Origin of the sequence: Desulfomicrobium baculatum DSM 4028, from assembly GCF_000023225.1 — a bacterium.
Taxonomy (GTDB): Bacteria; Desulfobacterota; Desulfovibrionia; order Desulfovibrionales; family Desulfomicrobiaceae; genus Desulfomicrobium; species Desulfomicrobium baculatum.
Genome location: NC_013173.1, coordinates 2,085,126 through 2,200,468 on the forward strand (window position 1 = coordinate 2,085,126; position 115,343 = coordinate 2,200,468).

Annotated in this window: 79 protein-coding genes (1 of these 79 only partly in view); 30 read left to right on the top strand and 49 right to left on the bottom strand. The window is 60.4% G+C overall.

Going from position 1 to position 115,343, the window contains the following annotated elements; genetic code table 11:
• A protein-coding gene (locus DBAC_RS09175) for an ATP-binding protein (protein ID WP_015774013.1) crosses the window boundary here: on the top strand, positions 1 to 1,612 show its 3' portion. Its footprint begins 770 nt before the window's first position; the window shows 1,612 of its 2,382 coding nt (coding positions 771-2,382); its start codon lies beyond the left edge, outside the window; its stop codon occupies positions 1,610 to 1,612.
• Positions 1,609 to 2,970: a sigma-54-dependent transcriptional regulator gene (locus tag DBAC_RS09180; RefSeq protein ID WP_015774014.1), complete on the top strand. Its 1,362-nt coding sequence runs from the start codon at positions 1,609 to 1,611 to the stop codon at positions 2,968 to 2,970. Before DBAC_RS09175 ends, DBAC_RS09180 begins: the two co-directional genes overlap by 4 nt.
• Before the next feature lie 32 nt (positions 2,971 to 3,002).
• On the opposite strand, the gene DBAC_RS09185 is transcribed toward DBAC_RS09180, so the two are convergent.
• Genes DBAC_RS09185 through DBAC_RS17905 form a run of 3 tightly spaced genes read right to left on the bottom strand, consistent with a single transcriptional unit; the run spans position 3,003 to position 7,144 of the window.
• Positions 3,003 to 4,385, bottom strand: coding sequence for a sigma-54-dependent transcriptional regulator (locus DBAC_RS09185; RefSeq protein ID WP_015774015.1), 1,383 nt, complete (start codon positions 4,383 to 4,385; stop codon positions 3,003 to 3,005).
• On the bottom strand, positions 4,385 to 6,595 hold the full coding sequence (locus DBAC_RS09190; RefSeq protein ID WP_015774016.1) for a sensor histidine kinase: 2,211 nt from the start codon (positions 6,593 to 6,595) through the stop codon (positions 4,385 to 4,387). Before DBAC_RS09190 ends, DBAC_RS09185 begins: the two co-directional genes overlap by 1 nt.
• A gap of 21 nt (positions 6,596 to 6,616) precedes the next feature.
• Positions 6,617 to 7,144 (bottom strand): DUF4390 domain-containing protein, encoded by a 528-nt coding sequence (locus DBAC_RS17905; RefSeq protein ID WP_167320928.1) that lies wholly within the window; start codon positions 7,142 to 7,144, stop codon positions 6,617 to 6,619.
• 232 nt (positions 7,145 to 7,376) lie between these two features.
• Between DBAC_RS17905 and sucD the strand changes: the two genes are divergently transcribed.
• On the top strand, positions 7,377 to 9,446 hold the full coding sequence (gene sucD, locus DBAC_RS09200; protein WP_015774018.1) for a succinate--CoA ligase subunit alpha: 2,070 nt from the start codon (positions 7,377 to 7,379) through the stop codon (positions 9,444 to 9,446).
• Positions 9,447 to 9,674: 228 nt separating this feature from the next.
• Positions 9,675 to 10,334 carry a lactate utilization protein gene (locus tag DBAC_RS09205; RefSeq protein WP_015774019.1) on the top strand — a complete coding sequence of 220 codons (660 nt, stop codon included), beginning with the start codon at positions 9,675 to 9,677 and terminating at the stop codon, positions 10,332 to 10,334.
• A gap of 40 nt (positions 10,335 to 10,374) precedes the next feature.
• Here DBAC_RS09205 and DBAC_RS09210 read toward each other — a convergent pair whose 3' ends face one another.
• From DBAC_RS09210 to potA, 12 genes are all read right to left on the bottom strand, one after another.
• The gene (locus DBAC_RS09210) at positions 10,375 to 10,809 is read right to left on the bottom strand and encodes a cytidine deaminase (protein ID WP_015774020.1); all 435 of its coding nucleotides are present in this window, start codon (positions 10,807 to 10,809) and stop codon (positions 10,375 to 10,377) included.
• Complete coding sequence (locus tag DBAC_RS09215) at positions 10,806 to 12,116, bottom strand: amidase (protein ID WP_015774021.1); 1,311 nt, start codon at positions 12,114 to 12,116, stop codon at positions 10,806 to 10,808. Before DBAC_RS09215 ends, DBAC_RS09210 begins: the two co-directional genes overlap by 4 nt.
• A gap of 58 nt (positions 12,117 to 12,174) precedes the next feature.
• Positions 12,175 to 13,860 (bottom strand): ABC transporter permease, encoded by a 1,686-nt coding sequence (locus DBAC_RS09220; protein ID WP_015774022.1) that lies wholly within the window; start codon positions 13,858 to 13,860, stop codon positions 12,175 to 12,177.
• A gap of 9 nt (positions 13,861 to 13,869) precedes the next feature.
• Positions 13,870 to 14,955, bottom strand: coding sequence for an ABC transporter ATP-binding protein (locus tag DBAC_RS09225; RefSeq protein ID WP_015774023.1), 1,086 nt, complete (start codon positions 14,953 to 14,955; stop codon positions 13,870 to 13,872).
• Positions 14,956 to 15,085: 130 nt separating this feature from the next.
• The gene (locus tag DBAC_RS09230) at positions 15,086 to 16,084 is read right to left on the bottom strand and encodes an ABC transporter substrate-binding protein (protein WP_015774024.1); all 999 of its coding nucleotides are present in this window, start codon (positions 16,082 to 16,084) and stop codon (positions 15,086 to 15,088) included.
• A gap of 256 nt (positions 16,085 to 16,340) precedes the next feature.
• Positions 16,341 to 17,666 (bottom strand): UDP-glucose dehydrogenase family protein, encoded by a 1,326-nt coding sequence (locus DBAC_RS09235; protein WP_015774025.1) that lies wholly within the window; start codon positions 17,664 to 17,666, stop codon positions 16,341 to 16,343.
• A 33-nt stretch (positions 17,667 to 17,699) separates the two neighbouring features.
• Positions 17,700 to 19,007: an L-cysteine desulfidase family protein gene (locus DBAC_RS09240; RefSeq protein WP_015774026.1), complete on the bottom strand. Its 1,308-nt coding sequence runs from the start codon at positions 19,005 to 19,007 to the stop codon at positions 17,700 to 17,702.
• 69 nt (positions 19,008 to 19,076) lie between these two features.
• Positions 19,077 to 19,268, bottom strand: a complete 192-nt coding sequence (locus DBAC_RS09245) for a hypothetical protein (protein WP_015774027.1) — start codon at positions 19,266 to 19,268, stop codon at positions 19,077 to 19,079.
• 170 nt (positions 19,269 to 19,438) lie between these two features.
• Positions 19,439 to 20,467, bottom strand: coding sequence for an extracellular solute-binding protein (locus DBAC_RS09250; protein WP_015774028.1), 1,029 nt, complete (start codon positions 20,465 to 20,467; stop codon positions 19,439 to 19,441).
• On the bottom strand, positions 20,464 to 21,228 hold the full coding sequence (potC, locus tag DBAC_RS09255; protein ID WP_015774029.1) for a spermidine/putrescine ABC transporter permease PotC: 765 nt from the start codon (positions 21,226 to 21,228) through the stop codon (positions 20,464 to 20,466). Before potC ends, DBAC_RS09250 begins: the two co-directional genes overlap by 4 nt.
• The gene (potB, locus tag DBAC_RS09260) at positions 21,228 to 22,079 is read right to left on the bottom strand and encodes a spermidine/putrescine ABC transporter permease PotB (RefSeq protein ID WP_015774030.1); all 852 of its coding nucleotides are present in this window, start codon (positions 22,077 to 22,079) and stop codon (positions 21,228 to 21,230) included. The genes potC and potB overlap by 1 nt, the downstream gene beginning before the upstream one ends.
• Positions 22,069 to 23,214: a spermidine/putrescine ABC transporter ATP-binding protein PotA gene (gene potA / locus DBAC_RS09265; RefSeq protein ID WP_015774031.1), complete on the bottom strand. Its 1,146-nt coding sequence runs from the start codon at positions 23,212 to 23,214 to the stop codon at positions 22,069 to 22,071. The genes potB and potA overlap by 11 nt, the downstream gene beginning before the upstream one ends.
• A gap of 267 nt (positions 23,215 to 23,481) precedes the next feature.
• Between potA and DBAC_RS09270 the strand changes: the two genes are divergently transcribed.
• Genes DBAC_RS09270 through DBAC_RS09285 form a run of 4 tightly spaced genes read left to right on the top strand, consistent with a single transcriptional unit; the run spans position 23,482 to position 27,207 of the window.
• Positions 23,482 to 25,038, top strand: coding sequence for a bifunctional ADP-dependent NAD(P)H-hydrate dehydratase/NAD(P)H-hydrate epimerase (locus DBAC_RS09270; RefSeq protein ID WP_015774032.1), 1,557 nt, complete (start codon positions 23,482 to 23,484; stop codon positions 25,036 to 25,038).
• Entirely contained in the window at positions 25,014 to 25,469 is a 456-nt protein-coding gene (locus tag DBAC_RS09275) for a CBS domain-containing protein (protein ID WP_015774033.1), read from the top strand. Before DBAC_RS09270 ends, DBAC_RS09275 begins: the two co-directional genes overlap by 25 nt.
• Positions 25,466 to 25,942, top strand: coding sequence for a tRNA (adenosine(37)-N6)-threonylcarbamoyltransferase complex ATPase subunit type 1 TsaE (gene tsaE, locus DBAC_RS09280; protein ID WP_015774034.1), 477 nt, complete (start codon positions 25,466 to 25,468; stop codon positions 25,940 to 25,942). Before DBAC_RS09275 ends, tsaE begins: the two co-directional genes overlap by 4 nt.
• 14 nt (positions 25,943 to 25,956) lie before the next feature.
• Positions 25,957 to 27,207: a replication-associated recombination protein A gene (locus DBAC_RS09285; RefSeq protein ID WP_435050779.1), complete on the top strand. Its 1,251-nt coding sequence runs from the start codon at positions 25,957 to 25,959 to the stop codon at positions 27,205 to 27,207.
• Positions 27,208 to 27,627: 420 nt separating this feature from the next.
• Here the strand turns inward: DBAC_RS09285 and radA are convergent, their stop codons facing one another.
• The 5 genes from radA to DBAC_RS09310 are packed head-to-tail and all read right to left on the bottom strand — an operon-like array spanning position 27,628 to position 33,666.
• On the bottom strand, positions 27,628 to 28,959 hold the full coding sequence (gene radA, locus DBAC_RS09290) for a DNA repair protein RadA (RefSeq protein WP_015774036.1): 1,332 nt from the start codon (positions 28,957 to 28,959) through the stop codon (positions 27,628 to 27,630).
• Between the two features lie 53 nt (positions 28,960 to 29,012).
• Positions 29,013 to 30,164 (bottom strand): DUF3426 domain-containing protein, encoded by a 1,152-nt coding sequence (locus DBAC_RS09295; RefSeq protein ID WP_015774037.1) that lies wholly within the window; start codon positions 30,162 to 30,164, stop codon positions 29,013 to 29,015.
• Positions 30,165 to 30,202: 38 nt separating this feature from the next.
• On the bottom strand, positions 30,203 to 30,727 hold the full coding sequence (gene hpt / locus DBAC_RS09300; RefSeq protein WP_015774038.1) for a hypoxanthine phosphoribosyltransferase: 525 nt from the start codon (positions 30,725 to 30,727) through the stop codon (positions 30,203 to 30,205).
• 31 nt (positions 30,728 to 30,758) lie between these two features.
• A complete protein-coding gene (locus tag DBAC_RS09305; protein WP_015774039.1) occupies positions 30,759 to 31,226 on the bottom strand; it encodes an N-acetyltransferase in 468 nt (155 codons plus the stop codon).
• Between the two features lie 28 nt (positions 31,227 to 31,254).
• Positions 31,255 to 33,666, bottom strand: a complete 2,412-nt coding sequence (locus DBAC_RS09310) for a homocysteine S-methyltransferase family protein (RefSeq protein WP_015774040.1) — start codon at positions 33,664 to 33,666, stop codon at positions 31,255 to 31,257.
• Between the two features lie 178 nt (positions 33,667 to 33,844).
• On the opposite strand from DBAC_RS09310, the gene DBAC_RS09315 reads away from it, so the two are divergent.
• From DBAC_RS09315 to glpX, 8 genes are all read left to right on the top strand, one after another.
• Positions 33,845 to 34,915, top strand: a complete 1,071-nt coding sequence (locus DBAC_RS09315; protein WP_015774041.1) for a sigma-70 family RNA polymerase sigma factor — start codon at positions 33,845 to 33,847, stop codon at positions 34,913 to 34,915.
• Entirely contained in the window at positions 34,905 to 35,678 is a 774-nt protein-coding gene (locus DBAC_RS09320) for an HD domain-containing protein (RefSeq protein ID WP_015774042.1), read from the top strand. The genes DBAC_RS09315 and DBAC_RS09320 overlap by 11 nt, the downstream gene beginning before the upstream one ends.
• Positions 35,679 to 35,764: 86 nt before the next feature.
• On the top strand, positions 35,765 to 37,372 hold the full coding sequence (locus tag DBAC_RS09325) for a tetratricopeptide repeat protein (protein ID WP_167320929.1): 1,608 nt from the start codon (positions 35,765 to 35,767) through the stop codon (positions 37,370 to 37,372).
• On the top strand, positions 37,369 to 38,139 hold the full coding sequence (locus DBAC_RS17910) for a hypothetical protein (RefSeq protein ID WP_015774044.1): 771 nt from the start codon (positions 37,369 to 37,371) through the stop codon (positions 38,137 to 38,139). The genes DBAC_RS09325 and DBAC_RS17910 overlap by 4 nt, the downstream gene beginning before the upstream one ends.
• Positions 38,140 to 38,159: 20 nt before the next feature.
• Positions 38,160 to 38,486, top strand: coding sequence for a hypothetical protein (locus DBAC_RS09335; protein ID WP_015774045.1), 327 nt, complete (start codon positions 38,160 to 38,162; stop codon positions 38,484 to 38,486).
• A complete protein-coding gene (gene rpiB / locus DBAC_RS09340) occupies positions 38,487 to 38,936 on the top strand; it encodes a ribose 5-phosphate isomerase B (RefSeq protein WP_015774046.1) in 450 nt (149 codons plus the stop codon).
• A gap of 29 nt (positions 38,937 to 38,965) precedes the next feature.
• Positions 38,966 to 40,939 carry a transketolase gene (gene tkt, locus DBAC_RS09345; protein WP_015774047.1) on the top strand — a complete coding sequence of 658 codons (1,974 nt, stop codon included), beginning with the start codon at positions 38,966 to 38,968 and terminating at the stop codon, positions 40,937 to 40,939.
• A 1-nt stretch (position 40,940) separates the two neighbouring features.
• Positions 40,941 to 41,921, top strand: coding sequence for a class II fructose-bisphosphatase (gene glpX, locus DBAC_RS09350; RefSeq protein WP_015774048.1), 981 nt, complete (start codon positions 40,941 to 40,943; stop codon positions 41,919 to 41,921).
• An 828-nt stretch (positions 41,922 to 42,749) separates the two neighbouring features.
• Here glpX and DBAC_RS09355 read toward each other — a convergent pair.
• The 13 genes from DBAC_RS09355 to DBAC_RS09415 all read right to left on the bottom strand — a co-directional run bounded on the left by DBAC_RS09355 (position 42,750) and on the right by DBAC_RS09415 (position 81,039).
• Complete coding sequence (locus DBAC_RS09355) at positions 42,750 to 43,280, bottom strand: YeeE/YedE thiosulfate transporter family protein (RefSeq protein ID WP_015774049.1); 531 nt, start codon at positions 43,278 to 43,280, stop codon at positions 42,750 to 42,752.
• Positions 43,280 to 43,816 (bottom strand): YeeE/YedE thiosulfate transporter family protein, encoded by a 537-nt coding sequence (locus tag DBAC_RS09360; protein ID WP_218915611.1) that lies wholly within the window; start codon positions 43,814 to 43,816, stop codon positions 43,280 to 43,282. Before DBAC_RS09360 ends, DBAC_RS09355 begins: the two co-directional genes overlap by 1 nt.
• A gap of 316 nt (positions 43,817 to 44,132) precedes the next feature.
• Complete coding sequence (locus DBAC_RS09365) at positions 44,133 to 45,053, bottom strand: NAD-dependent epimerase/dehydratase family protein (protein WP_015774051.1); 921 nt, start codon at positions 45,051 to 45,053, stop codon at positions 44,133 to 44,135.
• Entirely contained in the window at positions 45,046 to 45,573 is a 528-nt protein-coding gene (locus DBAC_RS09370) for a dTDP-4-dehydrorhamnose 3,5-epimerase family protein (protein ID WP_015774052.1), read from the bottom strand. Before DBAC_RS09370 ends, DBAC_RS09365 begins: the two co-directional genes overlap by 8 nt.
• Positions 45,573 to 46,814, bottom strand: coding sequence for a class I SAM-dependent methyltransferase (locus DBAC_RS09375; protein ID WP_015774053.1), 1,242 nt, complete (start codon positions 46,812 to 46,814; stop codon positions 45,573 to 45,575). The genes DBAC_RS09370 and DBAC_RS09375 overlap by 1 nt, the downstream gene beginning before the upstream one ends.
• Positions 46,811 to 47,884: a CDP-glucose 4,6-dehydratase gene (gene rfbG / locus DBAC_RS09380; RefSeq protein ID WP_015774054.1), complete on the bottom strand. Its 1,074-nt coding sequence runs from the start codon at positions 47,882 to 47,884 to the stop codon at positions 46,811 to 46,813. Before rfbG ends, DBAC_RS09375 begins: the two co-directional genes overlap by 4 nt.
• Positions 47,881 to 48,651: a glucose-1-phosphate cytidylyltransferase gene (gene rfbF / locus DBAC_RS09385; RefSeq protein WP_015774055.1), complete on the bottom strand. Its 771-nt coding sequence runs from the start codon at positions 48,649 to 48,651 to the stop codon at positions 47,881 to 47,883. The genes rfbG and rfbF overlap by 4 nt, the downstream gene beginning before the upstream one ends.
• Positions 48,648 to 51,029, bottom strand: a complete 2,382-nt coding sequence (locus DBAC_RS09390) for a tetratricopeptide repeat protein (RefSeq protein WP_015774056.1) — start codon at positions 51,027 to 51,029, stop codon at positions 48,648 to 48,650. The genes rfbF and DBAC_RS09390 overlap by 4 nt, the downstream gene beginning before the upstream one ends.
• A gap of 132 nt (positions 51,030 to 51,161) precedes the next feature.
• A complete protein-coding gene (locus tag DBAC_RS09395; protein WP_323740351.1) occupies positions 51,162 to 52,601 on the bottom strand; it encodes a TolC family outer membrane protein in 1,440 nt (479 codons plus the stop codon).
• A gap of 462 nt (positions 52,602 to 53,063) precedes the next feature.
• Entirely contained in the window at positions 53,064 to 55,901 is a 2,838-nt protein-coding gene (locus tag DBAC_RS17915) for a hybrid sensor histidine kinase/response regulator (RefSeq protein ID WP_167320930.1), read from the bottom strand.
• Positions 55,902 to 56,157: 256 nt separating this feature from the next.
• Positions 56,158 to 70,560, bottom strand: coding sequence for a cadherin-like domain-containing protein (locus DBAC_RS19950; RefSeq protein ID WP_015774059.1), 14,403 nt, complete (start codon positions 70,558 to 70,560; stop codon positions 56,158 to 56,160).
• A 408-nt stretch (positions 70,561 to 70,968) separates the two neighbouring features.
• On the bottom strand, positions 70,969 to 72,396 hold the full coding sequence (locus DBAC_RS09410; RefSeq protein WP_015774060.1) for a TolC family outer membrane protein: 1,428 nt from the start codon (positions 72,394 to 72,396) through the stop codon (positions 70,969 to 70,971).
• A 132-nt stretch (positions 72,397 to 72,528) separates the two neighbouring features.
• Positions 72,529 to 81,039 (bottom strand): tandem-95 repeat protein, encoded by an 8,511-nt coding sequence (locus tag DBAC_RS09415; protein ID WP_015774061.1) that lies wholly within the window; start codon positions 81,037 to 81,039, stop codon positions 72,529 to 72,531.
• 1,148 nt (positions 81,040 to 82,187) lie between these two features.
• Between DBAC_RS09415 and DBAC_RS09425 the strand changes: the two genes are divergently transcribed.
• The 5 genes from DBAC_RS09425 (at position 82,188) to DBAC_RS09445 (ending at position 89,379) form a co-directional block, all read left to right on the top strand.
• Entirely contained in the window at positions 82,188 to 84,401 is a 2,214-nt protein-coding gene (locus DBAC_RS09425) for a type I secretion system permease/ATPase (RefSeq protein WP_015774063.1), read from the top strand.
• Positions 84,398 to 85,840 (top strand): HlyD family type I secretion periplasmic adaptor subunit, encoded by a 1,443-nt coding sequence (locus DBAC_RS09430; protein ID WP_143890875.1) that lies wholly within the window; start codon positions 84,398 to 84,400, stop codon positions 85,838 to 85,840. The genes DBAC_RS09425 and DBAC_RS09430 overlap by 4 nt, the downstream gene beginning before the upstream one ends.
• Positions 85,841 to 85,894: 54 nt before the next feature.
• Positions 85,895 to 86,563, top strand: a complete 669-nt coding sequence (locus tag DBAC_RS09435; RefSeq protein WP_015774065.1) for a response regulator — start codon at positions 85,895 to 85,897, stop codon at positions 86,561 to 86,563.
• Positions 86,564 to 86,792: 229 nt separating this feature from the next.
• Entirely contained in the window at positions 86,793 to 87,452 is a 660-nt protein-coding gene (locus DBAC_RS09440; protein WP_015774066.1) for a response regulator transcription factor, read from the top strand.
• A gap of 577 nt (positions 87,453 to 88,029) precedes the next feature.
• Complete coding sequence (locus tag DBAC_RS09445; RefSeq protein WP_015774067.1) at positions 88,030 to 89,379, top strand: dihydrolipoyl dehydrogenase family protein; 1,350 nt, start codon at positions 88,030 to 88,032, stop codon at positions 89,377 to 89,379.
• A gap of 83 nt (positions 89,380 to 89,462) precedes the next feature.
• Here the strand turns inward: DBAC_RS09445 and DBAC_RS09450 are convergent, their stop codons facing one another.
• Both DBAC_RS09450 and DBAC_RS09455 read right to left on the bottom strand, forming a co-directional pair.
• Positions 89,463 to 92,576 (bottom strand): PEP/pyruvate-binding domain-containing protein, encoded by a 3,114-nt coding sequence (locus DBAC_RS09450; RefSeq protein WP_015774068.1) that lies wholly within the window; start codon positions 92,574 to 92,576, stop codon positions 89,463 to 89,465.
• 120 nt (positions 92,577 to 92,696) lie between these two features.
• Positions 92,697 to 94,622 (bottom strand): SLC13 family permease, encoded by a 1,926-nt coding sequence (locus tag DBAC_RS09455; protein ID WP_015774069.1) that lies wholly within the window; start codon positions 94,620 to 94,622, stop codon positions 92,697 to 92,699.
• A 332-nt stretch (positions 94,623 to 94,954) separates the two neighbouring features.
• Here DBAC_RS09455 and DBAC_RS09460 point away from each other — a divergent pair, with 332 nt between their 5' ends.
• Positions 94,955 to 96,775: a BCCT family transporter gene (locus DBAC_RS09460; protein WP_015774070.1), complete on the top strand. Its 1,821-nt coding sequence runs from the start codon at positions 94,955 to 94,957 to the stop codon at positions 96,773 to 96,775.
• Between the two features lie 549 nt (positions 96,776 to 97,324).
• On the top strand, positions 97,325 to 97,819 hold the full coding sequence (gene tsaA / locus DBAC_RS09465) for a tRNA (N6-threonylcarbamoyladenosine(37)-N6)-methyltransferase TrmO (protein WP_015774071.1): 495 nt from the start codon (positions 97,325 to 97,327) through the stop codon (positions 97,817 to 97,819).
• A 102-nt stretch (positions 97,820 to 97,921) separates the two neighbouring features.
• Here the strand turns inward: tsaA and DBAC_RS09470 are convergent, their stop codons facing one another.
• Positions 97,922 to 98,245: a sll1863 family stress response protein gene (locus DBAC_RS09470; protein WP_015774072.1), complete on the bottom strand. Its 324-nt coding sequence runs from the start codon at positions 98,243 to 98,245 to the stop codon at positions 97,922 to 97,924.
• A gap of 147 nt (positions 98,246 to 98,392) precedes the next feature.
• Here DBAC_RS09470 and DBAC_RS09475 point away from each other — a divergent pair, with 147 nt between their 5' ends.
• A complete protein-coding gene (locus DBAC_RS09475) occupies positions 98,393 to 99,334 on the top strand; it encodes a ketopantoate reductase family protein (protein WP_015774073.1) in 942 nt (313 codons plus the stop codon).
• A 64-nt stretch (positions 99,335 to 99,398) separates the two neighbouring features.
• On the opposite strand, the gene DBAC_RS09480 is transcribed toward DBAC_RS09475, so the two are convergent.
• The 6 genes from DBAC_RS09480 to DBAC_RS09505 all read right to left on the bottom strand — a co-directional run bounded on the left by DBAC_RS09480 (position 99,399) and on the right by DBAC_RS09505 (position 104,807).
• The gene (locus DBAC_RS09480) at positions 99,399 to 101,330 is read right to left on the bottom strand and encodes a transglycosylase SLT domain-containing protein (RefSeq protein ID WP_015774074.1); all 1,932 of its coding nucleotides are present in this window, start codon (positions 101,328 to 101,330) and stop codon (positions 99,399 to 99,401) included.
• A gap of 169 nt (positions 101,331 to 101,499) precedes the next feature.
• On the bottom strand, positions 101,500 to 102,177 hold the full coding sequence (locus DBAC_RS09485) for an ABC transporter ATP-binding protein (protein ID WP_015774075.1): 678 nt from the start codon (positions 102,175 to 102,177) through the stop codon (positions 101,500 to 101,502).
• The gene (locus DBAC_RS09490) at positions 102,170 to 103,327 is read right to left on the bottom strand and encodes an ABC transporter permease (RefSeq protein WP_015774076.1); all 1,158 of its coding nucleotides are present in this window, start codon (positions 103,325 to 103,327) and stop codon (positions 102,170 to 102,172) included. Before DBAC_RS09490 ends, DBAC_RS09485 begins: the two co-directional genes overlap by 8 nt.
• The gene (locus DBAC_RS09495) at positions 103,324 to 103,710 is read right to left on the bottom strand and encodes a hypothetical protein (protein ID WP_015774077.1); all 387 of its coding nucleotides are present in this window, start codon (positions 103,708 to 103,710) and stop codon (positions 103,324 to 103,326) included. The genes DBAC_RS09490 and DBAC_RS09495 overlap by 4 nt, the downstream gene beginning before the upstream one ends.
• Positions 103,711 to 103,798: 88 nt before the next feature.
• Positions 103,799 to 104,122, bottom strand: coding sequence for a hypothetical protein (locus tag DBAC_RS09500; RefSeq protein WP_015774078.1), 324 nt, complete (start codon positions 104,120 to 104,122; stop codon positions 103,799 to 103,801).
• Between the two features lie 40 nt (positions 104,123 to 104,162).
• Positions 104,163 to 104,807 carry a tetratricopeptide repeat protein gene (locus DBAC_RS09505; protein WP_015774079.1) on the bottom strand — a complete coding sequence of 215 codons (645 nt, stop codon included), beginning with the start codon at positions 104,805 to 104,807 and terminating at the stop codon, positions 104,163 to 104,165.
• A gap of 356 nt (positions 104,808 to 105,163) precedes the next feature.
• On the opposite strand from DBAC_RS09505, the gene DBAC_RS09510 reads away from it, so the two are divergent.
• Positions 105,164 to 106,396, top strand: coding sequence for a hypothetical protein (locus DBAC_RS09510; protein WP_015774080.1), 1,233 nt, complete (start codon positions 105,164 to 105,166; stop codon positions 106,394 to 106,396).
• Positions 106,397 to 106,454: 58 nt separating this feature from the next.
• On the opposite strand, the gene lgt is transcribed toward DBAC_RS09510, so the two are convergent.
• The 7 genes from lgt to DBAC_RS09545 all read right to left on the bottom strand — a co-directional run bounded on the left by lgt (position 106,455) and on the right by DBAC_RS09545 (position 112,005).
• The gene (gene lgt / locus DBAC_RS09515; RefSeq protein ID WP_015774081.1) at positions 106,455 to 107,252 is read right to left on the bottom strand and encodes a prolipoprotein diacylglyceryl transferase; all 798 of its coding nucleotides are present in this window, start codon (positions 107,250 to 107,252) and stop codon (positions 106,455 to 106,457) included.
• Between the two features lie 203 nt (positions 107,253 to 107,455).
• Positions 107,456 to 108,634, bottom strand: a complete 1,179-nt coding sequence (locus tag DBAC_RS09520) for a sensor domain-containing diguanylate cyclase (RefSeq protein WP_167320931.1) — start codon at positions 108,632 to 108,634, stop codon at positions 107,456 to 107,458.
• Between the two features lie 40 nt (positions 108,635 to 108,674).
• Positions 108,675 to 109,418 (bottom strand): sulfite exporter TauE/SafE family protein, encoded by a 744-nt coding sequence (locus tag DBAC_RS09525; protein ID WP_015774083.1) that lies wholly within the window; start codon positions 109,416 to 109,418, stop codon positions 108,675 to 108,677.
• Entirely contained in the window at positions 109,415 to 109,786 is a 372-nt protein-coding gene (locus tag DBAC_RS09530; protein ID WP_015774084.1) for a rhodanese-like domain-containing protein, read from the bottom strand. Before DBAC_RS09530 ends, DBAC_RS09525 begins: the two co-directional genes overlap by 4 nt.
• A gap of 299 nt (positions 109,787 to 110,085) precedes the next feature.
• Positions 110,086 to 110,319, bottom strand: a complete 234-nt coding sequence (locus tag DBAC_RS09535; protein WP_015774085.1) for a thioredoxin family protein — start codon at positions 110,317 to 110,319, stop codon at positions 110,086 to 110,088.
• A gap of 30 nt (positions 110,320 to 110,349) precedes the next feature.
• Positions 110,350 to 111,651, bottom strand: a complete 1,302-nt coding sequence (locus DBAC_RS09540; protein ID WP_015774086.1) for a permease — start codon at positions 111,649 to 111,651, stop codon at positions 110,350 to 110,352.
• 9 nt (positions 111,652 to 111,660) lie between these two features.
• The gene (locus tag DBAC_RS09545) at positions 111,661 to 112,005 is read right to left on the bottom strand and encodes an ArsR/SmtB family transcription factor (RefSeq protein WP_015774087.1); all 345 of its coding nucleotides are present in this window, start codon (positions 112,003 to 112,005) and stop codon (positions 111,661 to 111,663) included.
• 172 nt (positions 112,006 to 112,177) lie between these two features.
• Between DBAC_RS09545 and DBAC_RS09550 the strand changes: the two genes are divergently transcribed.
• The 5 genes from DBAC_RS09550 (at position 112,178) to arsB (ending at position 115,293) form a co-directional block, all read left to right on the top strand.
• Positions 112,178 to 112,498, top strand: coding sequence for an ArsR/SmtB family transcription factor (locus DBAC_RS09550; RefSeq protein WP_015774088.1), 321 nt, complete (start codon positions 112,178 to 112,180; stop codon positions 112,496 to 112,498).
• A gap of 199 nt (positions 112,499 to 112,697) precedes the next feature.
• Entirely contained in the window at positions 112,698 to 112,934 is a 237-nt protein-coding gene (locus DBAC_RS09555) for a thioredoxin family protein (protein ID WP_015774089.1), read from the top strand.
• Positions 112,935 to 113,033: 99 nt separating this feature from the next.
• The gene (locus DBAC_RS09560) at positions 113,034 to 113,420 is read left to right on the top strand and encodes a thioredoxin family protein (protein ID WP_015774090.1); all 387 of its coding nucleotides are present in this window, start codon (positions 113,034 to 113,036) and stop codon (positions 113,418 to 113,420) included.
• Positions 113,420 to 114,124 (top strand): cytochrome c biogenesis CcdA family protein, encoded by a 705-nt coding sequence (locus DBAC_RS09565; protein ID WP_015774091.1) that lies wholly within the window; start codon positions 113,420 to 113,422, stop codon positions 114,122 to 114,124. Before DBAC_RS09560 ends, DBAC_RS09565 begins: the two co-directional genes overlap by 1 nt.
• Before the next feature lie 113 nt (positions 114,125 to 114,237).
• Positions 114,238 to 115,293, top strand: a complete 1,056-nt coding sequence (gene arsB, locus DBAC_RS09570) for an ACR3 family arsenite efflux transporter (RefSeq protein WP_015774092.1) — start codon at positions 114,238 to 114,240, stop codon at positions 115,291 to 115,293.
• Positions 115,294 to 115,343 lie beyond the last annotated feature (50 nt).

The following is a 115,343-nucleotide window of genomic DNA, read 5'->3' on the forward strand; positions in this document are numbered from 1 at the left end:
CTGCGTCGGCGGCAAGATGGTGCAGGGGCAGACCGAAGGCGAGCGCGTGGCCAGGTTGGCCATGAAAGTCCTCGGCGGAGCCGACCCGGGCGCCATCCCCGTGAACACGCAGACCCCGTCGCGCTACATTTTCGACTACATCCAGCTGCAGCGCTTCGGCATCAGCGAAAAGGCCCTGCCAAAGGACAGCCTGGTTCTCAACCAGCCCGCGCGTTTCTATCAGATCGACAAGCGTTACATCTGGACCGCCACGGCGGGCGTGGCCGTGCTGCTGGCCGCCCTGGCCATGCTGGTCAGCGCCATCCGTCGCCGCCAGGAGGCGCAAGCCGTGCTGCGCCGTCACAAGGAGCAGCTCGAAGAGGCGGTCCGCGCCCGCACCGAGCATCTGCGAACAGCCAACGACGAACTCGAACGCGAGGTCCACGAACGCATCCGGGCCGAGGGAGACCTGCGCAAGGCGCGGGCCAGCCTGGAAATCGAGGTCGACCGGCGCACCCGCGACCTGCGATTCGAGATTGAGCAGCGCCGTCTGGCCGAGGCCCATATCCGCGACCGCGAAGCCAAGGCCAGGGCCCTCATCAACGCCCCCACCGAGACCCTGCTGCTCATGGATCAGGCCGGGATCATCCTCGACATCAACGAAACCGGAGCCTCGCGCCTGGGCAGAAACCGCGAGTCGCTCTACGGACTGTCCCTCTACGCCCTGCTGCCTGAAACGCGCGCCGAGCGCTTCCGCCAGGCAGTGGACAACGTATTCTCCACCGGCGAAGTCCGGTCCATCAACGAATACGGTGAGGAGCGCGATCTGGACCTGCGCTTCTATCCCGTTTTCGACGACGGAGGCCAGGTCACGCGCGTGGCCGTGTTCATGGCCGACGTCACGGGAGCCAGGCGCATGGCCCGGCAGATCATGCTCCTCGACAAGATCAATTCACTGGGCCGCATGGCTGCCGGCATCGCCCACGAGATCCGCAACCCGCTGACGGGCATCCACGGCTATCTCTACGCCATGGACGAGATCTGCGACGAACTGCCCGCCGAACCGGCCTCCGTGCTGCGCACAACCATCGCCAAGATCCGCAAGGCTGCGGGCAAGATGGAGTCCGTCATCCGCAGGGTGCTCGATTTTTCCAAGCCCGGCACGCCGCAGCTCGAACTCCTCGATCTGGCCGTCCCCGTGCAAGAGGGCCTCAGCCTCATGCTTCCGACCCTGCGCAAGGCCGGAATCACCGTGGACACGGAGTTCTCCCCTGTTCCGGCCATCCTCGGAGACCGCATGCAGCTTGAGCAGGCCGTCATCAATATCGTGGACAACGCGGCCCGGGCGGTGCGCAACAATGCCGGGGCAAAAAACATCGCCCTGCGCATCGTCTGCGAAGAAGACCGGCTGAGCCTGCGCATCGCGGACAACGGGCCAGGCATCACCCCGGCCGACCGGGAACGCATTTTCGACCCCTTCTACACCACCGCAAGCGACGGCACGGGCATCGGCCTGTCCATCGTGCAGCGCATCGTCGCCGACCACAGCGGCACCATCCATGTGGGCGAAAGCCCTGCGGGCGGCGCGGAGTTCAGGCTCGAATTCCCCCGGCCCGCCACGGAGCACAAATGAATTATTCCCTGCTCATCATCGATGACGAAGAATCCATCCGCGACAGCCTGACCATGGCCCTGGGCCGCCACTACACGGTCAACTCCTGCGCCAGCGGCAAGGAAGCCCTGGAGGAACTGCCCCTGCTGGCCCCGGATCTGGTGCTGCTGGACATCGGACTGCCCGACATCAGCGGTCTTGAAGTGCTGGACCACATCCGCAGGCAGTCGCCTCATGCCGCCGTGATCATGATCACGGCCTTCGAGGACCTGGACACGGTCATCTCGGCCATGAAGCGCGGCGCCTTCGATTATCTTTTAAAACCCCTGCGCATGGACACCCTCAAGCTCTGCCTGGAACGGGCGGGAAGTTCCATTCGTCTGGGCAAGGAGATCCGCCTCCTGCAGGACAAGGCCCTGCGCGAACAGATTCCCTTCTTCATTGCCGAGAGCGAAGCTCTGACCGACGTGGTGCAGACCGTGGCCAAGGTCGCGGTCAGTCCGGACACGCCGGTGCTGGTGGAAGGCGACACGGGCACGGGCAAGGAACTCATCGCCAGCGCCATCCATTATCGCAGCCCCAATTTTCGCGGCCCGCTGGTCACGGTCAACTGCGCGGCCATCCCGGCCGAGCTGATCGAGAGCGAACTTTTCGGCTATGCGCCGGGGGCTTTCAGCGGAGCGGGAAAAAAAGGCAAGACCGGGCTGGTGGAAGAAGCGGCGGGAGGCACGCTCTTTCTGGACGAGATCGGGGAACTGCCGGGCAGCGCCCAGGCCAAGCTGCTGCGCTTCCTGCAGGAGGGTGAATTCTACGCCCTGGGCTCCACCGCCAAACGCACGGTGCGCACCCGGATCGTGGCCGCGACCAACCGCGACCTCGAAGAGATGATCCGCAGCGGCGGCTTCCGGCAGGACCTCTTCTACCGCCTGGCCGTGGTCCGTATCCGCGTGCCGTCGCTGGCCCGCCGCAAGGAGGATATCCTGCCGCTGGCGCGACTCTTCCTGCATCAATACGGAGAAAAATTCGGCAAGAAATTCAATGACCTCACCCAAACGGCCCGCGCCGCCCTGCTCGGCCATCCGTGGACGGGCAACGTGCGCGAGCTGCGCAACATCATGGAGCGGGCCACGCTCATGGCCTGCGGACCGGATCTGGACGCCGCGGATCTGGGGCTTGCGACGGAATGCGCGCCGGAGGCTGAAAGCAGGATTACGCTCACGCCTGGCGGGGTGGACCTGCCGACCCTGCTGCAGGATTTCGAACACATGTATTACACGCAGGCGCTGGCCCTGGCTGACGGTAACGAATCCCAGGCAGCAAGGCTGCTGGGCGTCTCACGGGACACCTTCAGATACAGACGCGGCAAGCTGGGTCTCTAGAGCCTTGGCCGCACGTACCGCGCAACCTTGTGCTAGCGGCCTTCTTCCGAGCCGATGCCGTAGGTCCTCAGCTTGCGGTACAGATACGTCCGCTCAAGCCCGATGGTCTCCGACAGTCGCGCCACATTGCCGTCCGCACGGGCAAGCTCCCGGCGCAAAAAAGCCTCCTCGAACCGCGCCCGGGCCTCCTTGAAATCCGTGATCCCGTCAGGGACCACGGCCAGGGCGTCAAGAGCCGCGCCTGTCCTGTATTCCGGCGGAAGCATGGATACATTCACTTCCTGGCCCTGATACAGGATGAAGAGCCGCTCCACGAAATTCTTGAGCTCCCGCACATTGCCGGGCCAGGCGTAACGCTTGAGCAGATCCAGGGATTCCCGGTCGAAGCGCACGGGCCGCAAGCTTTGTTCCTCGATCATGCGCCGCGAAAAAAACTCGATCATCTCCGGGATGTCCTCGGCCCGCTCACGCAAGGGAGGAACGCACAAGGGAAAAACATTGAGCCGATAATACAGATCCTGCCGGAAACGCCCTTCAACCATCTCCTGCACCAGGTCCTTGTTGGTGGCCGCGATGACGCGCACGTCCACCTTGAAGGTCTTGACGCCGCCGACCCGCTCGAATTTCTGCTCCTGCAGGATGCGCAGAATCTTGGCCTGGGTCTTGAGGCTCATGTCGGCTATTTCATCCAGAAACAGGGTGCTCTTGTCGGCCAGCTCGAACTTGCCCTTCTTGGCCTTGTCCGCACCGGTGAAAGCGCCCTTTTCGTGGCCGAACAGCTCCGCTTCGATGAGCTCCTCCGGAATGGCGGCGCAATTGACGCAGACCATCTCCCTGTCGGCACGCTTGCTCGCGCGGTGGATGGCCCGTGCCGCGATCTCCTTGCCGGTCCCGTTTTCACCGGTGATAAGCACCCAGGCCTCGGTGGGCCCGACCTGGGCAACGAGCTCGCGCAAGCGGACGATTCCCAGCGATGAGCCGGTGATGGTGGGAGTCTCTTCAGGCTGAATGCGGGAACGCAGCTCCCTGTTTTCGCGTTTGAGCCGGGACAGCTCCAGGGCCTTGCCCGCCGTGACCAGGATATTGTCCAGGGACAGGGGCTTCTCGATGAAGTCAAAGGCGCCGTTCTTGAGGGCCGTGACCGCCGTCTCGATATTTCCATGACCGGAGATCATGATTACCGGCGTATCCACGCCCTTTTCCCTGAGCGAGCACAAAACCGCCATGCCGTCCATGCCGGGCATCCAGATGTCGAGAAAGATGAGGTCGAAATCTCCGTCCAGCGCCAGGCCAAGCCCCTCGGTTCCGGTTCCGGCCTCGGTCACCTGCCAGTTTTCGTCCTCGAAAATTCCGCGCAGGGACAGGCGGATATCCTTTTCGTCGTCGATGATGAGAATGGACGCGTTGTCGTGCATCATGCCTCGCTGCGGGCGGCTGGAAGTTCTATGACAAAAGTGGTCCCGGCCGGTTCGTTGGGTTTGACCCGGATATGCCCGTGATGGTCGCTGACGATGGATTTGACGATGGCCAGGCCAAGGCCGGTGCCGCTGCGCTTGGTCGAATAGTAGGGCTCGAACATGCGCGACTGCTCCTCGGGCTTGATACCGGGGCCGTTGTCGCTGATTTCAATATAGATCCGGCCCTTGCGCTTGCGCGCATAGAGGACGGTTTCGACCCGGCCGTCCTCCTGGTCCGCCAATACCTCGGCCGCGTTGAGCAGGATGTTGTAGATGGCGCGGCCCATGGCTTCACGGTCAAGCATGACCAGAGGCACCTCCTCGGTCCGCAGCACCCAGCGGATGGAGGCATGGCTGCTTGAAAAAACGGAGATGGACTCCTGCAGCAGGGGCTCGATGCGGCCAGCCGTCAGCATCACCTCGGGCAATTTGGCAAAGCTTGAGAACTCCCGCACCATCTCCTGCAAGTGTTCGACCTGCTTGACGATGAGCCCCGTGCACTGGGTAAAGACGGGGTCCGCCACCACGGGCCCGAACTTGCGTTCCAGGCGCTCGGCCGAAAGCTTTATGGGCGTGAGCGGATTCTTGATCTCGTGAGCGATGCGCCGGGCCACTTCCTTCCAGGCGTCAAGGCGCTGCATCTTTTCAAGTTCTGAAATATTTTCGAACACCGCGACAATACCGCTGTCGCCGCCCTCGCTGTCCATCAGCGCCACCGCGTTGACCAGCAGCTTGATCGTCTCGCCGCGGGCCTCCAGATCAAGCCTGCGCTGCCACTGGGAGCCGGGACTGCTACGCAGCAGCTGGCTGACCTCCTGCACCAGACCGCGATGGGCGGGGCCCATCAGGTCAAGAGCGGATTCACCGATAAGCGCTCCGGCTTCCAGGCCGAGAATGGCCTCGGCCGCGCGGTTCATGGTCGTGATCCGCCCGCTTCGGTCAAGGGAGACCACGCCCGCGGTGATATTCTCCAAAATGGCCTGCACGTAATGATTCTTGGCGATAAGGGTCTGATACTGCTCTTCGAGTTGCAGGTTGGCGCGGGTCAGATGCGCGCGGCTCTGCTCCAGATCCTCGGCCATGCTGTTGAAGGACTGGACCAGAAGACCAAGCTCGTCGCGGGATTCGTCCACGAGCCGCACCGAAAGGTCACCCTGGGCGATGCGCTGGGTCCCCGCCGCCAACGCCTGGATCGGAGCACTGAGTTCCCTGGCCAGGCGAAAGCCAAACCAGGTCGCGCCGAGAAAGATGAGCATGGTCATGAGCCCAAGAACCATGTAAAGTGTCATTTTCAGAGGATATTTGAGGCTTCGGAGCTGCTTGTACTCACCCACGCCCTGGGCGATCTGCTCCAGGCGGTCCAGAAAGCCGGGTCCCACTTCCGCGCCCACGACAAGAAAGGCCGACCCGGCCTCGTCCACGGACATTACGCCGACCACCAGATCCGAATCCGGATGCGGCCAAAGGGTGGCCCAATACTTAAAATCCTTGCCAAGCTCCGCAAAAGGGACCTCGTCCCTGATCCGGGGCCAGACATCGTTCCAGACCGGATCGGCGTCCCAGTTTTTTTGCTGCATGGCCCTGGTGATCACGCCGCTCAGGTTCAGCCTGTATTCCCGGCTTTTTTGCCGCAGGGCCGCGTCCGCCCCCTTGGCGTTGAAATCCAGCTTGCGTTCCCGCAAATGTGCCAGAATGCCCAGCGCCTTGATCTCAAGTCCGGATTCGGCGGCCGCATAAAAATCCTGTCCCACGCTTAAAGCCTGGTCCATGGACGTCTCGACCTGGGCCTGGAACCAGTAATCGACGGATGTCTGCACAAACCAGGTCGAGAGGACGAACATGATAAAGGTCGGGACCATGGACAGCGTGACGAAAATGAGGACCAGCTTGGATCTCAGGCCCGACCCCAGGACCCGCCTTCGCCGGTCCAGAATAAGCTTGATGACATTGCGCAGGACCAGAAAAAGGACCAGAATGAGGAGAATCAGGTTGACGTTGAAGAGTGCGAAGAAAAGATAGGAATTGAGCCCCAGCAGGCGCAGCTCGATCCAGGTCAGGATGACGATGAGGAAGATGCCCACAAAGGCCAGGGTGATTTCCCGTTGCCGCTTGCGTCGTTCATGGGCGGTGCGTTCCTGCACAGGAATGTGACGGGATGACTTGTCCATGCTCCTCGCGCTTGGTTGAAATCAGAAATCAAAATCCAGAACGTACACCACTTCGGGGACCAGGTCCCAGCTAACAAAAAAGAGAGGCTTGCTGACCCACCCCGGCACATTGGTGCGCGTGACACTGAAGGTGAGCACGACGCGATACGCCTGGCCGCGCTCAATGACATCCCAGCTGCCCATGGGCAGGGTCAGGCGCGACCAGAAGCGGTTCAATTCGTCCTGCAACCCCGCAAAATCAAAAGTATGGCTGCCCCTCTGATCCGTGACCACGCATTCTCGCGCAATGGGCTTGCTCGAAATCTGGCAGGAGTAGGCGGCCTCGCTCAAAAACGCGTCCCAGAAACCCAGACGGCGTTTATAAAGCTTGCCGGAACATCGCACCTCGTACTGCCCGCCGTTCTGCAAGGCCTCCATCAGGGGGGCCATCTCATTGATCACAACGCTGAAACCCACGGAGACAGAGCCCTGGGCATTGTCCACCCCAAGATCCGTAAGCGAAATGGAGTCTGCCCGCAGCAATGACGCCGAAAAAAGATTCAACGTCAAAGCCAGTCCGAGAGTGATTAAAATTCTGTATTTTTGCATTTTTGACGGATTACATGAATAAAAAAAGAGTGTTGTCGTAATTTTTCTTGATTTTCATCCCAAGGCAGGTATGCAACAGACAAAATCGCGCAGCCCGGGCCTACCCCTCCCGGGAGCCCTCCCCCCCGAATATCATTTCGCGGTGATAGTCCAAGGCATGGTGTTTGACAACAGTTGAAGCGAGGAGAGAGTCATGAAGCTCAATGAACACAACAGCAAGCAGCTTTTCCATGAAGCCGGCATCCCCGTGCCCCTGGGCGCGCTTCTCGGCCCGGGAGACGAACCCGCTCCCTCTTTCGCGCTGCCCTGGGTGCTCAAGTCACAGGTTTTGAGCGGCGGCCGAGGCAAGGCTGGCGGCATCCGCATGGCGGACACCCTGGAACAGGTCCGCACCGAACTGGCCCAAATCTTTTCCCTGACCATCAAGGGAGAAAAGGTCAGGCTGGTGCGCATCGAGCCCAAAGCCGCCTACACCCGCGAAATCTATCTCTCCATCACCCTGGACCGTCAAAGCCGCTCGTTCTGCATCACCGCTGGCCGTTTCGGCGGGATGGACATCGAGTCCTGCGACCCGCAAACCCTGCTGATCGAACACGCCGCGCCCGACACCGGGCTGGCCCCTTTTCAGATCCGCAATATTTTCTTCCATCTGCGGCTGCCCAAAGAGCTGATGAAAGCCTTCTCCTCCCTGCTCTCGAACCTCTTCGACTGCTGCCTGCGCCATCGCCTGCTCCTGGCTGAAATCAACCCCCTGGTGCTGACCGAGGACGGCCAGCTTCTGGCGCTGGACGGTAAGGTCGAGATCGACGGGCACCGGGTCGGCATCGATCCGTCCCTGAACCGCTTCTTCGAGGCCGCGCACCTGAGCGACGAGGAAAACAGGTCCCGCGAGGCGGCCTTAAGCTACCACAGGCTCGACGGGTATGTCGGGCTCATGGTCAACGGCGCGGGCCTGGCCATGGCCAGCATGGACATCCTCAACTATTCGGGCCTGGAGGCCGCTAATTTCCTGGACCTTGGCGGCGGCGCGGACAGCACGGCCATGCGCACGGCCCTGGACATCCTCTTCGACGACTCCCGCGTGGAAATGGTTTTCATCAATATTTTCGGCGGTATCTTGTCCTGCCACAAGGTGGCCGAGTCCATGCTCGAAGCCTTGGACGGGCAGGAGCCGCGCAAGCCCATCGTGGTCCGCTTCGCGGGCAACGGCTCGGCCGACGGGCTTTCCCTGCTGCGCAAGGCCGCCCTGAACGGGCTGCATCTCTGCCCTGACCTGACCACGGCCCGCGCCGCCCTGGAAAAACTCAAAGGCTACCGCCCGCAGGCCACGCACAAACCCCTAATTGCCCACTCCACGGCTCCCCTGCTCCCGGCCCGGCCACGAGAGACCAGCACTGCCTTCCCCCTGCCCGAGAACTGCCGCATCCTGGTCCAGGGTTTGACCGGCAAGCAGGGACAGCTGCACTGCCGCCTGATGCAGGAGTACGGCGCGAATGTCGTGGCCGGGGTCACGCCCGGCAAGGGCGGAAGCGAGGTTCTGGGGGTACCGGTCTTTGACACCGTGCGCGAGGCCGCAAAAGCCATGCCCATTGATGCGTCCATCATCTTCGTGCCCGGAGCCATGGCCCCGGACGCCGTGCTGGAGGCGGCGGCGGCCGGAATCGGCTGGGTGGTGTGCATCACCGACGGCATCCCCCAGCTGGACATGTTGCGCGCCCTGGAGCGTCTGAAAGACAGTCCCACCCGGGTCATCGGCCCCAACTGCCCGGGCCTGGTCATGCCCGGCAAGACCAAGATCGGAATCATGCCCGGCGACATCTTCACGCCCGGCCCCGTGGCCGTGTTCTCGCGCAGCGGCACCCTGACCTACGAATGCGTGGACCGCCTGACCAAGGCCGGCATAGGGCAGTCCGTCTGCGTAGGCATCGGCGGCGATCCCTTTGTCGGCACGTCCTTCACGGACCTGTGCAAGCTGGTGCGCCACGACCCGGACACCAAAGCCGTGGTCATCCTGGGCGAGATCGGCGGTAAAGCCGAAGAGGAGCTGGGGCAGTACATGCAGGAAAGCGGGTTCGAACTGCCGGTCTTCGGCTTCATCGCCGGCCGCACGGCCCCTCCCGGCAAACGCCTTGGACACGCGGGCGCGATCCTGGAGAAAGGCGCGGGCGGCATCGAGGTCAAGCTCCAGGCCATGGCCGACTCCGGCTTCCACCTCATCGACGACCTGGACCAGATCGCGGGAGCGGTGGCGCAGGTACTTTAGCAGGATATTGAAAACGACGATCTGCTTCGTCGCTGCGGCATATCCAAACCCTCACGCATGTCGTGATACGTTTCTGGCCTGGATTTACTTTGTTCCTCGCAGCTCACCTCTTTTTACGCAGCCAGGATAGTGGTAATTTTCTAGAATCAGTCAGATTTTTTTCGCCGGGGCAAGCCCGGCGGCATCGACGCCATCCGCTGCCGGGCAGCGACGAATACGGAGGAAAAAATGGACGAACCGACACGAAAATTCCGGCAAATGACCGCCGAACGACTCATCGCGCACTTCAAGAAACGCCGCATGCACGGCAGCTACGTCGAAACAGCCGGACAGGCCCGCGAACTCGTACTGTCCATGATAAAGGGGCCGTGTTCCGTCATCCGCTGCGGCTCCGAATCCGTAGGTTCCCTCGGGCTCTGGCCGAAGATCGCCGCCCTGCCCGAAGTCGACCTGATCGACCCGTACGTAGCGGGACTGACGCCCCAGGAAGGGGACGAACGCCGCCGCCGGGGCCTGACCGCCGACATCATGGTCACCAGCTGCAACGCCGTGACCCTGGACGGCCGACTGATCAACCTGGACGGCACGGGCAACCGCGTCGCGGCCATGATCTTCGGACCCCGGAAGGTCATCCTGGTGGTGGGCATGAACAAGATCGTCAGCGACCTGGACTCGGCCATGGACCGGGTGCGCGATTTCGCCGCGCCCATGAACAACCTGCGCCTGAGCGCCCTGAACCCGGCCCACGAGCCCCCCTGCACCAAGGACGGACGCTGCCACCGCTGCGCGAGCCCACAGAAAATCTGCAACGCCTGGAGCATCATCGAAGGCCAGCGCGACGAAGGCCGAATCCATGTGGTGCTGGTCGGGGAAGATTTGGGGTATTGAGCGCCCCGAATTCTCTTCAGAGCAAAGACGCGCCCGCCTCTCACTCACCCCGCAACGAAAACGCCACCGGCAGCAGGTCATGTATCTGAAATGACTGGTTTTCGCCCAGGATGAATATTTCGGCCTGGGGCGCAAGTTCTTGAATCCATTGCAGGCACGCGCCGCAGGGCATCCGTTGCGCCGGAGGTGAATCGGCCGGGGCATCCACGCAGGACACGGCCAGGGCGACGATTGTTCTTTCGCCGTCGGCAATGGCCGAGGCCAGGGCCACGCGTTCGGCGCAGGTGCCAAGGCCGAGGCTTGCGTTCTCGACGTTCACGCCTGTGTATATCGTCCCATTGCCCCCCAGCACGGCCGCCCCGACCCGGAAATTCGAATACGGCGCGTAGGCGTACCCAGCCGCCAACCGCGCCTCTTCGAGCAACCGTTGGGCAATGGCCGCGCCCAGGCCTTGCCCGGAATCATGTACGCTCATTCAAGCCCCCTTGCCCGCAGCCGTGTCTCAAGGTTCAAAACCGCGCCGGCCAGACGGGCGTCCTCGCCAAACCGCCCGATGCATTGCAGGCCCAGCGGCAAGCCCCTTCCTCCCCGCCCGCAAGGCAGGGAAATCACGGGCAGGCCCGCGTGGGTCCAGGGCAGGTTCATGGCCGGACTGCCGGTGCCGCCCAGGCCCGCCGGAGCCTCGCCCAAGGTGGACGGACAAATCCACAAATCAAGGCCGTGCCCGTCCATGACCGCGCAAAGCTCCCGGCGCAGCGCCGCGCAGGACTCGCGGATTTCGGCAAGGCGCGCTTCAGGAATGGTCCGCCCTTTCTGGATGATGTCCCGGGTCGCAGGACGGTAGAGATGGGCATAGTCCGTGAACCAGGCCTCCTGTTCCAACGCGAATTCAGCCGCGATCAGATCCCGGTGCCGGGCCGCGATCTCCTCGATATCGTCCAGGCACGGCACCCGCAACACTTCGAACCCTTCGGCTTCAAGGGTTGCGACAACCCCCTCGAACCACGCCATGGTCTCTGCCGGCAGCTGATTGAGATACTTCCCTACCGGCAGACCGAGGCGAACCTGTCCAAGACTCCCGCCCGTGGTCCAATGCGGGTCGAACGCCGCCATGACTGGGGGGATGTCCGCGACCTGCCGGCAGAAAAAGCCGACATGGTCGACGGTGGGTGAAAAATGGACCACTCCTGCCGTGGGAATCTTTCCGAGCGAAGGCTTCATGCCCACCACCCCGCAAAAAGCGGCCGGGCGCACGATGGACCCGACGGTCTGGGTGCCCAGGGCCAAGGGGAAAAATCCCGCCGCCACCCCGGCGGCGGAGCCGCTGCTCGACCCGCCGGGGGTGTGGGCCGGATTATGCGGATTCCTGGTCGCGGCGGGCTCGAAATAGGCGAACTCCGTGGTGGCGGTCTGGGCGAAAATGATCGCCCCGGCGTCGCGCAACATCCGAACGCAGCGGGCCTCCTCTCCTGCAAAAAAAACGGGCGGCAGCAGCGATCCGCAGCGGATGGACGCCCCGTCGATCCTGAAGATGTCCTTGACCCCGACCGGCACGCCGAAGAGCGGCGGCCTGCGCGCCGGATCGGGATATTGCGTGAAAAGGTCCTCGATCCGGCGCTGCGCGGCCTGCTCGTCGATACGCGCGGCAAGAATATGGAGCGTTGGATCCACGGAGCGCGCCAGGCGCATATGCTCGTGAACAAGGCTTTGCAGCGCGTCCGGCGAGGCCGTGCTGTATTCGGAAATGCGGTGAACCGCATTGATGTGTGTCGTCTGGGCCATAATTCTCGGTTCCGTCCTCTTGTGGTCTTTGTATTTTTAAACGTGCCCGCCCCAGAACCTATCCCCCGCCCTCCATTGGCTTGAATCTGGCCCCGACCAGATTGGCCAGGATCACCAGGATCGTGGAGATGAATATCATCATGATCCCCAGGGCCGAAAGCCTGCCCCACAGGCCGTCCTCGGCGAACCGCAGGATCTGCACGGCCAGCACCTCCGTGCCGGGGCGGGACAGCACCACCGAGAGGGTCAGTTCGCGCACAAACATCGTAGCCATGAGAATCCACCCCGAAACCATGCCCGGCACCAGCAACGGAATGATGATGCGGCGCATGGTCGTCATGCGGCTGGCACCGCAGACCAGGGACGATTCCTCCAGATGGCTGTGCACCTGGACGAAGGCGCTGGCCAGGGGCCGGATGCCGTAAGGCAGATAGGTGGCGATGTAGCCGATGAGCAGCGCCCAGATGGTGGCATAGAGCGGAGTGCGCACGAAAAACCACATGAACCCCATGCCGATGACGATGCCGGGAAAGGAAAAGGACAGAAAACTGAGCGATTCAAGGATGCCGGCGGCCCGGGTCCGGACCTTGACGATGGTGTAGGCCACGAAGACCGAAAGGATCACTCCCAGCGTGGCTCCTCCAAGCCCGAGCATCAGGCTGTTCTTGAGCGACAGCAGGGAGATGGGATCTTTGAGGACCTCGATCCAATGCTTCCAGCTCATAAGCGAAAAGGCGCGGGCGCTGGGAACCATGGAGTACGGGACCAGGGACGTATAGAAGAGCACCACCACCGGCAGGACGATGAGCACGAACGAAAGCAGGGCCACCACGGCGAAGAGGGGAATCCGCGCTCCCTTGAGGGGAATGACCGTGGGCCGGTAGCCCCGGCTGGAAATGGTCACATATTTTTCACTCTCGCTCGTCAATGCCCGATAAACCAGGATGAGCGTGACGGACGCGGCCAGAACGCTCATGCCGATGGCCGCCGCCTTGCCGTAGTCCACGGAAAACCCCGTGGCGATCATCTGGTACAGATGGGTGGCCAGGACGTAGACCCGGCCGGGCATGCCGATGACCGACGGCACGGCGAAGGAAGCCAGGCTGCGCACCACGCCCAGGATGAACGCGGCCAGGATGGCCGGACGAAGCACCGGCAGGGTGACGCGAAAAAGGGTTCTCAAGGGGCTGGCCCCGCAAACCTTGGATGACTCTTCCAGGGCCACGTCGAAGGAAGCCATGGCCGGGGCGATGATGAGATAGGCGATGGGCAGGTCGAGCAGGCCCTCGACCAGAATCATGCCCCACAGGGAATAGATGTTGAGCGGCGCATGATCGAGAAAAAAGACCTGCTTGAGCACCAGGTTGATGAGCCCGTTGGAAGGGTTCAAGAGCAGCGCCCAGCTCACGGAAAAGAGAATGTGCGGAATCATCATGGGAATGATGGAGATGATCCGGAACATGAACTTGCAGGGAATGTCCGTGCGGTTGTTCAGATACGACAGAAACAGGGCCAAGACCGTGGCCAGGGTCGACGAGCCCAGAACGAAAATCACGGTGTTGAGGATGATTTCTGCCAGAGCCGGATCGGTGTAGGCCTCGACATATTTCTGCAGGGTGAAGCTTCCGAAAGCGGTCAGGCCTTCGGAAAAACTGCCGATGACGAGCATGACCACGGGACAGACGGTCAATACTCCCACAATGAGAATCAGGGAAAACGTCAGTTTCGATCGATTGGCGTCCATGGCCACCCCCTAGACCGCGACCAGCAGGCAATGGGCGGGATCAAGGGTGAAGTGCAGCGTGTCCCCGACCTGGGTGCGGGTGTCGGCATCGACCTTGGCCAGCAGCAGTTCGCCACCGGCCCGTATCTCCATCTCAAAGGCTTCGCCGATAAAGACCAGGGTCTCGACCTTGCCCTGGACCACATTCGCTCCCTCCTCGCCGCTGCCCGGAGCCACGCGGATGAATTCCGGACGCAGGCACAGGGTCACCGTCGCGCCCACGGCCAAATCGCGCTTCTGGCAAGTGATGACCCCAAGGGGACTCTCGACCACGGTGGCGTTTTCGGTCTGCTGCACGACCTTGGCCGGGATCAGGTTCGCCCGACCGATGAAGTCGGCCACGAAGCGGTGGTCCGCGTCGAAGTAGATTTTCTGCGGCGAACCGATCTCGATGATCCGCCCCGCGCGCATGACCGCGATGGAGTCGGACAGAGCCAGGGCCTCGATGCGGTCATGGGTCACGTACACCGCCGTGATGGACAGCTCGGTCAGAAAGGTCCGCAGCTCCTTGCGCGTCTCCTCGCGCAGCTTGGCATCCAGGTTGCTGAGCGGCTCGTCGAAAAGGATGACCTTGGGCTCCGCCACCAAGGCCCGGGCCAGGGCCACGCGCTGCTGCTGGCCGCCGGAAAGTTTGGTGGCCGGGCGCTTCTCGAAGCCTTCCAATTGCACGAAGTGCAGGGTCTTCTCGACTTTGCGGCGGATGACATCCCGAGGCACGTTCCGGGTTTGCAGCGGATAAGCCACGTTGTCGAAAACATTCATGTGCGGCCAGATGGCGTAGGTCTGAAAAACCATGCCCAGGCCCCGCTCTTCCGTGGGCACGTAGATGCCCTTGTCCTTGGACCAGACCACCTCGTCGCCAATGCTGATCTCTCCACTATCGGGCGATTCAAGGCCCACGATGCACCGGAGCAGCGTGGTCTTGCCGCACCCGCTCGGACCGAGCAGCGTGAAGATCTGGTTGGCCGGGATGGTCAGGGTGACGTCATCCAGGGCCTTTATGGTCTTGCCTTCGGAAAAATAATGCTTGCTGACGCCTTGGATTCGGATCTCCATGGTGAGTTTCCATAAGCGCCTTCGCACCGGACTTGGCCGGGTACGAAAGGCGGTGAGGTTTGAGCTGATGGAGTCTGTGCTCCGGAAGAGGAGGCCGTCCGAACCATTGGTCCGGACGGCCTGCCGCTGATCACTGCACGTCGAAGATGGTCTTGAACTGGTCGCCCCACTTCTGGATCTCCTCGTCGGAGAGATCGCGGATGGGCATGACCTCGGCCTTGTCCATGCCATCGATGGGCGGATAGACGCCGGGCGCAAGGACGTATTCACCCACGTCCTTGGCCAGGATGCCCATGGCCTTTTCGGACAGCCAGTAGTCCACGAAAAGACGGGCGGCATTGGGGTGCGGGGCCTTGGAGGTCACGGCGATGGCGCGCGGCGTGCCCAGCAACGGCTGCTCCACCCGGGCCCAGTCCAGGGGAGCCGGAGCCTTGGTGATGATGTATTTGGGCATGGAGATGGCGATGAGCTTCTCGCCGCTCTCCACCGGAGCAGGCGTGGGGCCGAAGGAGGCCACGAACATGGGTTTGTTGGCGGCCAGCCCTTTGAGGAAGCTCATCCATTCCTCTTCGGACGTGAACACGGTTTCCTTGAGGCCGACCAGCCAGGAGATGGTGGTGGCGTGATTGGCGGGGTTGGCCATCACGATCTTGTCCTTCCACTTCGGATCGGCCAGATCCTCGTAACGCTTGGGAACGTCGGCCGCCTTGACCAGCTCCTTGTTGTAGATGAGCCCTACGTACTCGATGCCGAAAAGCTGGATGGCGTCGTCCTTTCTGGTCCAGTCCGCATAGCCGGCGGCGGCCGGTGAACTGTAGGAGGCGAGGACGCCCTTGGATTTAAGAATCTCCAGGACCGGAAGCGGCGCCTGCACCACGTCGGCCATGAGTTTACCCGCCTCGAATTCCGTCAGGACAGTGGCGAGGAATTTCGAAGTGGAAATTCTGGTGTACGCGCCCTTGACCCCGGTGTCGGCCTCGAAAGCCTCCATGATCGGTTCCACCGCGGTGATGTTGGCATAGAAGGTCGCCGTGCCCTCGGCCTTGGCCTTGGCCGGATCCAGTTCCGCCGCCTGGGCGGACAGAGCCGAGCACAACAGAATCGCGATCACAACCACCAATCTTTTCATCGACACAACCTCCTTCGGACCCGACGGGCCCTGATGTTTCGAAACTGTGACATAAGAATGACAATTATGCGCAAAAACGTAGTCCTGTGACAGGATGATGTCAACGCGACAAAATCAACTAGAATACTTAGATAACAGCTTGTTGCGCAAAGTCGCAAAGATATGGAAAAAGGATGCGCTTCCGCTGTGCATAAAACTGCGAAGGCCCCGCCCGGATTTCTCCGAACGGGGCCTTGATTTGTGGTTACGACCAGGTCTAGCGACCCACGCAGAAATAGGCGAACCCCTCCGCCGCCATGAGGGCCGGGGAATAGAGGTTGCGGCCGTCAAAGAGGATGGGCGCGGTCAGCGCCTTCTTGATCTTGGCGAATTCCGGATTGCGGAACTGGTTCCATTCCGTGACCACGGCCAGGGCCGAGGCGCCTTTCAAGGCCGCGTACTGGTCCTCGCAAATCGTGACTAGGGGGTTATCGGCCAGAATGCGGCGCGCATTGGGACCGGCCACCGGATCGAAAGCCTGCACGCGCATGCCAAGACCCGTCAGATGCCGGATCAGTTCCAGGGACGGGGCTTCGCGCATGTCGTCGGTGTTGGCTTTAAAGGCCAGTCCCCATAGAGCCAGGGTCTTGCCTTTTACCCCGCCCTGCTCGGCGAAATACGACTCGATCTTGCGCGCGATGACGGTCTTCTGGCGGTCGTTGACCTCGTCCACGGCGCACAGGAGCTGCGGTTCATAACCCACGCCCTGGGCCGTGCCGATGAGCGCTTTCACGTCCTTGGGGAAACAGGACCCGCCGTAGCCCACGCCCGGATAGATGAACTGGTAGCCGATGCGGTGATCGGCCCCGATGCCGTGCCGCACGTCGCGCACGTCGGCCCCGACCTTTTCGCAGATGTTGGCGATCTCGTTGATGAAGGAGATCTTGGTGGCAAGCATGCAGTTGGCTGCGTATTTGGTCATCTCCGCGCTTCGCACGCCCATGACGATCATCTTCTCGCGGCTGCGTGCGTAGGGGGCGTAGAGGCTTTTCAAGAGTTCGGCAGTGCGCACGTTGTCCGTGCCCACGACCACGCGGTCGGGCTTCATGAAGTCGTTGACCGCGTCGCCTTCCTTGAGAAACTCGGGGTTGGAGACCACGTCGAACTCAACCTTGAGACCGCGCTTGTCCAGCTCCTCCTGCACGGTGGCGCGCACGCTGTCGGCGGTGCCCACGGGTACGGTGGATTTGTCCACGATGATCTTGTAGTCATGCATGTGGCGACCCACGTCGCGGGCCACCTGATGCACGTAGCGCAGGTCGGCGGTGCCGTCCTCGCCCTCGGGCGTGCCCACGCAGCAAAAGACGAAGAGGCTGTCTTTGAGGCCCTCGGAGAGGTCGGTGGTGAAGGTCAGGCGGCCTTCCTGGAAATTGCGGCGGACCATGGCCTCAAGGCCGGGCTCGTAGATGTGCACCTCGCCCTTCTTGAGCCCCTCGATCACTTTGGGGTTGATGTCGACGCAGGTCACCGCGTTGCCCATCTCGGCGAAACAGGCTGCGGACACCAGGCCCACGTAACCCGTTCCAACTATGCATATATTCATGGTTTATACTCCTTTTGGCTGGCTTTTTGGAAATCAGAATCCGGAGAAACGCTTGGCCAGCATTATTTTCAGAATGGTCCGGTCGGTTTCGATCATGCCTTCGGTGCTCAGCATGCCGATGTTCTGCATGGTCTCTTCGGGCGAAGCGCCGATGATTCCATCGGTGTCCATCACATTGACGCCTTGCAGCGAAAAAAGAGCAGCCTGCACGGCCGTTCCCGCGGCCGTGGCCAGCTTGAGCGAACATCCGGCCTTGGCGCCGTCGCAGATGACCCCGGCCAGATCCTCGATGATGTTCTTGATGGCCCCGGCAACGTGGGCCAGATTGCCGCCCAGCAGATAGGCGATGCCCGCGCTGGCCCCGGCTCCGGCGGCCACGGAGCAGCCGCAGATGGCGGAAAGCCGCCCGGTGTGGGCCTTGACGTAGGCCGTGACCAGATGGCTCAGCGCCATGGCTTCAAGCACGTCTTTTTCTTCGCAGGTGATGAATTCGCGGATGGCCCAGATGGGCAGAATGGCGGTCAGGCCGTGGTTGCCGCTCCCGGCGGAGCTCATGGCCGGCAGCTTGACCCCGCCCATGCGCGCGTCCGAAGCGGCCGATGTGAGGATGCGCGCGGCCAGGATCATGTCCCGGCAGACAAGCTTCTGACGCACCAGGCGGTCCAGAGCCTTGCCGATGCCAAGACCGGGACCGAACTTGAGGCCATGCTCGGCCAGGCGCATGTTGGTGCGCACCCCTTCCATCAGAAATTCGCGGTCCTCGTCGTCCAGATCATCGAGCAGTCGGACCAGATCCGCCAGGGACAAGGCCTTGATCCAGGCTTCCAGGCGGGGCATTTCGCTGGAGGCGGCAATCGTGCTCGACGTCTGGGCGCGGGGCAAAACGGTTCCGTCCAGGCTCACGCTGACCACGTTGTCGTGCATGTCGCGGACCACGGCCTCGGCCACGTGCGAGCCGTCGAAAACCTCGGCGCGGATAAAGAGGCCTCGCTGGTCCTGGAGCAGGTTCAGGCTCACGCCGCCGTCACGGACAAGGGCGCGCGCCGCCTGCACGGATTCTTCATCCAGCGGTTCAAGGACTTCCAGGCCCAGGGACGCATCGCCGCCAAAAACCCCCAGGGCTCCGGCCAGATCCAGGCCGCTCAGCCCCCCGGTGCCGGGGATGATGACCGCCAGACCGTTCTTGTAAATGTTGGGGTCGACCCACAAATCCACCCGCTCGGGCCTGCCCGGCAAAACAGCCCTGGCAGCGGCGGCGGCCAGGGCCACGGCCACCGGCTCGGTGCAGCCCAGAGCCGGCGCGACCTGCATGCGCAAAATATCCTTGACGCAAAAGCTCATTGCAGCCTCACGAAAATGTTCGCAAAAGTCGAACCCATGGCCGAGTTGTGACAGGCTGTCAATTACGCCCTAGTCGCGCACATCCAGATTCGGTTCGAAAAGCTGCACCAGCCGCACGAAAAGGTCCGGAATCTTGTCCGGGTCGGCGGCGGCCGATCCGGCATAAATCTTGGTGATTTGCAGAGCGGTGTCGATGCCGGTGGTCTTACCGAAACCCACATCGAAAAAATCATCCAGGCGCTTGCGCAATTCGGAATCCATGTCCACCTCCGGGAAGAACGTTTCCGTTCGAGAAGCTTTCGCCGCATTCATCATATATGATACCATGCCCTGCCAAGAATTCCAACGCCAAACGCACACGCTATTTCCCGCGAACAAAAAAAGGCGCGTCCCTTGCGAAACGCGCCACAGCTCGTGCACACCTCTTTACGCTACTGCGTTTTGAGCCGCATCCAGCATTCTTCGTAGGCTTTCACGGCCGGTCCCAGGTCGGTCTCGAATTCGCCCCGGGCCATGTCTTCAGGCGCGGGATAGACAATGGCGTTGCCGCGCACGTCTTCGGGAAGAATTGCCTGGGCCGCCAGGTTCGGAGAGGAATAGCCCATCTCCTGACAGATGAAAGCCGCCACTTCGGGACGCAGGAGGTAGTCGATGAAAAGGTGGGCGTTGTCCGTGTTGGCCGCATTTTTGGGGATGCAGAGATTGTCGACCCAGAGACTGAAACCTTCGGTGGGGTATACGTAGCGGATGTCCGGATTTTCGTCCGAAGCGATGTAGGCCTCGCCGTTCCACAGCACCGCCGCCTGCACCTCGTTGTTCAAGATGGCCTGCTTGGGGGAGTCGGAATCAAAGACGCGCACGCTCGCCATGAGCGGCATCAGAAGCTCGCAGGCTTCGGCCACTTTGGCCGGGTCGGTCTCGTTGAGCGAATAGCCCAGTCGCTTCAGGCCCATGCCGAGCACTCCGCGCATGTCGTTGGGCAGCAGGATTTTGCCTTTAAGTTCCGGCTTCCACAGATCGGCGTAGGAAGTGACTGCAGCCGCGACCGGGTTCGTGGTATTCACGGCGATGGCCGTGGAGCCCCACATGTAGGGCACGCTGTAGGTGTTGTCCGGATCAAAGGACTGGTTCATGAGCTTGGGATCAAGATTGCCCAGATTGGTCAGTTTGGATTTGTCCAGGGGCATGAGCAGCCCCTCCTTGTGCATGCGAGCCACGAAATCCGTGGACGGCACGATGAGGTCGTACCCCTTGGCATCGACCATCCTGATCTTGGCGTAGAGAGCCTCGTTGCTGTCGTAGGTGGACATGATGACCTTGATTCCGGTCTCTTTGGTGAAATCCTCAAGCACGCTGTCCGGCATGTATTCGGACCAATTGTAGACGTAGAGTTCCTTGGATGCCGCCAGGGCCTGGGTGGCCAGCATGAGGCACAGGACCGTGAATACCAATCGTTTCATGATTTCTCCTTCAGGAAGCGCTGCGACACGAAGACAGCCACAACGGTTATAAGGATCATGATCGCGCACAGGGCATTGACCTCGGGCTTGAGTCCCAGGCGGACCATGGAATAGATGCGCAAAGGCAGGACCTCGAACGTGGGTCCGGTGGTGAAGAAGCTGATGATCACGTCGTCGATTGACAGGGTGAAACTGAGAAACCACCCGGCCAGGACAGCGGGAAAGACCATGGGCAGGACCACATGCCTGAAAACCTCGTACTCGCCCGCCCCGAGGTCCCGGGCGGCTTCCACCACGTGCGGGTCGAACCCCTGCAGACGGCCGTAGACGGTGATGCTGACAAAGGGCACGCACAGGGTGATGTGGGCCATGAGCAGGGTCCAGAACCCCAGCGGCAGGGACAGGGCCATGAAGAGCACCAACAGCGAAATGCCGATGACGATGTCCGGAGACATCATCATGACGAAAAGCGAGGTGTGGATGACCTTGCGCGACGGAAAGCGCCAGCGCTGCAGGGCCATGGCGATGAGCGTGCCCAGGATGCTTGAGCAGGTTGCCGCCAGCGCCGCGATAAGCAGCGAGTGCAGGGCCGCCTGCATAAGCGCGGTGTTGCCGAAGAGCTTTACATACCAGTCAAGGGTCAGGCCCTTCCATGCCATGGAAAAACGGGACGAGTTGAACGAATAGGCGACCATGACGCCCAGCGGCAAATACAGGAAGACAAAAACCAGCGTGACGTAAAGAATGCGCAGCTTTCGCATCAGGCCTCCTTCCTGCCCAGCCGGGCAGCGCTCTTCCAATAGAGAAGGAGCATCACGCCCATGAGCACGGTCAGGGTCACGCTGGCCGCCGCGCCCAGCGGCCAGTCACGGGTGGTCAGGAACTGGTCGCGAATGAAGTTGCCAAGCAGCATGGCCTTGGCCCCGCCGAGCACGTCGGACACGTAGAACATGCCGATGCCCGGCAGAAAGACCAGCATGCAGCCGGAGACGATGCCGGGCATGGTCAAAGGCACGACCACCTTCCAGAACGCCCGCCAGGGGCTCGCGCCCAGATCCCGGGCAGCTTCAAGATAGCGGCGGTCGAGGCGCTCCAGGGCCGCGTAAAGGGGCAGGATCATGAACGGCAGCAACGTGTACACAAGGCCCAGAACCACGGCGCCGGGGGTGTACATCATGGCCAGGGGCGAATCGATGATGCCCAGGGTCAGGAGCACATTGTTCACGATGCCGCTGGAGTTGAGCATAGCGGTCATGGCGTACGTACGCACCAGAGAATTTGTCCAGAAGGGGATGACCACCAGCAGGAGCAGTGTGTTGCGCAGCGGCTTGGGGGTCCGGGCCAGAACGGCGGCAAAAGGATAGGCCGTGACGAGGCAGATGACCGTGACCAGTCCGGAGAGACGCAGGGAAGACAGCAGAATGTCCAGATGGGTCGCATCCATCAGCCGGGCGTAATTGCCGAAGGAAAAACCGGGTTCGATGAAGTTCGCGGAGGACGTGGAGCTGAAACTGGCCAAAAAGACCAGGACATTGGGTACAAAAGCAAAAATCGCCATCCAGGAGATGGCGCCGACAATGACGGCGAGCTTGAAGAAGCCGTCATTTTTCATGCGGCAGCACCACTTCCCATCCCTCGACCCAGCTCACGGCCACCCGGTCGGCGGCCCGAAAATACACGGTCTCGTCGTCCTCGTTGAAAAATTCCGTGGCCGTGACCGTGCCGCCGGCATCGAGCCGGACCACGACGTCATAGGTCGCGCCCTTGTAGATGGTCTCCTCCACCGTGCCGACCAGAGAGCGGTCACGGGCAAAGACGTCTTCCAGCTCCGGGTCCTCGGCCAAGTCCTTCAGGGTCTCGACCCGCAGGTCCTCGGGGCGCAGCAGGATGTGCACCTTCTCGCCGGGCCGGAAGGCATGACTGGTGCGCATGAACACGTCGAGCCCCTGGGCCCGCACCCTGGCGCGACCCTCGCCAAGCTCCACCACCTCGGCGTCGATGATGTTGATCTCACCCACGAAGCGGGCCACGTAGAGGTTGCGGGGCTCCTCGTACACGCTGACCGGGGTGCCGATCTGCTCGATGTGGCCGTTGTTCATGACCACGACGCGGTCGGACATGGAAAAGGCCTCTTCCTGATCGTGGGTGACCAGGACGAAGGTGATGCCGAGCTTGCGCTGCAGGTGTTTCAGATCAAGCTGCATCTGCTTGCGCAGCCGGTAATCGAGAGCGGAGAGAGGTTCATCGAGGAGCAGGACGAGGGGCCGGTTGATGATGGCCCTGGCAATGGCGACGCGCTGTTGCTGCCCGCCGGAGAGTTTGCCGACCATGCGCGTATCGAAACCTTCGAGCTGGACCAGCCGCAAGGTCTCGCGGACTTCGGCGGAGACTTCGGCAGCCGGGCGCTTCTTCATGCGCAGCCCAAAGGCGACGTTGTCGAACACGTTCATGTGCGGAAAAAGGGCGTAGCTCTGAAAGACCGTATTGACATTGCGGCGCTCCGGAGGGAGATCGGTCACGATCTTGCCGTCAATGGATATGGATCCGGCAGTGGCGCTTTCAAAGCCGGCCACGAGGCGCAGGATGGTTGTCTTGCCGCAACCCGAGGGTCCAAGGATGGTCAGAAACTCGCCGCGCTGCACGTCGAGGGACACGTCCGTCAAGGCATGCTGACCATCATAACTCTTTGCCACGTTCCGCAATTGAACGATCGGCAATGCCTGGCTCTGCGCCGCAGAATCCGTCATGATCCCTCCGGACAAATAATTCAGCCGGGGCGCAGACTTGGCGACACTTCCCAGCAAGCCCTTTTTTCTGGAGAAGATAGAGTGCCGAGTCAAGGACAATTTTCCCGCATGCGTCATACCCCCTGTGCAAGATCGTGAGGAAAAGGACATGGCTGGCGCATGGCGAAAAATAATGGCACAGACCCTTCGCATACCATAGCGGCTGCCACCCGGCCGTGACTTCCACTTTGGAAGGCGCAGATAAAGAGCTCACATGAAGGAGATCAAATGGTTACCCTTTTGCCCACTCCCGAGGAAATGTCCCGCTGGGACAGACTGACCATCGATGAGTTCGGGCTGTCCGGACAAATCCTGATGGAAAACGCCAGCAGGGCCGCTCTCTATGCCCTTAAAAAAGAATTCGGCCCCTTGCGAGCCGCGTCGGTCATGGTTTTTGCCGGTCCCGGCAACAACGGCGGCGATGCCTTCGCCCTGGCCAGACATCTGGTCAATCTGGGAGCGACGGTCCTCATCCTGCACGCCAAGCACCTCGCGCAATATACCCAGGATTCCGCCTACCATCTGAAGCTGGCCATGGACATGGGCATCCCCTGCTCCTACCTGCCCGAATACGAGATGGATCTGGTGCCAAGGATCGACATTATCGTGGACGGCCTGCTCGGAACCGGCTTCGAGGGACCGCTGCGACCCAATGTGCAGGCATGGATCAAGTCCATCAACAAATTGGGCGTCCATTCCTATGTCCTGTCGCTGGACATCCCTTCGGGGCTCAGCGGCACCACGGGCCAGCCCATGCCTCAAGCGGTCGAAGCCGACCTGACCGTGACCTTCGAGGAGGCCAAGCTCGGACTCTTCCTGCCCCCGGCCAAAAAACATGTGGGCAAGCTGGTCACGTCCAAGATCGGCATTCCACGCCACATCAAGGACCAGCACCCCACCGCCCACGTTGCCCTGGGGCCGGACCTTGCGGATCTGCTGCCTGAACCGGGCGCGACCATGCACAAGGGAGACGCAGGACATATTCTGATCCTGGGCGGCTCCCCCGGCCTGACCGGCGCGCCCATGCTTGCGGCCCGGGCGGCCTTTCGCTCCGGCGCCGGACTGGTCAGCATCGCGTGTCCCAAGGCCCTGACTTCGGCCTACGGAAACTTCCCCGAAATCATGACTCTGGGACTCGGCAATTCGGACCAATGGTGCTCAGGTTGCTTCGATTCCCTGCTGCCGAGTCTTTCGCGCTACTCGGCCGTGGTCTTCGGCCCCGGCCTTGGCCGCACCGACGGAGCCATGGCCTTTCTGGAACGCTATCTGGCCCAGCCTCACGCCAGAACCCTCTACGATGCCGACGCCCTCTTCCTCCTGGCCCAGCGCCCCGACCTCCTGGCCCTCATCGGCCCGGACGCGGTGCTGACCCCGCATCCCGGCGAGATGGCCAATTTCTTCGGCGTCACGGCCGGAGCCATCAATCTCGCCAGGGCCAGCTATGCAAGGGAATTTTCATTCGGACGCTGCGTCAATCTGGTCTTGAAAGGTGCGGCGACCATCGTCGCCGGACACGAAGACCCCATTTCCATCTCACCCTTCTGCGCCCCGAACCTGGCCATTGGAGGATCGGGCGACGTGCTCGCCGGAATCATCGGCAGCCTGATGGCCCAGGGGCACCCGCCATTGACCGCCGCCCGGATCGGCGTGTATTGGCACGGATATGCGGGCACCCAGCTCGCCAATGATTTCCCGTACCGGGGCAACACCCCCATGGAAATCGCCGATTACCTGCCAACCGCCTTGAAGGAGTGGAAAAAATGCGTACAGCTCAAGATATCATGACCACCGAGGTCATCACCATCAGCCCCGAAGCAGACATCACCGAAGCCGTGAAAATCCTGCTCGACAAGGGTGTCAACGGACTTCCAGTGGTCGACAGCACCGGCCAGCTGGTCGGCATCCTGTGCCAGAGCGATCTGGTCCGCATGCAGAAAAGCCTGCCCATCCCCTCTCTTTTCACCCTGCTGGACGGCTTCGTGCCCATGTCCTCCTCGGCGCTGCTTGAAGCCGAGGTCAGGCGCATCGCCGCTTCCAAGGTTTCCGACGCCATGAGCGCGAAAGTGGTCACCATCGGCCCGGACATGACCATCGACGAAATCGCGGCTCTCATGGTCGACAAAAAATTCCACACCCTGCCCGTCACGAGCAAGGGCCAGCTGCTGGGTGTTGTCGGCAAGAAAGACGTCATCAAAACCCTGATCCCTCATTCATGATCATTGTCCTGACCTCTCTTGAGGCCACCGCCGCCCTGGCCCGCGCCTTTGCGGCCTGCATCGCCGCCAGTCCGGCCCTGCCTCCCGTGCTTCTGCACGGGCAGCTCGGGGCCGGAAAGACGACCTTCATCCGCGAACTGGTCCAGTCTCTGCCGGGAAGCGAAAACGCCGAGGTCAGCAGCCCCAGCTTCAATATCCTGAACCTTTACCCCACGACGCCACCCGTGGGGCATTTCGACCTTTACCGCACCGAAGGACGGAACTTCGATCCCGATCTGGAAGAGACACTCTTCGCCCCGGATCATTTCTGCTTGCTTGAATGGGCCGAGTACCTCCCCAGGGAGTATATGCCCGACTCCCATCTCGACATGGTCTGGACGGCCGAAGCAGAGACCAGAACCGTTACAATCGCCGCCCACGGACCCGAAGCCCAGGCCCTTCTGGAGTGTCTGGAAAAGGCCACAAGCATTTAGCCGGAATCATCATCGTGGCCCAAAAACGCCCTCTCGCCGAATCCCTGCGCCCGGAGTCCCTCGACGACTTTATCGGCCAAAGCCATTTTCGCCAGCGCCTGCGCACCCTGATGCAGTCCAAGGACCTGCCGAGCCTTCTGCTCTTCGGACCTCCCGGTTGCGGCAAATCCACCGTGGCCCTGCTCCTGGCCAAACACGCGGACAAGCCCTTTGTGCGGGTCAGCGCGCCCGAGGTGGGAATCACCGCCCTGCGCAAACAGATCCAGGACAAGGAAATCCTTATCCTGGACGAACTGCACCGCTATTCCAAGGCCCAGCAGGATTTTTTCCTGCCGCTGCTGGAGACGGGCGAACTGACGCTTATCGCCACGACCACGGAAAACCCGTCCTTCAGCGTCACGCGCCAGCTTCTCTCCCGGCTGCATGTATTGCGCCTGCGCTCGCTGGGCATGGCCGAACTGGTGGACGTAGGCAAGCGGGGCATGGAAAAGCTGGATTCGCTCATTCCGGAAAAAAGCCTGGAACTTTTAGCCACCCTCTCGGGCGGGGACGCGCGAACCATGCTCAATCTCGTGGAATTCGCAGCAGGACTTGAAGAAAAGGACCTGGAACCCGATCAGCTCAAGACCCGCTTGCCGGAAATCGTGCTGCGGGGGGACAGGGAGGGCGACTCCCATTATGAACTGGCTTCGGCGCTGATCAAGTCCATCCGGGGCTCGGACCCGGACGCGGCCCTGTATTACCTGGCCAGCCTGGTGGAAACGGGCGAGGATCCGCGCTTCATCTGCCGCAGGCTGATCCTTTCGGCTGCCGAGGATGTGGGCCTGGGCGACCCCATGGCCCTGCCCCTGGCCGTGTCCTGCGAGCAGGCGGTGGAACGCATAGGCATGCCCGAGGGCTGGATTCCCATGGCCGAAACCACCGTGTATCTGGCCCTGGCGCCCAAAAGCAACTCGGCCTACGCCGGCTACCTCTCGGCCATCAAAGAGATCCGCACCAACGGGCCCAAGCCCGTGCCCCTGCACCTGCGCAACGCCTCCACCAGCCTGCAAAAGGAATGGGGCTATGGCCAGGGCTACAAATACCCCCACGCCTACCCCGAAGCCTGGGTCGAGCAGGATTATCTGCCCCCGGAACTCAAGGGACGCGTCTTCTACCAGGCCAAGACCCAGGGCCACGAGGAACGCCTGGCCCTATGGACCCGCAAGCTCAAGGCTTCGCGCCAAAGACCCAAAGGAAAGGAAACCAAGGATTGGACGGGTTGAGAGAAATTCAAGGCCTGGACGTACCTTGGCGGACTCGCATGCGGGAATGACATCCTGGCAGGACGGTCGGACGATCACAATAAACTGCGCCATACCCTCTTCCCAGCCCAAGACTCGACCCGAGCGGGGTGGGCTGATGCGGACGAGGGTCGCCGACTGTCTGACCGAGCCAGGCATCGTTTGCCCAATCGTTGCCGGGCGTCTTGCCCCGGCTTGACGCATCGGCACGCAACGATTCGGCATTACGAGGCCCGCGAGGGAGTTTCGGCGGCACTCGTCCGCATCAGTCCACTCCGCGACCGCACACCTCTTTCGTCAAACCGAGTAAAAGACAACCACCCCGCCCTTCGGCCCCCCCCCTTGGCAGGAGGGGAATTCTTGTATCCGCAAAAGTAAAGAAAGCTCAACCCGTCTACACAATCATCCCTGCCCCGCCTGCCCGAACAGCATCTTCTGCACATCCGAGATCCTCGTCCATCCCTTGCCCTTGGCCCCGGTCTTGGGATGGACCATGGGCGCGTAGCCCAGATTCGCGGCCTGGCGCAGCCGCACATCGTGGCCCGTGACCGGCCGGATCTGGCCGTTCAGGTCCACCTCGCCCCAGAACACCGCGCCCTCGGGCAATGGGCGGTCATAAAAAGATGATAATATGGCCGCGACAATCCCCAGGTCCAGGCCGGGGTCTTTCATACGCAAGCCTCCGCCGACTTTGGCATAGACATCGACCTGGCCCAGGCTGATCTGCAGGCGCTTCTCCATGACCGCGATGAGAAGGTGCAAACGGTTGGCGTCAAAGCCCAGGGCAGTGCGCCGGGGAAAAGCCAGGAACGTTTTGGTGACCAGGGCCTGCACCTCGACCACAAAGGGCCGCTGGGACTCCATGGACATTACCAGGGCCGTGCCCGAGAGGGCCGTGTCGCGGGCCTGCAGGAAAAAGGTCGAGGGGTCCTCGATGACGCTCATGCCCTTTTCGCGCATCTCGAACAGCAGGATCTCGTTGGACGGGCCGAAGCGATTCTTGACCACTCGCAGAATGCGGAAAAGGTGCTCCTTGTCCCCTTCTAGGTACAGGACCGTGTCGACCATGTGCTCCAGCAATTTGGGGCCGGCGATCTGTCCGTCCTTGGTCACATGCCCGACCAGGATGACCGTGACTCCGAGCTGCTTGGCCCGCTCGGTCAGGGCCGTGGCCACGGCGCGGACCTGACTGACGGAACCGGGCAGACCCTCGACGCTGGATGAAATCATGGTCTGCACCGAGTCCACGACAATAAGCGCGGGCCCGTCCTCCATGCAGACCAGGATGTCATCCGCCTGGTTGGTGGCAAGAACGGTCAGCCTGCCACCAAGCATGCCCAGACGCTCGGCCCGGCTGCGAATCTGGGACAGGGACTCCTCGCCGGAAACATAGACGACGCCCTTGCCGGAATTTTCCATGGACGCGGTCACCTGCAAGAGCAGCGTGGACTTGCCGATGCCCGGCTCCCCGCCGAGCAGGATGACTCCTCCGGGCACGAACCCGCTGCCCAGAATTCCGTCCAGCCCGGAGAGCTGCGAGCTGACCCGGTCCTCCAGGAGCGTCGGCAGTTCGCGCAGGTCAACGGGACGGTTCAGGGGAAAATCCCTGACCGGACCGGACTTTTGCAGTGCCGGCTCCAGGGTGTTCCAGGCCAGGCATTTGGGACACTGCCCCTGCCAGCGGGGGCTGACAGCCTTGCAGGCAGTACACACGTAAGCGCTCTTTGTTTTCATGAGGGAATAAAAAAGGCAGACTTGCGCCTGCCTTTCGTGGGTCAAAAGTTTTGCTATTGTTGCGGGACGCTGGACTGGATCACTTCCAGCCCGAACTCTTCCACGGAGTCCGGAGTCTTGAAGAACACCGCCATGAACGGCACGGAAGCTCCGGGCTGGATATTGGTATTGTTGGTCAGAATGCCGACCTTGGCGGTCAGGGCCGTCTCGATGTCCGCCCGGGCGGAAACCTGAAGCTGGTACAGGGAGACGACATTGCCGCACATGAATTCCTGCGTCGCGACTTCCGCTCCCTGTCTGTCGAAGAGGGAGGCCTTGATGCGGATCAGTTCACGCGCCTCGGGAAAGCGATTCACGGCTTTGCCTTCGATAATGAAGAGCTGGCCTTCCTTTTCGTTGGGGACAAAGTACTGGCGTACATTTTCCAGAGCGATCTGGGCCGCGCCTTCCCTGACGACCGCATCCGGCGCTGTCGCAGGCGCGCCGGGTACTGTGGGTCCGAGCCCGAGCAAGCCCGGCTTCAAAAAATAAACCCCTGCGACGGCAGAGGCCAGCAGCAGGACAACAAGGCCGATGATAAGCCCCATGCTCCCGGTCTTCTTGGACGTGGGCGGGGTTCTCCTGCCGGGTGCCGGATCGTGATCCAGCTGATCGGTCAGCGGCTGCTGAAACGCGCCCTGAAGATCGGCAATCATTTCCTCATCCACAGAGGCTTTTGATGAAGTCCTGGACTGTTTCTCTTCTATGAGCGCCGTCAGGTCATCCTCAAAGGAGGCACTCGCGGAGGAAATCGATGACGCCGTGGGCTTTTTCTCGTCAAGCATGGCCGCGAGATCGTCTTCAAAGGAATCGGCTTCGGCCGAATTCCTGGAAGCCGAAGACTTTGCGGATGCGGGAACAACCTCGTTGTCCCTGAACAGAGCCTCCAGATCGTCCTCGAAAGAATCGACCGGCTGCCTTGGAGCCGAATCATTTTTTTGGCCTTCCCTGAAGGAAGGCGCAAAATCATCACTGGATGGCTCTTCCCCGGCCCCTCTGGCCTCCGGAACCGCCTGGGGCGCCGCTTCGGGCTCGTCGTTGTCGATGGGGCGGAACACGGTGAACACGTTCTTGCAACGCGTACAACGGACCTTGCTGCCGTCGTGTCCGATCTTGCTTTCATCCAGATTGTATTTGGTGGTACACTCAGGGCATTGAACGAGCATGGCCTTTCCTTGAAAAAGTTCAGTCTGGAGGCAGGGGTCTATGCTTCCGAGAATTTAAGATCGTAAATGCCGTCAAGTTCTCTGTATTGTTCGGCGTAGTCAAGTCCATAGCCGACGATATATCCTTTATCCAGTGGGAAGCCCACAAAATCTACATTCACATCCACCTCGCGACGCTCTCTCTTGTCGATCATGGCCGCGATCTTGATGGATTTTGGGCTACGCGCCTCAAGAACCTTGATCAAAAAACCCATGGAATGGCCCGTATCGACGATATCTTCGACGACAAGCACATGCTTGTCCCTGATATCGATTTCCATATCCTTGGAGAAAACCATCTTTGATTTGCGGGAAGTCTGATCCGCATAACTGGAAAGACGGACAAAATCCATGGTTGGATGGATGGTCAAATTACGCATCAGATCAGTAAAAAATGCGTAGGCGCCCTTGAGCACGCATACGCAAACCAACGGTTCATCACCGTAATGGCTGGATATTTCCCGACCCAGTTCCTGGGCTCTTGCTTCAATTTGCGGACGGTCAAAAAGCTGTACAAATTTCATGAACTCTCCCGGAGAACCAACATGTCATAACTTACAATTCAATCATCATGGCCACTTCGTCGCATTCAGGAAACTGGGGGCATTTGAGACAGTCGGCCCACACCTTCTGCGGCAGGATATCCTTACTCACTTCCGAAAATCCCAGCTTCTGAAAAAAGGGAACCTGATAGGTCAAGGCGAATACCTTGTAAACACCAAAGGTCACGGCGTCGCTGACGCAAAATTCCACCAGCCTGCGCCCCAGGCCCTGGCCTTGAGCGCTCTCGGCAACCACCAGCGAACGGACTTCGGCCAAGGCTTCCCACGTAATGGTCAGAGCGCAGCAACCAGCCATCGTTCCGGTTTCCACATCCTCGGCCACAATGAAATCGCGCAGATGGGAATAGAGCTCGCCGAAAGACCGGGGCAGAAGGAGCCGCTTGGTGGCGCAATCCATAAGCAGCCGGTGAATGGCTTTGACATCGGCGATGGTCGCCTTTCTGAGAATATATTTTTCCATGCGTGCTCCCGCTTGAATCTTTGAAAACTCAGGCCGAGCGGACCTCGGCGCACAACCGGGTGGCCACCCGAACCGCCGCCACCGCGTCGTCGGCATAGCCGTCGGCGCCGATCAGGTCCGCATAGGACTGGCTGACCACCGCGCCACCGATCATGACCCGGCAGGCAAGGCCCTGCTCGCGGACCAGACGCACGGTATCCTCCATGCGGACCATGGTCGTGGTCATGAGCGCGGACAGGCCGATGACCGAGGCCTTGTGGGCCATGGCCGCCGCGACAATGTCCGCGGCCGCCACATCCTTGCCCAGATCGACGACATCATAGCCGAAATTTTTAAGCATCAGACAGACGATATTCTTGCCGATGTCATGAATGTCACCCTCTACCGTGGCCATGACAATGGTGGCCTTGGCCTCTTGACCTTCACGCACGAGCAGGTGTTTGATGGACTCGAAGCCGATCTGCATGGTTTCGGCGCATAAGAGGAGCTGCGGCAAAAAATACTCTTTCTTCTCGTACTTTTCCCCAACCTTGGCAATGGCGGGGATCATCTCTCCGTCGACAAGGACAAAAGGGTCCTCACCAGCCGCGATGCGCTCGCGCAAAAGATCGACGATGCGATCCTTCTGCCCCTTGATCACCGCCACGGCGACAGGGCTGCCGTCCTCATCGACCGCAGTGGAAGCGACCGCGGCCACGGGATTTCCCGGGTTCCATCCGGCATAGGAGGCGATGAAGCCTGCGGCCTGGCTGTCCCGGCCAAGAAGCACCTCCGCCGCCGCCAGATTCTCGCGGATGCGCGCGGCGTTGGGGTTGGCGATGAAAGAGGTCATGCCGACGCCCATGGCCATGGCCAGAAAGGTCGAATTGATCAGGTCCCGGGCAGGCAGGCCAAAAGAGATGTTGGACAGGCCCATGGTCGAGCCCAGCCCCCAGCGCTCCCGGCAGTGCCGGATGACTTCGAGGCAGGCCTTGGCCGCCTCGGGCTTGGAAGACACGGTCAGGGCCAGAGCATCGACCAGGATGAGCCGCCTCGGAATGCGCAGGCTCTCGGCCTTGATCAGAAGTTCTTCGATGATGGCCAGGCGCTCGGCCGCCGTAACGGGCAGCTTGCGTCCCTTAAGCGGCAGCAGGATGAACGGCGCGCCGTAATCCCGGCACAGCGGCCCCAGAGTCTCCATCCGCTCTTCCTCGCCGCTGATGGAATTGACCAGAGCCGAGCCCGGATAGGCCTCAAGGCCTGCCCTGATGGCCGAGATGTCGCTTGAATCCAGGCACAGAGGAATGGCATGGGCGCTGGTCAGGGCCTGCACGGCCAAAGGCAGCATGCGCGCCTCCTCGACCATGGGCGCGCCCACGTTGACGTCCAGAAGATCGGCTCCGCGCGCGACCTGCTCCTCGGCGTAGGTCATCAGGCGACGGGTCTCAAGGCGCTGCAGTTCGGCCGTGAGTTCAGCCTTGCCCGTGGGATTGATCCGTTCTCCGATGATCCGGCAGGGGCGATCAAAGCCGAACTCGACCGCCTGGGAACGGGACGTGACAATCAGGCAGGGAGGAGCGGAAATTTCCTGACGCCGTACGGTCTTGCCTGCGCAAAGCGCGGTGAGGGCCTTGATGTGCTCCGGCGTGGTGCCGCAGCATCCGCCAAGACAGGAGACGCCCACGTCCACGAGGGTCGAAACCGTGGCCGCGAAAGGATCCGGGGGCAGGCGAAACACCGTGGCCCCGTCCACCAGTTCGGGCAGGCCCGCGTTGGGCTCGATGAGCACCGGGGTCCGGCTGACGCGGAGCATGGCTTTGGCGACCTCTATCAGCTGCTCGGGGCCCGCGCTGCAATTGGAGGCGATGAGATCCACACCCATGTTTTCCATGGTCTGGGCAAAGACTTCCGGGGTGGTCCCGGTCAGGCTGACTCCACCCTCGAAGGTCATGCTGATGCCAACGGGCAGATCGCAGACCTCGCGCGCGGCCACGACCACGGCCCTGGCCTCGGCCAGATCGAAGTGGGTCTCGCCCAGGATCAGGTCGGCTCCGCCTGCCGCCAGGCCGCGAATCTGCTCCTTGAAAACATCCACCAACCCGCGAAAGGAGATGTCGCCCAGAGGCTTTATCATCTTGCCTGTGGGTCCGACGCTGCCTGCCACGAAGACCGCATCACCCACGGCTTGACGCGCGGCGCGGGTCATGGTTTCATTGACCTCGAACACGTCAAAACCCTGCGGGAGCTTGTACCGGGTCGCGCCAAACGTGTTGGTGGTGACCACATTCGCCCCGGACCGGGCGTATTCTGCATGGATCGACGCGACAACATCCGGCCGCCCCATGCCGAATTCCTCGGGGGACTGACCGGCCTGAAGGCCACGACGCTGGAGCAGGCTTCCCATGCCCCCGTCAAAAATAAGAACGTTTCCGCCCTTGAGTGTCTGGCGAAAATCGCGCATTTCAACACCTCACGTAGTTCAAAAATTCACACTCCGGTGAACGAAGTGCCCTACTGAAAATCATTGAAAAGGACAAACAAAAACTCTATGATGGAAAACTCTGAAAAATCGGATTGATTCTTCAAAACAATTCTCGCGGAACAGCCCTGGGCACCTTCTTCCACTTTTACAGCACGTGATGCCCAAGAACCACCTCCAGTCACGCACCATCATGAATCCCAATCAACGACCCGAAGACAATGCTCTGGATGAAGAGCTCGAAACACCCTTATCAGAGGACACCGAAGAATTCGATGACGATGTCGTCGACGATTCCGACACGATCGACACTGTCGATATCGATGAAATCGCCCCGCTGGTCCTGGCCACAGTCCCCCGACGCGAAGTCGCGACCCTGGACCCGCTGCATATCTATCTTCAGGAAATCAAAAAATTCAAACCCCTGGAACAGGACGAAGAATTCGATCTGGCCAGGCGCTACCGGGACGAAAAGGAAGAGCAGGCGGCCTTTATCCTCATCACCTCCAATCTGCGGCTGGTGGTCAAGATCGCCATGGATTTCCAGCGGCGCTGGATGAAGAACGTGCTCGACCTGATTCAGGAAGGCAACGTGGGCCTCATGAAGGCGGTCCAGAAGTTCGACCCGGACAAGGGCATCAAGTTTTCCTATTATGCCTCGTTCTGGATCAAAGCCTATATCCTGAAATTCATCATGGACAACTGGCGCATGGTCAAGATCGGAACCACCCAGGCCCAGCGCAAGCTGTTCTACAACCTGGGCAAGGAGCGCCAGCGCCTGCAGGCGCAAGGATTTGACCCGACGACATCCACCCTTTCCAAGAATCTGCAGGTCTCCGAAGCCGACATCGTGGAAATGGGTCAGCGCCTGGGACAACACGATGTGTCCCTGGACATGAAGATCGGGGACGACTCCAGCTTCACGCCCATGGATTTCATTCCGGCTCTTGAGGCCGGGATCGAGGAACAGATGGCCGCCGACGAGATCAGCGTGCTCATCCACGACAATATTGACGCCATACGGGACGGCCTGAACGAAAAGGAACTCGACATCCTGGAGCAGCGTCTTCTGGCCGACTCGCCTATCACCCTGCGCGAAATCGGTGACAAGTACGGGATCACCCGGGAACGGGTACGCCAGATCGAAGCCCGTCTGCTGCAAAAGATCAAGGCCCAGATGTCGAGCACCATCCAAGATTTCTCCTCAGAATGGATTGAACATGAAGAATGAAACATTACTTCGCATCAAACAGGAAAGCGCCGCTGTCACCCCCGACGCCCTGCCCAGCTTTTATACGGCCATGAGCGCGGAGCTTGCCTCCGCCCGGGACACGTTCTTTTCGCACCCCATGGTCCTGCGTTGCCGGGAGGATGTGCTGCCCTTCCTGAACGACGAGTTCGGCCATGGCATCGACCACTCGAAAAAAGTCGCCATCGAGTGCAGCGCGCTGATCCTGGGCGAAGCCGATGCGCTGGGGCTGGAGCAGGCCCGGCGGCTGAGCCTTTTGGCCATGCTTGCCGGCCTGCTGCATGACACCTGCCGACTTGAAGGCGATCATGCCACGCGCGGGGCCGACCTTGCCCTGCTGATCCTCCGTGACTATCCGCTCACGGACGAGGAAAAACAGATGATCGCTGACGCGGTGCGCTGCCATGAAGCCTTTTCCGCGCCGGCCGAGTTCGACCATCACGGCACGCAACTCCTGGCCGACGCGCTGTACGACGCGGACAAATTCCGCTGGGGGCCTGACAATTTCATCACCACCTTATGGGAAATATGTAATTATCAGGAGTGGACCCTGCAGCAGATTCTGGATAAATTTCCCGCCGGGCTGGAGGTGGTTGCGTCTATCCAGAACACGTTCCGCACTCCTGCCGGAAAAATTTACGGGCCGGAATTCATTGAACTGGGGCTCGACATGGGCAAAAAAATTTACCAAATAATCCAGGCATTTTGTAGAAAAAATGACTGCTCCGGACACATCACTGCATGATCAGAACGCTTGTCCATCGGCTCCTTCTTTCCGCCGCCTTAGCGGCTTCCCTGGGGTGCGCCCACCGAACCGAGCCGCTGCCCCCAATGACACCGCCCGCTCCTGTACCGGCTTCATCCGAAGCCGAGGCCATCTATTCCTATCTGGCCTATCGCGAACTGCTGCAAGAAGACAAAAATGACCAGGCGGCCCAGGCGCTTGAGCAGGCCATCGCGCTCAAGCCCACGCCCGAACTCTATCTTGAACTGGGCAACCTGCACTGGCGCGCCTCCAGATTTTCCGATGCCCTGCTGGTCTTGAACCAGGGCCTGACCAGCTACCCGGACTCGGAAGCCCTGCTCAGCACCCTGGCCAAAACCTATGCGGCCCAGGGTCGTTTCGACGACGCCGTGCTCGTCCTGGACGACTACCGCAAAAAGCACCCCGAACAGATCGAACTGGCCCACGAAGCGGCGCTTTATCGTCTGGAGCAGGGAGAGTTCGGCGAAGCTGTGGACAGGCTGAACGCCATTCCGGAAAAAGACGTCAACCAGACTACGAAATTTCTCCTCGGCAAGGGCTTTTTCGGTCTTGAGCTCTATGACAAGGCGATCACCGCCTACCAGCAGGCCGTGGCCATCGACCCCGAATATTACAACGCGTGGATAGAGCTTGGACTGACATACGAGGTACAGAAAAATTATATCGACGCGGAACGCGTTTTTGCCAAACTCGTCGATTTGGGGATCGGGAACCAGCAGATTCTCTTTCGCCTGATCGAACTCAACTTGAAGCTCAACAATCCCGACCAGGCCCTGTCCTATGTGGAGCAGGGCTCGGATGATCAGGCGCTGGTTCTGGAAGCGGTCAATCTGCTGCTCAACCAGGACTTCTATGACCACGCGGCGGAACTTCTGGACCCCATGGCCCTGGAAAATCCGATCCCCAGCGATGCGCTTTTTTTCCTGGCCGTGCTGGAATACGAAGGCCGCGATAATCCGGACAAGGCCATGACCTATCTGGAAGCCATACCTGCGGGGCATCAGCATTATGAGCGCAGCCTGATATTCCGCATCCACCTTCTCTACCAGAAAAACGACAGGGCTACGGCCAAAGAGCTCTGTCTGTCGGCCATGACGCTTTTTCCCAAGCAACCTGAATTCCGCATCATCATGGCGGAGATCCACGAATTTGAAAAAGAGTACCAGCAGGCGCTGGACGTGCTGCTCAAGGCCACGGGAGTCTGGCCGGACAACACGACCATCCTTTACCGGCTGGGCCTGATCTACGATCGCATGGATCACCGGGACCAGGCCATGATCATGATGGAAAAGGTCATCTCCAAAGATCCCGAATACGCCGATGCGCTCAATTATCTGGGCTACACCCTGGTGGAACTGGGTCGCAACCTGGAACGGGCGGAGGTGCTGATCGAAAGCGCCCTCAAGGTCAAGCCCGACAACGGTTACTTCGTCGACTCTCTGGCCTGGGTCTACTTCAAACAGGGCAAAAACAAGCGCGCCTGGCAGGAGATCAAGCGTGCCGTTCAGCTTGTGGACTCGGACCCGGTCATCTGGGAGCATTACGGGGACATCGCCCGCGCCATGGGATTTATCACCGAGGCTCGCCGAGGTTATGCAAAGGCCCTGGATCTTGAAGGCGAAAACGCCGAAGAAGTGCGGGCCAAAATGAATGCTCTGGGCCGCACACGATGAAGAGCCTGACTCTGCTCATCCTGCTCGCCCTCCTCGGAGGATGCGCGCCGCAGATACCGATTCAGGACCCGGCCGCCGTGTCACGCATCTGGTCCACCCTGCATCCGCGGTCCTCGTCCGGGGACCGCGTCACGGCCCGGTTTTCCATGCACGTGGCCAGCAGTGAACGCACCGGCCGTCTGGTCGGGCAACTTTGGGGCTACCCCGCGTCCATCATCCGCATGGACCTGTCCTCGGGCGCTGGAGCCTCGGTGGCCATGATCCGCGAAACTCCGGACCTCTGGACCGCCTACATCCCCTCGGAAAACAAGGCCTATCACCATGCCCAGGCCCAGGCAGGGCTGGCCCTTTTTCAGATCCCCGTGCCGTTCAACGCCAAGCAGATCAGCAGTCTGCTCAGCGGCGATCTCGGACCAATCCTGCCGCCGGAATACGCGTCTGCCCATGGCACCAGGGAAGGCCGCATCCGTTTCAATTTTTCCACAGGCAGCGTGGCCTATGTGGAAGCCCCGGAAAACATGGAAATGCTGACCCTTGGCGGCAGGCAGGGCTGGACGCTTACCTGCGAAGGGCCCTACACCGCAGCGGCATTTCCAGACCATGTGCTCTACGACAAATACACTTTTTCATCCCCCCGGGATGGCAAGGCCGTGCTCCGGATCAAATCCCTGGAAGCCGGCGGAGAATGGCAGAACCGCGACCTGGACCTGAACCTGCCCCAGGACGTGCAATGGATGCGCATCACATCCACGCCTCAGTACAACTAAAACTTCATTGGAGGGAGTGAATGCTCAAAGACACGTTAAAACCCGTCACCAACGGTTTCAAGCTCCTTGCCAGCGAGGGCAAGTGGGTATTCATCAAAGGCTTTCGGCGCTGGGAAATCCGGCAGATGGAGAAACGTCTGGCCGAGGAATATCAGAACCTGGGCAAAAGCTATGCCGCAAGTCAGACCAAGGGCGAAACCTTCGACCCCAAGGCAAGCGACAATGACCTGACCCTGAAGCAGATCAGCTTCCTGCAGGAAGAAATCGCTCATCTGGAACAGGAACTTGCCTCTACCCGGTCCGAATATGTCAAGAATCGCGCTGAAAAACCCGGCACCGAGGTCTAGATGCGCACCATCATCTTCGGCTCCGACCACGCAGGCTTCGGCCTCAAGAACATTCTGATGGAGCACCTCGCAGGGCGCTTTGACACCGTCGATGTCGGCACCCACTCTCTGGAGAGCTGCGACTACCCGAACATCGCGGGAAAATTGGCCACGGAAGTGATCGCGCTTAAAGCCACCGGCATCCTTATCTGCGGCTCCGGCATCGGCGTATCCATCACCGCCAACCGCTTCGAGGGCATCCGCGCCGCCCTGTGCGCCAACGAGTACATGGCCCGCATGAGCCGCATGCACAACGACGCCAATGTGCTGTGCATGGGCGAACGCATCATCGGCGTGGACCTGGCCAAGGCCATCGCCGACGCGTTCCTCGGCACCGAGTTCGAGGGCGGACGCCACCAGCGCCGCGTGGACCTGATCGACCGGCAGACCCCTTCACATCAACCATCATAACGCCTTTATCGCACATCACGAGAACCATCATGACCACCAACGCTTCCCCAATAGATACCAAGGCCGTCAACGTCATCAAGGGCCTGATCATGGACACGGTCCGCGCCTCCAACTCCGGCCATCCCGGCGGGGCCATGTCTTCGGCCGACTATGCCTATGTCCTGTTCAAGGAGTTCCTGAGCTTCGACCCCAAGGACGCCAAATGGTTCAACCGCGACCGCTTTGTGCTGTCCGCGGGTCATGAATCCGCCCTGCTTTACGCCCTGCTGACCTTGCAGGGCAACCTTGGCGTCGAGGATCTCAAGGCGTTCCGCCAGTTTGGCAGCAAGACCCCGGGACACCCCGAGCACGACATGACCGACGGAGTCGAAGCCACCACAGGGCCACTCGGCCAGGGATTCGCCATGGCCGGCGGCATGGCCGTGGCCGAAGCCTTTCTGCGCGAATATCTGGACGCCGAGAGCGCCGGACACTTCACCTACGTGCTGGTTTCCGACGGCGACGTGCAGGAGCCCATTTGTCTTGGCAGCGCGGCCCTTTTCGGCCAGTGGGGACTGGGCAGGCTCATCGCCTACTATGACAGCAACAAGATTCAGCTGGCCGGTCCGACCTGCCGGGTTGACAACATCGACCACAAGGCTCTCTTCGAGAGCATGCGCTGGCAGGTCATCGAGATCGACGGCCATGATCACGAACAGATCCGCAAGGCCATCCTGGCCGGTCAGGCCGAAACCTCCAAGCCGACCCTGATCATCGGCCATACGACCATGGCCAAGGGCTGCGCCACCCTGGAAGGAAGCGAATCCACTCACGGATCCCCCCTGCCGGAAGCGGAAATCAAGGCCACCAAGATCAAGCTCGGCCTGCCCGACGAGGAATTCCACCTGCCCGATGATGTGCTCGATACCTTCCGCTCCCGCTTCGCGGCCCTGCGCAACGGCCGCCAGGCCTGGGACAAGGCCCTGGCAGCAAAACTCGCCGATTCGGCCTTCGCGGCCAAATGGGAAAACGCGACCACCCCGGCCTGCCAGCGCAGCCTGAACTGGCCCGAATTTGAATCCGGTGCCGGCGTGGCCACGCGCAAGGCTTTCGGGGCGTGCCTCGGAGCCATGATGGAGCAGCTGCCCACGCTCATGGGCGGCTCGGCGGACCTCGACCCGTCCAACCAGACCGTCAAGTTCCGTGAAACCGTGGGCATTTTCAACGCCACGACCAATGCCCTGGGCCGCAACCTCTGCTTCGGCGTGCGCGAGTTCCCCATGGGCGCTATCCTGAACGGTCTGGCCCTGCACGGCGGCATCGTTCCCTTCGGCGCGACCTTCCTGGTCTTCTCCGACTACGAGCGCAACGCCATCCGCATGTCCGCCCTGCAGCACCTGCCGGTGTTGCACGTCTTTACCCACGATTCCTTTTTCGTCGGCGAAGACGGACCGACCCACCAGCCCATCGAGCATGTCAGCTCCCTGCGGCTGATCCCGAACCTGCTGGTGCTGCGCCCCGCCGACGCACGCGAAAGCGCGGCATGCATGGCCGTGGCCCTGAAGCAGAAGTCCCGCCCCTCGGTGCTCATCTTCACCCGCCAGGGCCTGCCCGTGCTGGAGCTGCCCCAGCCTTTGGAAGAGCATGTGGGCAAGGGCGCCTACGTGGTCCGCGACCCCGAAGGCGCGGCCCCGGAAATGCTGCTGCTGGCTTCCGGCTCGGAAGTGCATCTGGCCGTGGAAGCGGCCGAGGCGTGTTCGGAGCTGAAAATCCGCGTCGTGTCTGTGCCCAGCATGGAACTTTTCGACGAGCAGAGCGCCGAGTACCGCGAAGCCGTCATGCCCCGCTCCATCACCCGCCGCGTGGCCATCGAAGCCGGACGCACGGACCTGTGGTACAAATACGTTGGGCTGGATGGAAAGGTATGGGGCATCAACCACTTCGGAGCCTCGGCTCCGGCCGGGGTGCTGAAGGAAAAATACGGATTCACCACCGCCAACCTGATCAAATTCATAAGGGAATAGCATGGAAGCCCCGCAACGAAATCTGGCCATGGACCTGGTCCGGGTCACGGAAGCCGCGGCCCTGGCCTCGGCCCGCTGGTTGGGCAAGGGCGCCAAGAATGAGGGCGACGGAGCGGCCGTGGACGCCATGCGCCTGTCCTTCAACACCCTTGATATCGACGGTCGCATCGTCATCGGCGAAGGCGAGAAGGACGAAGCCCCCATGCTCTACAACGGCGAGCGCATCGGCACGGGCCGGGGCGCGGCCGTGGACGTGGCTGTGGACCCGGTGGAGGGCACCAACCTCTTGGCCTATGGACGCCCCAACGCCATCGCCGTGGTCGGCCTGGCTCCGGCCGGGACCATGTTCAATCCGGGCCCGAGCTATTACATGAAGAAACTCGTGGTCCCGGCAGCGGCCAAGGGCATGGTGGACATGAACGCGCCCGTGGCCCACAACCTTGAGGTCACGGCCAAGGCCCTGGGCAAGAAGGTCGAGGATCTGGTGGTTTTTGTTCTCGACAAGCCCCGCCACAAGGACCTCATCACCCAGATCCGCGCCGCAGGGGCACGCATCCAGTTGCACACCGACGGCGACGTGGCCGGGGCGCTCATGGCCGTGGACCCGTCATCCAATGTGGACATGATGTTCGGCACCGGCGGCACTCCCGAAGGGGTACTGGCGGCCTGCGCCATCAAAGCCCTGGGCGGGGAGATCCTGGCCCAGTTCGACCCCCAGTCCGAGGACGAACGCAAGAACGTGCTCGACTTCGGCCTGGACCTGACGCAGATCCTGACCACGGACACCCTTGTTTGCGACGACAACGTCTTCTTCGCGGCCACGGGCATCTCCGGCGGAACGTTCCTGGGCGGCGTGTCGTACAGCGGCACCGGCGCGACCACCCACTCCCTGGTCCTGCGCGGCAAGACCGGCACCATCCGCCGCATCACCTCCACCCACCAGTGGGACAAGCTGATGCGCTTTTCTTCAATCAAGTACTAGACGCGCACACCCACAAAACATCAAGCGCCTCCAGCCGAATCTCGGCCGGAGGCGCTTTTTCATTTCACAAGAGTCAGAATGCTCCTTCTTCCCTAAACCTGCTGCATACGACACAAAGTCGTAACGAAGCTCAAGGCCCGATGCCGTCATGGTCTTGGGGCGCGTCGGCTGTCTGACTGAGCCAGGCATCGTTTGTTGAATCGTTGCCTGATGCTTGGCCTCGCTTTCCCGTCCTGCACGCAACGATTCAACTCTACGAGGCCGGAGAAGGAGTTCCGGCGGGCTCCAAGGCCATGACGGCATCTGGCCGACCGCCGAACAACTTGAAGTCAACCACCCCGCCCTTCGGGCACCCCTCCTTGGCAGGAGGGGAGTTGGAGAGGCTACTGGCGGACCTTTAAGCTTTGTGCGTTCGCGATCTCAGATGATACATCACAAAACCGGAACGAAGTTCAAGGCCCGGTGCCGTCATGGTCTTGGGGGGCGCCTGCTGTCTGACTGAGCCAAGCATCGTTTGTTGAATCGTTGCCTGATGCTTGGCCTCGCTTTCCCGTCCTGCACGCAACGATTCAACTCTACGAGGCCGGAGAAGGAGTTCCGGGGACGCCAAGGCCATGACGGCATCGGGCCGACTGCCGCACAATTTGAAGTCAACCACTCCGCCCTTCGGGCACCCCTCCTTGGCAGGAGGGGAGTTGGAGCGGCTACTGGTGGACCTTTGTTTTGTGCGTTCACAACCTGCGATGATACATCACAAAGCCGGAACGAAGTTCAAGGCCATGACGGAACCGGGCCGACCGCCGCAACGCAACTTCCGATCAAAACCGCCTACAACCCCTTGCTTTCAAACCAGCGGAAAAGCCCCAGCACGACGCAGATGAACACGATGATCACGACCCAGGGCGAGACGCCAAGGGCTTCCGGCAGTCCGATCTTGCCGAAGTCCGCCCAGGCCAGCACCGTAGTCTTGAAAAAAGGATATAGCTCCGCGTAAATGGCCGCACCCGTAACCATCCCTGCGATGGCGAAAATGGCGTGCCAGCGCCCTTCGCCCAGGGCTCCCACGGAGGTTCCCGGGCAGTAGCCCATGACCGCCCAGCCCGCGCCGAACAGGGCCCCGCCGACAAGGATCGCGCCCACGTTCATAGGCTTGTGACTCATGGTGATGACGCCCGCGCTGGACAATACCTCTATCCCGACCATGCCCACGATGATGGCCGAGAGCATGAACTTGAGGATGGTCATATCTTTGAGGAGCATGGCTCCGATCTGCTTCTCGAAGCGCAATACCCGCCCCTTTTGCAACAGAAAGCCGAAGAGGATACCGGTGACCAGTCCCAAAATCTGATCGTTGCCCATCATGACCTCCTTCCGTAAATGAAAGCCGCCACGATTATGCCGACGACAAAGAACATGGTCAGGGCCACCATACCGCTGACGGAAAGCTGCATCATGCCGCTCAGGCCATGTCCGCTGGGGCAGCCGTCGGCCATGCGCGCCCCTATCATGGCCACGATGCCGCCCAGAAATGCACCGATGGCACGTTTTCCGACGGATGGACCGAAGCGCTTCTCCCAGATCGGGGGCACGCTTTCGAGTTTGAAGCTCTTATCAGTGCCTGAAGCTATGAGCGACCCCACAAATATGCCCAGAACCAGCATGAACTGCCAGTCGATCTTGATTTTCTGCTGGGTGAAATATTCATTGGCCTGCACCCGTTCGGGCACGATCTGCTGCTCGATGACGCCCGCGCCGCGCACGAAGGTGGTCGAGGCCCCCAGGTAGCTGGTTTTTCCGAGCCACGCTGTGGTGGCATACGCCGAAAGGATGGCCAGCACGCCCACCAGGGCTCCGGCAAGGTAAGGATTCCAACCGCCGGAATCCTGTTTTTTCATTCGCATACGACAAACCTCCTGTTTGATATCCGAGAAGATAACGCAACAGAACAGGCAAACGCAAGCGCGTGCTGCAATCAGCCTATACCTGTCTCGAAAACATCTCATATACCAACAAGAGAAAATTGTGGATGCAAATTATGGGCATGGATTGCAGTATGTACGTTTTCACGCACCAGGCGCACATCAGATTGATAGCTAAATGCGGACTATAATACTCCGAAATACACATCACGTTTGAACTGTACGAGCCATTGAACCCAAATTTTTTATTCATTTGAAAAAAATTGGAGCCCCACCGCGTTCCGGCAGAAAACTAGGAATTTTGCAATCGATACAGAGAGATCAGGCGTCGCAGATCGTCTTCTATGACTGGCCGCTGACTATGACCGACTTCAAGCCGCAGGCGCTTGGTGTCGGCCACCATGACCGGGACATCGTTCGGCCTGTCCGGCAAGGCTCCAAGGCGCAATAGGTCGGGTCGTCCGGCGAACCGGGCGACCTGCCTGGACAGGGCGGCAATGGAGCGGGGCTGTCCGCAGCCGACATTGACGGGGCCTGTCACTCGGGAGCGGGCCAGTGCGGCCAGCGCCCCGGCGACAAACCAGACGCTTGAAAAATCGCGGACCAGGCGCCCGGACCCGCAACACGCCTCTCGACCGGCGAGCACGGAACGAATGATTGAGGACACAAGCCGCTCCGGGTGTTCGCCCGCTCCGAAGAGATGAAAGAGGCGCGCCCAGGACGCCTGAGCGCCAGGACGCCTTTCGGCCAGGGCAAGGAGTCTGCGCCACAGTTCGGCCTTGGACTGGCCATAGAGGGTGCAGGGATCAATTTTGCGGCTCTCGGACCAGGGCATGTTGTCGTTCAGATCCTGACTCGCGTATTCGGCGCAAGTGCCGATGCCGACGAAGCGCCGTCCGCCCGTCTCGAAGAACCGCATCGCCAGTTCGAAGGAGACGTCCAGCCAAACCCGGTTATCCGGCGCGGACCAGAACCGGCCATGCTCCACATTCCAGGCGCAGTGCACCAGCACAGCGGGCCTCAGCTCGCGCAGCAGGAGACGAACATCCCCGGAGTGATGCAGATCCACCCGGTGCCAGCGCACGCCGGGCAATTCGGGCCCGACATTCCGGCATCCCAGAGCCTCTACCCACGCCCCTTCGGCCGCCAACGCGGCCACGAGAGGCAGCCCCACGAAGCCGCTTCCTCCGGTCACCAGCACCCGTTCAGACATGGCCGGGCCAGCTGCGGTCACGCAGGGAAATCACCACGGGTCTGGCCGGCCACGACAACCCCAGGGCCGGGTCGTCCCAGCGCAGCCCACGTGCGTGCTCCGGGGCGTGAGGCGCGTCCATCATGTATTCGACCAGCGCCCCGTCGGTCAGGGTCATGAAACCGTGGGCGCATCCTTCGGGGATAAAAAGGGCGTTGCCCGCATCGGAACACAGGTTGACCGCCCAATGCCGCAAACGCGTGGGCGAGCCGTCCCGCAGATCGACCACCACATCAAGGATGCGGCCGTGCAGGCAGCGGACCAGCTTGCGTTCGCGGGCGGGTGAAACCTGGTAATGCATGCCGCGCAAAGTATGGCGACGGATATTCGCCGAGAGGCTCGTCTGCACGGGAAAAAAATCGATGCCAGCGGCCAGAAACGCCTCCCGGCACCAGGTACGCAGAAAAAAGCCCCTTGCATCACGATGCGCCTCCCCTTCAATCTGATGGAGTCCGCCAATGGGTGTCGGCAGGATGCGCATCAGCGCACCTCCATTCGTGGCACGGCGGTCAGCAAACGGCCACGGAATCCCGCGCCGCGCAGACTCTTCACGATTTCACGGGCGATGTTCCAGGGCAGGATCAGGATGTCGTCCGGAGCCAGGGCCATTAGCTCCTCGGGAGAAACGACCGGAATATGGCTGCCGGGCAAAAGCCGCCCTTGTTTGACGGGATTGCGATCGGCCACAGCCAAGATGCCGTCCGCCTTCACTCCAGCCGCGTTCAGGAATGTGTTGCCCTTGGCCGCCGCGCCATACGCCGCGACCCGGAGTCCCTGCTCCCGGCTCTGGGACATCCAGCTTTGAAAATCATCCAGCGCGAGCCGGACGCGTTGGTCAAAGCCCCTGTAGAAGGCGTCGCCGCCAAGCCCCCGACGCAGTTCCAACTCACGCATCGCCAGCGCCGATCCGGGCGAGGAGGACGCGGCCCGGGCACAGGCCAACACCCGCAGCGATCCTCCGTGAGTGGGCAGTTCCTCGACCCGGGCGACGTGGAGACCGTGCCTCGCGAGCAGTCGCTCCATGGCCAGAAAAGACCAATAGGCGTAATGCTCGTGATAGATGGTGTCGAATTGCACGCCTTCGACCATGCGCAGCAGATGCGGGGCCTCAATGGAGACCATCCCTTGCGGTCCGGCCAATCGCGCCAGACCGGCGACGAAATCGTTCACATCGGGCACATGCGCGAGCACGTTGTTGGCAATGACCAGATCGGCATGCCGACCCAGCCGCGCCAGCAGGTCATCCGCGCTGTCCGCGCCAAGAAAGGCCGTTTCCGTCGGCACCCCGCTCTCTCGCGCTACCCAGGCGATGTTGGCGGCCGGTTCCACGCCCAGACAGGGCACCCCCGCAGCCACGAAATTGCGGAGCAGGTAGCCGTCGTTGCTGGCCGCCTCGATCACCAGACTCCGGCTGTTCAGTCCGAGCCGCCGCATCATTTCCGCAGAGTAGCGACGGGCGTGCTCCAGCCATGACTCGGACGTCGAGGAAAAATAGGCGTAGTCCGAAAAGATGCCCTGGGCATCGACAACGGCGTCAAGCTGCACCATGCGACATTCGTCGCAAACCACGGCCCGCAGTGGAAAGCTCGGCTCGGCCTCAAGGTCAGCGCCGGGGGGCAGATAGGAATTGGCCAGGGGCATCCGGCCCAGATCGCAGAATGTGGCACCGAGGGAACCTCCGCAGGAGCGGCAGGCTGTCACGGGTCGTGCCTCGCCTCTCATGCCTGCTCCTGCGCTGCCGAGGGGGACAACGCTTTGCCGACTTCGTCTTCCGAGTAGACGCCCATGTCCACGCCTCTGGCCCAGGCGGCATACCACTGCGCGGTCCTGGCGATGGCGCCTGACGTGTCGTGAAAGGGAGTCCATCCCAGAACGCGCCGCGCGAGGCTGCTGTCCAAGGCCAGCCGCCGCTGTTCGGCGATGACGGAAGCGCCTGTGGTTTCCCAGCGCACCGATCGGCCCGTCGCGGCCTCCCAGTGATGAATCAGATCCCGCACCCGCAACTCGGCGTCCCGCGGGCCGAAGTTGAGGGCCGCCGGCACAAGGGAACCTGCGGCCAGGGCCTGGGCCAGCAACAGATAGCCGCGCAGCACATCCAGCACATGCTGGAATGGGCGCGTGGCGTCTGGACTCCGCAACACAAGAGGGCTACCCCTTCTCTGGGCTCGCACCAGATCCGGCACCAGACGCTCACGGGCGAAATCCCCGCCGCCGATGACGTTACCGGCGCGGGCCGTGGCCATGGGCGGCATCTCGTCCATGTAGGAATGTCGCCAGACTGTCACGGCCGATTCGGCCGCGGCCTTGGAAGCGCTGTAGGGATCAACGCCGCCCAGTGGATCGTCCTCCCGGAAGGGCCGCCCCGTGTTGTCGTTGCGATACACCTTGTCCGAGGTGACGATCACCGCCGCCGCGACGTCGCGCTGACCGCGCAGCGCCTGCAGCAGATGCGCCGTGCCCGTCACGTTGGTGGCGAAGGTGCCGCCTGGGTCGCGATACCCCTCCCCCACCAGGGCTTGCGCGGCCAGATGGAAAACGATCTCGGGACGCGCCTTTTGCGTGATCTTCTCCACCAGCGCCGGCACGCGGATGTCGGCCGCATAGGAACGTCGCATCCGGGTGGACACGCCCAGCAGATCATAGGTTCGGTGGCGGACCGGCGGCAGGGAGATCCCCGACACTTTCGCGCCGAGGGCATGCAGCATGAGGCAAAGCCAGGCGCCCTTGAATCCGGTGTGGCCCGTGACCAGCACGCGACGTCCGCTCCAGAACCCGGAGGAAAGCGCGTTCACCAGTTCCTCCAGGGCGCGCCGCCCTCGGCCCAGAGGCGCTCGAGCCTGTCCCGGTCCCGCAGCGTGTCCATGGGCTGCCAGAACCCATGGTGTTCGTAGGCATGCAGTTCGCCGTCGCGGGCCAGGCCGCGTAGCGGTTCCTCCTCCCATACTGTGTCGTCTGCGGCAATGCGGGCCAGCACCTGCGGCGAAAGAACAAAAAAGCCGCCATTGATGCTCCCGCCGTCGCCGTTGGGCTTTTCGACAAAGGCGCTGACCCGCGACCCGTCCCTGGCCAGGGAGCCGAATCGGCCGGGCGGGGACACGGCGGTGACTGTCGCCGCGTGACCATGGCGGTGATGGAAGTCGATGAGCTTGCGTATGTCCACATCCGCCACGCCGTCGCCGTAGGTCATGCAGAAGGCGTCCTCCCCCGCCAGCAGATGACCGACGCGCCGCATCCGTCCGCCGGTCTGGGTGTTTTCCCCCGTGTCGACGAGACTGATGCGCCAGGAGTCCTCGGCGGGGCGCAAGACCTCCACCTGACGGCTGGCGAGATCCACCACGATATCCGAGGCGTGCAGCGCGTAATTGAGGAAATACTCCTTGATCTGCCAGCCCCGGTAGCCAAGGCAGATGATGAAATCGCGCACGCCGTGCCCGGCGTAGATCTTCATGATGTGCCACAGGATGGGCCTTCCCCCGATCTCGACCATGGGCTTGGGGCGCAAGCCCGTCTCCTCGGACAGGCGCGTGCCGCGTCCACCGGCCAGGATGACTGCTTTCACGACAGGACGACCTCCTCGATTTTGCGATAAAAATTCCGGACAAAGCGGTCAGCCTGCCCCAGCGGATTGGTCGCGATCATGTCGCGCAAACCGTGGCGCAGGGCCAGTCGTCGGGTCCGGTCCTCGGCCAGCATGGCCGCCTGTTCCACGTAATTATCGGTGCTGAACACGGCCAGGTCGCCGAGTCCGGCGTTGGAAAGGTTTGAATAGGACAGGCGTTCGGCAAATCCCGGCCCGACCAGGCTGATCGTGGGCACGCCCATCCACAGGGCTTCGCAGGTCGTGGTGCCGCCGACATGGGGCAGGGTGTCCAGGGCGATGTCGATCTCGTTGTAGTGCTGCAGGTGCGTTCCTCGCACGCCGATGAAATCAAGGCGGCCCGGGTCGACGTTGCGGGCCGCGAAGGCCGCCCGCGCGTTGGCCTTGAAGCTCGGCGTCGCGGCTTCGGGCCGCAGGAAGAGGAAATGCGAGCCAGGCACGCGGCGCAGCACAGCTGCCCAGCAGTCGAGACAGGCCTCGGTAATCTTGTAGGGATTGTTGGCCGTGCCGAAGGTCAGGCGGCCGCGCCGATCCTCGGGAAGCCCGCCCGCGATGGGAACGTCGGCGAAGTTATTGCGCCCCACCACAACCCAGGTCTCGGACAGCTCGAAGGGCCGCTCGATGAGCAGACGTGGATCGGACGGGAGGATGTACGGGTCCACCACGATGTAATCGATGGTCTCCAGACCGGCGGAATGGGGGTAGCCCAGCCAGCTCGCCCCGATGCGGGCCGGACGGTAGGCCATGACGTCGAGCTTGTTCATGGCCGTGGAGCCGCCCAGCTCGAAAAGGATGTCGAGACCGTCCACGGCGATGCCCTCGGCCACCTGCTCGCTGGTGCGCCCCGGCCACCAGCGGTAGGCCGCGACCTTACTCTCGATCTGGGCTTGGGCGGGCGAGGGCGACCCCTCGTAAAAGGAGTAGCAATAGACTTCGAACCGGTCCCGGTCGTAGCGTGACAGCAACGGATAGGCGAAATAGCCGACCGGATGGTTGCGCAGGTCGCTGGACATGAAGCCGACGCGCAGCTTGCGCTTCGAAGCCATGGTGGGCATGGCCGCAGGCGTGACGGGCGTGACGCCACCGATGACCCCGCGTCCCCACTGCCGGTGCCACTCCACGAGCATAGCCCTGTCCTCCATGCTTTGGACCTGGCCCAGCTCGTAATGCACCGCCGAGATTTTGCCTTGCGACTGCCAGACCGGCAGAATCTCGCCGAGCCGGCCGGTGGCCGCCATGCGCTCCATGTCCAGCAAACGCGTAAAGACCGTGCGCAGCGTGCGTGCGGTCTCAAGCCGTCTCTCGGGGTGCCTGTCCTGCAGGTCGCAGGCTACGGCGTAGGCGGCTTCCAGATGCTCCGCCTCGCTCCCGTAGCGGCTGCGCGAAAGGCTGTCGACGAGCCTTTCGGCGGCCTGCCATGCATCGGGGTTGGCGGCCAGGGCGCGCCGCAAGGCGTCGTTGGCCATGCGACGGCTGCCTTCGGCAGTCCCGTCGCCGCAGGTCTGCGCGAGAAGCAGGTTGGCCGACAGATGGCCGGGTTCGTCAGCCAGGACTTCGGCAAGCAGCTTCCTGGCGTCGTCGATGCGACCGGCATTGTACCGAATTCGGGCGAGCATGATCGCGGGTTCCGGATCGCCCGGACGCGCGGCCCGGAAACGTTCGATGGCTGCGGCGGCTTCATCATGCCTGCCCAGCTTTGCCAGCACCTGAACATGCGTTCTGAACGAAGCGGGATCGGCCGGGGCAAGGCTCGCGGCCCTGTCCAGAGCCTGCAAGGCGGGTTCGGTCCGGCGCTGGCGGAAAAGCGAGGCCCCCTGCAAGCGCCATAATTCCGCATTGCGCGGCTCCAGGCGTGCTGCTTCCCCGAACGCCTCTGCCGCCGCCTGGAAATTGCCCATGGCTTCGTGGACATTACCCGTGTTCACCCAGGCGGAGACCAGGCGCGGGCGAAGTTTCCGCGCCAGCTCGAACATGCCGAGGGCCTGCTCGAAGCGACCGGCACGTTTGAGCATCACCCCAAGCAGGTTGATCAGGTCGAAATCCTTTGGTTTCTTGGCCTGCAGGGGCTCAAGCAGGGCAATGGCCTCGTCGTGCCGGTGCAGGGCGCTCAGGGACAAGGCGTAGGGCAAGGCCTGAACCCGCGCCGAAGCCTTGAGGAAGACGGCCTGCTCAAAGGCCCGTAAGGCTTCCTCGTACTCGCGGGATTGATGCAGGGCGAATCCGAGATGCTGCCAGGCCAAAGCATCGCCGGGCCGAACGGCTGTCCGTTCACGCAACTCCTTGATCCGGCATTGGATACCTGCTTGAACCTCTACCGTTTTCACTTCCATATCTTTCATGAGTATTGCTTGAAGAGCACGCAGCTTGAAGGCATGCTCCGCGACAAAAATGGAAAACGGTGCAGGGCATTCCGGGAAACGCACCGTTTTCCACTTGAATCAAAAACGCATTCGCCCGCGTGCGAGTTGGGGCTAGTTCAGTTCAGGAACATGCACGCTAACACCCAGAGTGTTCATAAGGGCCGCGATGGGCATGCAAATCCGGTAATACGAGAACGTATGCGCTGCCATGGCGTTCAGATATACCTGCTGGGAACTGAACAGACTCTTCTGCGCGGAAACAAGGTCAAGAAGGGATCTCTTGCCCATGCGAAACTGATCCGCGTAACTGACGACGATGTCGGCATTCTCGTCGGTCAGGTCGCGCAAAATCGGCAGCAGCTTCCAGGTCGAACGGTGGAAGCTGTATGCGGTCCGCACATCCTCCTCCACCTCGCGGCGGACTTCTTCGGCATCCTGCACGGACTTGGAGACTTCGCTTTTCGCCTCTCTGATCTCAGCCGAGAGGGACCCGCCGCTGTACAAATTGAAGGACAGTTGCAGCATGGCTGATACGTCATGATAATTCTGCTCGTACCCTCCGGTATTGTCGGAATGCCCCCCTGCAAGCTTGGCGTAGAGCTGAGGCAGGTGCAGACCCTTCGCTGATTCAGCCTCCTTTTCCTTTTGCTTTATGGCCAAGCGCGCGGCTTTCAAGGCGCGGTTGTTGTCCATGGCGAGAGCAATTCCTTCTTCAAGAGTCGGAGGAATTGCCTGCTTCGGTCTTTCTGGCATGGCCAACTGTTCCGCTTTGCTCCCGAAAACCTTCAGATATCCCGCCTCGGCGTCCTCAAGACCCTGACGTGCCTGCACCAACCGTGATTTCGCTTCTTCAAGAGAAGCTTCGGCCTGGTTTACGTCGACCTGTGTTCCGCCACCGTTGTTCAATCGAATGCGGGTAAGCTCAAGGATTTTTTCATGCTCGACGATATTGTTTTCACACAATTCGATCAGGGCCCGATTGCGAATGACTTCCATGAAATACTGTGTCGCGGTCAGTCCGACGTCCTCGGCCGTGTTGAAAAGCTCTTCCTGCTTGGACTGCGAATGGAGCTTGTCCGCTTCCACCTTGGAACTGGTCATACCGCCGTCGAAAAGCAACTGGGACATGACTACCCTCATATCATTGGTCCAGCCCTCACCCTGCTTGTCGTCATAGAGGAAGCTGGTCGTATCGTTCTGAATGACCTGATACCCACCCCTGGCAACGACATTGACCTGCGGCAGCAAGGCGCCGAACGATTTCAGATACGCTTCGTGCGAGGAAGAATACGCATGTTTGCGACTCAGAAAGGTTGGATTGGTGTCCATGGCGGACTGAAGGGCCGCCTGAAGCGAAACCCCGTTTTCCGCAGTGGCCTTGTTCAATATGGAATTTACATTCTTGGCTCCGGAAACAGCAGGAACCGCGCCAACACCGTCTCCCGCTCCATCCTTCGCCCGGACCAGGGCCGGCGAGACGCATATCACAAGCATTATCATGAACAAAAAAATCAACGTATTCCTAACTGCTCTCCATGCCATGAGACACATCCTCCGTAATATTTAAGAAAAATGGAATAAAACAATAAGTCGACTAAATTTATTCGCATTCGACATACTGTTTAAAAAAAGCACACAATCGATTTTTTTAAACGAATCAATTTGAAAAATTCAAATTTTAATAACTCTCCTTGAATTCAAGATATTGCTGACCGAGAATCAACAATTAAGCGAATGGAAATAGCTATACATTACGAAAAATAAAAATTTCTACGCACAATCTAATTTTTTATCCAAAATAATTACACGAAATTTAAACATGATGAGATGAAAAAACTTTTTATTATTAATACCGTACAATGCACACTTAATTAAATTCACACACCAATGTATATTTACATTTAAAATATAAACATCTGTATGTACTTATGACTTAAAAATCGTACGAAATAATGCAGTTTCATTTTTAAAAACAATAACATAGCAATATAAAAAGACCGCTTGCATAAAACCTTACCCTGCCCGACCGGCGTCTTCACATCGGACACAACGTCGCAAAACCGCGTAAAATTCAGTGATGTCTATGGGTTTGGCCAGATGATCGCTCATTCCCGCGGCCAGACAAGCCTCTCGATCACCCTTCATGGCGTTGGCGGTCATGGCGATGATGGGCAAATCCCTGTATTTTTCCATGCTCCGGATGCGACGGCTGGCTTCCAGCCCATCCATGACCGGCATGGCCATATCCATCAGCACAACGTCATACGGGTCCTTCGCTTCCTCCAGGCGCTGCAACGCCTCAAGTCCGTTAAAGGCCACCGCCGTAACCGCGCCGACGTCTTCGAGAATGGCGCACGCCACTTCCTGGTTGAAAAGGTTGTCGTCGACCAGAAGCACGCGAAGATCGTTGAGCTTCTGATCCAGAAGTCGGACTCGTTCATCCGAAGCCTCTTTGTCGCCGTCGCTTTGGCCTGCGTCCGTGGCCGTCATAATCGCATCGAGAAGGCCGAACGTCGTGACCGGCTTGATCAACTGACCCGCTGCCCCGATGTCTCGAATCTCCCGCCCTTGCGGGTCCTCGTGGCACGAGAGCGCCGCGAGCAAAACCGGCACGTCATCTGGCAGGCCCGTGGCCCGGAGTCTGCTCAGGGTTGTCGGCCCGTCGAGTTCGGGCATGTCCCAGTCGAGAATGACCAGGGAGAATCGGCCAGGGTCACGGAGCATGGCCGTCAAGGCTTGCTGTCCGGATCCCACGGCTTCGCAGGCGAAGCCCAAGCGGGTCACGCAAAGGACCAGACTTTGCAGAGCGGCAGGATTGTCGTCGACCACGAGAACAGCCCGCCCCATCAGATCAGGGAACACCGTGGGCCTCGGCAAATCCGGCTTGTCATCCGTGGCCAGGTCCAGTTCGACCCAAAAGGTTGAACCCTGTCCCCGCTCGCTCGACAACCCGATCACCCCACCCATCAGCTCGACCAGCCTGGAACTGATGTTCAGCCCAAGCCCGGCTCCGCCGTATCTGCTGGCAGTGTCACCGCCACCCTGTTCGAAAGCCTGAAACAAACGGGGTATGAGTTCGGCAGGGATGCCCGGGCCGGTATCGGAAATCTCGAAGCGAAACCGCTGTCTGCCTGATGAAAACGCATGCGCGTCCACTGCGTACGCAGCGCCCGGAACAGCCTTGGCAAACCCCATCGCAATGCGGACTTCACCATTCTTGGTGAATTTGACGGCATTTCCAGCAAGATTCACCAGCACCTGCCGCAGCCGCATGGGGTCTCCGAACACGTGGACGGGTAAGTCCGGATCCGCTTCGAGCAGCAGTTCGTTGCCATTTTTCTCGGCCATGGGCGCGACGATTTCGCACACTTCACGTGCCAGGCAGAGCAGATCGAAGGACTTGTGTTCCACATCCAGCTTACCCGCCTCGATCTTTGCCAAATCCAAAATCTCGTTGATTAATCCCAGCAAGTGTCCGGCCGAGACCTTCACTTTAAGAAGGTACTGCCGGACCTGATCACAGCACTGCATGCGCAGGGCGATGTCGGTGAAGCCCAGAATGGCGGCCATGGGCGTGCGTATCTCATGGCTCATGCGGGCCAGAAAAAGATTCTTGGCCCGGGCGGCCATGGCCGAGGCCTCGCGCTCCAGCTTGAGCTGCCTTATGCGGTAGGCCAACGGCAGGGACATGAGCACGGCCTCGGCGGCCAGCGCCAGATTGAAACCCATGGAATAGCCCAGGTTGGACCATCCGACGACCGTGGCGACAAAAATGAAGAAGAGCACCGAAACCAGGCTCCAGGCCATGAGCAGAATGCATCCGGGCCAGCGCCCCTTGAGACAGCTGGACAGGATGACGCCAAAACCCATCAGGAACACCGCCACGTTGAAGACGAGATTGAACATCGTGTGCATGTGCGAGGAAGGCAAAAACGGCCCCAAGACGACGAGGGCGCCCGTTGGAAAGACGCAAGCCAAGAGCAACCTGTCCCACGCGGGATGGAATCGGCCTGTCTCCAAAAAATCACGCAGAAACAGGCACATGGCGATGGCGCAAAAGTTGATGGACGTCGCGGCGACCAGGGGCTGGAGTTCGTAGCTGAAAAACGGCGTCCACATCTTGTTGGAGAAGTACCCCAGCAGCGCGACATGGAACACGACGAACCAGAGGTAGGACCTGTCCCGGATGTAGATGAAAATAACGAAGTTGTAGACGATCATGGCAGCCAGCACCGCCACGAAGGCGCCAAAGGCCAGGCTGCGCAGGTTGTTCTCGGAGAGGCAGCGGTTGCGCTCGCACAGGGAGGGCCTGACGAAGGAGACGCGCTCGCTGAACACCCTGAAATAGTACGTATGACTCAGTCCGTCGGCGATGAGCGGAATGAGCCGACCTTCAGTCGTCGAGCCGAAGCGGTGGGAGGTGAGCTGCCAGAGGTCTCCCTGTTCGTCGGACGCGGGTAGGGGAGCGTAGAAGTCCAGCGTCCGGACGTAGGCCCAATCGGGATCGAAATACCAATCCTGGCCCGGGTCGAGCCTGACGGTGAACCGGAACCACCAAACAGAATCCGCCATGCCCAGATTGACGGACGATGAGGAGACCTGACTGAATCGGCCCGTGGCGGCCACATGATCCACATCGTCGAACTCGTGGACCCGGTCTTCCAGGACCTCCAGATACGGCCCCAGAACGAGCAAGGATTGCCCCGGCGTCGTTCGAACTTCCCTCGCCTCCGGGTCGGCGTCCGGCCCAGTCGTATCTTCATGCCCGGACAACGGGATCCAGGCCAGTCTCGGACCTTCGGAGCCGGACGCCCGGGTCGGCCACGCCAGCACGGCAAATACCAGTGCCATCGCGGCCAGTACCGGCACAGCCCGGAAGAATCGAAAGAATAACGACCGGACGGGCCGCTGAACATGGTCCGACGGCCCGCTCAAGCGATAAAGAGGCATCATCCCCGCAGCGCTCCTTTCCATAGGCGCCAGATGCAAACCCTCGCCGTCGGAGGGAGGAAGCATCTCCCGGCGGCTCCATCCGCCGGGAGATGCACAGGGGTTCCCGCTCCGTGCGCGCATTCGGACATCCTGACAGAGTGCGTCAAAAGGGAGTCTATGCGTGCACGACGTTCTGCTGTGCCATGTCCGACTCGATCATCAGATTTACCAAGGTCGAGCCCGCATACCCCGAATAGTGATTATACTCCTGTCCATCGGCTCCGGTCTCGACGCCGAGCAACTGCCAGCCGGAATCCGTCGTTGTCACGCTGTCATTCGCGTCGCCCCGCACCCAGAGGGTGTCGGCGCCGCCCGTCGTGTCCAGCACGTCCGAGGCTTTGAGGGCCAGGGCATTGGCGTCGTCGGCATCGCCGGAGATGTCGATGCGCTCGATGCCTGTGATCCGGCCCGCGTCGTTCATGACGCTCAGGTCGAAGATGCTTCCGGTGCCGATGTTGTCCTCCAGGCGGAAGGTGTCGAAACCGTCCCCGCCATGAGCGGTGTCCGTCACGCCGCCGATGAGCAGGTCGTCGCCCTCGCCGCCCAAGAGCAGATCGTTGCCCAGGCCGCCGTCCAAGGTGTCGTCGCCGGCACCGCCGCTGATCAAGTTGTCCCCGCCGTCACCAATGAGCACATCACCATGCGTCGTATCGTTCGTGCCAATGATTTGCTCAATGCTGACGAGGGTGTCGCCCAGGGCGTGATTGCCGTCGCCACCGCCGGTCTGCGCCGTGGCGAGATTCATGTCTATATTCACCCAGGCGCTGCTGGCGCTGAAGTCCGCCGCGTCCACGCCCGTTCCGCCATCCAGGAGGTCCGCCCCAGCCCCTCCGGCCAAGGTGTCATTGTTACCCTGGCCGTAGAGCCTGTCGTCGCCGTCGCCGCCAAGCAGGAGGTTTTTGTCCCTAGCGCCCCGCAGGGTGTCGTTGCCCGCGCCGCCGTCCAGGGTGTCGGCGCCATAAGCGGCAGCGAGAGCGTCGTTGCCGTCCATACCGTACAGGTAGTTCGATCCGTTGCTTCCGGTAATGGTGTCGTTGAAGTTCGAGCCGATGACGTTCTCGATGCCGGTAAGGGAGTCACCCTCGGCGTCACCACCTTTGTAGGTGCCGTACCTCAGGTCCATGGTTACAGCCGCGCCGCTCGCGCTGTAGTCGGCCGTGTCGATGCCGCCGCCGCCATCAATGGAGTCCGCTCCGCCCAGGCCGCTCAGCACGTTGGCATTGCCGTCGCCGATGAGCGTGTCGTCGTAGGAGGAGCCGATGACGTTCTCGATGCCGATGAGCACGTCACCGGCGGCGTGGTTGCCCGTGTAGATAATTTTCCATTCGTCACCATTCCTGTCCAGGATGGTCTCGGTCATGACCGACCCGCCGCCGGTCTGGGCAGTGGCCTGGCTTAGGTCAACCCGCACATTGGCTTCGCTCAGGCTGTAGTCGGCGGTGTCGATGCCGTCGCCGCCGTCCAGGATGTCGGCCCCGGCCAGGCCAGCCAGGATGTCATCGCCCTCGCGACCCTCCAGCCGGTTGTGAGCACTCATGAAACCAAGTTGGTCGATGTCGCGGCCGGTCAGGGTGTCGTTGTAGGCGGAGCCGTACAGGCCGTCCATGTAATAGAACTCGTCGCCGTCCTCCTCGCCCGCGCCTTGCTGGACCCAGCCCTTCACATTCTGGATCCTCAGGTCGACCTTCACCCCCGAGGCGGCATTCGCGTAGGAGGCGATGTCGTAGTCCATGCCGCCCCAGATTAAATCCTCTCCAAGGCCGCCCTCCAGCGTGTCGTTGTTGTTCACGCCCCACAGGGAGTCGTTGCCCACGCCGCCGATCATGAGATCGTTGCCGTCCAAGCCATTCATATCGTTGCCCTGGTCGTTGCCGATGAGGGTGTCGTGACCGTACGATCCCACGGCGTTGACGATGCCGGTGAGGATGTCGCCGGTGGCGTCGGTGTCGGCGTCCTCCAGATGCTCCTTGCCGGTCTGGGCCGTGAGCCCGTCCTGGATCCTCAGGTCAAGGTAAACGCCCTGCGAGCTGATGTCGAAGTCGCCGTGCCCGGTCAGCTCGTAGGAGGCTATGGTGCTGATGCCGTTGCCGATGATGCGGTCCGCCCCCATGCCGCCGCAGAGTATGTCATCACCATCGGAATTGCTGCCGACCAGGGTGTCGTTGCCAGCGCCGCCGATCAGTTTGTTACGGTACGAGAAGTACGCCTCCTGCATGCCGCTGTTCGGCAGGTAGCATTCCAGGTAGTCGTCGCCGTCGCCGCCCAAGATGGAGTCGAAGCCCGCGCCGCCGTGGATGGTGTCGTCGCCGGCACCGCCGCTGATCAAGTTGTCCCCGCCGTCACCAATGAGCACATCACCATGCGTCGTATCGTTCGTGCCAATGATTTGCTCAATACTGACGAGGGTGTCGCCCAGGGCGTGATTGCCGTCGCCCCCGCCCGTCTGCGCAGTGGCGAGACTCATGTCTATATTCACCCAAGCGCTGTTGGCGCTGTAGTCCGCCGTGTCCACGCCCGTTCCGCCATCCAGGAGGTCCGCCCCAGCCCCTCCGGCCAAGGTGTCGTTGTTGCCCTGGCCGTAGAGCCTGTCGTCGCCGTCGCCGCCAAGCAGGAGGTTTTTGTCCTTAGCGCCCCACAGGGTGTCGTTGCCCGCGCCGCCGTCCAGGGTGTCGTCGCCATAAGCGGCAGCGAGAGAGTCGTTGCCGTCCATACCGAACAGGTAGTTCGATCCGTTGCTTCCGGTAATGGTGTCGTTGAAGTTCGAGCCGAAGACGTTCTCGATGCCGGTAAGGGAGTCACCCTCGGCGTCACCACCTTTGCAGGTGCCGTACCTCAGGTCCATGGTTACAGCCTCGTTGCTCGCGCGGTAGTCCACCGTGTCGATGCCGTCGCCGCCGATGAGGGAATCGGCCCCGGTTCCGCCGTCAAGGAGATCCGATCCGTCCTCGCCATCCAGGGTGTCGTTGTTACCCTGGCCGTAGAGGCTGTCGTTGCCGTCGCCGCCAAGCAGGAGGTTTTTGTCCCTAGCGCCCCGCAGGGTGTCGTTGCCCGCGCCGCCGTCCAGGGTGTCGTCGCCATAAGCGGCAGCGAGAGAGTCGTTGCCGTCCATACCGAACAGGTAGTTCGATCCGTTGCTTCCGGTAATGGTGTCGTTGAAGTTCGAGCCGAAGACGTTCTCGATGCCGGTAAGGGAGTCACCCTCGGCGTCACCACCTTTGCAGGTGCCGTACCTCAGGTCCATGGTTACAGCCTCGTTGCTCGCGCGGTAGTCCACCGTGTCGATGCCGTCGCCGCCGACAATGGAGTCCGCTCCGCCCAGGCCGCTCAGCACGTTGGCGTTGCCGTCGCCGATGAGCGTGTCGTTGTAGGAGGAGCCGATGACGTTCTGGATGTTCTGAAGAATGTCGCCATCAGCGTGATTGCCATCAGCCCCGCCGCTCTGGGCCGTGAGGCCATCCTGGCGGCTCAGGTCGATATGCACCCCAGCGGTGCTGGCGCTATAGTCCACCGTATTGATGGCGCCGCCGCCATTAATGGAGTCCGCTCCGCCCAGGCCGCTCAGCACGTTGTTGCCGATGTCGCCGGTGAGCGTGTCGTTGTAGGAGGAGCCGATGACGTTCTGGATGTTCCGAAGAATGTCGCCATCAGCGTGATTGCCATCAGCCCCGCCGCTCTGGGCCGTGAGGCCATCCTGGCGGCTCAGGTCGATATGCACCCCAGCGGTGCTGGCGCTATAGTCCACCGTATCGATGCCGCCGCCGCCATCAATGGAGTCCGCTCCGCCCAGGCCGCTCAGGACGTTGGCATTGCTGTCGCCGATGAGCGTGTCGTCGTAGGAGGAGCCGATGACGTTCTCGATGCCGATGAGCACGTCGCCGGCGGCGTCGCCCGTGCCGGACTGGGCCGTGACCCCGTCCTGGATGGTCAGGACGACGTGGACGCCCGAACCGCTCGTGCTGTAGTCGGCCGTGTCGTTGCCCGTGCCGCCGTCCAGGGTGTCGTTGCCGGCCAGGCCGCTCAGGATGTCGTCGCCCCCGCGGCCCTGCAGGAGGTTGTGGATGCTCATGTAGTCGGGGTCGTCGGTGTCGCGGCCGGTCAGGGTGTCGTTGAAGGCGGAGCCGTACAGGCCGTCCATGTACCAGAGCTCGTCGCCGTCCTCCTCGCCGTTGCCTTGCTGGGTCAAGCCGTTCACATTCTGGATCCTCAGGTCGACGTTCACCCCCGAGGCCGCGTTCTCGTAGGAGGCGATGTCGTCGCCCTTCCAGCCCCAGATAAGGTCGGCCCCGAGCCCGCCATCCAAGGTGTCGTCGTTGATGTCGCCCCTCAGGGAGTCGTTGCCGTCCCCGCCGATCAGCAGGTTGTTGCCGCCGTTGCCGTACATATCGTTGCCCTGGTCGTTGCCGATGAGGGTGTCGTGACCGTACGATCCCAAGGCGTTGACGATGCCGGTGAGGATGTCGCCGGTGGCGTCGGTGGCGTCGTCCTCCACACGCTCCTTGCCGGTCTGGGCCTTGATGCCGTCCTGGATGCGCAGGTCGAGGTAGACGCCATGGATGTTCTTCTCCATGCCGTCGCCGTCCCCGGTCCGCTCGTAGGAGACCATGGTATTGACGCCGTTGCCGTAGATGTGGTCCGCCCCCATGCCGCCGTTGAGAATACCCATGGAAGTGTCGCTGTTGCGGCTGCCGTCCAGGGTGTCGTCGCCGGCCCCGCCGATCAGCAGGTCCTGGTGCTCGTCCTTGTCGCTGGAGTAGTAGCCTATCAGGCGGTCGTTGCCCTCCCCGCCCAAGATGCTGTCGTAGTCTCCGCCGCCGGAAATGGTGTCGTTGCCGTCGCCGCCGTAGATCATGTCCTCGAAGGCGCTGCCGTAGATCAAGTCGTCGCCGGCCCCGCCGTAGATGGTGTCGACATGTGCGACATCATCTTTTGGTTTTGTATTGTCGGGGTCGCCGTAGATGGTGTCGTCGCCGTCAAGGCCATAGATGAGATTTATGTCCTTGTTGCCGGAGAGCACGTCATTGTAGTTCGAGCCGGTCACGCCCTCGATACCCAGCAACGTGTCGCCCAGGGCATGGTTGTCCTGGCCGGCACTGTCCGTGCCGCCGCCGCTCTGGGCGGTGGCGCCGTCCTGGATGCGCAGGTCCACGTTCACCCAGGCCGTGCTGGCGCTGTAGTCGGCCATGTCAAGAATGCCCAAGCCGCCGGCCAGGGAGTCGGCCCCGGCCCCGCCGATCAAGGTGTCGTTGCCCTTGCCGCCGATCAGGGTGTCGGCGCCGTCCAGGCCGCTGAGGATGTTGGCGCGGTCGTTGCCGGTGAGCACGTCGCCATGGGCGAGGTCGTTGGTGCCGATAAGGTTCTCGATGCCGGTGAGCACATCGCCCAGCGCGTGATTGCCCGCGCCGCCGTCGGTTTGGGCCGTGGCCAGGGTCAGGTCCACATTAACCCAGCTGGTGCTGGTGCTGGCGCTGTAGTCGGCCGTATCGTTGCCGTCGCCGCCGTCCAGGGTGTCGGCCCCGGCCAGGCCAGCCAGGATGTCGTCGCCGCCGCGGCCCTGGATGCGGTTGTGCACGCTCCCGCTGTCCGAGTATTGCGTATTGCAGCCGGTGAGGGTGTCGTTGTGGTTGGAGCCGTACAGGCCGTCCATGTGGTAGAGTTCATCCCCGTTCTCCTCGCCCGTGCCGACCTGGCGGCGACCCTGTATTTCCAGGCTAACATTCACGCCCGAGGCCGCATGCTCGTAGGAGGCGATGTCTTCGCCCAGGTCGCCCAAGAGGGCATCCGCAGCCAGGCCGCCCTCCAGCGTGTTGTTGCCACCATGGCCGTAGAGGATGTCGTCGCCGTCGCCGCCAATCATGAGGTCGTTGCCGTCGTTTCCTGCCATCGCGTTGGCCTGGTGGTTGCCGATAAGCGTGTCGCTGCCGTTCGAGCCCGCGGCGTGGACGATGCCGGTCAGGATGTCGCCGGTGGCGTCGTCGCCGCCGGACTTGCCGGTCTGGGCCGTGACGCCGTCCTGGATATTCAGGTCGAGATAAACGCCCTGGTAGCTGACATCGAAGTCGCCGTGCCCGGTCAGTTGGTAGTTGGCGAAGGTGTTTGTGCCGTTGCCGATGATGCGGTCGGCTCCGGAACCACCGACGAGCACCGTGTGCTCAAAAATAATATCGAGTTCGTGACTGCCATCCAGGGTGTCGTTGCCCCAGCCGCCGATGAGGGTGTCCTGCCTTCGGTCGCTTGTGCCGTCGGGGTTGTAGCCCACCAGAGAGTCGTCGCCGTCGCCGCCGTAGATGGTGTCCTGGGCACTGCCGCCGTAGATGGTGTCGTTGCCTGCGCCGCCATAGATGGAGTCATCGTCATAGATGGAGTCATCGTGGACGCCGCCGTCGATCCAGTCGTCGCCGTCGCCGCCGTAGATGGTGTCCCGGGCATTGCCGCCGTAGATGGTGTCGTTGCCTGCGCCGCCGTTCATGAAGTTGCTCACGCCATTGCCGGTGAGCACGTCGCCATGGGCGAGGTCGTTGGTGCCGATAAGGTTCTCGATGCCGGTGAGCACGTCGTCCTGCGCGTGATTGCCATCGCCACCGCCAGTCTGGGCCGTGGCCAGGCTCAAGTCCACATTCACCCAGGTGGTGCTGTCGTGGTAGTCGGCCATGTCTGTGCCTGCGCCGCCGTCCAGAAGGTCGGCCCCGGCCCCGCCGACCAACGTATCGTTGCCAAGTCCAGCGTTGATGGTGTCGTTACCGTCCAGGCCGGAGAGCAGGTTATTTCCGGTATTTCCCGTGAGCACATCGCCATGCAGGGTGTCATTGGTCCCGGTGAGGTTCTCAATGCCGGTGAGCACGTCGCCCAGCGCATGATTGCCATCGCCGCCGCCGACCTGGGCCGTGGCCAGGTTCAGGTCCACGTTCACCCAGGTGGCGCTGGCGTGGTAGTCCACCGTGTCGACGCCCGCTCCGCCGTCCAGGGTGTCGGCATGGACGCCGCCGCGCAGGGTGTCGTCGCCGCCCAGGCCGCGCGCATCAAATGTATACTGGGGATCGTCGAAGTTCCAACCCACGGTCAGGTCGTCGGGGCCCTCGGTTCCGGTTATCTTGACCACGCCGTCCGTGATTTCGGCCTCGCCCAGACCGGTCTGCACATAAAGCCGCACGGTCTCGCCGTCCTTGACGGCCTCGTACAGGACATAGGTGTTGCCGTCAGCGCCCAGGGCCACGTCCTGTCCCACTTTGGTCCAGGTCCAGCCGTCGCCGGAGACCCTGGTCACCGCGTCGCCCTGGTCCCCGGTCACCACCAGAGCCATCAGGCCGCTGCCGGCCGGGTCGGCCACGCCGTTGTTCAGGATGGCGTCGCCATTCACGGTCAGGCTGCTGGCGCTGCCCGTGAGGTCGAGGCGTTCAACGCCTGTAATCTGCGTGGAGTGGGCGATATCCAGGGCTGTGTCGCTGCTGTGCAGCACATCGTTGCCAGCCCCGCCGACGACAGTGTCGCCAGCGCCGGCGGTGATGATATCGTTGCCGTCCCGGCCGTCAAGCACGTTGGCCTGGCTGTCGCCGATGAGCGTGTCGGCTCCGGCCGTGCCGATGACGTTCCGGATGTTCTGGAGGATGTCGCCATCGGCGTGGTTTTCAGCCTCTCCGCCGCTCTGGGCGGCTTTTCCGTCTTGCTGGTTCAGGTCGATGCGCACGGCCTTCGTGCTGGCGCTGTAGTCCACGGTGTTGACGCCGCTGCCGCCGTCAATGAAGTCCGCCCCGGCTCCGCCGATGAGCACGTCATTTCCTGCGCCGCCGTCCAGGGAGTCTTTGCCTTCGCCGCCATCCAGGGTGTCGTTGCCCGCGCCGCCATCCAGGGTGTCGTTCCAAGCTTCATTGCCGCCGTACAGGGAGTCGTTGCCGTCGCCGCCCAGCAGGGAGTCGCGGTATTCGCCGCCATCCAGGGTGTCGTCGCCGTCGCCGCCGTCCAGGGTGTCGGCAAAGTTCATTTCGCCGCCATACAGGGAGTCGTTGCCGTCGCCGCCCAGCAGGAAGTCCTGGCCAGCGCCGCCATCCAGGGTGTCGTCGCCTGCGCCGCCGTTCATGTTATCGTAGAAAGCCCCATCGCCGCCGTACAGGGAGTCGTTGCCGTCACCGCCATCCATGGTGTCGCGTTCATAGCCGCCATCCAGGGAGTCATTGCCGCCGCCGCCCAGCAGGGAGTCGCGGTATTCGCCGCCATCCAGGGTGTCGTCGCCGTCGCCGCCGTCCAGGGTGTCGGCAAAGTTCCTTTCGCCGCCATACAGGGAGTCGTTGCCGTCGCCGCCCAGCAGGAAGTCCTCGCCAGCGCCGCCATCCAGGGTGTCGTCGCCTGCGCCGCCGTTCATGTTATCGTAGAAAGCCCCATCGCCGCCGTACAGGGAGTCGTTGCCGTCACCGCCATCCATGGTGTCGCGATCATAGCCGCCATCCAGGGAGTCATTGCCGTCGCCGCCCAGCAGGGAGTCGCGGTCTTCGCCGCCATCCAGGGTGTCGTCGCCGTCGCCGCCGTCCAGGGTGTCGGCAAAGTTCCTTTCGCCGCCATACAGGGAGTCGTTGCCGTCGCCGCCCAGCAGGAAGTCGTGGCCAGCGCCGCCATCCAGGGTGTCGTCGCCTGCGCCGCCGTTCATGTTATCGTAGAAAGCCCCATCGCCGCCGTACAGGGAGTCGTTGCCCGCGCCACCGTTCAGGGTATCGTACCCACCGCCGCCGTACAGGGTGTCAGCGCCGTCGCCTCCATCCAGAACATTGTGCCATCCGTTGCCCGTGATGCTATCGTCATACTGCGAACCGGTGACGTTCTCAATGCTCACCAGGGTGTCGCCCAGGGCGTGGTTGCCCTCGCCGCCGCCAACCTGGGCCGTGGCCAGGGTCAGGTCCACGTTCACCCAGGTGGCGCTGTCGTGGTAGTCGGCCATGTCTGTGCCGGTGCCGCCGTCCAGCAGGTCCGCCCCGGCCCCGCCATGCAGCAAGTCGTTGCCAGCAAAGCCGTACAGGCTGTCGTCGCCGAGCAGGCCATGAAGCTCGTTGTTCAGGCCGTTGCCCGAGAGCACGTCGCCATGGGTTGTGTCGTTGGTGCCGGTGAGAATCTCAATGCCGGTGAGCACATCGCCAGCGGCATGGTTGTTCGTGCCGCCGTCAATCTGGGCCGTGGCCAGGTTCAGGTCCACGTTCACCCAGGTGGCGCTGGCGTGGTAGTCCACTGCATCCGTGCCCAGGCCGCCGTCCAGGGTGTCGGCATGCACGCCGCCGCGCAGGGTGTCGTCGCCGCCCAGGCCGCGCGCATCAAATGTATACTGGGGATCGTCGAAGTTCCAACCCACGGTCAGGTCGTCGGGGCCCTCGGTTCCGGTTATCTTGACCACGCCGTCCGTAATCTCGGCCTCGCCCAGACCGGTCTGCACATAAAGCCGCACGGTCTCGCCGTCCTTGACGGCCTCGTACAGGACATAGGTGTTGCCGTCAGCGCCCAGGGCCAGATCCTGTCCCACTTTGGTCCAGGTCCAGCCGTCGCCGGAGACCCTGGTCACCGCGTCGCCCTGGTCCCCGGTCACCACCAGAGCCATCAGGCCGCTGCCAGCCGGATCGGCCACGCCGTTGTTCAGGATGGCGTCGCCATTCACGGTCAGGCTGGTGGAAGCCCCCGTGAGGTCGACCCGTTCCACGTTCTGCATGTGGATGCCGTTGACAAGATCGATGCTGGCGTCTGTGCTCTTCAGCACATCCAGGCCTGCGCCGCCGTCAACATTGTCGCCTGCGCCAGCGATGATGAGGTCGTTGCCCTCGCCGCCGATGATCGAGTCGTTGCCCACCCCGCCGTCCAGGGTGTCGTGGCCCGTGGCGCCGTCCAGGGTGTCGTTGCCGGACCGGCCGTCCAACGTGTCATTTCCAGCCAAGCCTTCAAGCTTGTTATCCTCGGCGTTGCCAACAAGACTATCTCCGTAACGGCTTCCCCGCACATTCTCAATGCTCACGAGCACGTCGTCTAAGGCATCGTTATGCCCTTCGCCGTCCCTACCTCCAAGTCCTTGGGCTCCAGTGAGGTTGAGATCAATTTTTACCCAGGTATAGGCGTCGGCGTAATCGACGGTGTCGATACCGTCGCCGCCGTTCAGGGTGTCTGCGCCAGTCCAGCCATGCAGCCAATCGTTGCCCGTACCGCCGATCAGGGAGTCACGCCCACCAGCACCGCCCAGTGTGTCGTTGCCAGCACCGCCATCCAACGTATTGCTAGCGCCAATATAATAATACGTTACGGCATTGGCGTGCAGGACATCGTCGCCATCCCCGCCCAAAAGCATTGCGGCCGGTCCACCGAAATCGAAGCCGATGAGGGTGTCGTTGCCGATACCGCCAATGAGGGTCGTTATGCCCGTGAGCGTATCTCCCCATGCGTCGCTACTCGTGCCGCCACCTGTTGTCTGAGCGCCATTTTGGTCCAGATTTACGTAAACTCCTGTCGTGCTGGAGCTATAGTCGGCCGTATTCGAGCCGGCACCGCCGTCCAGCAGGTCGGCACCGGCACCGCCCATAAGCGTGTCGTTGCCGGCACCACCACGCAGGGTGTCGTTGCCGGCCAGGCCGTGGAGTTCGTTGTTCAGGGCATTGCCCGAGAGCACGTCGCCATGGGTTGTGTCGTTGCTGCCGGTGAGATTCTCAATGCCGGTGAGCACGTCGCCCAGCGCATGATTGCCATCGCCGCCGCCGACCTGGGCCGTGGCCAGGTTCAGGTCCACTTTCACCCAGGTGGCGCTGGCGTGGTAGTCCACTGCATCCGTGCCCAGGCCGCCGTCCAGGGTGTCGGCATGCACGCCGCCGCGCAGGGTGTCGTCGCCGCCCAGGCCGCGCGCATCAAATGTATACTGGGGATCGTCGAAGTTCCAACCCACGGTCAGGTCGTCGGGGCCCTCGGTTCCGGTTATCTTGACCACGCCGTCCGTAATCTCGGCCTCGCCCAGACCGGTCTGCACATAAAGCCGCACGGTCTCGCCGTCCTTGACGGCCTCGTACAGGACATAGGTGTTGCCGTCAGCGCCCAGGGCCACGTCCTGTCCCACTTTGGTCCAGGTCCAGCCGTCGCCGGAGACCCTGGTCACCGCGTCGCCCTGGTCCCCGGTCACCACCAGAGCCATCAGGCCGCTGCCGGCCGGGTCGGCCACGCCGTTGTTCAGGATGGCGTCGCCATTCACGGTCAGGCTGCTGGCGCTGCCCGTGAGGTCGAGGCGTTCAACGCCTGTAATCTGCGTGGAGTGGGCGATATCCAGGGCTGTGTCGCTGCTGTGCAGCACATCGTTGCCAGCCCCGCCGACGACAGTGTCGCCAGCGCCGGCGGTGATGATATCGTTGCCGTCCCGGCCGTCAAGCACGTTGGCCTGGCTGTCGCCGATGAGCGTGTCGGCTCCGGCCGTGCCGATGACGTTCCGGATGTTCTGGAGGATGTCGCCATCGGCGTGGTTTTCAGCCTCTCCGCCGCTCTGGGCGGCTTTTCCGTCTTGCTGGTTCAGGTCGATGCGCACGGCCTTCGTGCTGGCGCTGTAGTCCACGGTGTTGACGTCTTCGCCGCCGTTCAGGGTGTCTTTTCCAACCCCGCCAACCAGGGTATCGTCGCCCGCGTCACCCATCAGAACATCGTTGCCGTCGCCGCCCATCATGGAGTCGTTATCCTCACCGCCCATCAGGGTGTCATTGCCGACGCCGCCGTCCAAGGTATCGTTGCCCGCACCGCCGTCCAACAAGTCGTTATCGGCGCGAAGCCAAGTTTTATAGGGCTGGTACGGGGTGGAAACACCACCGTACAGAGAGTCGTTGCCGTCGCCGCCGTACAGGGTGTCAGCACCGCGGCCGCCATCCAGGACATCATCACCGGCACCGCCGTCCAGAAGATCCCAATCGGTGTAATACCCGGGGATCCATTCTATATTTGAAGCATCGCCACCATAGAGCGTGTCGTTGCCGTCACCGCCTATTAAGTGATCGGAATTAGTCCCACCGTCCAGAAAGTCATTGCCGTCGCGACCATAGAGGGTGTCGTTGCCGCCGTCGGAGAGCAGGGTATCATTGCCTGCGCCGCCGTCCATGACTCCATTATTTCCTCCATCATATATGCCGCCGGCAATCATGGAGTCATTCCCGTCGCCACCGTATAGGGTGTCTCGGCCGAAGCCGCCTATCAACGTATCGTCGCCGTCACCGCCGTCTAAAAAGCTCCTATAATTTATATACGATAAGTTTACGGACAGAGAATCATTGCCAGCGCCGCCGTACAGGGTGTTGTTGCCCTGGCCGCCGTGCAGGGTGTCATTGCCATCGCCGCCATCCAAGGAATCGTCGCCGTCACCACCGTACAGGATGTCATGTCCAGCCTCACTTATGAGCGTGTCATTGCCGCCGTCCCCCATCATGGAGTCGTTGCCGTCGCCGCCCATCATGGAGTCGTTATCCTCACCGCCCATCAGGGTGTCCTTGCCGGCGCCACCGTCCAGTGTATCGTTGCCCGCTCCGCCGTCCAACAAGTCGTTATCGGCGCGAAGCCAAGTTTTATAGGGCTGGTACGGGGTGGAATCACCGCCGTACAGAGAGTCGTTGCCGTCGCCGCCGTACAGGGTGTCAGCACCGCGGCCGCCATCCAGGACATCATCACCGGCACCGCCGTCCAGAAGATCCCAATCGGTGTAATACCCGGGGCTGAATAGAATCCATTCTATATTTGAAGCATCGCCACCATAGAGCGTGTCGTTGCCGTCACCGCCTATTAAGTGATCGGAATTAGTCCCACCGTCCAGAAAGTCATTGCCGTCGCGACCATAGAGGGTGTCGTTGCCGCCGTCGGAGAGCAGGGTATCATTGCCTGCGCCGCCGTCCATGACTTCATGATGTCCTCCTTCATACATGCCGCCGGCAATCATGGAGTCATTCCCGTCGCCACCGTATAGGGTGTCTCGGCCGAAGCCGCCTATCAACGTATCGTCGCCGTCACCGCCGTCTAAAAAGCTCCTATAATTTATATAAGATAAGTTTACGGACAGAGAATCATTGCCAGCGCCGCCGTACAGGGTGTTGTTGCCCTGGCCGCCGTGCAGGGTGTCATTGCCATCGCCGCCATCCAAGGAATCGTCGCCGCCACCACCGTACAGGATGTCATGTCCAGCCTCACTTATGAGCGTGTCGTTGCCGCCGTCCCCCATCATGGAGTCGTTGCCGTCGCCGCCCATCATGGAGTCGTTGCCCGCGCCGCCGTACAGGGTGTCGTCGCCGACCAGACCGTTGAGGATATTGGCTTGGCCGTCGCCGATGAGCACATCGTTGAAGTTTGAACCTGTGAGGTTCTCAATGCCTTTCAGAACGTCGCCAGCAGCGTGATTGCGTTCGCCTCCACCGGACTGGGCCATGGCCCCCTTGGTCAGGTCCACTTTCACCCAGCCGTCGCTGTCGCTGTAGTCGGCACAATCCTGGCCGGCGCCGCCGTCCAGGGTGTCCGCACCCGACCCGCCGCGCAGGGTATCATTGCCCTTGAAGCCGTAGACGTGGAACTTCACCCCGTCGCGGTTGAAGTCGACATTCGCCTTCGTCAGATCGTCGCCGACGGTGCCGTCGTTGTTGTCCGTGCCCCAGACCTGGACCGTGGTGTTCTGGATGTGGAAGGTGGCCGGGCCGGTGGTGTTCACGCCGTCGGAGACCGTGAATACGAAGGTGTCATCATCAATGACCAGGACCTTGTTCTGGGCGTGGGGGTCGAAGCGGAAGGTGACGCGGCCCGAGTCGAGATCGGCCTGGGTGAAGGTCACCCTGGTAGCGTCGACCTCCTTGCCGTCGATCATCAGCACGCCGTAGGCCGGCCCCTGGCTGATCGTGTATTTCAAGTCCGCCGGGCCGCTCTCGCGGTCCGTGGCCCGCAGGTGGTCCAGCAGGTTCCCCGCCTCGTCGTCGTCCACCAGGAGGGTTGCGTTGAGGTCGATGACCGGGGGGAGGTTTAGGTGATCCTGACCAGGATCACCGGACAGACCGTCGTCGAGCGAGTCGTCCAGCATGCGATCCTCGTCCTTGTCGCCCGTCTCCTTGCGCCCGGCCAATCCTTCTCCGGCCATGCCGCTGAATTCGGCCATCTCCAGGAGCTGGCCCATGCCGAAGTCATCGCCTGTCTGGCGGTCCAGAAATGCGGTGCTGTCGACCCGCGCCTGGTGCACGCCTAGCGGCTCATGCGTGGGCGCGTCATCGGACAGGTCGGTGCGGGTCGGCTCGAAAACGATGGTCGGCAAGGGCTTGAGGCCCATTATTTCGGGAGCCAGGGCTATTTGTTCAGGAATTTCTCCGGCAGACTCCACGGTGAACTCGCCGACACCCTCCAATTTAATGATGACTTCACCCGGAGCCCCGGCCTCGACCTGCGCCTGGTCAGATGAGGCCGCGATGAGCAAGTGCTCATTCGCATTCAACAGCACCACGCCCCCGCTGGCGATTTCCACTTCACGCGCAGTGCCGTCCGCCTGCTGAACAAATATCTGGGTCTTGGACATGAGATTGCTCCTTGGTCTGAATAGTACAAATTTTTATACGGCAATCTACATAGTATTTGTTCGATAGCTAATTAGCACTGCTATTAATTTTCATAGTCAACCTATAATTATAACTTTATATTATCTTATTATTAATACCTACTTTATTCCAAGCAAACATATTCATATTTAAATAAAGATAAAAAAAATTATCATACATAAATATTTATAAAATACTGTAAAAATACTAACCACAAATCAGTATGAATTCTTCACAATCCACTCATAAAAGCCAATATTTCCTTGATTTCACAATTATATACGTACTTTTTTCCACTTCGGAGATTGCAAAAGAAACAGAAGGAGCGACGCTTTCACAAGCGTCGCTCCCTCTGTTTCTCCAGTCGATTCGCGGCGTGCCGCGACGGACTATTTCAGTTCAGGAACATCCATGCTCACGTTGAGCGTGGACATGAGCGCGGAGATGGGCATGCAGATTCTGTAGTACGAGAATGTATGCGCGGTCATGGCGTTGAGGTACACCTGCTGCGAACTGAACAGGCTTCTCTGCGCGGACACCAGATCCAGGAGAGTCCTCTTGCCCATGCGAAACTGATCAGCATAGCTGTCCACGACCCTGGCGTTCTCGTCGGTCAGGCTACTCAGAACGGGCAGCAGATCCCCGGTGGCCTTGTGAAAACTGTAAGCAGTGCGCACATCCTCTTCCACCTTGCGCCGGACCTCTTCGGTCTCCGCCAGCGCCTTCAGTCGTTCACTCTTCGCCTCCCGAATGGCGGCCGCGTCGGACCCGCCACTGTAGAGGTTGAAGGAGACCTGGAGCATGGCGGAGAGGTCATGGTAATTTTCGGAATATCCACCGGTATTGTCCGAGCGCCCCCCGGAGGCCTTGAAGTGAAGCTTGGGCATATGGCGTCCCTTGGCCGAGACAACTTCGCTTTCCTTTTGCAGGATGCCCAGATGCGCGGCTTTGAGGGCCCGATTCGCGTTCATGGCCAAGGCCACGCCGTCTTCCGGACTCTGGGGAATCGCTCCGATCGGCTTTTCGGGCATGGACAGCCTGTCCGCCGTGGCTCCGAAAACCTTCAGATATCCCGCTTCGGCGTCCTCCAGCCCCTGCCTGGCCTGCACCAGACGAGATCTGGCCTCATCCAGGGAAGCCTCGGCCTGATTCACGTCGACCTGCGTTCCGCCGCCGCTGTCAAGGCGAATGCGGGTGAGATCGAGAATGGCCGCATGTTCGGCAATGTTGCGTTCGCACAATTCGATGAGGGCGCGATTGCGGATGACTTCCATGAAGTGCTGCGTCGCGGTCAGTCCGACATCCTCGGCGGTGTTGAAAAGCTCTTCCTTTCTGGAATGCGACAGGTGCTTGTCGGCCTCGACCTTGGCGGAAGTCAGGCCGCCGTCGAAAATCAGCTGCGACATGACCACGCGCATATCGTCCGTCCACGTGTCGCCCTGCTCGCCGGACATGCTGGCGATGGTCGTATCGTTGCGCACCACCTGATACCCGCCCTTGGCCACGAAATCGACTTGCGGCAGCAGGGCGCCGAACGATTTGAGATACGCTTCGTGCGACGACGAATAGGCATGCTTGCGGCTCAGAAAAGTGGGGTTGTCGTTGATGGCCGATTGAAGGGCCGCCTGAAGCGTGAGACCGCCAGGGGCCGCCGTGTCGTCCAGAATCGACTTGACGCCGTCGGAGCCGGAAGCAGTGACGGAGGGCTCCGCATTCGGGGACGCGACTGACTGCGCACCGGAAATGGCCGGAACGGCACAGACAAGAAGAGAGATCACGAGATACATGCAAACGATTTGAATCTGTGCCAATTTCATACAGATATTCCTCCTTTGGTATTCAAAAAAGATATCTTTACGTTCATCATGATGCAGAGTCACAGAAATATCAGAACCATCAAGCGACTTCATATTACGTGGCGATTTGTAAAAATTCATGGTGCCTCCAATTTATATTTCGTTTTGATACGCGAGAGTTGTTTCAACATATAAGTTTATCGTCTGAGAATCGTACTGAGCAGTATAATGATGATACGTCTGACCTTCATGACTCACGTCCGCAGCCTCCTGGGTCCAGCCCTCGCCCATGGTCGTCACGCTGTCTCCGGTATCGCCATCGATATAGAGTGATCCGCCGGACACCTCGAACACGTCCTCGGCCCTGAGAGTCAGGGTATTCGCGTCGTCGGCGTCGCCCGTGATATCGATGCGCTCGATGCCCGTGATCCGGCCCGCATCGTTCATGGCGCCCAGGTCGAAGGCGCTTCCGGTTCCGATGTTGTCCTCCAGGCGGAAGGTGTCGAACCCGTCCCCGCCGTCCACGACGTCATCCGCGCCGCCGTGGATCAGGTCGTCGCCCGTGCCGCCCTGGATGGTGTCGATCCCGGCGCCGCCGATCAGAAGATCGTTGTCCGCGCCACCGTCCATGAAGTCGTTTCCGGCCCCGCCGTCGAGGGTGTCGTTGTCGGACCCGCCCAGCAGGGTGTCGTCGCCGCCCCGGCCCAGGATGTAGTCCCAGTACCCCCCGCCATCGATCATATTGGCTCCGCCGTCGCCCAGAAGAGAGTCGAACCACTGGGAGCCGATGATGTTCTCGATGCCGACCAGCGTGTCGCAATACGCATCGGAATAGGAGCTGTTCGGAAAGGAATACCAAGAGTCGGTCAGGTCAACCATGCACACGTCGAGGCTGTTGCTGTAGTCGACCGTGTCGATGCCGGCCCCGCCCACCAGGTAGTCGCCGGTGTAGGTGTTGTCGTAGGAGCCGACCCCATCCTGGAACCAGTCGTCACCGTCGCCGCCTTCCAGCGTGTCGTAGCCCAATCCGCCGACCAGGGTGTCGTTGCCCGCGCCGCCAACCAGGGAGTCGTCGCCGTCCAGCCCGACGAGCATGTTGGCCTGGTCGTCACCCGTGAGCACGTCGCCATGAGCGGCATCGTTGCTACCTATGACGCCTTCGAAGCCGATGAGCGTGTCGCCCGCCGCGTGGTTGGCCGCGCCGCCGCCGCTCTGTGCCGTGACGCCGTCTTGAAGGTTCAGGTCCATGTCCACCCAAGAGGCGCTGGTGCTGTAGCTAGCCATGTCGTAGCCGGCACCGCCGTCCATGAGGTCGCTGCCCGCGCCCCCGGCCAAAGTGTCGTCGCCCGGCCCGCCGAGCAGGGTGTCGTCGCCGCCGAGGCCCTGGATGTTGAATGGGTGCCGGGAGTCGGTGAAGTCCCAGACAGTGGTCAGGTCGTCATGACCCTCTGTTCCCAGGACGTGGTACACGCCGTCGGCGAGTTCGATCTCGTTCAGGCCGGTCTCCATATAGAGCCGCACGGTCTGGCCGGCCTTCGAGGCCTCGTACAGGGCATAGGTCAGCCCGTCCCCACCGACGGTCATGTCCGAGGCAACCAGGGTCCAGGACCAGCCGTCGGCCACCCTGATCACCGAATCGCCATCATCTCCGTTGACCACCAGGGCCATGAACCCGCTGCCCGCCGGGTCGGCCACGCCGTTCAACAGAATGGCGTCGCCGTTCACGGCCAGATCCTTGCCCGCGCCCGTCAGGTCGATCCGCTCGATGCCGGTGATGGTCGTGGAGGAGGTCACGTCGAGATACTCGTCTTCCGAAACCAGCACGTCGCTGCCCACGCCTCCGTCCACGACATCGCCCGCCCCGGCGCGGATCAGGTCGTCTCCGTCGCCGCCCTGGAAAGTATCGCTCCCCGCGCCGCCGATGAGGGTGTCATCTCCCCCGCCGCCGATCAGACTGTCGTCTCCGGCCAGGCCGGAGAGCACGTTGTTTCCACCGTCGCCGGTGAGCGTGTCACCATAGGCAGAGCCCGTGACGTTCTCGATGGAGATGAGCACATCGCCTGCGGCGTGGTTACCTACCTCGCCGCCGGTCTGAGCCGTGGACAGGGCGAGGTCCACGTTTACGGCGGAAGTGCTGAGACTGTAGTTGGCGGTGTCCGAGCCAGTGCCGCCATCCAGGGTGTCGTTGCCGGACAGGCCGGCCAGGATGTCGTCGCCGCCACGGCCTTCGATGAGGTTGTGCACGCTCATGTAATCCGGAATATCCGTACTGCGGCCGGTCAGCGTGTCGTTGAACTCGGAGCCCCACAGGCCATCCATGTACCAGAGACTGTCGCCATTCTCCTCGCCTGCGCCAGACTGGCGCGAGTAGTTACCATCGGCATCGTAGTTCTGGATCTCCAGGCTGACGTTCACGCCCGAGGCGGCATTCGCGTAGGAGGCGATGTCGTAGTCCATGCCGCCCCAGATTAAATCCTCTCCAAGGCCGCCCTCCAGCGTGTCGTTGTTGTTCACGCCCCACAGGGAGTCGTTGCCCACGCCGCCGATCATGAGGTCATCGGCGTCTTGCCCTAACATCTCGTTGTTCTGGTCGTTGCCGATGAGCGTATCGGCGCCGTTCGTACCCACGGCGTTGACGATGCCGGTCAGGATGTCGCCGGTGGCGTCGTCGCCCCCGGGCTTGCCGGGCTGGACCATCAGGTTGCCGTCGGCGTCCAGGCCCTGCAGGCGCAGGTCGAGGTAAACGCCCTGCCAGTTGACATCGTAGTCGCCGTGCCCGGTCAGCTCGTAGCTGGCCGAGGATCTGACCCCGTTGCCGATGATGCGGTCGGCTCCCATGCCGCCGACAAGGGTGTCCCAGAGGGTGGCGCTGCCACCTTCCAGGGTATCGTTGCCCGTGCCGCCGATAAGGAGGTCCTGGATGTTGTCAGCGCCGCCGTACAGGTAGTCGTCGCCGGCGCCGCCCCTAATGGAATCGATGCCGCCTCCGCCGTGGAGGGTGTCGTTACCCGTGCCGCCGTAGATGGCGTCTTCGTGAGTGCCGCCATCAATCGAGTCGTTGCCGTCCCCGCCATAAATCGTGTCGTAGAAGCCGCCGCCGTAGATGGTGTCGTCGCCATCCAGGCCGGAGAGCAGATTGGACAGGTTGTTGCCGGTAAGCACGTCGCCATGGGCGATGTCATTTGTTCCGGTGAGGTTCTCGATGCCCGCCAGCGTGTCGCCGAGGGCGTGATTGCCGTCGCCCCCGCCGAGTTGGGCCGTGGCCAGGTTCAGGTTCACATTCACCCAGGATGCGCTGGCGCTGTAGTCGACCATGTCCGAATGAAGCCCGCCGTCCAGGGAATCCGCGCCTACCCCGCCAATGAGGGTGTCGTTGCCGGATCCACCAATGAGGGTATCGTCACCGTCCAGACCGATGAGCAGATTGGCCAGGGTGTTGCCGGTGAGCACGTCGCCATGGGCGGTGTCTGTGGTGCCCGTCAGGTTCTCGATGCCCGCCAGGGTGTCACCCAACGCATCGTTGTCAGCCCCCCCGCCGACCTGAGCGGTGGCCAGGGTAAGGTTCACTTGAACCCACGACGCACCGCCGCTGTAGTCGCCCATGTCGGTGCCTGTGCCGCCATCCATGGAGTCGACTCCGGCTCCGCCGATCAGGGTGTCGTTGCCGGCTCCGCCGATGAGCGTGTCGATACCGGCAAGGCCGGTGAGCACATTGGCCTGGCCGTCGCCCGTGAGGCTGTCGTCCCAGCTTGAACCCGTGAGGTTCTCGATGCCAGCGAGCACGTCGCCCAGGGCATCATTGCCTGCCCCGCCGCCGATCTGGGCCGTGGCGAGGTTCAGGTCCGCCTGAACCCACGCGGCGCTGGCGCTGTAGTCCACAGTGTCGGTGCCCAGCCCGCCGTCCAGGGTGTCGGCATTGACCCCGCCGCGCAGGATGTCGTTTCCGACAAAGCCGTATACGTGGAAGGTCGAGGTGTCGTCGTCGAAGTTGGTCAAAGCGGTCAGGTCGTCGGCGTTGTCCGTGCCCCAGACCTGCACCACGCTATTGTGAATGTCGAAGGTGTGCAGAGCGGTGGTCGCAGCGCCGTCGCTCACCGTGAAGGTGAAGCTGTCGCCGGTCACCACCTGGGCCTCCGCTCCGGCCGAAGCGGTGAATTGAAAGGCCACCCTGCCGTTGTCGATGTCGTCCTGGGTGAAGACCGGCTGCGAGAAGTCGGTTATCTCCACGCCGTCCAGCAGCAGGACGCCGTGGACCGGCGCCTGGTCGATGGAATACGAGAGATCCGCCGCGTCATTGTCCACGTCCGCCGCATGGAGCGAACCGGTCAGGGAGACAGAGGCCGTGTCGTCGGCAATGAGTTGGGTGTTGAGATCGACCACCGGCGCGTCGTTGACCGGGCTCACCTGCACGGTCACAGTGGCCTCGTCGCTCCAGCGCAGACCATCGCTCACTTTGATCGTGAAGGACGTGTCGCCGAAGAAGTCGCCGCCCGGCACCATGCGCAGACCGCCCAGATCGGCGTACGTGATCGTATCGCCTTCCATCACCGCCTCCGCGCCCAGATACAGCGTGCCGTGGTCCGGCAGGCCGGTGATCTTCACCAGAGCCGGTTCGAAGCTGTGGTCGTCGGCGTAGCGGCCGTCTGCAGTGAAGTCGCCGCTCTGAAAGGCCAGAGCCGTGTCCTCGTCCGTGGTCACGGCGAAATCGGCCATGACCGGGGCCGTCTCGCCGCCACCCAGGACCATGCCGCTTTCGAGGTACAGCTTCACGGTTTCGCCGCCGCTCTCGGCCTCGTACACCGTGTAGGTCTTGCCGTCGCCCAGGGCGAACCCTTCGTCGATGGTCGCCCAGTTCCAGACGGCATAGCCGATGTGCAGCACGTCCCCAGCATCGCCGTTGACGACGAGGGCCATGTTGCCGCTGCCGGCCGGGTCGAGGGCCGCGTTGTAAAGGATGGCGTCGCCGCTCACGGTCAGGCTGCCGGCGGTGCCGGTGAGATCGATGCGTTCCACGCCTGAAATGGTGGTGGAGGCGGAGATGTCCAGGCTGGCGTCGCCGCTGTACAGCACGTCGCTGCCCGCCCCGCCGAGCACGGTGTCGCCCGCGCCGGCGATGATGACGTCGTCGCCGCCCAGGCCGTCAAGGATATTGACGCCCGCGTCGCCGACAAGCGTGTCGGCGTGGGCCGAACCCGTGACGTTCTCCATGCCGGTCAGCACGTCGCCTTCGGCGTGGTTGCCGGCCTCGCCGCCCGTCTGGGACGTGGTCAGGGTGAGGTCCACGTTTACGGCGGAAGTGCTGAGACTGTAATCCGCCGTGTCGGAGCCGTCGCCGCCAACCAGACTGTCGGCCCCGTCCAGGCCGGAGAGCACGTTGTTTCCGCCGTCGCCGATGAGCGTGTCACCATAGGCGGAACCCGTGACGTTCTCGATGCTGACGAGCATGTCGCCTTGGGCGTGGTTGCCGCCGTAGCGGGTGCCCGACGTGTAGGCGTCAAACCAATAAAGAGCGGTGGTCACGTCTCCTCCGCCGGTCTGAGCCGTGGTCAGGTTCAGGTCGACCAGCACGGAGGCTTCGCTCAGGCTGTAGTCGGCGGTGTCGATGCCGTCGCCGCCGTCCAGGGTGTCGTTGCCGCCCAGACCGGCCAGGACGTCGTCGCCAGCGCCGCCCTGCAGCAGGTTCTGCGCGCTCAGATATTCGGGTTGCTCCACGGTGCTGCCGGTGAGCGTGTCGTTGAACTCGGAGCCCCACAGGCCGTCCATGTACCAGAGCTCGTCACCGTTCTCTTCGCCTGCTCCGCTCTGCAAGCCACCCTTCTGGATTTCCAGGCTGACGTTCACGCCCGAGGCGGCATTCGCGTAGGAGGCGATGTCGTAGTCCATGCCGCCCCAGATGTAATCCGCCCCAAGGCCGCCCTCCAGCGTGTCGTTGTTGTTCACGCCCTCCAGTTTGTCGTTGCCCGCGCCGCCGATCATGAGGTCGTCGCCGTCAACGCCGAACATCTCGTTGGCCTGGTCATTGCCGATGAGCGTGTCGCTGCCGTTCGTACCCACGGCGTTGACGATGCCGGTCAGGATGTCGCCGGTGGCGTCGTCGCCCCCGGGCTTGCCGGGCTGGACCATCAGGTTGCCGTCGGCGTCCAAGCCCTGGAGGCGCAGGTCAAGGTAAACGCCCTGGTAGCTGACATCGAAGTCGCCATACCCGGTCAGCTCGTAGCTGGCCGAGGATCTGATGCCGTTGCCGATGATGCGGTCGGCTCCCATGCCGCCGATAAGGGTGTCCAAGAGGGTGGCGCTGCCGCCTTCCAGGGTATCGTTACCCGTGCCGCCGATAAGGAGGTCCTGGGTGTTGTCAGAGCCGCCGTACAGGTAGTCGTCGCCAGCGCCGCCCCAGATGGAGTCGATGCCGCCTCCGCCGTGGAGGGTGTCGTTGCCTGCGTCGCCGTAGATGAAGTCTTCGTGAGTACCGCCATCAATCGAGTCGTTGCCGTCCCCGCCATGAATCGTGTCGTAGAAGCCGCCGCCGAAGATGGTGTCGTCGCCGTCGTAAGCCCAAATGCGGTTGCTGCCGCCGTTGCCTGTAAGGGAGTCGCTGTACTGGGATCCATTGACGTCCTCGATGCCCGTCAGGATGTCGCCCTCGGCGTGGTTGCCCGCGCCGCCGCCGGTCTGCGCCGTGGTCCCGTTTTGGATGTTCAGATCCACGTTCACCCAGGCGGTGCTGGCGCTATAGTCCGCCAGATCGCGGGTGCCCGTGCCGCCGTCCACCCTGTCAGCCCCGGCCCCGCTGACCAGGGTGTCGTTGCCCGCGCCGCCGATGAGGGTGTCGTCGCCGTCCAGGCCGATGAGATGATTGTTCGCAGCATTGCCCGTGAGCACGTCGCCGTGGGTGGCGTCGTTGCTGCCGATGAGATTCTCGATGCCGATAAGCGTATCGCCCTCGGCGTCATTGTCCGCCCCGCCGCCGCTCTGCGCCGTGGTGCCGTCCTGGATGTTCAGGTCCACGTTCACCCAGCTCGCGCTGGTGCGGTAATCGGCGAAATCCTGGCCCGCGCCGCCGTCGATCAGGTCGGCCCCGGCCCCGCCACGCAATGTGTCGTTGCCCACGCCGCCAAGCAGAGTGTCGGTGCCGTCCAGGCCGGAAAGGAAGTTGGCCGCCGCATCGCCGGTGATGCTGTCGTTAAAGCCCGAGCCAATGACGTTCTCGATGCCGATGAGCACGTCGCCCTCGGCGTGGCCGCCTGCCTGGGTAGCGCGGGTCAAGTCGATGTCCACGGCAGCAGTGCTCGCGGTGTAATCCACGGTGTCGCCGCCTTCCTGAGTGTAGAGCCAGGGCGTGTGCGATGCGTACGTCTGCCCGCCGCCGTCCAGGGTATCGCTGCCTGCGCCGCCGCGCAGGGTGTCGTTGCCGTCGAAACCGAAGACGTGGAAGGTCACGCCTTCGCGACTGAAATCCGCCGCGCCCGTCAGATCGTCGGCCTCGTCCGTGCCCCAGATCTGCACAGCGCTGTTGCGGATGCTGAAGGTCGTCTCGACGGTGCTCAGGCTGCCGTCATCGACGGTAAAGACAAAGGAGTCGTCCTCGATGACCCGGAATTCGTCGCCGGGCTGCGGGGTGTCGAAGCTAAAGGAGACGCGGCCGCCATCGATGTCGGCCTGGGTGAAGACCGGCTGGGAGAAATCGGTGATCTCGACGCCGTCCAGCAGCAGCACGCCGCTTACCGGTCCCTGGGTGATGGTGTACAAAAGATCCGCCGCATCGTTGTCCACGTCCGTGGCCGACAGGGACCCCGCCAGGGATTGCGCGGTCAGGTCGTCCACCAGCAGCACATCGTTGACGGCGATGACAGGGGCGTCGTTGACCGGATTGACCGTCAAGGCCGCCTTGGCGGCAGATGACGTTTCGCCGTCGCTTACGAGGTAGCTCAGTACGACATTGCCGTTCCAGTCCGCCGCCGGGGTGAAGGTCCAGGTCCCGTCGCCGTTGTCCGTCAAGACGCCGGACCCGTCCGCGAGGCGCAGGTCGGTCACAACCAGCGGAGCGTCGGCGGGGTTGTAGGCCTTGGCCAACAGCCCGGCCATTGTGATGAGCATGGACCCGTCTTCGTCCATGTCGCCAAGATCCACCGTGCCGAGCACCAAGAGCGAGTCGTCTTCCGGGGATGTCCGGAACCAGGCCAGCCCTTCCCACTCGACCTCGTCCTCGATTCCGCGACCGGCCAGGTCAGCGCCGGGCGTTGCGCTGAACGATCCCGATTCCAGAAATTCGGTCATGCCGAAGTCGTCGCCTGTGGCGCGATCCAGAAAATCGGTGCTGCCGACGCTGGTCTGATGAATGCCGAGTGCCTGGCGGATTTGCGTGTCGCTGCTGAAGACGTCGCTCTCGGCTTCGGAAACCGATGAGCTTGACGTGGCGGCTACGGTTTTCAGACCCGCGACCTGATCTTCGGGCAGCGCGCCCAGCGCCGACATCGCGACTTCGAGATCACTTTCGGGCGCTGAGACGGCAGCAGCTGTCGCATCGGCAGCATCCGCGCCCAGGCCATCGACCGCGACAACGGGCGGTTGCCCGCCCGGATTCAGCGGCTCCAAGCCGCCAGTGACGGCCTCGGTTTCATGCGCTTTGCCGTCTAAGGGTTGAACGATCCCCTGATTCTTGAACATGTGGTTGCTCCTTGGTCGCCTAGTACGACTCTTTGAAAGCAACCTACTTTTTTATGTATATTAAATAACATACGTATACGTATGGAATTCATACATGAATATGTACGCGTATATGCTTATTTTACGCCCGACAAAAATAACCATCGTTAGTTATAAGCACCTCCATTTCAAGAATATCATCCACCTATAAGAACAGGGCCACCATGGACTTGCCTCTGCCGGCAATAATGAGAAATCAATATTTATCATGCTGATTTTAAACGAAAAGAAAACACTTAAGGCAGCGCTACGCGCCCGATCATCGCCAGAAACTGAGTAGATGGTTTCGAAACCAACGCAGATCACATCCAAGATAAATAATTACCTACGTAAATACTAATACATCCCCTTCAATTTTAAAACAAAAACCCTACCACAAAACAGAGGGAGGCCGCGAAATCTCACCCTTGAGCAAATCTCGCGGCCTCCCGCCACAGAGGTTACGGTAACGATAGTCGTCCCGGTGAAAAAGGGCTCAATGTCTTTTCACTACCTGAAAAGCATGGATCCACCCCGACGTATACCAGCCCACTTGCCCAGGCTACGCACTTCGCCAGGCACACGTAGGCGGGGATCACTTTTGCGGCACATTCCGAATTCTTTCAGCAGTCCCTGACAATGATCTCTCGCGATGTTTCGCACTGACCTCCTGGATGACCCTCTCTCCTCCCGCATCCTCCCTGAGCACGGCATGTCCTGAGCACACGCTATATGTTTATATGCATTTGTGCGGACATTTCAAAATACAATACATACTAAAATATGCATAAATAGGATCCAAAAATACTGATCCTTAGGAATAATTCTACCCTCTCCGCTCATGTAATGTCTAATTATACGGGAAAGGCCATCACCCCCTCAAAGGCAGCCCACCCCGTATCACTGATCTTCAAACAGCACGGCACGGCGCAAATCCTCCCGGACACCACTTCAATCGTGACTGCCGGGAAAAAAAACTCGCGAGCGTGCTTCTCAAACGGCGAGAGAATCATTCGGAACAAAATCCGGAACATTTGTAGCTCGTCAAATTTGTGCAACATTTCAATAAGATGCCTGCAACGCGCTCACAGCGTAAGCGGTCATCAAAACACGCAAGCAAGGAGAGTCAGATGCTGCAGGAGTCGCAAACAACCAACGGCGGAACTATCCAACCCGTCGTCTCGGAACGAACGGAAAGCCAGGCAACGACCGACGCGCTTTCCGGGTGCCTTCTCTTTGTCGCCAAACATCACGGCCGCGTCCTTTCGCCCGCGTCCCTCCTGTCCGGCCTGCCTCTCGACGCGCAGGGGCGGCTGACTCCCGGCCAGGTCGAAGCGGCCGCCCGCAACGCCGGCATGTCTGCCCGCATCGTCAGGAGTCCTCTGTCACAGGTCGCGCGCTTCGCCCTGCCGGCCGTGCTCTTTCTTGAAGACGACCAGGCCTGCGTACTCGTGGAGATGGACGGCGAGAAACTGACCGTCGCCCATCCGGCCCTCGAAGAAGGCGTCAAGGTCATGCCCCGCAAGGAACTTGAAAAGCTCCACGCGGGCCACGTCCTCTACCTCCTGCCCATCAGGGAGGAGTCTGCGCACCAACGCCCTTCTCTCAAAACCAAAGGGCATTGGTTGTTGAGCGCCCTGCTCAAAAACTGGCGCTCGTACTCCCAGGTCATTATCGCGGCGGCCATTCTGAACATCCTGGCCCTGGCCTCGCCACTCTTCGTCATGAACGTCTACGACCGGGTAGTGCCCAACAACGCCCTGGAAACCCTCTGGGTGCTGGCCATCGGCATGGCCGTTGTCTTTGTTTTCGACTTCGCCATCAAAAGCCTGCGCGCCTACTTCATCGACAACACCGGCAAGAAGATCGACGTTGAACTGGAGGGCAGACTCTTCGACCAGCTCCTGAACATGCACCTCAAGGACAAGCCCGCCTCGGTGGGCTCTTTCGCCAACCTCCTGCGCGAACTGGAAGTCCTGCGGGATTTCTTCACCTCGGCCACGCTGGTGAGCTTCGTGGACCTGCCCTTCATTCTGCTCTTCATCGCCATGTTCTGGTACATCGGCGGCCCCATCGCCTTCGTTTTCATGGCCGTCCTGCCCATCACGATCCTCATCGGCCTGGCCATCCACGTGCCCATAAAAAACTCCGTCGAGGGCGCCATGGCCAAAGGCAACGGCAAGCACGGAGTGCTCGTGGAGACTTTGAGCAACATCGAAACGGTCAAGGGCCTGGGCTGCGAGGCGACCATGCGCCAGCGTTGGATGCGCGACACGGCCGACAGCGCCAGGCACGCGATCCGCTTACGCTCCCTGTCCCACCTGGCCATGAACTTGACGGGATTCGTGCAACAGTTCGCCTACGTGGTCATCATCATTGTCGGCGTCTACCTGATCAAAGACGGCACGCTGACAACGGGCGGGCTGGTGGCCTGCTCCATCCTGAGCGGCAGGGTCATGGCCCCCTTCGCCCAGATTGCCCAGCTCCTCACGCGTCTGCACCATACCATGAACGCCTACTCGGAGTTGGACAAGGTCATGAGCCTGTCGGTCGAACGCACGGATACGCACTCTTTTCTGCATAGGCCGCAATTGGCGGGAAACATTGAATTCCGCGACGTCACCTTCTCCTACCCTGGTTCAAAACTCCCTGCCCTCAAGGGGTTGAACCTGCGCATCGCAGCCGGCGAACGCGTGGGCATCGTGGGGCGGACCGGTTCGGGCAAGTCAACACTGGGGAAACTGATATTGAGTCTTTACACCCCTGATCAGGGCTCGGTGCTGGTGGATGGAGCGGACCTGCGCCAGGTCGACCCGGCGGATCTGCGTCGCTGGACCGGATACATGCCCCAGGATGTGGCGCTGTTCCAGGGTACGGTTAGGCAGAACATCTGCATGGCGCATCCCCAGGCTTCGGACCAGGAAATCCTGCAAGCCGCTCAGATATCGGGCACCCACGACTTCATGCGCACCAACCCCCAGGGCTACGCCCTGCACGTAGGGGAACGCGGCGGCACCCTTTCCGGAGGCCAGCGCCAGGCCATCTCCATCGCCAGAGCGCTGCTGCGCAACCCGCGCATCCTGGTCATGGACGAACCCTCCAGCTCCATGGACTCCCAGTCCGAGGCGCTGCTGCTGCAACGCCTCAAATTATTTCTGGACGGAAGGACGCTGGTGCTGATCACCCATCGTCCCTCTCTCCTTGAACTGGTGAACCGTCTGGTTGTCATTGACGACGGCCGGGTGGTGGCGGACGGGCCCAAGGACGTGATCGTGCGGCAACTGCAGTCCGGAGGAATTCCCGTCAATCAAGACATGCAGCAGCAACCGGGGGCCAAACAATGAACACCCAGCACAATCCTGTCGAATCTGCGCCCAGCGCGCCCGGACCCGAAACAGCACCGCCAGCGCCCGCGCAAAACGATTCACGCGCATCCACCGAGCCTGCGGGAGAGCACGCCTGCCGGGAACAGCAGATCCGGAATTTTGCGATGGAACTGGATGACATGACCAGGCGCAGCAGGATTACGCACAACCTCCTGCTCATCGTCATCGCCATGTTCTTCACGGCAGCCATTGCCTGGGCGGCCCACGCTCCTCTGGACGAAGTGGTGCGAGGCATGGGCAAGATCATCCCTTCCACGGAAATCAAGCGCATCCAGAATTTCGAAGGCGGCATCGTCAAGGAAATCCTGGTGCGCGAAGGCGAAGAGGTGACCAAGAACCAGCCGCTGATCCTTCTTGATCAGACGCAGATGACATCGCGGTTTCGTGAGCAGCAATCAAACTATCTCGATCAGACCCTGGCCATCGCCCGCCTGGAAGCGGAGCTGGCAGGGAAGGACACCATAGTTTTCCCGGCCGAAGTGCAGGACCAAAAGCCGCATCTGCTCAAAAACCAAACCGAGCTTCTGCGCTCTCGCGCCGCCAATCGGCAGGCCGCCCTGTCCGTTCTTGAATTCGACAGGCAGCAGCGTCTGCAGGAACTCAAAGAGCTCAAGAGCAGGCTGAGCTATCTGCAGAGCAACCATGCGCTCCTGAAAAAGGAAGTAGACATGACCCGGGCCATGGTTTCCAAGGGGGCCGCGTCGGAAATGGATCTTTTGCGCTCCCAGCGCCAGCTGATGGAACTCGCGGGACAGATCGCCGATGCGCGTATCGCCATTCCCAAAGTGAACGCCACCCTTGAAGCGGCCGCGCACCGCATCGAGGAAGGAGAAAGCAACCATCGCACGGAAATACTGCAGGAGCTCAATACGATTCGCACGGAAATGGAAGGCCGCAAGGAAACACTTCCGGCCCTTGAAGACCAGGTGAACCGCACCACCGTCCGCTCTCCTGTTGACGGCACCGTGCAGCGGGTCTTCGTGACGACCATTGGCGAGGCTGTCGCACCAGGCATGGAGATGCTTGAAATCGTGCCCAGGGAAGACACCCTCCTGGTCGAGGCGAAAGTGGTCCCGGAGGACATCGCCTTTCTGCATCCCGGGCAAAATGCGGATGTCAAGATCACTGCCTACGATTTTTCCATCTATGGAAGCATGACGGGAAAAGTGGAACATATCAGTGCCGACGCCATCACCGACGAACAGAAAAAACTCAGCTACTACCTCATCAAGGTCCGCACCGATAGCGCGTCACTGACAAGCAAGAATGGCAAGGAACTCCCCATCATCCCGGGCATGGTGGCTCAAGTGGATGTGTTGACCGGCAAGAAAACCGTGCTTGAATACATTGTTAACCCCATCATCAAGACTGCCCGAGGCGCCTTGCGTGAACGGTAGGGGGTTGAACTCCGCGAGACCGCGTGGTAAAGTTTTCATTGGGAGAAATTTACCATGAAAAAAAGAGTTCTGCTGGTTGAAGACGATGAGCTGCTTCGTTTAGGTCTGAAGTCCATAATTCAGACCAAAAAAGAATACGCAATTGAAGCCGACACGGCGAGCGGCAAACAAGCCATCCGCCTCTTCGACTCCAATCATCCCGACATTGTCCTCCTTGACCTCCAGCTGCCTGATATTTCCGGCATCGAGGTATTGCGTCACATCAAGCGGATCGCACCCGAAATCCCCGTGGTGGTACTTACCTCTCATGAAGAAAACGAGCTGCTTTTCGAGGCGCTGGAGTGGGGAGCAAACTGTTACGTGCTTAAAGGGGCAGGGCCGGAAGAACTGCTTCTGGGTATCCATTACGCGCTGCTAAACGAGATGTTCGTCAGCCCGAAACTGGCCAAGCTCATCGTCGAGGCCTACCTCTTCGTCAATCGCCAGCGTAAGTCCCTGCCGCCTTTGGCCGACCTTACGGTGCGGGAAAAGGAAATCGTCAGACTCGTCATCGACGGGAAAAAGAGCAAGGAGATCGCCGACACGCTCTTCATCAGCGTCAAAACCGTTCACAAGCACCGCTCGAACATCCTGGAAAAACTCGGCCTCAACAATCTTGCCGACCTTCGCCAGCGCAAAATGTATGTTCTCACCGAAATGCTGGAAGAAGACCTCACCGAATAGCACGCCCTCTACAGCCTGCCCTTCAAAATACAACCGACGGGGGAGGCTGATTTTCATTATTACATATTATTACCTAAAGCATTTCAAAATACATAATTATTGCCATTGTTGATGATCTCCATCGTCATGTAAACTCCTTCCAAATACTCTCGTATACGCAATGCCTGTATACGTTATTTCAACGACAGAGCTGCTGCCATGCTGGAGAATAATCCGGGAGTGACACGCCTTGGAAAAAAGCAATTTTCTACTGGTTGAAGACGATCATCTTTTGCGCATGGGACTCAAATCCATGATCGACATGCATGACGGCTACACGTGCGGGTCGGACGTCGCTACCGGCAGGGAAGCCCTGCATTCCTTCAGACGAAACCCTGCGGACATCGTCCTGCTGGATCTGCAACTGCCGGACATGTTCGGAACGGAAGTCCTGAAGAAATTGCGCAAGATAGATAAGCAGGTCAAGGTTGTCGTATTGACCGCCCATGAAAACGGCGATTTTCTTTATGAAACACTGGAATACGGCGCCAACGCATATGTTCTTAAAAGCGAAAACCCCGAAGAACTTTTCATGGCCATAAAATGCGCATTGAACGACGACCTGTTCATCAGTCCCAAACTCACCAAAAACATCATCAAGGACTATATCTTCACCACACGACAGCGAAAAGGCTTGTCTTCCCTGCAAAACCTCACGCCGCGTGAAATTGATGTGGTGAAGCTGATTTTCAAAGGCAAGAAGAGCAGGGAAATCGCGGAAATCCTGGCCATCAGCGTCAAAACCGTCGACAAGCACCGCTCGAACATCCTGCAGAAAATAGGCATCCACACCTTCAACGAACTGCGTCAAGGAGGGATGTACTTCCTTGATCTTCTGAACCAGAATTAATTCCCTGACAGAATACTTCGCACTAGTCCTTGCGGAATTCAAAATTTGCAAAGCGCAGAGCCCTTGCGTTCGAAAAAAATACCCCCACTTGTTTCAACAATTACAAATAGTTAAGACAATTCAAACCTTTTCACAGGCTTTCACAGCGGCGCGATGATCGAAAACATCCCGACGGACGGGAATCCGTCATCACAGCATACCCCGCTCCTCTCCCCAAAACCAAATCTCCCCGCGACCATGCACAGAAAAAAACATCCGCGTCTGATTTTTCATTCTTCATGATTTGAAAAATTGCAGAATTATCTGTATCCGTCATCATGAACAACCCATATCTTGCCCTATCCTCGTGCTACGGCAATGAATTGGCACCGCTCACCACGCTACGACCACGATCTGCGAATCGACTGTTTTTTGCAAATGATCATGCTATGTTAAGATTTCAAACACATACGACAAATCGCTACAGTGATATATATCTCAAGAGAAAGCACGAGTCACGTAACATTCATTTTTTATTGGATATGATTACGACATTCCCGAAAACCGGGTCATGAAATCTGAACAAACGGAGTTACTTTTGAAAACCCGAAAATTCGACGTCATCGTCCTGGGCTCCGGAGTCGCCGGAGGCCATGTTGCCACACGCTGCCACAAGGCCGGACTGAGCGTGGCGCTGGTGGAAAGCCACGGTTTCGGGGGCACCTGCCCTCTGCATGGTTGCGAACCCAAGAAAGTGATGGCCGATGCCGCAGAGACTGTGGAACGCTTCAACAATGCCTCCGGATCAGGCCCGGTCGGCTCCGCCAAGCTCGACTGGGTGGAACTCATGCGCTTCAAACGCACCTTCACGGACGACTTGCCGGACAAAATCCAAAAACACTACGAAAAGCTAGGCATCCACACATTCACTGCGGCCGGAATCTTTGCCGGACCAAACACCATCGTCAGCGGAAATTCACGGCTTGAAGCCTCCCATATCTGCATTGCAACCGGCTCAACTCCCAGGGAGTTGCACATCCCGGGCAGCAGTCTGCTGTCTTCCAGCAACGATTTCTTGGCCATGCCAACCCTGCCGGAGAGGATCGCCTTCATCGGAGGCGGATTCATAGCCTTTGAAATGGCCCACATTGCGGCAGCGGCCGGTGCGCACGTAACGATTGTTCATCGCAGCCAGCGGTTTCTCAAAAAGTTTGACGCCGACCTGGTGAAGCGACTGGCTGAACATCTGGAAAAAATGGGGGTGAAATTTTATCAGAACTGTCCACCCCACTCCATCGAAAAGGATGGCAGCGCGTTGGTATTGAAAGCCGGAGAAGACGGCAGCCAAAGCTTTGCGGCGGACGCAATCTTCAACGCGGCCGGGCGTATCCCAAACCTGGCGGACCTTGACCTGCCCACCGGCAACATCGACACGCACAAAGGAGGAGTCGCCGTCAACGCCTGCATGCAGAGTCTCTCCAACCCTAGCGTATTCGCTGCCGGAGACGTCATCGCCGAAACCATGCCCCTCACTCCCGTGGCCAGCGTGGAGGCGGAAGTCGTGGCCAAAAACATCATCGAAGGCCCAATACACGAAATCAGCAAGGACGTGACGCCATTCGCCCTGTTCACCTACCCGCCGCTGGCAGGCGTGGGCATGCTCGAAGAAGAGGCGCACGAGCAGGGCTTAGGATTTGATGTCATCCATGGAGATTCGGCAGGGTGGTCGGAATACCAGCGCATCGGGCAGCAGTGCGCGGGATTCAAGCTGCTGGTCGATAAAGAGACGCGCCAACTCCTCGGGGCGCACGTTTTGGGTGACGCGGCAGAGGAAACGATCAACCTATTCGCACTGGCCATGCGCAAGAAGGTCGATGTGGACGAATTGCGATCCATGTTGTGGGCATACCCGTCTTTTGGGTACGCAATCAAATACATGTTCAGATAACTTAACATGCTGTTCTAAAATACCAAAATCCACAGCGGGAGCGGTCGACCGGCCGCTCCTGCGATTTGTGCAATTCGGGGGGCCTACTCTCCTGATCGCTTTTCTTCCTGCACGGCACCATCCATTTCCAGATTCCGGAAAAAGGCCGTGGTGTCTCCCTTGGCCCAAAGGCCGACGTAACCGGCAACGGGCCGGGGGGCAGTGAAACGCAGACTGCGCCCATCAACCACGCGGGCGGTGATCTCCTTCCCCATCACCCTCACCTCAAGACCAAACCAACTGCCCACAGACATTTTCATAGCGATCCGCGTCAAAAACTGTCTGGTGTTGTTCACAAATTCGAGCAGTTGCAGCTCCCCTGCGGCGGCATCTGCAGCCAGCACCAGACAATTTCCCACGTTGGCCAGGCCGAAAGCCAGCCCGGCGGCGAGGTCCACGCATCCGGCCTCGATGCGCACATCGACCCGGATGCGTCCATCTTCGTGCCGACTGTCACGCTTCACGGCTACGGGATAGTAGTGCCGGGCATGCCGCTTCTCCAAAAATTTCCGGTACCGTTCGCCCAGCACCGAACTCGCCGCAAAATGCAGCGCGCACGTGACTGTCTGCCCCATACGCGCCCCGTCCTGCATGATGACCTCCAGGCCGTCCATTTCAGAAAGGGACCATTGGCCGAAAGATGCGTAAAAACCGGGAAGGCGCTTTTCGGAACGATCCAGAAAATCATATTCCTGCCTGAAGAACAACTCGGTCAGAGTCTGCACCTCCGTCTGGTTCGGGATAGCGAGATCGAGCAGCCTGCTGCACCCCAGCAGACGGCCGGTCTGATCCAGAACATCTTCCATTGCCGGACAGTCAAGACCTCTGAGAGCTGCCTGCAGCATGTCCCCGCTGATCTCGACCTCGTAGCCCAGTCGGCCAAGAACATTGGATAAAAACTCGATGCGCAGGGCCTTGCCGGAACTGGTGCCGGCCCCGCCCGAAAACTGCAGGGTTATGATGTTGGCATCCGGCTCATCCGAACAGAGCGCATCCAGATTCGAATAATGGTATCCGAACTTGACGCTCAGGTTCAGATATTCGGCGGAGACCAGGGCGTAGGATTTCGTTTGCAGCGGCACGGTGCCTCCGGGCCCCATGCTCCCGGACATGAGGGCCATGAAGTTGCGCCCGCTGATGTCCACGTTACCGGCCCAGGTCACCCCCGGATGGGCCAGGCCCCGCCATAGCGCGGCCATGGGTTTGGAACGGATGTGCTCCGGGCGAATCTCGTCGCAGGTACGCAGTCCCTCGGCCAATCCGCCGCCCAGATCAATGAAATGCATGGCCAGGGGAATATTGGCGCTCATGCTGCGCGAAACCAGGGATTCACCGGCGAGCCTGGAGATGTTGAACATTTCCTCCATGGCCTTTTCGTGGGCGAAGCGGATCAGGTCATGCAGAGTGCGACACCCCCCGGGGGTGAACTCCGGCGATTTGGGGTCGGTCAGATTGAGGGGAGAAATGCGTTCCAGCAGTTCGCGCAGATGCCTGCCAATGGGCCCACGGCCTTCATCTTCTTCCCTGCCGGGCAGCTTTCGGGCCAGTTCGGGGATGAGGCCCTGATAGACCTCCCCTTCTTCCGCCAGCAAGGTGATCTCTTGGCCGGTGGATATTCTCGTCGTGGCCTCGCGGGTGTCCATGAGGGCCGGGACATTGAACTCCCGCGCCACGGAAGCCAAATGGCTGGCCACTCCGCCCAGATCGGTGATCAGCCCTCGGGCCCGGCTCATGTAGGGGGCCAGATCGGGCGCGGCCGTACGGGCGACAAGGATGGCATTTTCAACCTGGTCCGGTTGCAACTCCGCCGAAACAAGAACCGCCTTGCCCGAAACCCTGCCGGGTGATGCCGTTTGACCGGCGGACAAGATCAGCTCCATGCCGTCAGTCTTCAAGGCGGCCGCGGGTTTGTCTACCTTGGTCATGCCCAAGGGGCGCGACTGAAGAAAAACGATCCGCCCTTCCGCATCTTCCGCCCATTCGATATCCTGCGGCGCGCCGAAATGGGCTTCGAGCCGAAGTCCGGAGCGCACCAAATCAACGACGCTCGAATCCGCCAGCGCAGGCGTCATGTTTTCCGGATCATCGCCTTTGGGCTGGACGCTGCGCCGGGCGATTGACAATGAGTCACGATCAACCCGGTATACATCCGGCGAGGCGGTCCCCCCGACCACCTGCTCGCCCAAACCCAGGGCCGCGTCGATACGTGCTTGCCTAGCCGTCGGGATGGAAGGATCGACAGTATACAGGACGCCGCTGGCCCTGGCATCGACCAAATCCACGGCGGCCACGGCCATGGGTGTGGCCGCGTCGGACAACCCGTACCGCAACCGGTACAGGATGGCGCGAGGCGTGTATTTACTGGCCAGAACTGTGCGATAGGCCGTGGGCAGATCCTTTTCTTCAACCGGAAGCACACTTGCGTACTGACCGGCAAAAGAGGCCGCGGTGTCCTCTCCCACGGCGCTGCTGCGAACTGCCATGCGTGGTTTGCGGCCAAGTCGCCTGGACAGCGCAAGAAATTCACCCTGCATGGCCTCCTCCAGAGCGCCTGGCAACGGAGCGGCCAGAATTTTTTCCCGAATCAGTCGACACGCCTCGCCCTTGTCCGCCGCGTCCGGATCAAAATCGGCCAGCATTTCTTCCACGGGCTCAAGCAAGCCGTTATCGCGCAGAAAGAGATCAAAGCCTGCCGTCGTGACGACAAACCCGTCCGGAGCCGACAGCCCGAGCACATTGGTGATCTGCGCCAAATTGGCGGCCTTGGCGCCGGCCAGAGGCACGTCTTTTGCGCCCAGTTCCGCGAAAGACAACGTCAGGGGGCCGTCGATGACCGGCCTCGTGCGCTGGATCAAGGCGTCAAGCTCCCCGGCCACGGTATCAAAAACGGATAAAATCTCCTCGTACCGATGACCTGAAAGCTCATTCAAGGATTCCACCAGCCCCTTGACCTGAACCAGAAGCTCCGTGCCACGACGCTGGATGAAGGCCAAAGTGGCCAGACCAGCCCCCCGGTCCAGCATTTCAAGCTCAGCCAGGATGCGCAGAGCGCGATGATTGTGCTCCAGAAAGGCATCGTAATGCCGAAAACGTCGCGAGGCCTGACCGTCCTGGTTCGCCAGCAGGTGGCAGGAATCGTGCTTGGAAAATAAGGGCATGGAATTCTCCGCAAAAAAGAGTGCAGACGGTCTATGTCACGTCATCCAGTTCACAAACCAAACGCCACCGCATGGCTCAAGCATCAGCCTTGCCGTTTTCATCCGTACCGAAGGTTCATGCTAGAGAGGCCAAAACCATACCAGAAGCGGAAGCCCCAGGGCGACGACCACGCAGTCCATGGGTAGGCCCATGCGCCAGTAATCGCCAAAACGAAATCCGCCGGGGCCGAGGATCAGGGTGTTGTTCTGGTGCCCGATGGGGGTCAGGAAAGCGCAGGAAGCGCCGATGGCAACGGCCATCAAAAAAGTGTCCGGATTGACGCCGAGCTGAATCGCCGCGCCCAGCCCGATGGGAGCCATCACGGCCGCCGTTGCGGCATTGTTCATGAGATCGGTCAAAACCATGGTCGTGAGCATGACCACGGCCAGTCCGACAAGGGCATTGCCCTGGGCCACATTTTCCAGCAGCAGGCGCGCGATCAGATCGGCCGCGCCGGTATGCTGCATGGCTCCGGCAACCGGCAGCAGCGCTGCCAGCAGCACAATCACCGGCCAGTCCACCGCCTCGTAGACAGAACGCAAGGGCACGATGCGCAGCGCCATGGACGCGAGCACTCCGGCGGCGAACGCCACTGCCGCAGGCAGCAGTCCCAGAGCCGCCAGGCTCACGGAAATCACCATGATGCCCGTGGCCATGAGCGCTTTGCGTTTGTCGGGAATGCGCAGATCCCTCTGCGCCAAGGGCACGCAGCCGGAATTGCCGGCAAACCCGCTCAAACGGTCACGTTGCCCCTGCATCAGCAGCACATCGCCGGGCTTGATCCGCATTGAACGCAATCGCGCCATGCTGCACTCGCCCTGACGGGCAATAGCGAGCAGGTTAATGCCGTACCGCGTTCGCAGCAGCAGGTCGCTGGCTGAACTTCCGACAATTTTGGATTCCGGCAATACCGCCATCTCCATCAGCGCAGTCTCTTCCGTGCGCGGAGAGTCCTCGGACTCTTCGGTTGCCGCGGCAAGATCCGCGCGATCTTCGGGATTGTCTTCGAAGGTGGCCGGTTCAGCGTCACCCGCGCCCGGCTCCTGCGCTTCCAAGACATCAAAATGATCTTCATCGACAGGCTTGGCATCTTTATCGTCAGGAGCATCCGGCAGCTTGTCCTCTTCCAGCTTGAGACCAAGCCGCATGAGCACCTCGTTCAGAGCCCCCACGTCTGCCTCCAGAACCAATATGTCTCCGGCATGCAGAATCTTGCCGGGCCGGGGAGAACGGACATGGATATCGTTGCGCACAAGATCCAGCATTTGCGCATCAAGCTCCTGCAGAACCGCCTTTATTTCCTGCACCTGCTTACCTTCCGTGACGCTGCCTTCCGGCACGCGAACCTCGGTGACGTAGGCGCTCATCTCGAAACCAGCCGCTCCCGCCTGCCTGCGCGCCGGGACAAGACGCCAGCCAATGAGGACGATAAAGACAATGCCCGCCAGGGTCAGCGGCAGGCCGACCAGCGAAAAATCGAACATGCCAAAGGCGTCCGTGTTCGGCTGGTTTGCGCGAAAGCCCGCGATGATAAGATTGGGTGGGGTCCCGATCAGGGTTGTGGTGCCACCCAGAATCGACCCGAAAGCAAGAGGCATCAAGACCTTGCCCGGAGGCAGGTCCAGACGTCCGGCAACCTGAATTGCGACCGGCATCAGCAAAGCCAGTGCGCCGACATTGTTCATGAAGCCGGAAAGCACGGCAGCCAGGGTGACCAAGGCCGCGATGCTGAGCGTCGGACCGGCGTTGGCCGGCAAGACAGTCCGGGTCAGCACATCGACCGCGCCGGAGGATTGCAGACCACGACTCAGCACCAGCACGCAAGCCACCGTAACCACGGCGGGATGACCAAAACCGGCAAAGGCCTCCTGCGGTTCGACCAGGCCGAGAAGGACGCAAACCACCAAGGCACCGATCGCAACCATGTCGTGCCGCCATTTTCCCCATAAAAACATGCCGATGGCAGCGGCTATAATCGCCATGACGAGAGCCTGGTCAAAAGTCATATTCGCCTCTCCCCCGGGATATTCAGTTCATATGCAACATGTTTTCTTCAACAAAATGCCATGAAAAATCATTTCATAAAAAATCAAACAGACTCCTTTCTTTATGTAATGCACTTACAGAATTCATCGCAAAAACGAAATAATTTTGAAAAGATTCACGTGATACGAAACCTGCCGAGATAATCAAAAAAAAATCAACACAAAATGCAATTTTCCGAGGAGGAGCAAGTTCGCTGAAATGCTTTTTTTCTGGATGCTTCCGCGCAAAACAGCTAAGAGTTAGACTCTGATCCGTACGTGCGCCCGTCAAGAAGCAAACCGTGGAGGCAGCCGTGGACAAAGGTAAAAAAATAAAAAAAAAGAGACGCGAGCCAACCTATGAGCGCAAAGCCATTGAAATGGCGCGCGAGCACTACGAAACGCAAAAGCAGAAAGCCATCCACGAACGACGGGTTTTTCGCGGTCTTCAGATCATCCCGACAAAAGCCTATTACGACGACTCCCTCGGTCACAAACCCGGAGAAAACAACTGGGTCGGATACGGATTCGATGTTCACCCCTACGTCTTTTTCGGCGCGGGAACTCTGCTTTTGACATTCATCATCGTGACGATAATGTTCAAAGAGCAGTCGGCAGTCTTTTTTCAAAGCGTACTGGATGGAATCGGCAATACCTTTGGCTGGTTTTACATTCTTTCGGCCAACTTCTTTGTCATCACCATGATCCTGATCGCATCCAGCGACTACGGAAAAATACGAATAGGCGGCCCGGACGCCTTGCCGGAATTCTCGACATTCAGCTGGTATTCCATGCTCATCAGCGCCGGCATGGGTATTGGCCTCATGTTCTGGAGCGTAGGCGAACCCATCTTTCATTACATGTCGCCCTCCCCAATGTTCGATGTTCCCGCCAGCACCCCGCAGTCAGCGCAGGTTGCGCTGGGGCTCACGTATTACCATTGGGGAATTCATCCCTGGGGCATCTATGCGCTGGTCGGACTCTCGCTGGCTTTTTTCGCCTACAACCGGGGACTCCCCCTCACCATCCGTTCCATCTTTTACCCACTTCTGGGTGAAAAAATATATGGATTCTGGGGCAATATCATCGACATTCTCTCCGTGCTGGCCACGCTTTTCGGTCTCGCCACGTCTCTTGGCCTGGGCGTAAAGCAGGTCGCGACGGGACTGACGTATCTGTTTGGCTCGCCCAACACAGTGGAATTCGCCGTGATCCTGATCGCAGCGATCACGTTCCTGGCTGTCCTTTCAGTGACTGCCGGTCTGGATAAAGGAGTCAAACTGCTGAGTATCGGCAACATGTATCTGGCTGGTGCCTTCATGATCTTTTTGTGCGCGGTGGGTCCGACGGTCTATATTCTCAAGGCTTTTACGCAGAATATCGGCTTTTACATCCAGAACCTGCCACAACTCAGCTTCTGGGTGGAAACCTATTACGGCGCGGAAGGAAGCAACTGGCAAAATCCCTGGACCATATTTTATTGGGGCTGGTGGATCTCGTGGTCACCCTTTGTGGGCATGTTCATAGCCAGAATCTCAAAAGGAAGGACTGTACGGGAGTTCATTCTCGGGGTGATGATATTCCCGACGATACTTTCATTCCTGTGGATGTCTTCTTTCGGCGGATCAGCCCTGTGGTTGCAGATTGCCGGCAAGGTCGACATCGCGAGTGCGGTCAGTAAGGATGTTTCAACAGCACTCTTTGTGATGCTTGAAAATTTTCCGTTGTCGCAGATCACATCATTTATCGGCATAACTCTTGTGATCGTCTTTTTTGTAACCTCATCCGATTCCGGATCATTAGTAGTGGACCATCTCACCTCAGGCGGAAAACTTGACTCTCCAATCCCGCAGCGCATTTTCTGGGCCGTCATGGAAGGCGTTTGCGCCGCTGCTCTGCTCATGGGAGGCGGATTGGTGGCGCTGCAAAGTGCATCCATCGCCACGGGGTTGCCGTTTACCCTTGTATTGCTGATCATGTGCTACAGCTTGTACAAGGGGTTGCAGGAAGAGGACTACCACGCGCGAATCATAGAAAAGATCACCCCGGCCACGCAAACCATCCAGATCCCTCTGGGAGAAGGCGACTCCACCACCAAAATCGCTCCCCCGGCAACATCAAGTCAGGGCAGGTAAACCATGTTCCTGCGCAAATCCTCAATAATTCCGGAAGAAGACACGCCAAAAACACGTCGGGACCCACGACCATGCAAATGCCCGTGGGTCCCGACGACCAGAAACCTGTGACGGAAATCATATGAGAGCACCGCAAACCGGAAGGCTGTGCGACTCATGACCCCGGGTTCATGAAAAGCCCGACGGCAAGCGTCCAGGCAAGGGGACGTAAATATCCCCAAAAAGCATCAACGCCATTTGTCGAAATTTACGTACGTATTTCTCTTGATTGTTCCATATTTCACATGCTACCATTTTTATATGAAAACGACTCTCATTATCACAATCGCCCTGATCATAGTAGCACTCGCAATGCTGGCAGGACTGGCCAAAGCATTTGGAAAACCCAGTCGACCGATAAATGTCTGTTTCGATCAACTGAAGAATATGGAACACAGAGATCGTTGAGAAAATCCCGCAATGCCATTCTCCAAGGATGGACTTTTCCCCGTGCTTTGCCGATGAATTTCCTCTTCGAGGCAAATCACCACCCAAAATCCGGAGCATTCCATGGATGATATCCGCATCCGTCCCATCGGCGTCATCAATTCACCCTACACCGACAGGGCCAACATGCCCATCCAACCGTGCGGCGCGCGCGATGTGGCCGGCCGGATCGTGATAGAGGAAGCCCTGGCCCCCGGCCTCAAGGATCTTGAAGGATTTTCCCACATCTATCTGCTCTACCACTTCCACATGAGCACGGGGTTCGATTTAACCGTCGTCCCATTCATGGAACCGGCCGAGCGCGGGCTCTTTTCCACCCGCGCTCCCAGGCGCCCCAACCAGATCGGCCTGTCCATCGTGAGACTGGAGCGCATCGAAGGCAATACCCTGCACATCCTGGATGTGGATGTTCTGGATGGCACTCCGCTCCTGGACATCAAACCCTACTTCAAAACCTTCGACGCCTTCCCCGAAGCCATCTCCGGCTGGGCCGAAGCGCATCAGAACAAGGCAGGCCAGGTCCGCTCCGATACACGCTTTGTCAGCCCCAAGACGTAATCAAGGGCATAGCGCCCGAGGGGAGCCGGGCATGCCTGCTCGCCTCTGCTTCCTGGAGAGTACGGCGCCCCCTGGCGTGGCAACGTCAATCACCCATCAGCTTCAATCCTTGTCTTTTTTACCGTCCTTGAATCCCTGCTCAAACGCGGCCTTTGCCTTGGAAAAGCTGTCCTTCCAGACGTGGAATGACTCTTCGAGCCCTTCTTTGATTTCATCCCAGGCGGACCCGCTGGCCTCCTGCACTACTTTCAATTTTGCCTCAACCTCATTACGTTTTTCCCTCAACTCCTCGACGTGCTCAAGGTAGCGAAGCTTCAAATCCGCCTGAGACTGATTCGCCTTTGCGGTCAATATGTCGATTTCGGCATTCCATTCATCAATTTTGGCCTTGAGTTTCTGCACATAGACATCTTTTTTTTCCGGCATGAGAATCGTCTCCTCGCAAAATTACGGATTATGTGTGAGCAATGGTTAGGATTGACCTTTTTACCAAGGATAAATAATTTTGCCAAATTCTTCCGCGACTGTCCGCACGGTGCCATCCGGCGCCCATGCCCGCAACAAGGAGAAACAATGGAGACATTGATCATCGGTGCCGGGGCGATGGGTGGCCTGTTCGCCACCCTGCTTGCTCCCGTGGTTCCGACACGCCTCTTCACCACCAATGCCGAACACGCCGAGGCCATCAATCTGGCCGGGCTCAGCCTCACCGGCATGGATGGCCGGGTCCGCCGCTCTGCGGCCAATGCGTTGACCGATCCACGGCAATACGGCCGCTGCGCCGACCTGATCATAATCTGCACCAAGGCCCGCTCGACAAGCCAGGCCGCGAGCATTGCCAGTCAGCTGTTGGCAAAGGACGGCCTGGTGCTGACCCTGCAAAACGGGCTCGGCAACCTCGAACTCATTCAGGCCGCAGTGGGCACCGCCCGCGCCGCCGCCGGCATCACCGCTCAAGCGGCCACCCTGCTCGGCCCCGGACAGGTCCGTCATGCCGGCAGCGGTCCGACCGTGCTGGCCGCAGGCCCCGGGCAGGCCAAAAAGATCGACGCCGTCGTAGCCGTGTTCAACCAGGCAGGCATCCCGACCAGTGTCACCAAAGATGGCGAGGCCCTGCTCTGGTCAAAACTCATCATCAACGTGGGGATCAACGCCTTGACCGCATTGCTGCGGGTCCCGAACGGCACGCTGGCCCAAATCTCCGAATGCGAGATCATCATGGCCCAGGCTGTGGCCGAGGCCGTAACCGTGGCCACAGCCATGGGCGTCAGGCTACCCGATGAGGCTCCGCTCAATGGGGTCAGGCAGATTTGCGAGGTGACCAGCAGCAATCAGTCTTCCATGCTGCAGGACATCCTGAAAGGCAGGCCTTCCGAAATCGATGTCATCAATGGCGCCGTCGTCCGCAAAGGCGCCGAGAACGGTGTCCCCACTCCGGTCAACCAGATGCTGACGCAACTGATCAAGGCATTGGAAGCCACCTCCGCCCACCGGATCCCCCCCTCTTCCTCATGAAAGTGCACCCAAGTAAACCTCTGCTTTTGGGTAACGCCAACTTTGAGATGTTTAAAATCAGCGCTCAGCCGCGAGGACGCACCAGAGGCAGCCTCGCTCCCGGAATCTCGGAGGCTTTGCCCAGGCGGGTTTCGTAGATGGCCGTGTAGGCCGCCACCTTTTCCACATAATTCCTGGTTTCGTTGAACGGAATGGTTTCCACCCAGACGTCGGCAGGCATGAGGCTTGACGGGAGCCAGCCTTTGACCCGGCTCTGCCCGGCATTGTAGGCGGCAGTGGCCAGGAAGGGGTGATTTTGCAGGTCGTCGAACTGCCTGCGCAGATAGGAGGTTCCGTAACGGATGTTCCGCTCGGGCTGCAGCAGCAATATGGGGTGGGACAATTTTTCGCCGTGCCAACCCGCAATGCGCTTGCCTGTCTGCGGCATGATCTGCATCAATCCCAGGGCCCCGGCAGAAGATCCCACATCGGACATGAACAGGCTCTCCTGGCGCGTCAGACCGTAGACCAGGGCCGGGCTGAGGCCGGTGGCACTGGCCTCGGCAAAAACGATCTCACTGTGCGGCACGGGAAAACGCAGTTCCAGGTCTGTCATGTGACCGGCCGCGGCAGTGGCGACGATGGCCCGGTCATGCCAGCCAAGCCCATGCGCCCAGGCGGCTGCCGCTGCCAGTTCCTCGGCATCGAACCTGGGCTGCGCCTGCTGCCACTCCCGGCGGGCCGGGCCGTAGCGCTCCAGGGCGTAAAGCTCGGCGGCGCGCTGCAGGGCGGGCAGCTTCCCGACGCGGCGCACAGCATCGTCCGTAACGGCCAGCGGGATGTGCGGCACCACCATGGGCCTGCCCAGATGCCCCAGCGCCAGCATGGAGAAGTAATCCTGCCTCTCGGCCAGCGTTTCAAACACTACCAGCGCTTCCCTGTCCCGGCCATTCTCCTGCAGGGCGCGGCCCTGCCAATAGCGCCAGCGCGGTTCCTCCTTCTGGGTGACGCTGAGCCCATCCAGCATGTGGAGCGCCGCCCCCCAGTCCTGCTCGCGCAGAGCCGCGCGCACGGCCCACTCGCGCACGGAGTCGCTGCGAAGGTCTTGCGGGATGGACTCTACCCGCGCCACGGCGCCTGGTTCAAAGCGCAAGCACATGTACAAAGCCGCATCGTTTTCAATGGCTGCAAAGCGCGCACGGTCCAGGCCATTGCGTCGCCGCAAAACATCCCATTCCTTAGCGGCACGGGACGCATCGGCCCGCGTCATCTTACGCATGCCGTGGGCGAGTATGGCGTCCATCCGGTCGTGGGTCACCGTGGTCCAGTCACGCTCCAGAATCAGGGCGGGGTTCTGGTCCACCCGTAGCCAGTAATCGAGCCACTGCGCATCGGCCGGGGCCAGATGACGCCACAGATGGCGGGCCAGATTGGCCTGACCCCGCTGCATGGCCAGCTCAATGCGCTGCCAGGTCAAGGCTCTGGTCAATCCGCCTTCCTTGATCCAGGCGTTGAACAGGGGGTCGCAGGATTTCGGGCGCGAGGAACCCGAAAGCCACAGTGACGCGGCCTGGTCCATGGCCTCGGACCGCCTGCCCGTGGCCAGCAGGGCCTGGCCGTAAAAGCATTGCAGATTTTCGTCGTTTTGCGGGCGATAGTCTTCCACAAACCGGCTCCACTGAGCATTTTTGGCAAGCAGGGCAAGCCAAGACCTGCGCAGCGCCTCGGCGGGCGGGGTGCCGTCGTGCTCGCGCAGAAAGGAACGGACTTCCCCGGAGATGCCGAGCCCCATGCGTTTTTCCAGATCCTGCTGCGTCAGATAGGGCAGAAGCACGTAGTCGCCGAGCTCGGCACGCCTGGCCAGGTAGTCCTGACGCTGCCCCTTGCCCAGCGCCTCCTCGGCCTGGAGATAAATCCGGCGCCTGATTTCCGAGCCAAAAGCTTCGGACGGAGCGGAGATCATGACGCCAAGGGCGGCCATGCACACGAAAACAAGAATGCGAGAGATGAAAACCATATGTCCTTCTTGGAATTTTGTTCCATTCTGCCCGGGCGGCCCCATGCTGGCAAGCCCGCCTGAGCAAAACGAGCCGTGTTTCAGGCAGACCGCCCGCAAAACTCTCACATAATGCCGCCCGTAGTCCCAAAAACCGGGGGCGGTTTGCGCCCCCGTTGGTCATCCCGATTCAGTCATGACAGATCACGCCATCCCGCACCCGCACAAGGGTGTCGGCCCGGGCGGCGATTTCGGCGCTGTGCGTGACCAGGATGATGGTCTTGCCCTGGCGGACGAGATCCTCAAGCACGTTCAGCACCTCCGCCTCCGCCGCCGAGTCCAGGTTCCCCGTGGGTTCGTCCATGAGCAGCACCGGAGGGTCATTGGCCAGGGCCCGGGCAATGGCCACCCGCTGCTGCTGCCCGCCGGAGAGCTGCCCCGGCTTGGCATTTATCTTGTCCGAGAGTCCGACCAGTTCCAGCAGCTCCTCGGCCCGTTCTTTTTGCCGGGTTTCGGACGCAGCGGCCAGCATCAGGGCCATTTCCACATTCTCACGGGCCGTGAGGCTCTGCAGAAGATTGAAGAACTGGAACACGAACCCGATCTTGCGCGAGCGCAAAGCGGCCAGCTCACTGTCGCGAAGATCGAACATGTTCTGTCCGTCAAGCTGGACCCGGCCGCTGCTTGGCCGGTCCAGCCCCCCGAGCAGATGCATGAGGGTCGACTTGCCGTGCCCGGAGGGGCCGACGATGCAGGTCAGCCCGCCCCGCTCGATTTCAAGGTCCACGCCGCGCAGGGCCTGGGTCAGGCTTGCGCCCTGGCCATAGGTCTTGGTCAGACCCTGGGTTCTTATGATGGAATCATTCATAACTGATGGCCTCCACGGGTGAAAGTCTGGACGCGCGCCAGGCAGGATAGAGCCCGGAGAGCATGGCGATGAGCGTCGAAAAAAGCACCGCCCCGGCCAGCATGAGCGGGTCGATACCGCCTTGCGCGCCCTTGACGAAAGACGATGCCGCGTTCTGGCTGATGAGGGGAGTCGCGAGCATGGACGCCACCAGGCCCAGCGCGGCCCCGCCGATGCCGCCCAGCAGCCCGTAGATCCCGGATTCGAGCAGGAAGAGGCGAAAGATCGTTCCCCTGGTCGCGCCCATGGCCTGCAGGATGCCGATCTCGCGCTTGCGCTCATAGGTTGCGGTCATCATGGTGTTGACGATCCCAAAAGCCGCCGCCAACACTGCCACAGCCGCGATGAGCTGCAGGGTCACGCTGACCGTGCCCACGATGGACAGGACCGAGGCCAGCATCTGCTTGTCCGAGACCACGCCCAGACTCACCACATCCTTGATTTTCAGGGCATAGGCGTCGACCTCTTCCAAGTCATCCACCCGCACCGCCACGTACGAAACGCGGTCCTGCTGATCGTACAACCTCTGGGCCACCGGCAGGGACAGGAACACGGTCAGATCGTCCTTGCCGCCTGTCTCTTCCAGTACCCCGAGCACCGGCAGGCGCGTCCCCCGGATCGTCACTTCCCCGCCCGGCTGCAGGGCGAACTGCCCGGCCACGACCGAGCCGAGCAACGCGCCGTGTTCGTCAGGGGCGCTAAAGTAGCGTCCGGCAGAGACTCGCCACCCCTTGAACGGCAGGGACTCCTCGGTCGGAACGCCCAGCACGGACACCGGACGGTTCTGGATGGCCGAACGCTCGGCCAGAAACGGAATGGCCGTCATGCCGGGGATTGCGCGGATGGCCGCGACTTCTTCTGCGGTGATGGTGGTCGGCAACTGTTCGCCGGTCAGGATCGAGACCTGCTCAAAGGCGCAGCTGCCCTTGGGGGTGACGACCAGGTTCGCGCCCAGAGCGGCGGATTCCTTCTTGATCTGCGCCGTGAGGCTTCCGCCAAGCGCCACGAAGGTCACAAAAGAGGCCATGCCGATGACTATGCCCAGCAGGGTGAAGACAAACCGCCCCCGGCGGCGGACGATGTTCTTGAAAACGAGTTTGGCCGGGGTCATTTGAAGGCCTCCAGATTGTGCCGCGCCAGGATCTGCAACGCTTCCGCCTTGAACAGGTAGCCCGACGCGTCCTTGACCATAACTCCTGTGACCCTGACTTCATCGCCAATGGCGGGCCGCGTGTCGCCGAGCCTGACCGGAAGGAGCACCTTGGTGCAGCCCGGGCTTGCACACTTCAATTCGCCCAAATCCATGATGCCCATGACGTTTGGATCCGAGCTGGAATAGGCATAGGCGATCCCGATGACATCCATGGATCCGCTGAAGGCGCCGGGATCGGACACCAACTGGCCGACCCCCAGAGGCGGATTGTTTTTTTCACAACCCGTGACGAACAGGGCCATGACGACAAGCAAAATCCCGCAAAACGTGACAATGCGCATGAATTCACTCCTGAAGAGAAAAGGAAAAACGATCGCCGGAACGCGCCACAGCGCGCATCGGCGGCCTCGAAAAAAGGGGGCTAGCGGATCAGATGAACTCAGGAGGGAATTCGGCGGCGCGCAGGAACGGGTCCGGCGCAGCCAGGGCGAGTTGCCACTCGAAGCGGCTCGCGGTGCGGCTGACGGTCACGGGGAAGCCCTGTTCGGGGAGAAAGGAAAGAAAGCCGGTAATCATCCCGCAAACCGAATCTGCGCACTCACTCGTCGCGGCAGCGGATTCGGGGGGACATTCCTCGCTGCAACAGGCCTTTTCCAGCCCGTGCAGAAAAATCACAGTGGATACGGAAACAGACATGAGCATGAACGCAAGCAGCGGCACCAAGGCGACCCCAAGCAGGCGACTTTGCAACATGGTTCTGTGTCCGCGGTGGTTCATGGATTCACGTCGCGGGTCAGTTGGCGGGGTTGCTGAGTGGCGCAAGGAGCTTCTGTTCCCCGCCGCTCGCGCCCGGTGCCTTTCCGGTCATCTCGCGCAGGACCTCAGCGATGGGCGTGCCGTTGGCGTTCACCGCCTGCGGATTTATGCGCACCAGATCCTGCCAGGCCGCGATGGCTCCTTCCCTGTCGCCAAGGTCGTAGAGCAGCACGATACCGGTGTTCATGCGCGCAGTTTCGTGCCGGGGATCCGCGGCGATGGCCTTGGCAAAGGCATCCAGGGCCTTCTGAAATTCACCCAAAGAGCGGTGCATGACGCCCATATCGGTCAGCACGTTGGGATTGCCCGGACTGAGTTCCAGGGACCGGCTGTAGGCCTCGATGGATTTGGCGGGCTGGCTCGTGTCGAAGTAGAGATTGCCCAGGGTGATCCAGGCGTTCACGTCCTGCGGGTTCAAGAGGACGCGATCGGAATAGACCTTGATCTGGGCGAGCATGTCATTGCCCTGGGACTGGGCCGGGGCTTCACTCTGTCCTTTGGTGGAATGAAAGGCCGTGCTGAAGGCGACGCCGATGAGCGCCCCCGCCATCAGGATCACAATCCCGTAAACCAGGGCATTGTTCTTTTTGCCGGCCTGCTGTTTGGGCGATGATTTCGCCATACATCCTCCTTGTCTGAATCTGAAATTGTCGCCCGGATCCGGGCAGCACGGCCCGGACTACCCGGACCGCACCGGAGCCACAAGCAAGCTTCGGACCAGCCAGAGGCACCGTCACGTCCGCAAATCCACAATCAAACGCTCAGAAAAAACATGAAATTTGCACATCATGTGCACAACCATGTGACCATAGCTGCACATCACCGTACACTCTGCGTCGCAAACCACTTGAAACACTGTCACCAAAAAAAGAATGCCCCGTACGGAGGAAAGCGGTTCGACAGATTTTACGCGTTGCGGTAGATGCCTTGCATCACGAGCCCCGCACGCCACAATTCCCGAAAAAATTCGGAGCGCCCATGTACCTGACCGCCATGACCCATCGGGACGAACTCTTTGATCTGACCATGCGCTGGATGAACGACGACTTCCACCCTGAAGACGGGGAAACCCTGACCCGGATATTCGTCTATGAAAGCGCCATCTCCGCCCTGATCATCGAACGCGTCCTGCGCCTGCTCGGCAAATTCCGGGACGCCCCGCTCAACGCGCGGCGGGTCCGCTTCAAGCATGAGCTGCGCGAGAACATCCTCGCGCACCTTGGAGTGCACACGTCACGAGTGGATGAGCTGACGCAGAATTTCCGCGACAACCCCACATATTTTTTTCCTTTCCTGCCCGTGGACGCCCTGGTCATCACCGATGACGCGACCCGGCTGATGGCCCTGGGACGCGTCAAACGGATGGCCCGCGTCGCGGAAAAAGTGTCCTTTCGTCTGGTGGAGGCGCTCTTCAAGGAAATCCAGGCCAAGGCGAGAAGTTTTGCCCAGCAGCGGGCCGCGCAGGCCGGAGTGCCGCTGGACGCGTTTGTCAGTTCGGACGAGGCGATGCAGGACGATTTCGTGCAGGCCGAGGAAGCCGTGGCCCACAGCTTCAAGGACAAAACCATCCACATCGGGGCCGAAGCCCTGACCATAAACGACATCCTCGGCTTCAAAATCATCGCCCCGCAGGAAACCCTCGACCGTCTCCCGTCCATATTGGGCGGCGAACCGGGGGTGAACGTGGCGGAAATCCAGGAACACAGCGGCAACTACAACGCCGTAAACCTGCTGCTGGACCTCGAGCTTCCGCCTGCGGACACGTTGGCCGCGCGCCTGCGCGACATGGACTGGAGCATGGCCGGTCAGCGCGGACTGGACCCGGACGATGTCCAGCTTAATATCGGGAACTACGTGATGGAAGGGGCGGGTTCGGTCAGGATCGAACTTATCCTGACCACCCCGGAGGAACTGATGGAAGCGGAATTCGGCCGCTCAATCCACGAACTGCGCATCCTGCGACTGCGGCAAAGGCAGGCGTACTGCGGCCCTCTCGGGCAAAACGCGGGATATCTGATCGAGTACATGCTCACCCTGGCCGCATCGCCCACGGTCCGCATTCCGGAAATACCGGTCAAGATGTACGGACGCTATCTGCCCGAAGAAATCGAGGCCTTGAAATCCGCCCTGCGCGGCAATGCCTTTGATGAAGGTCTGCTTGGCACGTTCTGCATGCGCCAGGGAACATGCGAAACGACAGGGGACGATTAGAGCGGAAGCACCGAGCCACTGAACCCGCCCTCAAACGACGGCGAGGCTGAAACGCAGACTATCCGAGTCGTTTTGTTTCGGCCCGACCCACGCCCCGCCCGGCCCTGGCCACAAGCCACAGCCCGGCCAGAATGCACGGAACGCTCAGCCACTGTCCGACGGTCAGGAAAAAACCAGCTTCATAGGCGGCCTGAGGCATCTTGTAGAATTCAAGCACAAGACGGGCGGCAAACACCAGCACCAAAAAGCTTCCGGCGAGCAGGCCTTGGCGGCTGCGCACGCCCTCCGCACGCCAGGCCGAAAAAAGAACCGCGAAGATCATAAGATAGGCCGCAGCCTCATAAAGCTGCACGGGATGACGCGGAAGATCGTCCACCCGCGCGAAAATCACGGCCCAGGGCACGATGGTCGGCATGCCCACGATTTCGGAGTTCATGAAATTGCCGATGCGGATGAACGCTCCGCCCAGGACGGCGGGCACAGCAATGCGGTCCAGCAGCCACAAAAAAGGATAGCTTCTGGTCCGAGCAAAGGCCCAGACCGCGACAAGAATCCCGGCCACCCCGCCGTGGCTGGCCAGCCCTCCCTCCCAAATCTTCAAGATATCAAGAGGATTGGCCAAATAATAGGCAGGATCATAGAGCAGACAGTGTCCAAGCCTGGCCCCGACTAGAGCGCCGATGACCACGAATCCAAGCAGGGAGTCCAGGTCATTCTTATCCCGCCCTTCCCGCACGAACATGCGGCCCATGATCTGCAATCCGGCAATGAAGGCGGCGGCGAAAAACAGTCCGTACCAGTGGATGGACAGGGGGCCGAGGGACACGGCGATGGGGTCGGCGTTCCAAAAAAACATGTATTTAATCCTAAATTTTGATTTATTTGAAAAACGACCGCAATCTGTGCCTCCTTGAATTGGAGGCTCATTATCTCAAAATTACAAATTTCTGGATAGATGCAGACCGATGAACGCTTACGAAAAACGTGACGTCCATAAACATCCTTGGTGTTATCCGCATGCAAGCCGCGCCTTAGACTTTGGCGCGAAGAAAATTGATGCTAGCGGAGCGCACAACATTCCAGACGATCGCGACCGCTGTTCTTGGCGATATACAGCAGGCGGTCAGCCTCCTTATACATCGTGTCGAAAACATTGGAAAACGAATTGTCCACCAGCCCCATGCTGACGGTCACGGCGAGATTCCCGCGGGTAAACCTGTGCTGGCGGATGGCCTCCAACAGCCGCTGCGCTATGACCTTGGCCTGATCCTGGGCAACGGGGAAAAGAATGCCAAACTCCTCGCCTCCGAAGCGGCCAAAAATCTCCTCCCGCCGGAGCAGCTGCTGGATCAGACGCACAAGCTCAATCAGCACCTCATCACCAATGTCATGGCCATAGGTGTCATTGATCTCCTTGAAATGATCTATGTCGAAAAGCATGAAGGACGCAAACTCGTGCGCAGGGCTGAGGAGCATCTCTTGAGCGAATTGGACAAAAGTGTTGCGATTGAAAATTCCGGTCAGACCATCGATTTGAGATTTCTTCGTCAACACCTCCTTCTCCTGCACATGTGCGGTGATGTCGATGAAGACAATGATGTGGCTGTTCTCGGTGACGGGGACAATCTCCCTTTCGACGATTGTCACGTGACCATCGCGATTGCGAAAACGAACGAGCTTTTTTGTTCCCTCCGTCTTGCATTTCTCAAAACAGTCCAAAAAGATCGTCACGTTGCGACCCACAACGTTTTCCTGCTTTTCGTTGAGCATTCTCAGAAAAGACTGGTTGACTCGATTGATCACCCCGTCGACCACAAACAGAAGCCCCGCACGAACCTTCTCGAAGATGATCTCAAGTTCCCGATAACGGTTCCTGATCTCTTCACGGGCATTAACTTCTTCCGTTATATCGTCGAATGACCACAGCACAAATTGCTGAACGTCAGTCGCGATGGGCACGCCCGTCAGCTTAACCCAGAAAAGCGCGCCGTCCTTTTTCCTGTAAAGCAGGTCGCGGCTTTGCAAGGATCCGTCGCGTGTTCGCTCGAAGCATTGCTTGTAGCTCTCAAAATGTTCCAGGGATGGAGTCAACATGGCTGTGGACTGGCCGAGGATCTCTTCCCGCGAATACTCGAACAAATCGCAAAAACGAATGTTCGCCTTGACCATGATGCGTTGACTGTCCACGATCACCATGGGAGTGATGCTGCGCTCGAAAAGAATATCCCCGGTGAGCATGGAGTCATACGTCGCGAGCACTTCTTTTCCTAACGTCATGTTATACCGCCAGAATGTCGTAAAGCATTTTGAAGCCGACCAAACATAAAACAAGGCACAGCACATTTTTGATATCGGTGTTCTTGAGTTTCGCGTGCATGATCCGGTTGCCAACAAATCCGCCCAACATACTTGCAATAGTCGTCACGCCAATGAGCGTCCAGTCGATCGTGATGAATCCGGCGTAACTCAGAAAAGCGGACAGCGTCGAAAAAGGGATCATGAAGCTGGCGTTGATGGCAATTTGCATGGGTGAAAACCCCATGGCGAACAGAACCGGAACAATGAGCGCGCCGCCGCCGATGCCCAGAAGACCGGCCAGAAAGCCGACACCGAGACCAAGCGAGAAAATGGCCCATTTGCACTTCACTGTTTCCTCGTGCGGTGTGCGACCTTTGAAAAAGATCTTTGCCGAAGAAAAAAACAAAAAGATCACGAAAGCCAGCTTGATGTACTCCACATTCCAGATGCTGGCGCAGTAGGTTCCGATCGGAGCGCAGCATACCGACGCGATGAGAAATGGCGTGATGGTGGAGAAATCGAGCAGTTGTCGCCGCCAATTCAAGAAACTGGCGGTCGAGGTCGTCGTGGTGTTGATGAACAAGCCGACGGCCTTGGCCAGATTAAAATCAACACCGAGGAATCCCAGAATCGGAATGAGCACGACAGAGGACCCCATTCCGCCTGTCGCGAAAAGAGCCGAGAAGAACAGCGTGGCGAAAAAACTGGCGATGTAGAGGATCATGCACGATCAAGCTTGAGATCATTGGCCGCGCCGCCCCGCAATCTGTCTGCCAGCGCGAGCAGTCCGCCAACAAGAATCTTGGCCGTGAATCCCTGCTGGAGAAGAAACTGGCAAGCGATATTGGACCGGATATCAAGCGGACAGGCACAGACAATCGTTTTGTCCCTGGGCAATTCCGCCAAGCGGTCGGGAAGTTCATTCAGGGGTATCGCAACGGCGAACGACATGCCCCACAAGCGTGTCTCAAAAGGAAAGCGGATATCCAGAAGAACGGTTTCCCCTCCGTTGAACAGGGTCACAAACTGATCAGCCGAAATGAGGCTTGTGCCGATATCTTTCATGGTCATGCTGCGCAGAAAATCTTCCATGACGTCTCCTATTTTATCGAATAAAATTTGAATCTGACACGAAAAATCCATGAATCCACAACTATTTGTTATTATGGACAGATTCGCCTTCGCTTCATGCACAGTTGCAACGTTTCAGACTCCCGGCGTCAACGGTCGCTAACGACAAACCCAATCTTCCAATAATTTCAAGCTATTAAATAAAGACGTTATCGAACCAGGCCCTCTCGGCCATCCATGCTCATCGTACAGTCTAAATGAGTTTAGGGGAACCTCCGCACGCACAGACACTGGAACTACTTTCGGACATTTCGACTCTCCTATTTGGCAAGAATTTTCTTCAGTTCATCCACCGTCGGCACCTTGCCAACCAGCTTGACCTCTCCATCCACGACCAATCCCGGAGTCATCATCACGCCGTAGGCCATGATCTTGTTCACATCCGTGACCTTTTCAATTTCATAAGCCAAACCCAAGGCGTCTGCCGCCGTCTTGACGGCCTCCGTCAATTTCACACACTTGGGGCACCCGGTGCCCAGGATCTGAATCTTCATATTTCCTCCACATTACGTTCAATGATCAACTCAACCCCAGATTGATCCGTAAAAAATACCCGAAAACGTGGCCATGATGATGACCAGGCTGACGAAGACCACGGTCTTCTTGAGGCCCATGATGCTATTGATGACCAGCATATTCGGCAGGCTCAGCGCAGGACCGGCCAGGAGCAGGGCCAGGGCCGGGCCCTTGCCCATGCCGGAACCGATGAGCCCTTGCAGGATGGGCACCTCGGTCAGGGTGGCGAAGTACATGAAGGCACCGGCGAAGGAGGCGAAGAAGTTGGCCATGAATGAATTGCCGCCCACAGCCCCGGCTACCCATTCCGAGGGGATGAGGCCTTCGTTGCCCACGCGGCCCAGCAGCGCCCCGGCGACGAGCACGCCGAAGAGTAGAAGCGGCAGGATCTGCTTGGCAAAACCCCAGGATGACGAAAACCAATCCCCGACCTCTCCGTCATCTGTGCTGGTGAAGGCGGACAGGCCGATGACGCCGGCCGTGAAGGCCAGCAGTGGCTGCTGCGGAAAAACAAGCGCAAGCAGAACGACGGGAACGGCCGCAACGCCGACCTTCCAAACCTTTACGCCAAACCAGGTCACGAGCATAGCGCCCAGAGCCACGGAAAAGGCCGAAGTCAGCATCCACTTGGCATTATAGATGGCAGCCCACAGCCCGGTATCGGCCTGCGGAGCGCCCCAGTTGGCAAAAACCAGGATGGCTACCATGGAAGCGAAATAGAGGGCGTTCTGCCACAGGGGGCGTTTCACTTCCTCTTCCAACATGGCCATCTGCATGACCTGCCGCTCGGCCTCCTCTTTGCGGAAGAAAAAGTGCATCAAAAGGCCGATGACCACGCTGAACAGGATGGCTCCCACGGCGCGGGCGATGCCCATTTCTGGCCCGAGGATGCGGGCCGTCATGACAATGGCCAGCACGTTGATGGCCGGACCGGAATAGAGAAACGCGCAAGCCGGGCCAAGGCCCGCGCCCATGCGGTAGATGCCGGCGAAGAGCGGCAGCACTGTGCAGGAGCATACGGCCAAGATGGTGCCCGAGACGGCGGCCACGCCGTAGGCCAGAACCTTGTTGGCCTTGGCTCCCAGGTACTTCATCACCGCCCCCTGGCTGACAAAGACCGAAATGGCCCCGGCGATGAAGAAGGCCGGGATCAGACACAAAAGAACGTGCTCTCTTGCGTACCATTTGACGAGATGAAACGCTTCGAGGATGGCGTTGTCAAAACGCGGCAAACCGACGGGCAGATAAAAACAGGCCAGGAATACGACGACGATCAAGCCCAACGGCTTCCACTCTTCTTTCCAGTTCATGACAAACCCCTACTTGATTTGCGGCCGGTCCGAGAGGCCGGTCATTGAAAGATGTTCCCGGGTGCGTGCGGACAACACGGCCTCCACGCAATGCATGAAATTCAAAACGCACGGGACCTTGAGGCTATAGTAGACCTGCTTGCCTCTTTTGTCGTCCTGCACGATACCTGCCTGCTTGAGTACGGTAAGGTGCTTGGACACGGTGGAAAAATCCGCGTCGATGAGCTCGGCAAACTCGCACACGCATTTTTCACCGGCTTCAAGCTGCTCCACCATCCACAGCCTGGTCGGATGAGCCAAGGCTTTGAGGACCGCGGACTTGGCCTCATAAAATTTCTTGTCTTCAGTTTTCATCTTCGCTCCTTCATTTGCACAAATGACCAAATAAGCAAGCTTGTCAGTCTCGTCAATGGCGGAAACATGATTTGGGGTAATTTTCACTTTCCATTCCTGACGAAATCTCACGGAAAAGAATTGACGCGGGAAACGCTTGGCAATATTGCCAAGTGAAAATCAGAGGACAACCATGCTCATGCATTTTCGCCCCACCAGGGAAGACTTCGAGGCCCGTGCCCGGGTCATGAAGGCCCTGGCCCATCCGACCCGGCTCATGATGATCGAGGAGCTTTCGCGCGGCGAACGCTGCGTCCGCGACCTGCGTGATCTTGCGGACTGCGACCTGTCCACGGTTTCCAAGCATCTCTCGCTCTTGAAGGACGCGGGCATAGTGGAAGACGAAAAGCGTGGCAAGCAGGTCTACTATCGCCTGCGCGTTCCCTGTGTGCTGAATTTCTTTCACTGTCTGGACTCGGTGCTCACGGCCCGGGACAGGCTGACAGGCCTTTGAAAAACGGCGATCTGCCGCGTCAGCGAAGAAATCCAGACCGCTTATGTATTCGCAATACACCGCACGTCCTGAATTTTTTCGCTTCCTTGCATCTCACCATTTTTGAAAGGCCTGTGAATTTGAATTGTTATGTCAGTCATGTGTACACTGATTCTTGGCCGCAAGGCCAATCAAAACTTCAACCGTTTACGGAGCTGTCATGAAAAAAGTTCACGTCATGGGTCCTGGCTGCCCCAAGTGCACCGAAACCTTCAAGATCGTCGAAGCGGCCATTGCCGAAACCGGCGTTGAGGCCACTCTCGAAAAAGTCACCGACTTCACCGAGATTTCAAAATTCGGCGTGTTCACCACTCCGGCCGTGGCCGTGGACGGGACGGTCAAGGTCATGGGCAAGGTGCCCAAGAAGGCCGACGTGGTGGCCTGGCTGACCGCATAATACGCTCCTGCCCCGATCCTGTCTTGCGAACCGCTTCGGGGCAGGATGCGCCGACATCAACTACCGGCTTGCCTATCCATCCCTTGCACCGAGGTTTGCATGAAAATTCTTCGCCTTCTCCTTGCTCTCATTTTTCTGGCCGCAGCGTCTCCAGCCCTGGCCGCGCCGTCCCCACTCATCTCCGGCGACCCGCAGGAAGTTCCCATCAAGGGCATGGTCACCATGGTCGACGTCGGCGCCAAGGCCTGCATACCCTGCAAGATGATGATTCCGGTCATCGAATCCTTGTCTGAAGAATACGAAGGCCGGGCCGCCATCGTCTTCATCGACGTCTGGAAAAACCCGGACGAGACCCCGAAATTCGGTCTTCGCGCCATCCCGACCCAGATTTTCTACGACAAGGACGGCAATGAAGTCATGCGCCACGAGGGGTACTTTTCCAAAGAGGAGATCATCAAGGTGCTGACCAAGCTCGGGGTGGAATGATGGATCAATTCCTGATCCTTATCCATGAATGGATGGGGTCCGGCGTGGGTCTGGCGGCTCTGGGCTGTTTTTTGTGGGGCGTGGTCAGCGTGCTTTTCAGCCCCTGCCATCTGGCCTCCATCCCGCTCATCGTGGGCTACGTGGCCGGACAGGACAGACTGGTCGAAGGACGTCAGGCCGCGCTCTACGCGGGCCTCTTCACCAGCGGGTTGTTTCTGACCATCGCCGCCATCGGCGTGATCTGCGCCCTGCTCGGCCGCATGCTCGGCGACGTGGGACCGTACTGGACCATCGCCGTGGGGCTGATCCTGCTGTGGGTGGCCATGGACATGCTCGGCGTGGCCACATGCTCCATGGGCGGAAGTCTCATGGGCCGCTTTAAACTGCGCGGCATGGGCGGAGCCTTTGTGCTCGGTCTGGCCTACGGAGTCCTGTCCGGCTCCTGCACCTTCGGCTTCATCGCCCCCATCCTGGCCGTCATCACGGTGCAGGAAAAAATCGCGACCGGCATCCTGCTCATCATTCTCTTTGGCCTCGGGCACTGCATCCCCATCGTCATCGCCGGCAGTTCCACGGCCCTGGTGCGGCGCCTCCTAGACAATGCCTCCTGGCAGCGCGGCGGAACGGCCTTCCGTCGATTGGCCGGAATCCTCATCGGCCTCATGGGCATCTATTTCATCGCCCGCCCCTTTCTGCCCGCCTGAATCATCTGCCCGCGAGTGCTCGGTTTCATAAACCTGAAGCCCTTGCATTGACATATCCACCTATGCGGATATATCAAGCAAACAAAGCCCACCCAAGAAGGAGCAAGCGCCACATGAAAAAAGAGAACCTCGCCGGAATCAGCTTTTTCGAAAAAAATCTTACGCTTTGGGTCGCCCTGTGCATGGTCGCGGGGGTGCTCATCGGCAAGTTCCTTCCCGCAGTCCCGGCTTTCTTAAGCAAGTTCGAATACGCCAAGGTCTCCATTCCCATCGCGGTGCTGATCTGGTTCATGATCTATCCGATGATGATGAAGGTCGATTTCGCGAGCATCAAAAACGTGGGCAGGAATCCGGGCGGTCTGTACCTGACCTGGATCGTGAACTGGCTGATCAAGCCGTTCACCATGTTCGCCATCGCGGGGTTTTTCTTTTTCGTGGTCTTCGCGCCCTTCATCGAGCCCGAACTGGCCCGGGACTACCTGGCCGGGGCCATTCTGCTCGGGGCCGCGCCGTGTACGGCCATGGTTTTCGTCTGGAGCCACCTGACCCGGGGCAATCCGGCCTACACCGTGGTCCAGGTAGCCACCAACGACCTCATCATTCTGGTCGCCTTCACCCCCATCGTGGCATTCCTGCTTGGCATCAGCGGCGTGAGCATTCCCTGGAATACCCTATTTCTCTCCGTGATCCTATTTGTGGTCATCCCTCTTGCCGGGGGCGTGCTGACCCGCAAGCACGTCATCAAGAGCAAGGGTCTGGACTATTTCAACAACACCTTCATCCCCAAGTTCAACAACGCCACTATCGTCGGGCTGCTGCTGACCCTGGTGCTCATCTTTTCCTTCCAGGGGGAGGTCATTCTCGATAACCCGCTGCACATCCTGCTCATCGCCATCCCGCTCATAATCCAGACCGTGCTCATTTTTTTCATCGCCTACCTGGGGGCCAGAAAAATGAAGCTCTGCCACAGCATCGCGGCCCCGGCGGGCATGATCGGCGCGTCCAACTTCTTCGAGCTGGCCGTGGCCGTGGCCATCACCCTGTTCGGAGCCTCGTCCCCAGTGGTGCTCGCCACCATCGTCGGCGTGCTGGTGGAGGTTCCGGTCATGCTGGCCCTGGTCAAGTACGCCAACCGCACCGCAGGCTGGTTCCCGGATCTGCGGAGCTGACGCAGTGAATTTGCGTTCGGGGATAATTTTGGAATGACTGCCCGCAGTAC

Bases quoted from the DNA above. Each gene is read 5' to 3' on its own strand.
- DBAC_RS09180 (WP_015774014.1), top strand. From the start codon at position 1,609: ATGAATTATTCCCTGCTCATCATCGATGACGAAGAATCCATCCGCGAC.
- DBAC_RS09185 (WP_015774015.1), bottom strand. From the start codon at position 4,385: ATGCACGACAACGCGTCCATTCTCATCATCGACGACGAAAAGGATATC.
- DBAC_RS09190 (WP_015774016.1), bottom strand. From the start codon at position 6,595: ATGGACAAGTCATCCCGTCACATTCCTGTGCAGGAACGCACCGCCCAT.
- sucD (WP_015774018.1), top strand. From the start codon at position 7,377: ATGAAGCTCAATGAACACAACAGCAAGCAGCTTTTCCATGAAGCCGGC.
- DBAC_RS09205 (WP_015774019.1), top strand. From the start codon at position 9,675: ATGGACGAACCGACACGAAAATTCCGGCAAATGACCGCCGAACGACTC.
- DBAC_RS09210 (WP_015774020.1), bottom strand. From the start codon at position 10,809: ATGAGCGTACATGATTCCGGGCAAGGCCTGGGCGCGGCCATTGCCCAA.
- DBAC_RS09215 (WP_015774021.1), bottom strand. From the start codon at position 12,116: ATGGCCCAGACGACACACATCAATGCGGTTCACCGCATTTCCGAATAC.
- DBAC_RS09220 (WP_015774022.1), bottom strand. From the start codon at position 13,860: ATGGACGCCAATCGATCGAAACTGACGTTTTCCCTGATTCTCATTGTG.
- DBAC_RS09225 (WP_015774023.1), bottom strand. From the start codon at position 14,955: ATGGAGATCCGAATCCAAGGCGTCAGCAAGCATTATTTTTCCGAAGGC.
- DBAC_RS09230 (WP_015774024.1), bottom strand. From the start codon at position 16,084: ATGAAAAGATTGGTGGTTGTGATCGCGATTCTGTTGTGCTCGGCTCTG.
- DBAC_RS09235 (WP_015774025.1), bottom strand. From the start codon at position 17,666: ATGAATATATGCATAGTTGGAACGGGTTACGTGGGCCTGGTGTCCGCA.
- DBAC_RS09240 (WP_015774026.1), bottom strand. From the start codon at position 19,007: ATGAGCTTTTGCGTCAAGGATATTTTGCGCATGCAGGTCGCGCCGGCT.
- DBAC_RS09245 (WP_015774027.1), bottom strand. From the start codon at position 19,268: ATGGATTCCGAATTGCGCAAGCGCCTGGATGATTTTTTCGATGTGGGT.
- DBAC_RS09250 (WP_015774028.1), bottom strand. From the start codon at position 20,467: ATGAAACGATTGGTATTCACGGTCCTGTGCCTCATGCTGGCCACCCAG.
- potC (WP_015774029.1), bottom strand. From the start codon at position 21,228: ATGCGAAAGCTGCGCATTCTTTACGTCACGCTGGTTTTTGTCTTCCTG.
- potB (WP_015774030.1), bottom strand. From the start codon at position 22,079: ATGAAAAATGACGGCTTCTTCAAGCTCGCCGTCATTGTCGGCGCCATC.
- potA (WP_015774031.1), bottom strand. From the start codon at position 23,214: ATGACGGATTCTGCGGCGCAGAGCCAGGCATTGCCGATCGTTCAATTG.
- DBAC_RS09270 (WP_015774032.1), top strand. From the start codon at position 23,482: ATGGTTACCCTTTTGCCCACTCCCGAGGAAATGTCCCGCTGGGACAGA.
- DBAC_RS09275 (WP_015774033.1), top strand. From the start codon at position 25,014: ATGCGTACAGCTCAAGATATCATGACCACCGAGGTCATCACCATCAGC.
- tsaE (WP_015774034.1), top strand. From the start codon at position 25,466: ATGATCATTGTCCTGACCTCTCTTGAGGCCACCGCCGCCCTGGCCCGC.
- radA (WP_015774036.1), bottom strand. From the start codon at position 28,959: ATGAAAACAAAGAGCGCTTACGTGTGTACTGCCTGCAAGGCTGTCAGC.
- DBAC_RS09295 (WP_015774037.1), bottom strand. From the start codon at position 30,164: ATGCTCGTTCAATGCCCTGAGTGTACCACCAAATACAATCTGGATGAA.
- hpt (WP_015774038.1), bottom strand. From the start codon at position 30,727: ATGAAATTTGTACAGCTTTTTGACCGTCCGCAAATTGAAGCAAGAGCC.
- DBAC_RS09305 (WP_015774039.1), bottom strand. From the start codon at position 31,226: ATGGAAAAATATATTCTCAGAAAGGCGACCATCGCCGATGTCAAAGCC.
- DBAC_RS09310 (WP_015774040.1), bottom strand. From the start codon at position 33,666: ATGCGCGATTTTCGCCAGACACTCAAGGGCGGAAACGTTCTTATTTTT.
- DBAC_RS09315 (WP_015774041.1), top strand. From the start codon at position 33,845: ATGCCCAAGAACCACCTCCAGTCACGCACCATCATGAATCCCAATCAA.
- DBAC_RS09320 (WP_015774042.1), top strand. From the start codon at position 34,905: ATGAAGAATGAAACATTACTTCGCATCAAACAGGAAAGCGCCGCTGTC.
- DBAC_RS09325 (WP_167320929.1), top strand. From the start codon at position 35,765: ATGACACCGCCCGCTCCTGTACCGGCTTCATCCGAAGCCGAGGCCATC.
- DBAC_RS17910 (WP_015774044.1), top strand. From the start codon at position 37,369: ATGAAGAGCCTGACTCTGCTCATCCTGCTCGCCCTCCTCGGAGGATGC.
- DBAC_RS09335 (WP_015774045.1), top strand. From the start codon at position 38,160: ATGCTCAAAGACACGTTAAAACCCGTCACCAACGGTTTCAAGCTCCTT.
- rpiB (WP_015774046.1), top strand. From the start codon at position 38,487: ATGCGCACCATCATCTTCGGCTCCGACCACGCAGGCTTCGGCCTCAAG.
- tkt (WP_015774047.1), top strand. From the start codon at position 38,966: ATGACCACCAACGCTTCCCCAATAGATACCAAGGCCGTCAACGTCATC.
- glpX (WP_015774048.1), top strand. From the start codon at position 40,941: ATGGAAGCCCCGCAACGAAATCTGGCCATGGACCTGGTCCGGGTCACG.
- DBAC_RS09355 (WP_015774049.1), bottom strand. From the start codon at position 43,280: ATGGGCAACGATCAGATTTTGGGACTGGTCACCGGTATCCTCTTCGGC.
- DBAC_RS09360 (WP_218915611.1), bottom strand. From the start codon at position 43,816: ATGAAAAAACAGGATTCCGGCGGTTGGAATCCTTACCTTGCCGGAGCC.
- DBAC_RS09365 (WP_015774051.1), bottom strand. From the start codon at position 45,053: ATGTCTGAACGGGTGCTGGTGACCGGAGGAAGCGGCTTCGTGGGGCTG.
- DBAC_RS09370 (WP_015774052.1), bottom strand. From the start codon at position 45,573: ATGCGCATCCTGCCGACACCCATTGGCGGACTCCATCAGATTGAAGGG.
- DBAC_RS09375 (WP_015774053.1), bottom strand. From the start codon at position 46,814: ATGAGAGGCGAGGCACGACCCGTGACAGCCTGCCGCTCCTGCGGAGGT.
- DBAC_RS09390 (WP_015774056.1), bottom strand. From the start codon at position 51,029: ATGAAAGATATGGAAGTGAAAACGGTAGAGGTTCAAGCAGGTATCCAA.
- DBAC_RS09395 (WP_323740351.1), bottom strand. From the start codon at position 52,601: ATGTGTCTCATGGCATGGAGAGCAGTTAGGAATACGTTGATTTTTTTG.
- DBAC_RS17915 (WP_167320930.1), bottom strand. From the start codon at position 55,901: ATGGCACTGGTATTTGCCGTGCTGGCGTGGCCGACCCGGGCGTCCGGC.
- DBAC_RS19950 (WP_015774059.1), bottom strand. From the start codon at position 70,560: ATGTCCAAGACCCAGATATTTGTTCAGCAGGCGGACGGCACTGCGCGT.
- DBAC_RS09410 (WP_015774060.1), bottom strand. From the start codon at position 72,396: ATGAAATTGGCACAGATTCAAATCGTTTGCATGTATCTCGTGATCTCT.
- DBAC_RS09415 (WP_015774061.1), bottom strand. From the start codon at position 81,039: ATGTTCAAGAATCAGGGGATCGTTCAACCCTTAGACGGCAAAGCGCAT.
- DBAC_RS09425 (WP_015774063.1), top strand. From the start codon at position 82,188: ATGCTGCAGGAGTCGCAAACAACCAACGGCGGAACTATCCAACCCGTC.
- DBAC_RS09430 (WP_143890875.1), top strand. From the start codon at position 84,398: ATGAACACCCAGCACAATCCTGTCGAATCTGCGCCCAGCGCGCCCGGA.
- DBAC_RS09435 (WP_015774065.1), top strand. From the start codon at position 85,895: ATGAAAAAAAGAGTTCTGCTGGTTGAAGACGATGAGCTGCTTCGTTTA.
- DBAC_RS09450 (WP_015774068.1), bottom strand. From the start codon at position 92,576: ATGCCCTTATTTTCCAAGCACGATTCCTGCCACCTGCTGGCGAACCAG.
- DBAC_RS09455 (WP_015774069.1), bottom strand. From the start codon at position 94,622: ATGACTTTTGACCAGGCTCTCGTCATGGCGATTATAGCCGCTGCCATC.
- tsaA (WP_015774071.1), top strand. From the start codon at position 97,325: ATGGATGATATCCGCATCCGTCCCATCGGCGTCATCAATTCACCCTAC.
- DBAC_RS09470 (WP_015774072.1), bottom strand. From the start codon at position 98,245: ATGCCGGAAAAAAAAGATGTCTATGTGCAGAAACTCAAGGCCAAAATT.
- DBAC_RS09475 (WP_015774073.1), top strand. From the start codon at position 98,393: ATGGAGACATTGATCATCGGTGCCGGGGCGATGGGTGGCCTGTTCGCC.
- DBAC_RS09480 (WP_015774074.1), bottom strand. From the start codon at position 101,330: ATGGTTTTCATCTCTCGCATTCTTGTTTTCGTGTGCATGGCCGCCCTT.
- DBAC_RS09485 (WP_015774075.1), bottom strand. From the start codon at position 102,177: ATGAATGATTCCATCATAAGAACCCAGGGTCTGACCAAGACCTATGGC.
- DBAC_RS09490 (WP_015774076.1), bottom strand. From the start codon at position 103,327: ATGACCCCGGCCAAACTCGTTTTCAAGAACATCGTCCGCCGCCGGGGG.
- DBAC_RS09495 (WP_015774077.1), bottom strand. From the start codon at position 103,710: ATGCGCATTGTCACGTTTTGCGGGATTTTGCTTGTCGTCATGGCCCTG.
- DBAC_RS09500 (WP_015774078.1), bottom strand. From the start codon at position 104,122: ATGTTGCAAAGTCGCCTGCTTGGGGTCGCCTTGGTGCCGCTGCTTGCG.
- DBAC_RS09505 (WP_015774079.1), bottom strand. From the start codon at position 104,807: ATGGCGAAATCATCGCCCAAACAGCAGGCCGGCAAAAAGAACAATGCC.
- DBAC_RS09510 (WP_015774080.1), top strand. From the start codon at position 105,164: ATGTACCTGACCGCCATGACCCATCGGGACGAACTCTTTGATCTGACC.
- lgt (WP_015774081.1), bottom strand. From the start codon at position 107,252: ATGTTTTTTTGGAACGCCGACCCCATCGCCGTGTCCCTCGGCCCCCTG.
- DBAC_RS09520 (WP_167320931.1), bottom strand. From the start codon at position 108,634: ATGCTCACCGGGGATATTCTTTTCGAGCGCAGCATCACTCCCATGGTG.
- DBAC_RS09525 (WP_015774083.1), bottom strand. From the start codon at position 109,418: ATGATCCTCTACATCGCCAGTTTTTTCGCCACGCTGTTCTTCTCGGCT.
- DBAC_RS09530 (WP_015774084.1), bottom strand. From the start codon at position 109,786: ATGGAAGATTTTCTGCGCAGCATGACCATGAAAGATATCGGCACAAGC.
- DBAC_RS09535 (WP_015774085.1), bottom strand. From the start codon at position 110,319: ATGAAGATTCAGATCCTGGGCACCGGGTGCCCCAAGTGTGTGAAATTG.
- DBAC_RS09540 (WP_015774086.1), bottom strand. From the start codon at position 111,651: ATGAACTGGAAAGAAGAGTGGAAGCCGTTGGGCTTGATCGTCGTCGTA.
- DBAC_RS09545 (WP_015774087.1), bottom strand. From the start codon at position 112,005: ATGAAAACTGAAGACAAGAAATTTTATGAGGCCAAGTCCGCGGTCCTC.
- DBAC_RS09550 (WP_015774088.1), top strand. From the start codon at position 112,178: ATGCTCATGCATTTTCGCCCCACCAGGGAAGACTTCGAGGCCCGTGCC.
- DBAC_RS09555 (WP_015774089.1), top strand. From the start codon at position 112,698: ATGAAAAAAGTTCACGTCATGGGTCCTGGCTGCCCCAAGTGCACCGAA.
- DBAC_RS09560 (WP_015774090.1), top strand. From the start codon at position 113,034: ATGAAAATTCTTCGCCTTCTCCTTGCTCTCATTTTTCTGGCCGCAGCG.
- DBAC_RS09565 (WP_015774091.1), top strand. From the start codon at position 113,420: ATGGATCAATTCCTGATCCTTATCCATGAATGGATGGGGTCCGGCGTG.
- arsB (WP_015774092.1), top strand. From the start codon at position 114,238: ATGAAAAAAGAGAACCTCGCCGGAATCAGCTTTTTCGAAAAAAATCTT.